Source organism: Mycobacteroides franklinii, from assembly GCF_002013895.1.
GTDB classification, from domain to species: domain Bacteria; phylum Actinomycetota; class Actinomycetes; order Mycobacteriales; family Mycobacteriaceae; genus Mycobacterium; species Mycobacterium franklinii.
In genome coordinates this window covers 223730-325961 of the sequence record NZ_MAFQ01000007.1, presented here as the reverse complement: position 1 = coordinate 325961, position 102232 = coordinate 223730, and the positions used below count along the sequence as shown (strand labels likewise).

Genomic DNA, 102232 nt, shown 5'->3' with positions numbered 1-102232 from the left:
CCACCGAACCCGCACATCGGACCAATGGTCCCGACGCCGACCTGTTCCGGACGGTGCGAATCCTGAACCCTGAAGGTGTCCAAGTCACCTTCATCGGCGTGATCGCCCGGCACTCCCCTCGCCCCCAAAAAACAGCATCTAAAGCTTCAGCCGGGTCACCCTGGTTCGAACACAGCAGAAGAACTAACTGCACGAGCAATCAAGGTGTATGTCGTGCCCATCGAAACCGACCAAGGGCGTCGTGGGTGGAACCAGAATCCCTGTCCAGTGGCCTTCGTAAGTTGCCCCTGGCGGAACGTCCGGTCCCAGAGCCGCCGAAGCCCCTTAAAGCTCCAAAACCGCTACGGAGGAAGCGGGTTCCAACAGATCAGCAATGCTCGGTTGAGGGCTGCACGTCCGTAGCCGCGTTCAGAACCCGATCGAAGCCGACATGGTGCGAGGAGCACATTGGCGAGCTACAACGACGTGGCGGGATCGCGCCCCTCGAGCCATTTACCCATCCGAAGGATTGGCAACTAACGGAGTGCCTGACGTGCACCGTCCGAGCGCATTACCGCTTTGAGTACACCCTCGACAAGAACCGCCTCGATGAACCAACATGCAGGGCCTGCTATTGGCGCCGTTGGGCCGCCCACCAACGGGCACTCCTCGGGGAGTGGGCCAGTGCAGAATCGATGTTCTACGACGAGGTCAAGGCATTCGTCGGGGAGCACGGGTTTGATTACCTGGGCCCGTTGACAGCTCCCTCACTGCGCGACGACCCGCACCACACACAGTGCCGAAGATGCGGCAAGATCAGCGCTGAAACGCCTGGGCGACATAGCTTTCGGCTGCACCTGCACACGCGCTTGGCGACCGGCCGGCGCATTGCTCGGGAACGTAGAACCCTGCGCCTCGAGCGGCTTCATAGCCATCCTTGGCTGAGACAACCCCTTGAGGCCGCTTCGAAGATCAGCAACGGCGCGGGAACCGCACCTGAGACCGGTCCAACACATGACAGGCCCGCATCCCCACAACCCACAGTTGATTTCGCTACAGCATGCTCCACGGAATCCACCGGCCCGCCGAAGGCGGCTTCACTTTCGCACCCGAGGAAGTCAAGAATCATTCTTGCATCGCCGACCACCACACGGGCGCTTGACGGAGTCTCGGTGGAACCGCGCTGTACTGAACTCCGCCGAGTCATGCCGACCGGCCACTCCGCGCGCACGGAGCTACGCAACCAGCTGCAGCGTTCTGCCCTTGGAAGACAATGCCTCACCGCAGGGAACCTCCACCATCCCAGGGCTGGTGCCTGCATAGTCCGGACGGAGCAAAGCCTCGTCTAGCGCCCGCGTTGCAGGGTTTGTACGTGCCGAGTTCTCGCGAGTTTAGGACGTGCCTTCTCCCCCGCCTCGCGTCAGTTGATCGCTAACGCACCGTCACCAGGTCGAATGGATAGCCCAGACTGGGTCATAAGTGGGTCAGCTCTTTATCCGCTCTTAATTAACGTGGAATTCGGCTGAGCAGAAAAACCCTTCTGCCTGTACTTATACGGTGGTCCCGGCTGGGTTCGAACCAGCGACCCCTCGCGTGTGAGGCGAGTGCTCTTCCGCTGAGCTACGAGACCGCGCACCGGTCGTGGAGGCTGACCGATCGAGGTGAAAGGCTAGCACGAGCCGCCGGAAACACCGTAGTCCGGCGGCTTAGAGGCCGCTCACGCAAGGGATTTGTGAATAAACCTCCCGTTCGACTACTGTTTCAATTCGCACCGGATGACGATCTCATCCGTTGCGCGCGGATGTAGCGCAGTTGGTAGCGCATCACCTTGCCAAGGTGAGGGTCGCGGGTTCGAATCCCGTCATCCGCTCGAAGGGTGGACAGTCATCCCTAGCGGTGGAGTGGCCGAGTGGTGAGGCAACGGCCTGCAAAGCCGTGCACACGGGTTCGATTCCCGTCTCCACCTCCATAAAGACCCGCGCGATTAGCTCAGCGGGAGAGCGCTTCCCTGACACGGAAGAGGTCACTGGTTCAATCCCAGTATCGCGCACCACAGTTTTCGCAGGTGAGAGCATTGCAGAGATGCATTTCACGATCCCCTTCCTCCCTCGCCAGAGGGATTCTCACCAAACCACCGACCCATCCGTGTCTTCCACGCAGAGGGCTCGTCTACGTGAGAACAACCACATCCGGTACAACGAAGCCCGCGTAAACCACGCTTGCCCGGTCACTGATCGTGCAACAAACCGTCTGTCGTCGGGGCAACCAGAGGCGAATTCAGATCAGGACGCAGATCGGCCAGGTAAGGGTTGGCCTCTTGCGCTCGCCGCACCACCTCCGTGTCGATCTCGGCGATGATCGTGCCGTTCCCCGATTCGATGCGGTCAAGCACGCCCCCGTCGGGACCGACGATGCTGCTGCGTCCGACATAGGTCGTCGCGTTCTCGACGCCGTCGTGGTTGATATACGCCACATAAATCTGGTTCTCCCAGGCGCGGGCCCGGATCACCACGTCGGCGACGAATGCGAAGGGCGTCATCTGAGCCGTCGGCACCGCGAGCAGATGCGCCCCCGCAAGGGCGCTCATCCGGACGTTCTCGGGGAACTCGATGTCGTAACAGATCATCACGCCGATGTTGACGCCGCGGTACTGCACCACGGTTGCCGGCTGGCTTCCTGGCGTGAAGTACGCACGATCGATCTCGCCGAACAGGTGAGTCTTTTGGTGCCGCCCACGCACCGCGCCCCGGTCGTCGATGAAGACAGCGTTGTTGTACAGCGCCCCGGCCGCGTCATATTCGGCCAGCCCCACGACGATCGCGATCCTGTTCCGTTCGGCGATGGAGCAGACCGCGTCCAGATGATCGGCGCGCACAAGTTCCCGTAAGCGATCTCCGATGTCGTATCCGGTCACGAACAGCTCGGGCGTGATGAGTAGATCTGCCTGTCCTGTTAGTCTTTTCGCGACCTGATCGAGCTCGGCAAGGTTGGCGTCCGGATTGGCGGGGTTCCCGGCGGACTGCAGGCCCGCGACTCTTAGTTTCGTGGAAATGACAAACCTCCGGCTGACACGGCGTTCTCACCACTGTGAGGCACACGCGCCTCTCACGCATCCGGGACAACGAAATTACGGACGCTGACCGCGCACCCACGGCAGCGAGGCGGCTCTAGTCGACTAGGACGCCTCGGTGGGACAGCTCGGCGAGCGTGGAGTCCGGTAGTTGGAGTTGACGGGCTTGTACGCGAGATATCGAGGCCGGGATTGCGTGCGTGAAGCTGAAGATGCTGTTCGGGTCGTAGCGGTGTTTGATCTGAACCAATCTCGCATAGCTGTCGCGGTATAGCCGGTGCGGCCGCGATTCGATGTCGGTGTTGGTCCAGTTGAGATAGGCACCGCAGGCGTACGGCTGCATCAGTTCGTAGAGGCCGCTGACCCATGCGATGCAGGCGTCATCCTCGCGTACGTCGGTCCAGTCGGATCGGATGAGCATCAGCTGCTGCATCTGGCCGTGAGCGAACGATTGCATTCCCCGAGCGGCGGCGGTTGCGAGTTCTGCCCCACCGGGAAGACACCACACAAACGAATTACCTGGCGCTCCGGTATGCCAATCACGAAGTATGCGCATGAGATTCCGGTCCAATGGTCGGTCAAAGAACGGCGATGCGGTCACCGCCCGCGTGCCGACGCCAAATGACTCACCGCCAATCTTCTCCAGTAGCGCCGCCATGGCGGCAACAAATGTTGTTGGCGTTATTTGCCTTTCACTCGGCGGCGGTACCGACTCGAGTAGCGGCTCCAACAAATCTTCGAGTTGTTCAGGAGTGCCCGGAAAGATGCCGGCCACATCGACGCGGTTGGCCGACGTTGTCGGCCACATCACCAGTAGCGGTGTCAGCCGACTATCGGCGGTCGGCGCCCACTGCTGCCACGCTCCATATACGTCCTTGAACTGACTCCAGGGCCACGACAATCGGTACCAAACAGCGGCAGATAGCGGCGTCATCCGCAGCGTGAAAGCGGTGATGATGCCGAAGTTGCCTCCACCGGCGCCAAGACAGGCCCAGTACAAGTCCGGGTGACTGTCGGGCGTCACGCGGTGGATCTCACCTTGTGCGTCAACCAGGTCGAATGAGACGACGTTGTGAGCCAGTGCGCCCAGCCAGCGCGTCAGTCCGCCCAGTCCCCCGCCGGTGATCAAACCGCCCATACCCACCGAACGACCTACCCCGCCCGGTATTACCCGGTCGATCTGACCTAGCACTTCATAGACGTCGTGCAGATGTGCGCCAGCACCCACCCTGACATGCGTGCGGTCAGCGCTGATGTCAACGGTGTTCAGATCTCTGAGGTCGATAACGATGCCGTCCGCAATCCCCGAGAAGCCGTCTACTGAATGTCCACCCGAGCGGATTCGAAACGGTATTCCCCGCTCTTGCGTCTCCAACAGAGCCGCAGCCACCTCGTCGGTGCTGGCCGGAAACACAATCTCCAGGGGGTCCGCGTGAAATCGCCGGTTCCATCCACGACACAGAGCTTCGAACTCACGATCGGACCGAGTGATACGCCTGAGAATACGAGCAGCTGGCATGGGACTCCCTCACCGGGGCTGAAACCGTATAGAACACAACGAGTATGACAGTTCATCAACTCGCACACGCCAAAACCAACACCACGCCCCTCTTTCGTCTTGCCTCCGGGTACGCCCGTGCCCCTTATCGGTGGATCGGCCCGTCGAGGTCATTCAAGGCGCGCCCGGAACCTCCGGCGGTTTCGGCGATGATCTGTGCCGCAATGGATATCGCGGTCTCCTCGGGTGTTCGGGCGTTGAGATCCAGTCCCACCGGGCTGCGCAGCCGCCGCAGCTGATCGTCGGTCATGCCCTCCTCACGCAGGCGCGCCACCCGATCTGTGTGGGTGCGTCGCGAGCCCAGTGCGCCGACAAATGCCACCGGCGCCCTCAGCGCCGCCGCCAACATCGGGACATCGAACTTCGGATCGTGGGTCAGCACGCACACCACGGTGCGCCCATCGACACGCCCGGCCGCCGCCTCGGCGCACAGATACCGGTGTGGCCAGTCGACCACCACCTCCTGTGCGTGGGGGAATTGTGCCGGGGTCGCGAATACCTCGCGGGCATCGACGACCGTCACCCGGTAGCCGAGCTGGCTGCCGGTGCGGCTCAAGGCCCGTACAAAGGCGTTGGCCCCTGCCAGGATCATCCGTGGCGGGGCCGCGAACGCCTGCACGAACACCCGCGGCAGGGCGGATTGATCGGGCTCGCAGCGGTCGGCGCCTGCCATCGCGCTGCGGCCCGCCCGCACCCGCGATGCGATATCGCCGTCGATAGGCGGCCACGGTGACGGTTCGCCCGGGCGTACCAGCGCCCAGTCGGGTACCCCCGACAGTGTGCTCACCAGAGCCAGCGACTCCCCCACCTCAAGCCCGTGCCGCAACTCGTGCAACAGCGGCAGTCGTTCGGCATCAACGCTTTCGGTGACGATTTCGATCTCGCCTCCACAGGTGAGGCCCGGCGCGAACCCGTCGTCGACGCCGAACCGCTCGCTGACACACATTCCGGTTTCCATGACCTCACGCGCGGTCTCGATGATCGCCGCCTCCACACATCCACCGGACAGTGATCCGATGACCGCTCCACCGGCTGTCACGATCATCGCCGCGCCGGGCTCCCGCGGAACCGCGCCACTGACCTCCACGACGCGGGCCAGCGCGACGCGGCACCTACTGTCCAGCAGGGCGATGAGATCGTCGAGTATGTCTTTCACGATGACGCTCCTTCCGCCGGCTCGTTGATGGCCTGCCACACCCGCGCGGCATTCATCGGCAAGCGATGCATCCGTACACCGACGGCATCGCGGATGGCATTGGCCAGCGCGGGCGCCACCGGGTTGTACGGGGACTCGCTCATCGACTTGGCCCCGAGCGGCCCGAGGGTGTCATAGGTGTCGGCGAAGTAGACCTCGGTCTCGGGCAGGTCCACCGACCGCGGAATGTGGTAGTTGCGCAGCGTCGTGGTGCTGACGAGGCCATCGTGCACCAGCATCTCCTCGTACAGCGCCGAGCCGATTGCCTGGGCGACACCACCTTCCACCTGGCCACGGCATTGCTGCGGGTTGATGACCACTCCGGCATCGGCGGTCTGCACCGACTGCAGGATAAGCACCGTGCCGGTTTGTGGATGGACACCGACGCGAAATGCCTGGACGTTGAAGGCAACCGACCGAGGCGTGCCCTCGTGGCGGCCCACCGCGGCCAGCGGGAGCGCCGCCGAGCGTGCGATATCGGCCAAGCTCAACAGATCCTCGCCAATCCGCACGCCGTCCCGTTCCAGCACACACCGCGATTCTGGCACCGCCAGTTTCGCCGCGGCGAACCGGATGATTTTGTCCCGCAATAGCTCTGCCGCGCGATGTACGGCCAGGCCGGCGACGGTGGTCCCGGCCGAGCCGAAGGCACCCGTGTCGTGGCCCACCTCGTCGGTATCGGCCTGCCGAATGTCGATCTGGTCCGGGGCACACCCCAGTACGGCCGCGGCGAGTTGTGCGTGCACGGTGGTGGTGCCGTTGCCGAATTCGGCCGACCCCACCGAGATCCGGTAGCGGCCCCGCTCGTCCAGCGTGGCGCGGGCATCGGCGACGTGCCCACGCGGGGGCACCGTCGCGATCATGGCCATCGCCGTGCCCTCGCCCACCTGCCAGCCGGCGGGCAGGGCCGATCCGTTGCGTGCCGGGTCCTCGGCACCGTGAGCCAACGCATCCTGCGCCAGGTCCAGGCACTGGTCGAGCCCGTAGCTGCCGAACTCCAGGTCGTCCTCCTCCACTTCCCAGCTGACGAAGCGGTCCCCCGGCACGATGACGTTGCGGCGCCGGAACTCGAACGGGTCGATGCCAAGTTCGCGTGCCAATTCATCGAGGGCTGACTCGATCCCGAACAGCACCTGCCCCAGCCCATAGCCGCGGAACGCGCCGGACGGGATGTTGTTGGTGTACACGGCCTGCGCATCGACTCGTTTATTGGCGCAGCGGTATTGGGCCATGGATTCGTTGCAGCCATGGAACATGACCCCCACGCTGTGATTTCCGTAGGCACCCGCGTCGGAGAGCACGTCGACCGATAGCGCCGTCAACACACCATCCCTACCCGCTGCCGCGGTGACATTCACCCGCATCGGATGGCGGCACGGGGCAATGGTGAACTGGTCGCTGCGCGTGAATTCGTAGACCGCCGGCGCACCTGTGGCGCGCACCGCCAGCAGCACCAGATCCTCGGTGAGCATCTCCTGTTTGGCCCCGAACCCGCCACCGACCCGCGGTGCGAACACCCGGACCTGTTCGCGCGCAAGGCCGAACACATGGCAGAGCTCATCGCGCACCAGGAACGGCACCTGACTGCTGGTGCGCAGGACATAGCGTCCACGCTCGTCCTGCCAACCCACTGATCCGTGGGTCTCCAGGTGAACGTGCTGTACCCGCGCGGTCTGCCAGCTGCCGCTGACCACCGCGCCCGATTCCCTGGCCCGGTCCACCGCCGCCGCGATATCGCCGACCTCGCCGTGTACCTCGGCCACCAGGTTGCGTGCGGAGTCGGCGATTCGGGCGCCGGGGCCCTTGTCACCGTGCACCAGATGCGCTCCGGGCCGCTGCGCCAGCACCGGATCGAATACCGCTGGCAGCACCTCATATTCGACGTCGATGTGCTCCAGTGCGCGGTGCGCGATGGTCGGTGAGTCCGCCACCACGGCCGCGACGCGCTGTCCCGCGAACCTCAGCACACGATCGAAAACCAGTGTGTCGTCGGGGTCGTCGGCGCGCTCATGGTGGCGAGCGGTGGAGAACTGCACCCCGGGATCGTCGCGGTAGCAGAGCACCGCGCGAACCCCCGGTAGGCCGAGGGCCCTCTCCGTGTCGATCCGGCTGATGCGGGCCGACGGATGCGGGCTGCCCAGTACCGCGATATGTCCCACACCGGCAGGCAACTGGTCCATGGTGTACGACTCGGTGCCGGTGACCACCCGCGCGGCGGCAGGGGCACTGACGGTGCCTTCTGGCGGCGCGACGCCACAGATGGCGGCACGAATGGGCCGGTAACCCGTGCACCTGCACAGATTGCCTTTCAGCGCGTTGTCCAGATCTTCAGTCTGCTCCGATGTAAGAGTGGCCGCCGTCAATACCATTCCAGCGGTACAGAATCCACATTGGAAACCGGCATGGTCGATGAAGCCGCGCTGCACGGCATGCAGATTGCACTCATCTCCCAGGCCCCGGATGGTGAGGATCTCTGCCTCGGTAACACGGTGCGCGGGAACGATGCACGAATGCTGTGACGCCCCGTTCACCAGCACCGTACAGGCACCACAGTCACCGGCGTCGCAGCCCTTCTTGACCTCGATGTGCCCGTGCTCGCGCAGGAATGTACGCAGACACTGCCCGGGCCGCGGGCTGGCATCGATGATCTGGCCGTTGACTTTCATGGGCGCCCGCCCATCAGCTCCTCGGTGACCTCGCGGGCGAGCTGTGCCGTGACCTTGCGGCGCCACTGAGCGGTGCCGTGGGCGTCGGTATGGAACTGCGCATCGGGAATCCCCGCAGCAGCCTGCACAGCGCGCTCGGCGTCGGCAGGTACCCGCAACACGATCGGTCTGCGGGTGGCCGCGGTGATACCCAGCACAATGTCTGCGCCGTCGAGCCTTCCGGTGACGAGCGCACCGGAGCGGCCCAGAGCCGAGTAGGCGATCTTGCGCAGCGCCGTCGGCTGCGACAATGCCACTGAGGAAAAGGTGATGGCGCGTAAGACATCACCCGGGTGCAGGACCGTCTCGTTGATGTCGGTTACGAATTCGGTGATGGCGCAACGCTCGTCGGTGCCGTCACGGCGCCAGATGAGCAGCTCGGCATCGAGGGCGGCACACAACGAGATCATTGCTCCCGCGGGCAGACCCAGGCAGATATTGCCGCCGACCGTCGCGGTGCGCCAGATCTTGAACGAGGCCAGCAGGGCACGCGCGCACTGCCCGAAGAGGGCGGTGGCCCTCCAGTGCGGAGGGTATGGGGCGTTGATGAGCCGTTCGATGCTGCAGGTGGCGGCCACCTCCAGACTCCCGGTATCGACCACTACGTCGGGCCACCGCATACCGGTCAGGTCCACCAGACGCCTCAGCCCGGGCTGAGGCTCACTCATCAGCCAGGTGCCGCCCGCCAGCACTGCGTCCTGCGGCCCGAGGCCGCTGAGGTCAGCGCGGTCCCGGAGGATCAGCACCGAGTCGATGGCGTGCAGATCCATCAGCGCACCCTGCTCATCAATCCATGATGCGCCGCCTCGACGGCAGCGGCGACCCGGCCGGTATCCACGGTCAGCATCTCCCCGTTCCTGACCACAGGTCTGCCGTCGACCCACGAATACTTGATCGGCGGCACCGCGCCCAGCACCAAGGCGGCCACCGGGTCGTCGATTCCGCTATGGCTCAGCGTGCTCAGATCCCACAGCACCAGATCCGCGCACTTGCCCACCTCAATCGAACCGATCTCGTCGGCACGGCCCAGCAGGCGGGCGCCCCCCAGCGTCGCCAGCTCGAGTGCGGTACGCGTGCTCAGCGCGGTAGGCCCGCCGACGGCGCGTGCCAGCAGCAGCGCCTGGTGCGCCTCGTCCAACAGCCGCCCCGACTCGTTGGAGGCCGCACCATCCACCCCGAGACCCACCGGCACTCCCGCCGCCAGCAGCTCCCGGGTGCGGGCGATACCCGCACCCAACCGGCCGTTGGAGGTCGGGCAGTGCGCGATGCCGGTTCCGGTGCCAGCCAGCCGGGCAATGGCCGCGTCATCGAGGTGGATGCCGTGCGCGAACCACACGTCGGGGCCCAGCCAGCCCAACTGCTCCATGTAGTCAAGCGGGCTGCAGCCGAAACGATCGGCGCAATATCTACCCTCGTCCTCGGTTTCCGCCAGGTGGGTGTGTAACCGCACCCCGTGCTCACGGGCCAACAGCGCGGACTGACGCAACAGCTCCCCGCTCACCGAGAAGGGCGAGCAGGGTGCCAGACCGATGCGGACCATGGAACCCGGCGCCGGGTCATGCCACCGCGCGATGGCCGCGGCACTGGCGTCCAGGGCAGTATCGATCGACTCCACCAGGCTGTCGGGCGGCAGGCCTCCCGCAGACCGTCCCAAATCCATTGAGCCGCGGGTGGGGTCGAACCTCAGCCCGACCTCCCGCGCCGCCGCGATCTCAGCCTCCAACAGATCGCCTGCCCCGGAGGGAAATACGTAATGGTGATCGGTGGTGGTGGTACATCCCGACAACGCCAGCCAGCTCAGCGCGCCCTGGGCCGCCACATGTAGACCGTCCGCGTCGATGCCCTCCCATACCGGATACAGCGCGGTAAGCCATTGGAACAGTGTGTGATCGGCCGCGAGCCCGCGGGTGATCCACTGGTACAGGTGGTGATGTGTGTTGACCAATCCCGGTGTGAGCAGGCAGCCTCGGCCGTCTACGCGTTCAACGTCCGACAACCCGCGCCACGCGTTGTGCTCGCCCGCGCTCAGCACGGCTGCGATGCGACTTCCCTCGACGACCACCGTCGCACCGTCGAGCTCTCGCCGCGCGGGGTCGATGGTGGCCGCGAATACGTTCTCGATCAAGGTGATTGGGCTCAAGACACCACCTCGCTACCACATCTCGTCCTGCGGCCACGACGCGCGGTGTGCACTATGGAGCCATGGACCCGATCGCCGCTGCCGTATACCGCGGGCACATCTTCCACATCGCCGGATCCCCCACGGTGGCCGACGCTGCCACACATCTGCAGTCGATTCCCGACGGCGCACTGGCGGTCGGCGCCGATGGTGTGATCGCTTATTGCGGCCCGTACACGCATCTGCCCCAGGCGTATTCCGCGTGGCCCAGTCACGATCATCGCGGCGGGTTCCTGCTGCCCGGATTCATCGATACCCATATGCACTTCCCGCAGGTGTACTGCACCGATTCCTATGGCGGCGGCCAGCTGTTGGAATGGCTGGAGCGCTGCATCTTTCCTGCAGAGGCCCGCTTGGCAGACCCGGTACTGGCGCAGCGCGCGGCCGCAGCATTCTGCCGCCGCCGAATCGCCGCAGGCACCACCGCCGCGATGGTGATGGGCTCGGCCTTCCCGCAGGCACAGGAGGCGTTGTTCACTGCGACCCGTGCGGCGGGATTGCGGCTGGTCACCGGGCGCGGAGTGCAGACCGTGGGCCCCGAGAGTGCCCAACCTCTGCTGACCACAACAGAGTACGCAATTGAGCTGTGCTCCAGGGAAATCGAAAGCTGGCACGGGGACACTCTCACCGACGTCGCGCTGGTGCCCCGGTTCTCGCTGTCCGTCACCGCCGACACCCTGGCGGCCCTCGGCGAACTCTACGACGGCGTGCGGGCCGACGGTGTCTACTTCCATTCCCACCTCAATGAGAATGCCCGGCCGGGCACCGGCGAGGTGGACACCACCCTGTCTGCGTACGGGGTCAAGAGCTACCTGGATACCTATGACGGTCATTTTCTGCCCGGCTCTCGCAAGGGCGGCGCAACCCTGTTGGGCCACAGGAGCATTCTGGCGCACGCCGTGCACTGCCAAGATGCGGAACTGGCCCGTCTGGCAGAGACGGGCAGTTCCATCGCGCATTGCCCCACCTCGCAGCTGTTCCTGGGCTCGGGCACCATGCCGTGGCGCCGGACTGTCGCCAGCGGAGTCAACATCGCGCTGGGCACCGATGTGGGCGGCGGCGATGAATGGCTGTTGACCCGCGTACTGAACGACTGTTTTAAAGTCCACATGTCCGAACCGGCTTCGGCGGCGGTGTCGCTGCATCCCGCCGAGCTGTTGTTCACCGCGACGCTTGCCGGGGCGCGCGCACTCGACCGGGAGGACACCTTCGGAAATCTGGACATGGGCAAGGATGCGGATTTTCTGATCATCGATCCGGACCGATGGGAACCCTTGGGCGACAGTCTGTCCCACGGCGTCCAGTCCGATGACGAGCAACTGGCGGCCGAACAGACATTGTTTCGCCTGTTGATGGGGCTACGAGAGCCCGCCATCAGCTCCGTGCTGGTGCGGGGGCGCGATCTCACCGGCTACCTCGACGGCGACCGCTAGACCAACCACGACAGATGCGGGGACCATGCCGGTCCGGCATCCGGGGCATCCTCTCGGGTGACGGTGGCCTGTATCAGCCCGTACGGACGATCATCGGCATGAAAGACCTCGTTCGGATTCTCCAATCCGAACGGCGATAAGTCATAGACGAAGTGGTGCTTATTCGGCGCCGAGAGCCGGACCTCCACGATTGGCGGATACGTCTCCAGGATCGCCTTGCCGACCTCATACAACGTCTGCTGCAGAGCAAGCGAATGTACGGTGGCGAACCGTTCCAGAATAATCGCCTTCACCCCGAGATATGTTTCATCCCAGTCGATGTCGGTATCGGCAAAACGCCACTTGGCCACCAGCGAGGTAGCCATCACCCGATCCGAGGTGGGCTGCAAGATGGTGTACTTGTCCTCGAAGAAGTCGTGGAACTCCGAACCGGTCGACTTCAGCACGACGAGGTCCTTGAGCCCGCCGATCACCCATGTCCGCTGCTGGGCGCCGACACCGTCCACGGTGATCTCGGCGGTGCGCACCTCCTGGCCCTTGCGAACCCAGGTGTGGTCGTGTTCGCGTCCCCCGACAACGACTCGCTCCCAGGCATACTCGTCAATCTCGATACGCGCCCCGGTGACCGGTCCGTATTCGTCCACGAAGTGGTGTGCCAGATCCAGACCGTACTGCTCGATGGTCTCGATGCCCTTCTCCTTGGCATAGGCGTAGATCGTCTGCTTCTGGCTGTCGGTGGGCAGTACCTTGCGCTGGTCCCCGTCGGTGTAGGCCGCGGCGAAATCTCCCCGCAGTGCGCTCCCGACGTTCAGGTCTTTGATTTCGTGGCGTGGGTTATCGCGATAGATCCGCACCACCCGGTTCTCGGCCTTGCCGTACTGGTTGCCTCCGAGGACGATTCCCATTGATGCTTCCTTTCTCAGCTGCCGCGATAGGTCGAATAGGCGTACGGACTCAGCAGCAGCGGAATATGGAGACGTCCCGCGGTGCCGTCGGCGACGAAGCTGATGATCACCTCCGGGTAGAAGCCCTCGATCGCGTTGTCGCTGAACCAGGTTCCGGTATCAAACACCAGTTGGTATCGCCCGGCAGCCAATACCGACCCGGCGAGTTCCGCAATCCGCCCGTCGGAATCGGTTGTCCCGCTGGCTAGCTCAGATCCGGTGGCATCCAGCAGCGTCACCCGCACGCCCCGCGCCGGTCGACCCGTCACCGCGTCCAGAACATGGGTGCTCAGACCCGTCACAATTCATCCTCCGTCTCGACATCGTCGGCGTGCCTGCCCGCCGGACTGAGCATCCGTGCCAGGCGGCTGCGGTTGATCTTGCCCAACTCCATTCTCATGACCCGACGTTCGTTCTGCGGATCGTTCCTGAGCCGTTCCTCCAGGATCGCCAGCAGTTCCTCGGCGGGCCGACCGTTTGCGAACACCAGGTACACGTAACCGAAGCGCTTCTCGTACTCGGCGTTGCGTTCCCGCAGCCGATCCAGGATCGCGGTATCGGCCCCCGTCACACCCGACTGCTCGCGGCGCGAGGCCGCATTGTCGGCCCGCTCCCCGATCCGCGGGTGACCGTCGAGCGCCTCGTCCAGGTCGGCGTCGGTAAGTTCGGCCAGGATCAGGTCTGCCCGGTTGAACAGAGCCTCCTGGTCGCGGAAGGGCCGCCCGGCGGCCACCCGTAGTGCCCAAATTCTCGATGAGCAGCACTCGTACAGCCAGTGGATCGCCTGGGTATCGCTGAGCTCGTTGAAACTCTCGATTCCCCGCCAGTCAACGCGCCGCATGGAAATCCTCGTAACGCCCAAAACGTGCCGCGGTGATGGGGTTGGCGTCGGCCACCAAGTCATCGAACCGGTAGTTGGCGATCTTCGCGATCTCGATGAGCGCGAAGGATCGCTCACTCGTGGTGGAATTCTCCATGCGGCTCCACCCGTTGCGCAGCAGCCGCTCGTAGCGCTCGGTCTCGCGCGCACAGATCACCAGCGGGAAACCGAAATGCTCGCGGTAGGCATTGGCCAGGCTCACCACGTTGTTCAGCTCACTCTCGTCGAGAGTCTGCAAAATGGTGTGATCGACCGCCGCCATCTCTCCAGCTTCGTCCTCGGCGCCCAGATCCGGGAAAGATCTGATGAGTTCGAGCTGTTCCTCGTCGCTGCCGGTAAGCATCGCCTCCTGGAAAGCGCTGCGCAGATCGTGCGCGTCGGCGAAGGGCCGTTGCCGGTAGGCGCGGTCTACCACCCAGTTCACGTTCTGGACCAGGCCTCCGAAAGTGTGGCGAAACTGTTCGAGAGTCATCTCGTTGACCTGCGCGAGCCGAATGGTGCCTCCCCCGGCCACCGCCACGCCACGGCTGCCGGTGTGGAAGAACAACAAGTTCAAGACGATTGCGGTGATGGCACCCATGGTGATGCCGGTGCTGAACGGGATCTGCAGCAGGCCGGGTACGGCCTGGTCGATTCCCGGTAGTGCGGGAACCGCGATGCTGCGCCCCTTCTCCAGGACCGTCGACGGGCCCGAGGACTGAGAGAACTGCACATACATCCCCATGGCCAACGAGGTGCTGGCGATGATCAAGTTACGGTGGTCGTTGAAGTCCACCTTGCCCAGTGTCTGAATACCGACCACCGCCACCGTCGCGAACAGAGTCATGGCGGCCCCGCCCAACACCGGTGCCGGGATGGACTCCACGATCTTGGCGGTCTTGGGCAGCACACCCAAGACCATCATGATCACGCCGGCGGCCGCTACCACCCAACGGCTCTTGACACCGGTGAGCCGCACCAGCCCGACATTCTCCGAGAACGCGGTATAGGGAAAGGAGTTGAAGGTGCCGCCGATCATGGTGGCGATGCCGTCGGCACGGACCGTTGCGGCGATGTCCGCTCCGCGCACCCTCCTACCGACGATCTCCGCGGTGGCGAAGACCGCGCCGGTGGATTCGACCGCGGTCACCATCAACACCACGATCAGCGATACCACCGCGATGACGTCGAAGCGCGGCGCGCCGAACGCGAACGGTGAGGTGAAACCGATCCATGCCGCCTCACCTACCCGGGTGAAATCGGTGTCGCCGGCAAGCCAGGCAGTGGCGGTACCGGCCACCAGGCCCAGGAGCACGGCGATGGTGCTCCAAAAGCCCCGGAAGAATCGCTGCATCAGCACGATCGCCGCGATGGTGCCCACGGCATACAGGAGCCAACGCCCATTGCCCGGATCGTGCGCGGCTACCGGGCTGTGCGGGTTACGGACGGCGTCGCCGATACCCACCGGCAACAGCGATACCCCGATGATCGTGATAACCGAGCCGGTCACGATGGGCGGAAAGAACCGGATGAGGCGGGCGAAGAACGGTGCGATGAGGAAGGTGAACGCTCCCGCGGCGATCACGGCGCCGTAGACGGTGAGCAGTCCCACCCGGCCCCCACCGTGATCGTTGGCGATCTTGATCACCGGCGCCAGGGTGGCGAAGGTGACCCCCTGCAGCAGGGGCAGCCGCACACCGATCTTCCAGAATCCGACGGCCTGCAGGATCGAGGCGATGCCGCAGGTGAACAGGTCGGCGGTGATCAACATGGTCAACGCCTCGGCGTCCAGACCGATCGCACGCGCGATGAGCAGGGGCACCAGCACCGCACCGGCGTAGAACGCGATCACGTGCTGGATGCCCAGCGTGACGAGCTTGCCCGCGGAGGGCACCTCGTCGACGGGATGGACCTTCCTCGTCACGGAACCTCCCTGCCTCGGTGCGGCCGCCCGGACCCGCCGGACGCGCAAAGCGACGCTAGATCGATCGTGTTGCCGCCAGGTTGCCGGGTGCCTATATTTTCCCGTGGTCTTACGTTGTCACGCTTCGGCGACCACATCCAATTGTCCTGCGGCAGCGACTATCACCGATTCCAAGCGGTCGTGGTGGGTGGCCGCGACGGCCAGTAGGGCCTCGGTATCGCGACTTGCCACTGCTGTGATCATCGCCTCATGATGGACATGTAACTGCAGCTGATCTGACGCGGACACTGTCCGCATCACCTGGAACGGCTCGGTCAGATTCCACGTGGCCTCGAACATGTGCAGCAGGCGGTGCATGCCGCAGGGCAGCACAAGGGCACGGTGAAAACGCCGTGAATGCAGGTGAAATGCCCGCGCGTCGCCCTCGACGGTCGCCTGCTGCAGCAGCTCGTGTTCGGCGAGCGCGCGGTCCAGGTCCTCGGACGTTGCGAGCGTCACGGCCTGTGCGAGCGCGGCACGCTCGAGAACGCCTCGGGTGAAATAGATCTCGCGAAGCTCCGGCAGCGTGAGCTGGGCTACCCGATATCCCCCGTTGGCACGGTGGTCGACAAGCCCTTCGGCGACAAGGGTCTTGAGCGCTTCCCGTACCGGGATGGGGCTGATTTGGTAGGTGTCGGCCACCTCACCGATGGGGATCATCGAACCCGGCGGCGCGGCGCCATCGAGGATGGCGCGGCGCAATCCATCGAGCACGCTCGTCTGATCATGCCCGGAGCGGGTGGCGCGCAGCTCGTTGATCAGCCTCCGGTAGCGGAACGTGCGTGACATTCGCCCTCCATCGCCGTCGGCCAGACCCTGATCTTGTCAGTGGTAGCGCCTGGCCGCCATCGCTGGCGACACAGAGTTAACGCGAACGTTTCATTGAGGGATGCCCTGTGAAGGCACGATCACCCGCACCGCCGGTCGCCGACGTACCCTGTCGGCCATGCGCATACGCGTGATCAACCCCAACACCACCGAGGCCATGACGAAGGCCATCGGGGCGGTGGCGCAATCGGCGGCCTGGCCGGAAACGATCATCACGACGGTCAATCCCGCGATGGGACCAGTCTCGATCGAGAGCCACTACGACGAGGCGTTGAGTGTGCCCGGTGTGCTGGCCGAGATCCGCCGCGCCGAATCCGAAGGCGCCGACGGGTATGTGCTCGCGTGCTTCGGCGATCCCGGCCTCGACGCCGCCCGGGAACTGGCCACCGGGCCCGTGCTCGGTATCGCAGAGGCGGCCATGCACATGGCCAGTCACCTCGGCAGGGGCTTCAGTGTGGTCACCACATTGGAACGTGCCGCGGGACGCGCGTGGGACCTGGCCGAACGCTATGGGATGTCACGCTTTTGCCGAGGGGTCCACGGTTGCGACATTGCGGTGCTGGACTTGGAACGCAATCCGCGAACCCGGGAAATTCTCGTTGAGCACTGCCGACGCGCAGCCGACGATGACGGCAGCGACGTGATCGTGCTGGGTTGCGCGGGGATGGCCGGTCTATGCCGGGATGTCTCGTCGGAAATCGGATTACCGGTGGTCGACGGGGTGGCCGCCGCGGTGAACCTGGTGCAGTCGCTGGTGTCGATGGGCCTGCGCAAATCGGGGCAGGGTGAGTTCGCCGCCCCACCCGTCAAACGCTATGCCGGACTGCTCGATTCGTTTGGATCTGTGCCCACGGGGTGAACTGCGCGCCAATGCTCGGCGATGTCGATGCGTTTGGCGATCCACACCCCGTCATGGGCCTGCACATGGTCGAGAAATCGTTCGAGCGCAACGGTCCGCGCCGGGCGGCCCACCAGCCGGCAGTGCAGGCCGACCGACAGCATCTTCGGGCTGCCCGCCTCCCCCTCCGAATACAGGCAGTCGAAAGCATCCCGCAGATGCGTGAAAAACTGTTCACCACTGGGGAATCCGGCGGCCGAGGCAAACCGCATGTCATTGGTATCCAGGGTGTAGGGCACCACCAAGTGGTCGGCCACACCCCCACCGGCAGGCACCCGCACCCAGTACGGCAGGTCATCGGCGTAGGAGTCCGAATCGTAGGTGAATCCGCCGTGCTCGACCACCAGCTGCCGGGTCTGCGGGGAATCCCGCCCGGTGTACCAACCCAACGGGGCCGCGCCGGTCAGGTCACGCAGGATCTGCACCGCCTGCGCCATGTGCTCACGCTCGATATCCGGCGACACCAGCTGATAGGACTGCCAGCGCAGCCCATGACAGGCAATTTCGTGCCCAAGTTCACCGAATGCGGCCACCGCCTCCGGATTGCGCCGTAGCGCCTGCGCGACCGCGAAGATCGTCAGCGGCAGGCCGCGGCGCTCGAAGACACGCAACACCCGCCAGAGCCCTGCACGCGAACCGTACTCGTACAACGATTCCATGCTCATGTGCCGATTGGGGAACGCTTCGGCCGGGACCATCTCCGACAGGAACGTCTCCGAGGCCGCCGACCCATCCAGAACGTTATTCTCAGCGCCCTCTTCGTAATTGAGCACAAACTGCACCGCAATCCGCGCGTCGCCAGGCCACCGTGGGTGCGGTGGCCTGCGCCCGTAGCCCACCATGTCGCGGGGTTCCGCCGGTCCAGTCTCGTGAGGAGCCATCGTGGGCACGATAATAGGCCGCCCCGCATCACCGCATCGAATCGCCTTCCAGCGGAGGAATTCCGAGAAAGGAAAATATTCTTTCCGTGCAACACGGCGGCAATACCGGCCGCTTAGCTTCGGATGTCACCAGCATTTCCCTGCTGGCCGACAATTCGCAGGAGGTTGCGTGACCGGCGTACTCACGGCTGATGCCATCGCCCCGCCCAGCGGGCATGGTGCCGCAGGCGCCAGCGTGATCAAACCCGGGTACGACCCGGCACTGACCAACGACGACCTGGCGCCGCTGCGCACACAGACGTGGACCGGCTACAACTTCTTCGCGTTCTGGATGTCCGATGTCCATAGTGTCGGCGGCTACGTCTTCGCGGGAAGCCTTTTCGCGCTAGGCATCTCGGCCTGGCAGGTGCTGCTGGCGCTGGCGATCGGCATTGTGGTCGTTTACGGGCTGTGCAACCTGGTGGCGCGGCCGTCCCAGCAGGCGGGTGTGCCGTACCCGGTGGCAGCACGGATCGCGTTCGGTGTACGTGGCGCCAATCTGCCCGCCGTGATTCGGGGCCTTATCGCCGTTGCCTGGTATGGAATTCAAACCTATTTGGCCTCATCGGCCTTCGTGTTACTCGCGGTGAAATTCGAGCCCTCCCTGAGCCGCTACGGCAATGGCGATGACTACGGATTTCTGGGTTTGTCACTGCTCGGCTGGGGCGGCTTCCTGCTGATGTGGGTGCTGCAGGCCGCCGTCTTCTGGAACGGTATGGAGGCCATTCGCCGGTTCATCGACTTCTGCGGACCCGCGGTGTACGTCGTGATGCTGGCGCTGGCCGCCTACCTGATCGCCGAGGCCGGCTGGCAGAACGTGCATTTCAACCTCACCTCGGGTGAGCCCAAGAGCGGCCTCGCCGCGGCGGCAGCAGTGCTGAGCGCGATAGCGCTGGTGGTTTCCTATTTCTCGGGGCCGATGCTCAACTTCGGCGACTTCTCACGGTACGGACGCAGTTTCGACGAGGTCAAGCGCGGCAATTTCCTGGGATTGCCGTTGAATTTCCTGTTCTTCGCGGTGCTGGTGGTGTGCACGGTGTCCGCAGGCGCAACAGTGATCGGCCGCGGCCCGGATGGCACCGTCATCACCGACCCGGTGCTGATCGTGGACAAAATCGACAACGCCACCGCGGCAGTGCTGGGAGTCCTCACCTTTGCGATCGCCACCATCGGGATCAACATCGTGGCCAATTTCGTCTCGCCCGCATTCGATTTCTCCAACCTCGCGCCGACACGGATCAGCTGGCGGGCCGGAGGAATGATCGCGGCGGTTGGTTCGATTCTGATCACCCCGTGGAATCTCTACAACAACCCGGGCACCATCCACTACACGCTGGACATGCTGGGCGCCGTAATCGGCCCATTGTTCGGAATCCTCATCGCCGACTTCTACTTCGTGCGGGGTCGCATCATTGAGGTCGACGAGCTGTTCACCCTCTCCGCCGAGGGCGCCTACTACTACCGGGGTGGCGTCAACCCGGTGGCGATCGCCGCGACACTCGTCGGTGCGCTGATCGCTATCGCAATGGTCGTCTGGGGCAGCACATACCTGGCGAGCTTCACCTGGTTCGTTGGCGCGGGAATCGGCTTCGGGATCTATCTGCTGGGTATGCGACACATACCGCCGCACCTGATCTACGGCCAGTCCCGGTCCACGCCGTCACTCAGGTGATCGCACGGCACCTCGATCACATCGGTACGTGCGGCCAGGTATGGTCCGGCTCCCTGGTCGCCTGCCAGCGCGCCCAGCACCAGGCCGAAATGTTCCGAACCGATGTACACGGGATGGCCCGGCCTGCCCCCGAATGTCGCGCGGACAAGTGCCGAGCGACGGCGCCCGCCGGCTCGCAACACGGCACACACCGCCTCCGGCCCCACCGACGGCAGGTCCACCAGATGGATGACGATCCCCGCCACGTCCGTTCGCGAGCGCACACGTTCGAGCACCGCCCGCACCGATTCCGATACGCCTTCCTGCCATCGAACAACGTCGATACTCCGTGCCGGCAAGGGCATCTCGGCTCGCGCAGCGCCCTGCGTCACGTAGATCTCATCGCAGCCGCCACGGTCCAGCGCCGCGACCGCCAGTTCGAGCCAGCGTCCGTTCTCGGCGAGGATCTTGGGCCTGCCGTAGCGGGTGCCGGCTCCTGCCGCGAGTACCGCGCCGGCAACGACGTCCGCCGTGGCACCAGACGCGGCGGATGGCATAGCCCTATCGAACCCCATGACCGCAGCCCGCGTAATACGTGCTGCATCCCACGTTCACATTCGTTAAACAGGCCGTCGTTACGGTCGCGCGCATGACGGCCGCGATCGAGGTACCCGCCAGCACGACGGCACGCTTAGCGAGCAAGCCGCCCTGGTACCGGTCGCTGTTCCTCCAGCTGCTGGTGGCGATCGTGGCGGGCGTGATCATCGGCTGGCAGTGGCCAGGCTTCGGCGCCGATCTGCGTCCCCTCGCCGACGGTTTCATCAAGCTGATCAAGATGCTGATCGCACCGATCATCTTCTGCACCGTGGTGCTCGGCATCGCTCACGTCGGGGATCTCAAGTCCGTCGGCCGGATCGGCATCAAAGCCCTCGTCTACTTCGAGGCGGTCACCACCTTCGCGCTACTGTTCGGCCTGCTCGTCGGCAACGTCGCCAAGCCTGGGGCGGGATTTCATATCGACGCCGGGACGCTGGCCACCGGCGCGGATGCCATCGCCAAGAAAACCAACAACGGTGAGCTGCCGCACACCGTCGAGTTCCTGCTCGGCATCATCCCTTCCTCCATCGCCTCGGCCTTCGCCGAGAACGCCCTGTTGCAGGTGTTGTTCTTCGCGGTGCTGTTCGGTCTGGCACTGGCCAAGTTCGGTGAATCGGGGCCACCAGTGGTGTTCGAATTGATCGACCACCTCAGTCACATCTTCTTCACCATCATCGGGTGGATCATGCGGCTGGCACCGCTCGGCGCGCTCGGGGCGATGGCCTACATCGTGGGCCAGTACGGCATCGGCTCATTGAGCAGCTACGGCAAGCTCATCGCAGCCTGTTATGCGGCCGCGTTGCTGTTCATCGGTGTCCTTGCGGTCATCGCGCGACTCTTCGCGGGAGTAAATCTCTGGAAATTCGTCGTCTACATCAAGGACGAACTATTTCTGGCCCTCGGCACTGCCTCCACCGAAGTGGTGTTGCCGCGCATCATGACCAAACTGAACCATGCGGGCTGTTCGAAGACGACGACAGGACTTGTCATCCCCACCGGGTACTCCTTCAATCTCGATGGAGCCACCCTGTACCTGTCGATATGCGTGCTCTTCCTCGCCCAGGCACTGGGGGTCAATCTGACCATCGGCGAACAGATCACTGCCGTGCTGGTGCTGATGCTGACATCCAAAGGCATGGCAGGCGTGCCGGGTTCGTCCTTCCTGGCTCTCTCCGCGACCGTTGCCGCCATAGGCCACGGCGCCATCCCGGTGGCCGCCGTGGCTCTGCTACTGGGCGCCGACAGGATCATGGACTCGATGCGGGTCTCGGTGAACCTGCTGGGCAATTGCGTGGCGACGCTGGTCGTGGCCCATTGGGAGGGTCAACTGGACAAGGACCGCATGCACAAGGTTCTCGCTGGTGAAGCGCCCGAGTCCGAGTCCGACGAGGAGTCCGCCGCTGCACACGATTGAGCGCTGCGGTAACGCGTCTGCGAGCATGGGAGCCGTGTCAGCGGCATCCCCATCGAACCCATCAGATGCCGGTAGCCCCGGCTGGCTCGCTCCTATCGTGGAACTGGTGGCGGCCGCCGACGCCGATCTGGCATCTGCCTACCCCGAGGGCCCCGGTGAACCACAGCCCATCCACACCGTCTACCTCAGCGCGGCGCTGGCCGATGCCCAGATACCCGGCCAATGGGGGGTATCCGCGCTTGCCCTGGCCGAGCACCATGATCAGGTGCTGGCCGCCCTCGACGCGCACGGTGCGCTCCCCCGCGTCAAGGAACGGCTGGCCATCGCCCCCATCCAGGATCTGCGACTGGACTTCGAGGACGGCTACGGCTGGCGCGAAGACAGCACCGAGGACATCGACGCACGCAGGGCAGGACGCGTGCTGCGTGCACTGTCCATCGACGCGAATCCTCCTGCGGCACTGGGAATCCGAATCAAGGGCCTTACCTCCCTGCATCTGCGGCGCAGCGTGCGGACTCTGGAGCTGGTACTGGACGGCGCGTCCGGGGTGCCGCGAGGATTTGTGACCACCATCCCGAAATTCCGGTCGCTGACTCAGGTCGAGGCCGCGCTCCGACTGTTCGACACACTTGAGCAGGTACACGGATTACCCAGCGGCTCACTGCGTTTCGAACTCCAGATCGAGAGTCCGCAAGCCGTGCTGGGCGCCGACGGCACGGTCCCGCTGGCCAAGGCCATCCACCTGGCGCGGGGACGCCTGACCGCATTGCATTACGGAACCTATGACTACAGCGCGGCCTGCGGGATAGCCGCCGAATACCAGTCACTCGAGCACCCCGTGGCCGACCACGCCAAGGCGGTGATGCTGGCGGCCGCGGCACAGACGGGTGTGTGGGTATGCGACGGCTCCACCCAGGTGAATCCCGACGGCTCCCCCGAACAGCAGGCCGCGGCGCTCACCCGTCACCACCGGCTGGTCACCCGCGCGCTCGAGCGCGGCTATTGGCAGGGGTGGGATATGCATCCGGGACACCTGGTCACCCGATGGCTGGCGACCTACGGGTTCCACCGACGCGCGTTGGCGGTGGCCGGCCCCCGCATTGTCGCCTACCTGCAGCGCCAGGGCGGTGGTGTCGTCGATGAGCCGGCGACGGCTCAGGCACTTGCGGCCGGAGTCCTGCGCGGCCTGGACTGCGGCGCCTACACCGACGATGAGGTTGCCGCGCTGATGCCTGGTTGCAACCGCGCGGTCCTGGACCAACTCGTGCAACGCACGACCATCGGTGGCATGACAGGAGGAACCGACCAGAGATGACCGGCAACACACCCGCGGGGCTGCCCGACTTCACCATGCTGCCCGACTTGGCACTGCGCCCCTTGGGTGGCGCGGTGATCTGGGCCAACGACGACCTGTTCGCCGAGAAGGAAAATCTGATCAAACCCGGGCCGGCCGATTACCGGCCCGCGACCTTCGGGCACAAGGGGCAGGTCTACGACGGATGGGAGACCCGGCGCAGGCGCGATCCCGTCGGCGAGCCCGGCCACGACTCCGCCATCGTCCGCTTGGGTGTGCCCGGAGTGATCGCCGGCATCGTCGTCGACACCGCGTGGTTCAAGGGCAACTATCCGCCGGAGATATCGATCGACGCGGCAGAGATCGACGGGTACCCGTCCGCGGACGACATCGCCCGTGATACCGCCTGGCAGAGCATCGTCGGCCGCACGAAGGTCTACGGCGACAGCCGGAATGTCTTCGATGTCGATTCGCCGCGACGGTGGACACACGTGCGGCTGACCATGCATCCGGACGGCGGTGTCGCGCGGCTGCGTGTGCACGGCTATGGGCGGCCCGACCCGCGATTCCTCAATGCCGGACAGTTCGATCTTGCCGCCATCGAAAACGGCGGTCTGGTGACCGACTGCTCCAACCGGTTCTACAGCTCACCGCAGAATCTGCTGTTCCCCGGGGTTGCGCGGGTCATGGGCGACGGGTGGGAGACGGCGCGCCGCCGCGACGGCGCCAACGATTGGGTGCAGGTACGGCTCGCCGGCGAGGGCGTGCTCCGGCTGGCCGAAATCGACACCTCGTATTTCGTCGGCAATAGCCCCGGCGCGGCAGGCCTGCAGGGCCTGACCCCGCAGGGTGACTGGGTGCCACTCTTACCGCGCACCTCGCTGCAGCCCGACACCCGCCACCGCTTCCTGCTGGCGGGCCAGCAGCCCGTCACCGACGTACGCCTGGATATCTATCCCGACGGTGGGCTCTCGCGTCTACGCCTCTTCGGCGACCTCACGGCAGCGGCGCGGGCCCAGCTCCAGAGCCGTTGACATCTGGCATAAGCGCCACGCGATGGGGCTTCGGACCGCGGATACGTTCTCGCGCCGAGGCCTTTTCCGTACTCACCGTGTAAGGATCGTGTAAAACCGAAAGCCTCTACAGCTCCGAAATCCCTTGCTGTTCAGCGGTTTCAGGAACTTCACAGCGATCATGTGAGCCGCGTCATAGATGCCGATTTCAACTGACAGTTCTACAGTTTCAACTGTCACAAGGACGTGTCGTTCCCGGGTATCAATTCCACTGCTCCTTCAGCCGCAGAGTGATTGGAGTCCCTCGTGCAACCATGCACTGTCCCCAATGTTCGCTTCCACAACGGTGTCGACATCCCCCAGTTGGGCCTGGGTGTCGCTGCCATACCCGATGTCGAGGCGGAAGTCATTGTGCGGCAAGCACTTGATACCGGATACCGACATATCGACACCGCCACCAGATATGGCAATGAACGCGGGGTTGGTCTCGGCATTTCCCGCTCGGGCGTGCCCCGGGAAGAAGTTTTCGTCACCACGAAGCTCTGGGTGGACGATTTCTGTGACGCCGCCGGCGCTTTCGCACGCAGCCTTGACATGCTAGGCACCGACTACGTGGATCTGTTCCTGATCCATTGGCCTGCACCGGATAACGGCCAGTACGTGACCGCCTGGCAACAGATCGTCCAGCTCTATCTCGCCGGCGACATCCGCGCCATCGGGGTATCCAACTTCGAACCCGAGCACGTACAGGCCATCGTCGACGCGACCAACGTGCTGCCGGTGATCAATCAGGTGGAGCTGCACCCGTACTTCCAGCAGCGACAGTTACGGCAGTTCAACTCCGAGCGGGAAATCGTCACGGAGGCATGGAGTCCCCTCGCCCAAGGAATCGGCGCCACCGACGATTCCCCGCTTGCTGCGTTGGCCGCCAAGCACAACAAGACCCCGGCGCAGCTGATCCTGCGTTGGCATATAGAACTGGGGCACGTGGTGATACCCAAGACCTGCTCGCCCCATCGATTGGCCGAGAATCTCCAGATCTTCGATTTCAGTTTGTCCGCAGAAGATCTCGACACGTTCGTTCAGTTCGACCAGCCCAACGGCAGGCTGGGGACACACCCCAACGAGGGGTTCTCGGCACACCATTCCGCGCGAAGCAGATGGCACCGGGAGCGCCTGTCCAAGCGAGCCGCCTAGCGGGGCGGCCGTAGGAGCGCACCCGTCATCGCGACGGCCGGGGGGGACCGCCCGACGCCGCTTCCGTGTGGACGGTGAGCACCACTGATCGGCCCACACCGCGCACGCATGTATCGGACGTCAATAGACTCTTTCGACGTGACCGAACGAGACAAGACGGAATCCGCACCGGCTAGAGACGCGGTGCCCACGCTCGACGTGGAGGGCTCCGGAGTTCAGCCCCCGGTCTCGCCCCGCATACGGCGCGCGTTCTGGTGGCTAGAGCGCCTCGCGCCGGCGATCGGATCGCGCTGGGCGGTCGAACTGTGGTGCACCCCGCCCGTCATCGAGTCGAGTCTGCGCATGCCACCCGGGGTGCCTCCCGGCAAGCCTCTGGAGGCTCACTGGAATGGGCACCGGATTGCCGGAGAGTCCTGGGGTGAAGGGCCGACGGTCTACCTCGTACACGGCTGGGGCGGGCAGCGCCCGCACCTGGGGATCTTCATCAAGCCGCTTCTGCAGTCCGGTTACCGCGTCATCGCCTTCGACCTCCCCAGCCACAACGAATCCGACCGCGGTGCGCTAGCACCCGGACGCACCACGCTGATCGAATGCGCGCACGCCGTGGCCGCCGTCATCGAGGAGCACGGGCCCGCCCACGCGGTAGTGGCGCACTCCCTGGGGGCCAACGCGACCACGTTCGCCGCTTCCTATGGAGCATCGGTGGGCCGGGTGGTCTACCTGGCACCGATGGGTGATTTCCCGCTGTATCTCGACCTGTTCGCCGCGCGGCACGGGTTCGGCCCACGGATACGCGCGGGCCTGCAAAAACAGCTCGAACGACGGATCGGTATGACGCTGCCGCAAACCGAGCTGGTTCGGGTCGCCGCCGATGCCGGCCACCCCCCGCTGCTTCTCATCCACGACCCGGACGACCCCGACACCCCCTACGCATCAAGCCAACGGCTGGCGGATTCCTGGCCCGGCGCGCGTTTGATGGCAACCAAGGGACTGGGACGGCTCGCGCACTACCGAATCTTGAGGCACCGGCCGGCGATCAATGCCGGCCTCGAATTCATAGGCCCCGCTTCGGATTAACCGATACTGGAAGCGGCAGTAGGCGCCGGTTCCCTCTTCCCGCCCCGCGACGAATTCCAACGGTAATAGTCGTTTTGCACCCGGCTGACGATCCCGGGCGCGACGCGATACGAGTCGCGGTACAGGATGCCCAACGGGTTGTTCACCTCACGACGCTGTCGCCGGATCGCATCGACCCCCACTCCGGCCTTCGTTTGCTATCGTGACTGGTAGGTGCAATTTTTGGGGAACGTATGCGGTTCAGCGCAATAGTCTTTCTCACCGCAGCGCTGCTCTGCGCCTGCGTCTCCCCCAGTAGCTCTGCCCGGCATGACGAATGGTCATCACTGGTATCGATGCTCGGCGACCAGCAGAAGGCCCTGCACGACAAGGACCCCCACTACGATCTGCCCGGCACAGCCCGGCCGACGACACACGACGACATTCGTGCCACAGAGCGACAATGGGGCCTCTACCTCGATGCCGACCACCGCGACCTACTCCAGATCTCCGATGGCATGCGCGCCTTCTGCGGTTTCGATGATTTGTTCGCACTCGCGGACTCGGGGCCAGGCTCGAAGAATTGGGAGGGCATGAAGGCGTACATCGAAGGCGCATCCCTGACTCCCGAGTACTTCGGCGCCCACTCCTTCAATCAACTCATTCCCGTCCTCGGCACCGAGAATGACTACGTCATGGTCATTGCCGTTGCGCATTCATATTTCAGCGATGAGCCGGGGGTTGTCTTCGAGCTCGGCGGAGCCGGACCCCACGGGATCGGCCAGTACCCCACCTTGATGGAAGCGGTGCGAAGCAAGGCGGAGTCGTACCAGAAAGAGCTCAAGAACCTCAACGCGTAGGCATTGTGCGGAACCAAAACAAGCGCACAATCGTCTGACTTTGCAAGAGGCACCTCCGGGGGGACACATGACATCGGCGCCGGCACGACGGCCATGCATTGGGCTAACAAATGCCAGAGTCCACGATCCCGTTGTCCTCGCACATCCGACCCGGTGACCAGATAGGTTGAATATCATGTCCGATCTGCCCACTCGCACATATACAGAGTTTCCCGGAATCAGCACACGAGCCTGGGAACACCCCGCCGATCGGGCTGCGCTGCAAACGCTGCGGAGCCTCAAGGGATTCGACACGATCCTCAAGGCGCTGGCGGCGTTACTGCGGGAGCGCCAACACCGACTGATGTATCTGGCGACCGCAATCCGGGCCGACGATCGACAGTTCAGCACACTGAACGACACCCTCAATGACTGCGCACGCATCCTGGACGCACCCGAGGTCCCGGAGCTGTACGTCATCCAGGGGCCGTACGCCAACGCCTACACGATCGGGATGGATCGCCCGTTCATTGTGCTCACGTCCGGTCTGTTGGATCTGATGAACGAACAGGAACTGCGCTTCATCGTCGGCCACGAACTCGGGCACGCCCTTTCCGGGCACGCGGTGTACCGCACCATGCTGATGCACCTGATGCGCCTGGCCGGGAACCTGGGCTGGATGCCGATCGGTGGATGGGCGCTGCGGGCCGTCGTCGCCGCGCTCATGGAATGGCAACGCAAGTCCGAACTGTCCGGCGATCGCGCTGGAATGCTCTGTGGGCAAGACGTGGACACCGCGATCCGCGTGGAGATGAAACTGGCCGGTGGTTCCCGGCTGGACGAGATGGATACGCAGCGCTTCCTGGCCCAGGCAGCCGAGTATGAGCGCACCGGCGACATGCGCGACGGAGTGCTCAAGTTGCTCAACCTCGAACTGCAGTCACATCCGTTCTCGGTGATTCGAGCTGCCGAGTTGAGCAAGTGGATTGACCGTGGCGAGTATGGCGCGATCCTCGGCGGCAACTATCCGCGTCGCGAAGATGACGCAGAGACCGACCTCGGCTCAGAATTCCGATCCGCGGCAAGGTCATACAAGGACAGCTTCGACTCATCGACCGACCCGCTGATCACCGCGCTGCGCAACTTCGGGTCCACCCTCGACGGCGTCGTAAACGTCGTCGGACAGGGCGTCACCGACGTTGCCACCGATGTTCGGCGCCGATTCTCGGAGTGGCGCAACAATTCTGATGAAGAACCACGCGACGGCACCTAGGCGCGAGCACCGGCCATACCGACCAGAACTACATGAACTTCTTCGTGGAGCGGCCCGCATCCCACAGCGCCGTGATCAGGGCCTGCGGGATCGCACTGAAGACCCACGGCCATCCCGTCGACGACGTGGACGGCTATGTCCAGATCACTTAATACACAGACGGATTCGAGATGGGGCGGTGTATCACCTGGCCACCCAACTCGCCGATGACACCCCCAGGAGGTCGTGACGCAGACCTCGCCCACGAACTGCGACAGCGAGCGCTCTTTGACATCGAGGACCCGAGCTCGGATTCTGGCGAGCGATGGATTCTCGCGATGCCCGGCGGCGCGGTCTCGAAAGTCGATGTCACGGAGTACGACGACGGCGTCGGTCTACCCGAATCTCACTGACACCACTGGTTATTCGGTGGCCGGCATCGATCCCCGCCGTTACGCTCGTGATCCCATGACGTCGAACCACGACCCACACGCACTGCGCGCCACCATGCGCACCGACCTCAGCGTCGCACTGAAGGCCCGCAACAGCGAGGCCGTCAGCGCGCTGCGCACCGCGATCGCCGCGATCGACAATGCCGAATCGGTGGACAGCACCGTGGACACCACCCTGAACAGCACCCATATAGCCGGTGCGGCCACGGGCCTCGGTGCGACGGAAGCTCCGCGTCGCACGCTCTCCCCCGCTGACGTCCGCACCATCGTGCGAACGCAGGTGGACGACCGGACCGCCGAGGCCGATCGTTACGACGCACTCGGGCAGCCCGGGGCCGCCGCAAAGCTGCGCGTCGAGGCGACGATTCTCTCCGAATACCTATAGCTTCTGGTATCGCCGTGCGATGCCGTCGCAGAGGATTTCCACGCCCTTGACGATCACTTCACGCGGGTTGGTTACCTGTGGCAGGTCTCCCAACCCCACCAGAGCGGCCAACCGTGGAGACTCCGGCACATCGGCGGTGCCGGCGATCAATTCCGACAACCCCGAGAAATCGGTACGCGTCCCCGGCGAGACGAGCTGCCCGCCGACGGCACCGAGGCCCACGCCCTGTGAGTAACTCCATACCTGGAACGCCAATTCCGCGGCCTCGGGTACGGGAATCCGTAGGTGACCGAATGCCTCGAGCAACCAGTCGAAACACACCAGGGTTTCCGGCTGCATCCCATTGCGTGGCACCGCGTATGCCAGCAGCACCCAGGGGTGGGTGCTGTACAGGTTGAAGTCGTACTCGACGGCGACACGCACCCGGGCGCGCCAATCCGGATTGCCCATCATGTCGTCGGGATAGGCGAATCGCCGGGTCACCTCGGCCGTCATTTCGACCAGGAGCGCATCCTTGTCGGCCACGTGGCGGTACAGCGACATGGCGCCCACCCCGAGCGCGTCGGCGATCTTGCGCATGGACACTCCGGATAGACCATCCGAATCCGCGATCTCGATGGCCTTGGCAACAATCGACTCCAGCGTCAGGCGCGGTTCCGTCACGACGCTCCCTCCACACTCGATTGACCATTTTAGCCGATTTGCGTACAGTGTACCCAGTCTGCTGCGTACGCCGTACGCGCCTCAATATAACCGGAGCGATACCCCATGACCAGCTGCAAGTCCACCGCGCCAGAAAACGCGACCGCCCCCGAGGGCGACCGCGTTGGACGCCGCACGTGGTTCGGTCTGGCATCCCTGCTGCTACCCGTGTTCCTGGTGTCCATGGACGTCTCGGTGCTGTTCTTGGCCATACCGCGACTGTCCGAGTCACTCAATCCCTCAGCAGCCGAACAGCTCTGGATCCTGGACGTCTATGGGTTCCTACTCGCGGGCCTGCTCATCACCATGGGCAACCTGGGCGACCGCTGGGGTCGACGTCGCCTCATGCTCTGGGGCGCAACCCTTTTCGCTGCCGCCTCAGTGCTCGCCGCATTCGCACCCACACCGCTGGCACTTATCGCCGCCCGGGCGCTGATGGGCGTCGGCGGCGCGACGCTGCTGCCCGCCAGCCTCTCACTCATCGGGGTCATGTTCCCCAACGCCCGCCAGAAGGCGCTCGCCATCGGCATCTGGTCGGCGGCGTTCTCCTTTGGTGCGGCCGTCGGGCCCGTCATAGGCGGCATACTGCTGCATCACTTCTGGTGGGGCTCGGTGTTCCTCATCAATGTGCCGGTACTGATCGGGCTGCTGCTGACCGCGAACACGCTGATCCCCGAGTACCGCAATCCGGTGCGCGCGCCGTTCGACCTCGCCGGCGTCGCGTTGTCCATGGTCGGCATCATGACACTCGTCTATTCGGTGAAAGCCATGGCCACACACGGATTCTCGACGGCCGTCGCCATCACCGGCGCGATCGGCGTGCTCACCCTCGCGGTGTTCGTCCGCCAGCAGATGCGCAACCCACATCCGTTGCTCGCGCTCGATCTGTTCCGGAACCGCACCTTTACCGTGGCGATCGTCGGCACCGTGGGCGCCATGGCGACTTTCGGCGCCACTACCTACCTCACCGGACTCTATGTGCAGTCCGTTCTGGGGTTCGATGTGCTCGCCGCGGCATTCCTGGGACTGCCGATGGCCGTGACCGTCGCTTACTTCTCCATGGACGCACCGCGTATCGAACGCATCCTGGGTGAACGCTGGACGTTCGTGGCATCGCTGCTGTCGATGGCCATCGGCAATGCGGTGCTGCTCGCGCTGGGGCCGCACGGACCGGTCGGCGTCTACATCGCTGCGACGGTGATCGTCGGCGCCGGTGCCGGGGTGATGTTCACCTTCGTCTCCGCCATAGCGCTCGGCGCGGCCCCGACAGAAAGGGCGGGACAAGCCACGGGCATCTCCGAGATGAGCTTCGAGCTCGGGACCGCCTTCGGGCTGGCCTTGTTCGGCGCACTCGCCTCGGCCGTCTTCACGGCGCACACCCATGTCCACGAGACGCTGGGCCAGGCCATGGCACGCGCCCAGGACATCGGCGGCGAGGCGGGCGCTGCCGCGGCCGAGCTCGCCCGCACCGGATGGACGGACGGCATCCACGCCGTGGCCAGCGTTTCGACGCTGCTGCTGGTGGCCATCGCCGTCGCCGCCGGCGTAGTGATGCGCCGCACCCAGGACTGACGGACAGTCCAGCCGGGAACCTTCCGCGGCCCGGACTCGTAGAGAACATATGACCCGCGAGATCCGAGAGCTCGACTCCACCAATGAAGCCGTTGCCCACCGCGTGATCGCCACGGCGTTCGCCGAGGATCCCGTCGTCCGCTGGGTGAACTCCGATCCTCGACGCGACGAGACGATCTTCCGCGGCGTCTCGCTGGCCTTGCACGGCTCGGGCCAGGGCGAGTACCTGCTGTATGAGGATGGGGTCGCGGTCGGGGCCGCACATTGGGATCCCCCTCGCTGGGAGCCGCCCGCCGCACAGCGGATGCGGGCAGTCCCGCTGCTACTGGGCGGGCTGCGGCTGGGCATCGCTCGCGGTGTCGCGCTGGCGCGCGCCGCCGCGGCGGTTCGCCCTACTCACCCGCATTGGTATCTGGCGACCATCGGCGCCGCCGTGCCCGGTCGGGGCATCGGCAGCGAGCTCCTCAAACACCAGATCGATCAGATCGAGGGGCCTGCGTATCTGGAGAGCTCAAACATCCGCAACAACCCGCTCTATGAACGCTTCGGCTTCAAGGTGGTCGAAGAGATCAGACCCACGGCCAACGGCCCATCCCTGTGGGCGATGTACCGGGACTGATTGCGCCCCAACGTCGCTGATCGTGGTACTGCCGGATTACTGAGAATCGGTAACGACCGCGACTAGGCTGGCGATGGAATACCTAGAGTTCGGTGTGCACTTAGTGCTGGTAGTTGTTCCCGCGCGACTCGGCGGGGGCACCGGTAGTACAGAAGGTTGAGATGACGATTGTTCCGCCTCCTACCGAGGACACGGCAATGCGGTCCTGGGAGTTCCCCGAGGAGAATCCCGAACCGCCCGCACGATGGAGCAAGTACGTGCCCGGCGAGCCGCAGCTGCGCGCAGCCGCCTTCGGCACACTGGTTGGCCTCCTGTTCGCGGTTCTCATGGGCGCGGCCTACAGCGCGCAGCCCGGCGCTTCCCTGTGGTCATTGAATAAGACCGTCTTCCCCACCCATTCGCAGGACATCGCCGTGCGCGCGGTGGTCTCCGACCTCAAGAACGCCCAGGACATCCTCGGCAACGGCAAGCAGCCCTCAGCCGATCAGCTCACCGACGCCCGCAGCTCACTCAATGACGCCAAACAGGGATTGGAGTACGTCTCCACCTCCGATGAGCGCACCTCATTGCAAAATCTGTATCTGCAGCTCAACCAGCAGCTGCGCCAATACACCCCCGAGCAGGCCCAACAGCTTCCCGCGCTGCCGGCACCTCCCGGGGTGAACACCGACACGAACCTGGCGGCCAACGTGGGGCCCGCGGCACCGGCCTCATCCCCTGCGCCCAGCTGGGGATACACCGCCGCGGCGAACGCTCCTGCCGCCACACCCGAGTCCTACGCGGTTCCCCCACCGCCCGGTATTCCGGTTGATCCGGTCGCCGACTGGCCGGCGCCCATTGCGCCGCCATTGACACCCAACCTTCAGGATCTGGGCGGCTATGACCCGTCGTGGTCGCTGCTGTACGGATACAACGTCTTGGACTGGTTCAATTGGGGTCTCTCCGGTTTCAACCGGTACGGATACGACTTCACCGGCTTCGATCGGTGGGGCTATGACCGCTGGGGTTACGACCGATGGGGTTACGACCGCTGGGGCTACAACTGGGACGGATACAACTGGTCCGGATACAACCGCGACGGACGAGATCGCGGCGGCCGCAATGAATGGGGCCAGGTCAACGACAATGATCCCCGCGACCAGGGCTGGTACGACAAATACCACCCGTATCGGCAGTACTACGACTGGAAATTCCAGAACACCAATCCGGTGTACAGCCGGAGTCTCTGGGATCAGTCGCACGGAATCGATCCCTCTCAGTACCGGGATTGGAACCTGAATCGCAACTGGGACAACCCGTTACAGCGGGACTGGTCGCCGGTGGCCCGTATCGCCGACCGGCCAGTGCTGGCCGAGCCCGTAGTGAACCTGGACGCGTCGCTCGCGCAGTTCATTGCCGATGACAAGTCGGCCCGCCCGTCGAAGGATCTGATCAAGGATCTGTCGACCAAGTCGGCCCGCAACTTCAGCAAAGAGCTCGCGGCCCAACCCCAGGCGCCGGAGAAGTCTTCCGGACCGGAGTCACCTGCCGCCATAAAGCCTTCCGCTCCACCGGTATTGACCGCTCCGGCGCCGACAGTTCCGCCGAAGGAGGTACCCGCGGACTTCACACCTCCGTCGCTGCCCACTGTTCCGCCGGTGACGCCGGTGCCGACGACCGAGCCGCGCGCGACATCCAGCACCGCGGCCCCGGCCCCGTCGACCGAACCGTCGCACACACCGGCGCCATCGTCCGAACCTCCGGCCAACGCCACCACAAGCACCCCGGGGCCCGCACCCACCTCGGTCGCGCCGACGCCCACACCCAAAGAGGAGACCTCCGCTCCGGTGACGACGCAGCCGGCTCCGACGCACGAGACACCGGCGACGCCGACTCCCCACGAAACGGCCACGGTGGCACCGTCACAGACGGTGGAACCCACCACGGCTCCAGAACCAACCAAGCAGCGCAACACTCCGACGCGCGAGGTTCCGACCTCCGAGGCGCCCGCGCCGCGCGCAACGGCAGAGCCGGTACCCGTCGAGACAGCCCCGTCACGCGCACCGGCAGCTGAACCGGCCGCGCCCACCCGGGAAGCACCCAGCCGGGAGGCACCGACGCGCGAAGCACCCACGCGGGAGGCACCGACATACAGCACCGCCACCCAAGCACCCAGCGCCGGCGGAGGTAGCAGCGGTGGCAACAGTAGTGGCAGCAGTAGTGGCAGCAGTAGTGGCAGCAGCGGCAGTGGTGGTGGCGGCCACCACTAGCGAAGGCCCCATTGCGGCTGAAGTAAGGTTACCCTTACTTCATGCCTACAACTTGGATGGACACCGTGGTACGTCAGGTGCGCCGGGCCGGCGACTTTCCGTTCCCGCACCAGGCGGCCTTCATGCTCGACAATCCAATTCACCGAAAATTCGTGAACCCCACCGGGGTCGCCCAGCAGTTAGCGCTACGCGGCGACGAATGGGTGCTGGAGATCGGCCCGGGCCCTGGCATCTTCAGCGTTCCCATCGCAGCGCGACTTCCCCGCGGACATCTGGACCTGTTCGATGTGCAGCCAGAAATGCTCGACAAGGTAAGACGCAAGCTTCAGCGGGCCGGACACCGCAACGCCGGGTTCTACTCGGGCGATGCGAGTGGCGGGCTTCCCTTTCCGGACAACACCTTTGATGTCGCCTTCCTCGCCAGCGTGATCGGCGAGGTCCCCGATAAGGAGGCATGCATCCGATCGCTGGGGCAGGTGCTCAAACCCGGCGGGCGATTGATCTTCCACGAGATCTTCCTCGATCCCGATCGACTAGGGATCAAGGAACTCCGCGCCCTCACCGAGCCCCAGGGATTCGCGTTCGCGTCCGCGACCGGCAGCCGATGGCGCGACATCGTGGAGTTCACCCGAACCGAAGACGCCTAGCACACAGCAACATTGGGACGGTCTGAATCCACAGACCGCCCCAATGCTCTTGCTAGGTGCCCTTGACGTTCAGGATCTGGCGCAGCTGATGCAGCACAGTCACCAAATCCCGCGCGTCCTCCATCACCTGATCGATGTCCTTGTACGCGTCCGGGATCTCGTCGACGAACTCGGCGCTATCCCGATACTCGATACCTGCCATCCGCTTGCGCAGATCGTCCTGCGTGAACCGCTTACGCGCCTCGGTTCGGGAGAACCTACGCCCGGCGCCATGCGGTGCCGAGCACAGCGACTCCGGATTCCCCTTGCCCTGCACCACATATGACCGCGTTCCCATGGATCCGGGGATGATCGCCTTCACGCCCTCATGCGCGTCGACGGCGCCCTTACGGGTCAGCCACACCTGCTTACCGAAGTGCTCCTCACGCTGAGTGTAGTTGTGGTGACAGTTAATGGTCTCCACTACCTGCGCGTCGGCAACGCCCATCCACTCGGCGAAAACCGAAGCGAACCGGTCCATCATCTCGGCCCGGTTGAGATAGGCGAATCGTTGCGCCCACTTCAGGTCCAGCAGGTAACGCCGGAACTCGTCGGTACCCTGCGGCAGGAATGCCAGATCCTGGTGCGGCAGCGGCACATACCAACGCTTGCACAGCCGCTGGGCGATCTTGATGTGCCTCTGCGCAATCTTGTTGCCGACACCCCGACTACCGGAGTGCAGGAACAGCCACACCGCATCGGCCTCATCCAGGCACAGCTCGATGAAATGGTTACCACCACCGAGCGAGCCCAGCTGCTCACGCCACTTGGGCGAGTGCGACAGATCGACCTCAGTGCTTGCGGCCAGTTCGGCCAGCTCCTCGTATCGACCGCGAGTGAATGCGAATCGATCGCGCCCGGTGTTGTAGTTCCCCGGCGAGAGCGGAATCGCATCCTCGATGGACTCCCGCAGGGCCGCCAACGTGGTACCCACAGTCGCGATCCGGCGATCTATATCTGATCTGGAGAAGCCGGTACGCATGCCGATCATGCCGCAGCCGATGTCGACTCCGACCGCCGCCGGGATGACCGCGTCGACGGTGGGAATCACGGCGCCGACCGAGCTACCCATGCCGACGTGAGCGTCGGGCATCAACGCGACAAACGGCGCGACGAACGGCATGGCGGCCACTTCCTCGGCCTGCCGCAGGGTTCCGGGCTCGATCATCGATGCCCAGTTCTTCACCCGCCTACCGGAGCACGTGGCGCCCCGAAGATTCTGACTAGCAACCTCTGGATGTGTCATGGCGCCTCCTTTCATGGCTCGTGGCGCTGGACAATCCTGTGCGTCGAGGGACTCTTGCGCAACTGTTTTATGGGCGACTCAATGCTGGATTTACATCCCGAATAGCGGGAGACTGAGTTGTGAGGAATACCATATCCGGATATATCGTTAGTTTAGGTAATCTACTTTTCAGACTTCCAAAGAACACCCTGTTGATGTGAGGCTGCCCATGACCGTGACCAATGAAACCGACCCGCAGCAGGAGCAGCTGGCCCGTCGTATTGAGAAGCTGCGCGAGAGCGATCCCCAGTTCCGCGCCACCCAGCCCGACACCGCGGTGGCCGAACGAGTACTGCGCCCCGGCCTGCACCTCTCCGAAGCGATCGCGACCTTGATGACCGGATACGCCGAGCGGCCCGCCCTGGGCGAGCGTGCGCGCGAGCTGGTCACCGACCATAACGGCCGCACCGTGCTGCGCCTACTTCCCCGCTTCGACACCATTACCTATGGCGAATTGTGGTCCCGCACAACGTCAGTAGCCGCCTCCTGGCATCATGACACCGGGCATCCCGTCCGGGGCGGCGACCTGGTGGCGACCCTGGGGTTCACCAGCATCGACTACACCGTGCTGGATCTGGCGATCATGATCCTCGGCGGCGTCGCCGTTCCCCTACAGACCAGCGCACCGGCTTCGCAGTGGACCACCATCCTGGCCGAGGCAGAGCCCAACACACTTGCGGTAAGCGTCGAATTGATCGGCGCTGCACTGGAATCCGTGCGCGCCACACCGTCCATCAAGCAGGTCGTGGTGTTTGACTACACCCCCGAGGTCGATGACCAGCGTGAAGCCTTCGAAGCGGCCAGCGCAGAGCTCGCAGGATCGGGTATCGCCATCGAAACCCTCGACGCCGTGATCGCCCGGGGCGCCCAGCTTCCCGCGGCTCCGCTCTACGCGCCCTCCCCCGGAGACGATCCACTGGCGCTACTCATCTACACCTCTGGCAGCACCGGGGCCCCAAAGGGCGCCATGCACAGCGAGAACATCGTGCGCCGCTGGTGGATTCGCGAAGACGTCATGGCCGGGACCGAAAACTTGCCCATGATCGGGCTGAACTTCATGCCGATGAGCCACATCATGGGTCGTGGCACGCTCACCTCCACCCTGTCCACGGGCGGCCTCGGATACTTCGCCGCATCCAGTGACATGTCAACGCTTTTCGAAGACATGGAGCTGATCCGACCCACAGCGCTGGCCCTCGTTCCCCGCGTCTGCGACATGGTGTTCCAGCGATTCCAGACCGAGGTGGATCGCCGCCTCGTCACCGGCAACTCCTCCGATGCCGACGCGGTTGCCGCAGAGGTCAAGGCCGATATCCGCGACAACCTCTTCGGTGGCCGCGTGCTGGCGGTCATGGTGGGCTCCGCCCCACTCTCTGAAGAGTTGGGCGAGTTCATCGAATCCTGCTTCGAGCTGAACCTGACCGATGGCTACGGATCCACCGAGGCCGGCATGGTGTTCCGCGACGGCATCGTGCAACGCCCGCCTGTCATCGAATACAAGCTGGTCGACGTGCCCGAACTGGGCTACTTCTCCACCGACAAGCCGCATCCGCGCGGTGAGCTTCTGCTGAAGACCGACGGCATGTTCCTTGGCTATTACAAGCGCCCCGAGGTGACCGCCGGCGTCTTCGATGAGGACGGTTTCTACATGACCGGCGACATCGTCACGGAGCTAGCCCACGACAACATCCAGATCATCGATCGCCGCAACAACGTGCTCAAGCTCTCCCAGGGCGAGTTCGTCGCGGTCGCCACCCTGGAAGCCGAGTACGCCAACAGCCCTGTGGTGCATCAGATCTACGTGTACGGCAGCAGCGAGCGGTCCTACCTGCTGGCCGTCGTGGTGCCGACACCGGAGGCGGTTGCCACGGCCAAGGGCGACGCCGCGGCGCTCAAGGCGACCATCGCCGACTCGCTGCAGGACATCGCCAAGGAAATCCAGTTGCAGTCCTATGAGGTTCCCCGCGACTTCATCGTCGAGCCGCAGCCGTTCACCCAGGGCAACGGCCTACTCACCGGCATCGCCAAGCTGGCGCGCCCGAACCTCAAGGCGCACTATGGCGAACGGCTGGAGCAGATGTACGCCGATATCGCCGAGCTGCAAGCCGCCGAACTGCGTGCGCTGCACGGTGTCGATCCGGACAAGCCCGCGCTGGAGACGGTGCTCAAGGCCGCGCAAGCGTTGCTTGGGGTCTCCTCCGCCGAGCTCGCCGCGGACGCGCATTTCACCGATTTGGGTGGCGATTCACTATCCGCACTGTCCTTCTCTGATCTGCTGCGCGACATCTTCGCCGTCGAAGTACCCGTCGGCGTGATCGTCAGCGCCGCCAACGATCTCAGTGGTGTCGCGAAATTCATTGATGAACAACGCCATTCAGGTGGAACTCGGCCGACCGCCGAGACAGTACACGGCGCCGGGCACACCGAGATCCGGGCGTCCGACCTGACCCTGGACAAGTTCATCGACGAAGCCACCCTCCAGGCGGCCCCGTCACTCCCCCGATCCGCCGGCACCCCGAACACCGTGTTACTCACCGGATCGAACGGCTATCTGGGCCACTACCTGGCGCTGGAATGGCTTGAGCGCCTGCACAAGACAGACGGCAAGCTGATCGTCATCGTTCGCGGCAAGAACGCCGACGCCGCTTACCGGCGCCTCGAGGAGGCCTTCGACAGCGGTGATGCCGAGCTGTTGGCACTTTTCCGATCACTGGCAGAAAAGCACCTCGAGGTGCTGGCAGGCGATATCGGCGACCCAGACCTGGGGCTGGATGTCGATACCTGGCAGCGTCTGGCCGACACCGTGGACGTCATCGTGCACCCAGCCGCCCTGGTGAACCACGTGTTGCCCTACAGCCAGCTCTTCGGACCGAATGTCGTTGGCACCGCGGAAATCATCAAACTGGCGCTGACCACCACGATCAAGCCCGTCACCTACCTCTCGACGGTCGCGGTCGCGGCGTATGTCGATCCGACGACATTCGACGAGGAGTCCGATATCCGGCTCATCAGCGCGGTGCGTCCCATCGACGAGCTGTACGCGAACGGCTACGGCAACAGCAAGTGGGCCGGAGAGGTGCTGCTGCGTGAGGCACACGACCTGTGCGGCCTCCCGGTCGCGGTGTTCCGCTCGGACATGATCCTGGCCCACAGCCGCTACACCGGACAGCTCAACGTCCCCGACCAATTCACCCGCCTGATCCTCAGCGTGATCGCCACCGGCATCGCCCCCGGCTCGTTCTATCAAGCACAGGCCGCCGGCGAACGCCCGCGGGCACATTACGACGGGCTGCCGGGTGACTTCACCGCCGAGGCGATCACCACGCTGGGCACCCAGGTGACGGAGAGTTACGAGACCTACGACTGTGTGAATCCGCATGCCGATGGGATCTCGCTGGACAACTTCGTCGACTGGCTCATCGAAGCCGGATACCCCATCGCGCGCATCGACAACTACAACGAATGGTTCAGCCGCTTCGACACCGCCATCCGCGGCCTACCCGAAAAGCAGAAGCAACACTCACTGCTACCGCTGCTCCACGCGTTCGAGCAACCCTCCGGCGCCGAAGACCACGGGGTCGTCCCGGCCAAGCGGTTCCAGCATGCCGTGCAGGCGGCTGGAATCGGCCCGGCCGGGCTGGACGGCACGACCGATATCCCGCACCTATCGCAGCAGCTGATCGTGAAGTACGCCAAGGACCTCGAACAGCTCGGGCTGCTGTGACCCGCGCGCTTACAGAATCCAGGGTTTCGTAAGCTGCCGATATGACCATTGACGCCGCCGCTAACAACACCAAGGAAGCACGTCGTCAGCGGTTGGGAGACCGGGTCAGACGCCTCTTCACCGAGGATCCGCAGTTCCGTGCCGCCAAACCCGATACCGCGGTAGACGCTGCCGTGGCCGTTCCCGGACTACGGCTCGCGCAGGTGGTCGCCACGATCATGGACGGCTACGCCGACCGTCCGGCGCTCGGGCACCGGGCGCAGGAACTCGTCACCGATGACGCAGGCCGCTCGACGCTACATCCACTGCCCGAGTTCGAGACCTTGACCTACGGCGAGCTGTGGGGCATGGGCCGCGCGCTGGCCTCCGCCTGGCATCACGACCCTGTCACCCCGGTCCGGGCCGGGGACTTCGTCGCCATGCTCGGCTTCACCAGCGTCGACTACACCGCGATCGACCTCGCGTGCATCCACCTTGGCGCGGTGGCGGTTCCGCTGCAGACCAGCGCGCCGGCCTCCAACTGGACCGCGATCCTGGCCGAATCCGAACCCTCCGTGCTGGCGGTAAGCGCCGAGTTGCTCGATGCGGCGATGGAATCGGCACTCGCCACACCGTCATTGCGGCATATCGTCGTCTTCGACTATCACCCCGGTGTCGACGCACAGCGCGAAAGCCTCGAGTCCGCACAGCACCGGATCGTTGAGGCGGGCGTGCCCATTTCCGTCGACCCGATATCCGTGGTCATCGGGCACGGGCGTGCTCTCCCGGACGCCCCCCTGTTCACCGCGGCGGAGGGCACCGACCCGCTTGCGCTGGTCATCTACACCTCGGGCAGCACCGGAACTCCCAAGGGCGCCACGTACACCGAGAAGATGGTGGCCAAGCCCTGGTTGCGTGCCGACACGCTGAGCTCCAAGGCTGAAATACCTTTGATCAACCTCAATTTCATGCCGATGAGCCATGTCATGGGACGCGGCAGCCTGGTCACGGCGTTGGCCTGCGGCGGCCTGGCGTACTTCGCCGCATCCAGCGATATGTCCACTCTGTTCGAGGACATCACCCTGACTCGCCCCACCGTGGTGACTCTTGTTCCCCGTGTGTGCGACATGCTTTTTCAGCGCTACCGCAACGAGGTCGAACGCCGCGTCGCGGTGGATTCGGCAGCCGATCTCGCCACCCTTGATGCCGACGTCAAGGCCGACATCCGTGAAAACCTCTTCGGCGGGCGTGTTTTGACGATCGTGTGCGGCTCGGCCCCACTCTCCGAGGAGTTGGCCTTCTTCATCGAATCCTGCCTGGATGCTCGTATCACCGACGGTTACGGTTCCACCGAGGCCGGTGTGATCGTGCGCAACGGCCGGATCCAGCGCCCGCCCGTCATCGACTACAAGTTGGTCGATGTTCCCGAGCTGGGCTACTTCTCCACCGATAAGCCGCATCCGCGTGGCGAGCTACTGGTGAAGGCGGAATCGGTGTTCGGTGGCTACTTCAAGCGCCCCGATGTCACCGCCGACGTCTTCGATCCCGACGGGTATTACAAGACCGGGGATATCGTCGCCGAGCTGGAGCCCGACAGGATCCAGATCGTGGATCGGCGCAACAACGTCATCAAACTGTCGCAGGGTGAATTCGTAGCAATCGCCAACCTGGAAGCCGAGTACGCCAACAGCCCGCTGGTGCATCAGATTTGCGTCTACGGCAGCAGTGAACGGTCGTACCTGCTGGCCGTGGTGGTGCCCACTTCCGAGGCTTTCGAACAGAGCCGGGGAGACGACGATCTCCTCAGACGCCTGATCGCGGAGTCACTCCAGCAGGTTGCCCGCGAGGCCGAACTGCAGCCCTACGAAGTGCCTCGCGACTTCCTGGTGGAGACCGAGCCGTTCACGGCGGCCAACGGACTGCTGACCGGTATCGCAAAGCTGGCCCGCCCCAAACTGCATGAGAAATACGGCGCCCGCCTGGAACAGCTCTACTCCGATATCGCGACCGCTCAAGCTCTTGAGTTGCAGGCCCTGCATTCTGCCGGGTACGAGGGCAAGCCCGTCCTGGACACCGTGCAGCGGGCGGTCACGGCGCTGCTGGGATTGTCCGCGTCCGAGGTGAGCCCGGATGCGCACTTCCTCGACCTCGGCGGCGATTCACTGTCGGCCCTTGCCTTCTCGGATCTACTACGCGATATCTTCGCCGTCGAGATTCCGGTCGGCGATATTGTCAGCGCCGCCAACGACCTGAACGCCGTCGCACGCATCGTCGAGACGCGCCGGGACTCAGGGTCTGCGCTGTCCCTACGTCCCAGCGCCGAATCGGTGCACGGCGCGGGCCACACCGAGATCCGCGCGGCCGACCTGACCCTGGACAAGTTCATCGACGAAGCCACCCTGCGGGCTGCGCCCTCGGTACCCCGGGCCGTCGGTATCCCGCAGACCGTGTTGCTCACTGGATCCAACGGCTACCTGGGACGGTTCCTGGCGCTGGAATGGCTTGAGCGCCTGCACAAGACAGACGGCAAGCTGATCGTCATCGTTCGCGGCAAGAACGCCGACGCCGCCTACCGGCGCCTCGAGGAGGCCTTCGACAGCGGTGATGCCGAGCTGCTGGCGCACTTCCGCGCGCTGGCGGAAAAGCACCTCGAGGTGATCCCCGGAGACATCGGCGACCCGAACCTCGGGCTGGATATCGATACCTGGCAGCGTCTGGCCGACACCGTGGACGTCATCGTGCACCCAGCCGCCCTGGTGAACCACGTGTTGCCCTACAGCCAGCTCTTCGGACCGAATGTCGTTGGCACCGCGGAAATCATCAAACTGGCGCTGACCACCACGATCAAGCCCGTCACCTACCTCTCGACAGTTGCCGTGGCAATCTCGGTAGATCCCAAGGTGTTCGACGAGGAGTCCGATATCCGCATCATCAGCGCGGTCCGTCCCATCGACGATGGCTACGCCAACGGGTACGGCAACGCGAAGTGGGCCGGAGAGGTGCTGCTGCGTGAGGCACACGACCTGTGCGGCCTCCCGGTCGCGGTGTTCCGCTCGGACATGATCCTGGCCCACAGCCGCTACACCGGACAGCTCAACGTCCCCGACCAATTCACCCGCCTGATCCTCAGCCTCATCGCCACCGGCATCGCCCCCGGCTCGTTCTATCAAGCACAGACCACCGACGAACGACCACTCGCCCATTATGACGGGCTACCAGCTGATTTCACGGCGTCGGCCATCACCGCCCTCGGTGCCATCGAAGGATTCCACACCTACGATTCGGTGAATCCGCATGCCGACGGAATCTCGCTGGACAACTTCGTCGACTGGCTCATCGAAGCCGGATACCCCATCGCGCGGATCGACAACTACAACGAATGGTTCAGCCGCTTCGACACCGCCATCCGCGGCCTACCCGAAAAGCAGAAGCAACACTCACTGCTACCGCTGCTCCACGCGTACCGGTATCCGCAACACGCACACAACGGCGCTTTCCTGCCTGCGATTAGGTTCCGTGAGGGTGTCCAGTCCGCGCAGAACGCCGATATCCCACACCTCACACGGGATCTCATCGTCAAGTACGCAACCGACCTGAAACAGCTCGGCCTGCTGTAGCCGCGCGAATTTCTGTGCGCTGCTTTCAATTTCACGCCAATACCAAAGAAACCCCGGAAGCCGAACGGTCGGCGGTGTTAATGTCCCCGCCATGGGACAGTGGTCACGCGACGAGCTGCAAGGCATGTTCGATCATCACCTTCGAGTGGTCGACGACATAGGCCCCAAGGGCGACTGGGCCAAATACGCCGATCTATTCGCCGCGGACGCCACCTACATCGAACCGACCTATGGCACCTTCGAGGGCCGTGAGTCCATTCGCGAATCCATGGTCAAGACGATGTCGGAGTTCCCCGGGGTGGAGATGCCGCACTACTTCTCCAACTGGCACGTCGTCGACGAGGAACACGGTTGGATCATCTGCGAGCTGGTCAACAGAATGAGGGACCCCGGCGACGGAAGCATCTGGGAAGCGACCAATATCAGCATCTTCCGGTACGCCGGCAACAACGAATGGGCCAACGAGGAAGATGTGTACAACCCCATGCAATTCATGATCGCCATTCAGGGTTATGTACAGCGCAGCAACGAGCTGGGCTCGCTCTCCCCTGCGGCCGAGACCTTCGGGAAGAACATGGGCTGGCTCGGCTAGCCCGCGGCCAGGAACCTGCCTGCCTTGACCGTGCTGCCGAAGCCCTCGACGAAGGTGCCGTAGGAGTACACCCGCTGCCCGCCGACAACCGTGGCCGCAATCGCCTTGTCATTGCGACATACCTGACGAGACACCCCGAACTCCTCCATGTACTGCTCGTGGTATTCCTCAAGCGAATCATCAAGGCCCGCAGGGTCAATCACCGCGATATCGGCAGTATCGCCGATACGTAGCCGCCCCGCGTCCAGGCCGTACCATTCACCGAGCTCGCCGGTGAGTCGATGCACCGCGGCTTCCAGCGGCATGAACGGAGCCCCTGCCTCGCGGGCCTCCTTCACGCGCTTGAGCAACCGCAGCCCGGCGTTGTAAAAGGACATATTCCGCAGGTGGGCACCGGAGTCGTTGTTACCCAGCTGGAAATGCCGGTACTTGATGGACTCGTTGAGCACGTCGGTGCGGTCATTGGCGATGGTGGTGTGCCAGCGGACTTTCCCGGGGTACTCCGAGACAAGGTCCAGGAAGGCATCCACCGGTTGCACACCGCGAGCGTCGGCCACCTGCCCGAATGACTTGCCCACCACCGATTCGTCGGGGCAGCCGACGATCTCGGTGTCGTACATATCGCGGTTCCAGGCCACCACCCCGTACTTCTGGGCCATCTCCTTGCGGAACCGTCGCCGATATCCCTCATCCTTGATCAGGTCGACTCGCTGCAGCTGATCGCGGATATCCAATGCCGCTGTGCCGGAGGCGAACTCCTCGAAGATAACCAGGTCCATGCCGTCGGAGTACAGATGGAAGGGCACCGCCAGCAGCTGGAAGTTGACCTGGGACCTCAGCAGCGGGTTGAGGGCACCAGTGGCGGCCTTGAGAAGTCTGATGACCGAACGGTTGCTCTTCAGATCGAAGGCGGCCAAGAGCGTCGTCTTGAGTGAACGCCGCCAGGGCCGGGCACCGCTGAGCAAGAAGTGCATGACCGTCTCGGGCCTCTTCTCGACGTCGAGATTGGACTGCACCACGGCCCCGCGCCGGCGCACCACGTCGTAGAGGGCGCCGTATTCGCGCCAGGTCGCATAGGTGGACGGCAACTGGCGGCCCGCAAAACGCGTGCCTTCGAGCTTGGAAAAGCGCAGCCGGTCGGTGGACAGGCCCACGAAGCCGGCGTCCAGAGCGTCGGTCACCATCGCACGCATCCGGGCCAACTCCCCGGATGTGGGGCGCTCGGCGTAGTCGGTCGCGCGTGCGAGACCCATGACCGCGGCACGGATATCCGAATGCCCGATCAGCGTTGCGACGTTGGCACCCAACGGAAGTGACTCGACGACCTTGCGATACCCGCGTGGCCCGTCCCAGTCCTTGTGCTCCTTGAGCGCCGAGTGGACCGCATCCCACGGCAGGGCCTCGACTCGGGCGAAGAGATCGGCGACATCCTCAGGATCGGCATACACCGCCGACATCGAGCAGTTGCCATAGATGACCGAGGTGACGCCGTGACGCACCGATTCCCCGAGCCCCGGGCTGACGAGCACCTCGGCGTCGTAATGGGTGTGCACATCGACCATGCCCGGGATGACCCATTTACCGTCGGCGTCGATGACCTCGTCGGCGTCGGCACTCGAGAGGTCGGGCGCCATTGCCACCACTTTGCCGCCGCGGACCCCGACGTCCACGGATCGGCCGGGTGCTCCGGTCCCGTCGAATACCAGGCCGCCGCGCACCAGCAGGTCGTATGTCGCCATAGTCGATACACCTCATTCGATCAGCAGATAGTCAGCTTATCGCTGCCCATTCGTGCCTATCGGGAAGGCCCGGCTGCCTGTTCACAGGTATTCCGCAGCTGATGCTTCGCTGCAGCACGAACTGGGTTGACCATATCGACCGACTCCGCGCCGACCGTCACCCGTCGAAAAAGATCTGCACCCGATCTGATTCCGGCAGGGTCTGGCAAGCGAGCGTGAATCCGTCGGCCACCTCACTGTCGATGAGCGACTCGTTCATCAGCATGCGCGTCTGTCCCGACTTCACCGAACAGATGCAGGTGGCGCAGGCCGATTCCCGGCACACGTAGGGCGCGTCTATCCCCGCATCGAGTAGCACGTCGAGCAGCTTCTTGCCCGGCGGCCAGTCGAGAACATGTGTGCTGCCGTAAATTTCGACCTCCAGCACCGTATTGCCGGTGGCGTCGGTACGCGCGACTCGGATGGCCTCAGCTGTCACTGGCCCACCGCGCGACGTCCCGGGAGGCGGTCGTTGAGCTCGCCGTCGGCACCGAACAGAATTGCCTGCCAGTCCTCGAGCAGCTCTTCGGTGTCGATGTCGTCGGGGTGGAAACCGGGCCGCATGTATTCGGCGATATCGCGCATCAGCCCCTTGACCAGCGGGCCGCGGTACACGTCGATGGTCTGCCGCAGCACCGCCAGCGGTTTCCAGCCGCTCGGGTCGGTGAGGATCGAGGCCAGTACGGCAAGGGTCATGAACGGCAGCGTTCCCGCCCAGATGAGTGACATCACGCCGATGCGTACCGACTCGGGGCCGCCCACCGCGCGGTACACGTCGAAGGCGACCGACTTGTGTTCCATCTCCTCCATGGCATGCCAGTTGAGGAGATGGTGGATCTCTTTGGACATCGGAATCTCTTGCAGCTCAGCACTGGAAAGCACCCGCTGGGCCAGAACTGCCGTGTAGTGCTCGGCGGCGGCCGTCATCGCCAGATGCGCGATCCGGGGAGCACGCTTCTCCAGCGCGATGACCAACCGCTCGCGCCGACTCCCCTCCTCGAAGTTCATGATGCGGACCAGCGGGTAGCCCATATCGATGATCTTCTCGTTGAGCTTGCGGTGCTCGCGGCCGTGCATGGCCTCCTGACCGATGAAGCCCGCGACCCGCTTCTTCAGCACCGGATCGGTGATCTGGTCGGAGTAATTGCGCACGGACCGGATGAATGACTCCTCACCGGGAGGGAACGCCCCGGAAAGGAGCGAGACCAGGTGGCTGAAGACGATGTCGCCCTCGACGTAGTGCTTTTTCATGGGGGCCGGTTCACCGAACCGAAAGTTCATCCGGCGCACCTTGGGCAATGCGCGTGCCGCGACTCCACGCCGCCCCTGCTCCACAACAGCCATGACGGGACTCCTTCCTGCGACGTCTTCATTGACGTCTGACCTGGCGATTTATTACTAGTACTCCGAGTACTACTGTTAGTATCCATACCGCACGGCACGAGCACAATAGGGAGCATGAACGTGTCGCCCGAAGCGGACAGCAAACGGCCGGGCACACGTACCATCACTGGTGATGAGAGGCGTGGAGAACGTGAGCACAGCCGTCGCGTCCAAGGCAGCCCCGGTCGCAGCGAAGCGTGGCGACCGGCGCAAGATTGCCCGAGAAGAGTTGTTGGATGCGGCATTTCGTGCCATCGACAGCCTGGGCGCCACCGTCAGCATGGACGACATCGCCCGCGAGGCGGGCGTTGCAAAGCCCAAGCTATACCGGTACTTCGAAGACAAGGCCGACCTACATACCGCCGTCCTGGAACGCGTGCAGGCCATGGTCTGGAACGCGGCCATGGCGCGTATCAACCTGATGACCGATTCCGCCCGCGAGTTGGTTCAGCACGGTGCCACCGAATACGCGCAGATGATCTCGGATCACCCGAACGTGTTGCGCTTCATCGTGCATGGTCACTTCGTCAATTCCAGCGATGGCACTGAGCGGCTGGTGGCGACCGCGCAGCAGATGACGCACGATATGGCCGAAATCCTGTCCAGTGCGATCGACGACGAGACGGTGGACATCGACGACGCCGACCTCGCGGTGAGCTCGGCCGCCGGAGCGATCGGCACCGCCACCGAATGGTTCCTGGGCCCTAATCAGCTGCGCGCCGAACCGATGTCCATCGAGACCTTCGTGGAGTACCTGACCACGGTGCTGTCCGGCCTCGCCGCATCGATCGCGGAGTTCAACGGACTAACCCTTGATCCCGACCAGCCGTTGCACCTGGCCTTCACCAGCGCGCGCGGCAGCACCTCATGACCGACGGAATCCCCCTGGCACGCATCACCCGTGGCCGGGCACTCGGCAAGTTGGCGGCCGGACAGGCCGTGCGCACCGCCGGCAGCCGGCTCTCGATGATCGGCCGGTCGGAGCAAGCACGGGCACTACTCGCGGAGCGCTCCACGCTGCAGGCAGCCGACCAGCTCGTGACCGTCCTGGGCAGCCTCAAGGGTTCGGCGATGAAGCTCGGTCAACTGCTCTCGATGCTCGAAGTGGATATGGTGCCCGAAGCTCACCGCGAGCGCTTCCGGCAGAAGCTGGCCCGGTTGCGGGATCAGGCCCCACGCGAACCGTTCTCGGTGATGCGACCGATCATCGAGTCCAATCTGGGAAAGCTGCCGAAAAACTTCCGCGATTTCGACGAGGCTCCCGTCGCTGCCGCATCCATCGGGCAGGTGTACCGCGCCGTGCTGCACGACGGACGTGAGGTGGCGGTCAAGGTGAAGTATCCGGGAGTGGACGAAGCGGTGCGCGCAGATATGCAGAACCTGGCGCTGTTCACCAAGTTTTGGCGTAAAGCGCTTCCCACACTGTCCAATTCCGCATTCATGGACGAGATCTCCATGAACTTGGAAAGCGAGCTGGACTACCCCCGGGAAGCTCGCACCCAACACGAGATCGCCGAACGTTACCGCGGGCACCCGTTCATCGTCATTCCCGATTGCATACCAGAACTGTGCACATCGCAGATCCTGGTGACCGAATTCCTTGACGGCCAACCGTTCCCGTATATGCAGACGCTCGCCGACGAGGAACGTAACCGCATCGGCGAGCTCATTTTCCGCTTCTATATCGGGTCGCTGTTCCAGGACAACGACTTCTGCGGTGACCCCCATCCGGGGAACATCCTGCGCACATCCGATGGAACCCTCGGATTCGTGGACTTCGGGCTGTACAACCGGATGGACCCCGAACATGTGGAATTCGAGCGACACATCATGCGCGCCGCCGCCGAAGGCCGTGCCCAGGACACGTACGACGCGATGGTCGCGCGCGGCATCATCGATCGCCACGGGCACGTCAGCCCCCAGGACTGTCTGGAGTATTGCCATGCGGCGTCCGGCTGGAATCTCGTCGACGAGGAAATGACCATTACTCCGGAAATCGCCTCCAGCGCAATGATTCTCGCGGTGGACCCGCGATCCAGCGAGTTTGCCGGTATGCGCCGTCAAAACCTGCCGCCGGAACACATCTTCTCGCGTCGCGCCGACTTCTATACGTTCGGCGTGCTGGGCCAGCTCAATGTCACCGGCAATTGGCATCGCATTGCCCGCGAGTGGATTTACGGTGAGCCGCCCGCCACCGAGATCGGAATCGCCATCGCGCAGTGGCGCGCCGCCCGCTAGCGCAGCATGCGGTCGATCGCGCGGCCGAACATCCACTGGCCGCCGGCCTTGGCCAGCGGGTCCAAGACGCGTGGCACACCGCGCACACTCACGTGCTCGGTCCAGATGACGCGCGAACCGGCGCCCTCGGTGCGCACCTCGATCTCCGCCCACCCCAAGATCAGCTTTCCCGTCTTCTCCAGCCGACAACGACCGGGATCACCGCCGCGCGGCGGCTCCCACCGGGTGACCGTCATCGGGTCCTCGAAGCCGATACGCCCCAGCCCCGTTCGCCCCACGAATGTGGTACCGACGCCAGCCGGCGGGTCGCTGGTCACGACGACAGTCGTCAACGGGATGTGCGCACTGTGCCGCGGCCAGTCGGTGATCCGCGCAAATGCCTCGTCGCCGGGCAGCGCGCTGAGCCGCTCTATTCTGAGAAGGGCCATAGTCCGAACAGTTTCGAGTTTGCTTTCCCCGCGCGCAAGGCAACGATGGTCTCCGCCAGCGTTTCCCGCGGGTCACGATAGGTGACGCCGAGTTCGTGCTCACTGGGTGAGTCATCGGAGGCGGGCATCTGCGTGTAGTACTGCATACCTGCCTCGGTGACCGGGGTTCCCAGTGGCACATAGCGGCCAATCTGATCCATCACCGTCCCCGCCGCGCGCAACACCGAGTCCGGTACCGGAACAGCCAACACGGTGCTGTCCGACGCGTCGGCCAGCAGATCCACCAGCTCGTCGACCTCCAGCCGATGACCACCCGCGGTATAGCGCCGCGGTCCGCGCCCGGGTTCCAGAAGAGCGGTGTGCAGAGCCGCGAGGTCCCGGACGTCGACCACCAACCATGCCGCGCTGCGCCCCGGGACCGATCGCATCAACAGCACCCAGCGCACACCCTCGGCGGCCTCACCGAATTGATCGCCGACGGGCGGGCCCAGCACCATGCCGGGATAGGTGATGGTGACCGGCGCGCCGGAGTCCTGCAATGCGCGCACGTACAGCTCGACCCGCGCCTTCGACTGGCCGTATCCATCGCTGCCACCGGCCGCGGGCAGGTCCGCCTCGAAGGTCTGCAAACCCGGCCGAAAAAGCGCGGTGATGCTCGAAACATGCACTATCGGATCGAGGCCACGCTCGACCGCCGTCCCCAGCACGTTGCGCGTGCCCGCGAGGTTGATGGCCATCATCCGTTCGGCCTCTTTGGGGTCCGTGCTGACCATGGCCGCGCTGTGCAGCACCGCGTCGCATCCGTCGAGCGCAGCCAGGACCGATTCCCTGTCGGTGATATCCCCGACGGCGTAATCGGATACGTCGACACCCAGCGTGGCCACCGTGGTGTGCAGACGAGCTTCCTTACGCACCAGAAAGCGGACCTGGTGCCCGGCGTCAGCCATCGCCTTCGCGGTCCACCCACCCACGAATCCGGTACCGCCAGTGACCAATACGCGCATTCCTCACGTCCCCTCCGGCCGGGCCGCACGCTCCGATCAGGTCATCGTAGGTCGTCGGGGCCACTGTGCAGGCCGAATATCGAAGAGCCATGCGGCACCGACCCCCATGCGGGGTGTGCCAAGATCGCTGGGTGCGTCTACGCCCCGCCTTACCGCTCATCGCCGCTCTCACCGCCATTGCCATGACCCTGGCGCCGGCGGCCTCCGCGCTGCCCGATCGCGTCACCCCCATCGGGCACATCGGCGAGACACTGCATTTCGACTACGGCACCATCGGTGCCGATGTCACCGTGCACAACATCGAGCCCACCGGTGTCCCGGCCGGCATGGCCACCCCGCGCGGCGTGATCTGGAAGGCATACGTCACCATCCGGCCGACCACGGTGCCCAACGCGTACGCACTGTTGATGGCACTCAAGCTTGGCGGCATCTCACCGGAAACCGGGGATGCCTACGAGCCGCAGCGCACCGACGAACCCGACGACCTGAACTACGCGCTGCGTAACGCGCCGCAGGGGTCGACCGTGAACGGCGCGGTGTACTGGGATGTCTACCGCGGACCGGTGCGCCACATCGTGCTGCGTTCGGCGCAGACCCAGGTCCACCTGGCCCAGTGGGACCTCTGAGTCCCGCGAGCAGACGTCAGCGAGGCTGGAATAGGTAGTTGCGGAAGGTTTCGGTGACCTTGTCCACAGGCCGCCACGCGTCCGCACTCCACACCGACATCCGGTAATCCCGCGCCGCGAACCACGCGACGATGTCCTCGGCGGTACGCCCGAAGCGCTCCATGTGACGGTCCTCGACCTCAAGCATCATTGCCGGACGGGTCCGCTCGATCGTCTTCTCGCCGCTGACCAGCACATCGAGTTCGGCACCCTCGACGTCGATCTTCACGAAGTCGATCCGCGTGATGTTCAGCCGCTCACAGAAACCGTCGAAGGTCTCGGTGTCGACCACCACCCGGATGTGCTCATGGAACTCGGCGTTGGAACCCAACCCGTCGGCACCCGCATCGACGAAAGACCGTCCGGTGATCGGCTTGCCGTTCCGCAGCGGCACGCTCATCACCTGCTCACCGACATTGGTGCCCAGTGCGACGGCATGGCGGCGCACGTTTTGCGCGCTGCGCAGGCCCAAGGCCGCCGACGAGGTGGCGTGCGCGAACCGCAGCGGCTCCAGGCTGTACACCAGGCCGTCGGCGCCCACCAGACGTGCCAGCTCCGCGGTGTAGAAGCCGGCCGCCGCGCCCACGTCGATGCACACATCGCCCGGCTTGACCACCTGGGCGATGCCGACGAGTTCGGTTTCCACCCACGGGGTGGCGCGGGCCAGCGTGCGCAGGCCGTGTCCCACCACCGCATCACGAATCTCGCCAAATGCGGTAACGCGCCGCGATGAGCCTCTTGGGCGAAGAGCCTCAGGCTCGGTCATGTGATGCTCCTCGGGATTGATCGTCGATAGGGCCGCAGAGTCTGGAACCGGGGCCAAGTATAGGTAGCCTGCCGGTCATGCCGATTCAGGTCAGCATCGCGACCGCCGACGACAGCACCGAACTGGCGACTGTCGCCGCCCGCACCTTCCCGCTCGCCTGTCCCCCGTCGTCCACCCCGGAGAACGTCGCGGCATTCATCGCGGCCAATCTCAGCAGCGGCAAGTTCGAGGAATACATCCTCGATAACCGGGTGCTGGTGGCACGCGAAGACGACACCGCGATCGTCGGGTACGCGATGCTTGTGGACGGCGTCGCCGAGGACCCCGACGTGCAGCGTGCGGTGACGCTGCGGCCCGCGGTACAGCTCTCCAAGATGTACGTGCTGCCCGAGTTCCACCAAGCCGGCGTCGCGGCGGTGCTGATGAGTGCGGCGCTTACCGAGGCAGCCGCGTCCGGCGCGTCCGGGGTTTGGCTCGGTGTCAACCAAGAAAATGAACGCGCGCAACGCTTTTACACCAAGCACGGCTTTACCCGCAGCGGCACCAAGACCTTCCGGGTGGGTGAGCGACTGGAAAGCGACTACGTCATGCAGCGTTCGGTAGCGCCGCCGCGCTGAGCGCCAGCAGCCGCGAGGTGGCACGCAGATACTTCTTGCGGAAACCGCCTGCCACCATCTCGTCGTCGAAGATCTTGTCCAGCTTCATCCCCGAGGCCTGCACCGGGATGCCGGCGTCGTAGAGCCGGTCCGTCAGGGCCACGATCCGCAGCGCTACCGACTGATCGTGCACCTGCTCCACCCCCGCGACGAAGACCGCGGTCACGCCTTCGATGAGGCTCAGATACCGGGACGGATGCATGCTCGCCAGGTGGCGGCACAGATCGTCGAACTGGTCGAAGGTCGCGCCGTCGATGGACGCCGCCAGTTCGCGAAGCTGCTCGTCGGAATGCGGTTCGGGAGCGGGCGGCAGGTCACGGTGCCGGTAGTCCGGGCCCTCCACCCGCACCGTGTTGAAGATCGCCGACAGCGCGGCGATCTCGCGCAGGAAGTCCTGGGCCGCGAACCGGCCCTCGCCGAGCTGCTCGGGCAGCGTGTTGGAGGTCGCGGCGATCGAAACCCCGCGCGCCACCAGCTCCGAAAGCAGCCGCGATACCAACGTCGTATTGCCGGGGTCATCCAGCTCGAACTCGTCGATGCACACCACCGTGTAGTCGGCCAACAGCTCGATGCACTCCAGGAAGCCGAAAACACTTGCCACCTGAGTCAATTCACCGAAACTCGCAAACGCCTTGGGGCCGGGCACCGTGTGATAGATCGACGCCAGCAGGTGGGTCTTGCCCACACCGAACCCGCCATCGAGATAGATGCCCACTCCGGGCAGCACTTCGCGCTTTCCGAACAGCTTCTTCTTGCCCGCCCGGCGGATCGTCGCCTCCTGGGCGAAGGCCCGGCACGATTCCACGGCCGCCGTCTGCGTCGGCTCGTTGGGGTCGGGCCGGTACGAGTCAAAGCTCACCGAGGTGAACGTCGGCGGCGGCACGAGCTGGGCGATCAGCCGCTCGTTGGAGACGGTGGGGTGCCGGTCGGCAAGGTGCTGGGGGAACCCGGGCGAACGAAGCGACGGGGATTGGCCCGTAACGGCAACAGATTGCGGATCAGTCACACGGGCAGCGTAACGGCGTGCTGAGATCTCCTTGTGGCCGACAGTGACGATGAACAGGCGATTCCGGGCCCTACTGGGATACAGCTCACACAGCTGACAACCGGGGCGCCGGTGGGTTCCAGCGAGCTGGTCGATCTCTACGACTACCCCGCGAACAATGAAATCTGTCTGCGCGCCAACATGATTGGCAGTCTGGACGGGGCGGCGACGGTCACCGGTTTGTCCGGTGGGCTCGGCGGCGACGGCGACCGGGCGGTATTCGCCGCGATGCGCGCCAATGCCGATGTGATTCTGGTCGGGTCCGGCACCGCGCGCGCCGAGCGCTATCACGGCGCACATCTACCGGTCAGCGTGCGCCAGCGCCGTCAGGCCCGCGGGCAGGGCGAGGTTCCGGTGATTGCGGTGGTCACGGCCTCAGGAGCCGTGGATCCGAGCATTCCCCTGTTCAACGAATCTGAGGTCACCCCGATCGTGGTCACCACGGCGTCCGGAGCGGCGAACGTCGCTTCCCGGGTTCCGGGTGCGCAGATTCTCGTCGCCGAGAACCACCTGCACACCGGGAAGGTCGATCTGCGTGCGGCGCTGACCGGGCTACACAGCCGGGGCCTGTCTCGAGTGCTGTGCGAGGGGGGCCCGTCACTGCTCGGCACGCTGCTTGCGGCACGTCTCGTCGACGAGCTCTGCCTGACCGTGGCGCCCACCACGGTCGGCGGCGACGGGGGCCGGATCGTGTCGAGCCCCACCGAAGCACCCACGGCGTGGCAACGGGTGTTGCTGCTCGCAGACGGGGACGGCTACCTGTTCACGCGGCACGTCCGGGCTTAGCCAATGTTCACCCGATACTGTGGTCGGCATGCGTGCACGGCTGATGGGGGCGATGGCGGTTGCCCAGCTGCTAACCGGGGTACTGGCTGGGTGTGCACCCGGCCCCTCGGCCGGACCGCATTTCGCGATGGACGAGGGCCACGGAAATGTGGGTCCCGCCATGGCACCGCCACCGAGCGGTCCCCCGTCGATCGACAAGCCCAAGGTCGATCTGTCCTGGCAGGACTGCACCCGTGAGGTGCTCGCCAGCGCCAACATCACCACCTCGCCCACATTCACACTCGAGTGCGCCGAGTACAAGGCGCCGCTGGACCCGATCAACGGTGCGCCGGGCAGCGTGACGCTGGGCGCGGTGCGCGCCAAGACTTCGCAGACACCCGCCGATGCCGGCCCGCTCGTCTTCACCACGGGCTCCGATCTCCCGTCCTCGGTCCAGCTGGCCACCTGGCTCAACGGGCCGGGCGCGCAGGTGCTCAAGCAGCGCCCTGTGGTGGCCGTCGACCGCCGCGGTATCGGGCGATCCGATGCCATCACCTGCCGCGATACCTGGGATACGCGCGACATGCGGGACCAGGCGCAGAACCGCGGCGGCGACGACCCCGTCGCGAGCCTGGGCAAGATCGTCGAGACCGCGACCACCAACTGCACCGACACCATCTCCCCCGGTGACTCCGCCTACAACGACGCGCATGCCGCCGAGGACCTGGAGGCGCTGCGCGCCCAGTGGGACGTGCCGGCCCTGGCGCTGCTCGGCATCGGCAGCGGCGCGCGGGTCGCGCTGGCCTACGCCGGATCCCACCCCAACAAGGTGGCCCGGCTGATGCTCGACTCCCCGGTGGCCGCCGACATCGCCGCCGAGGCTGCCGCCGAACAGCGGCTCAAGGGCCAGCAGTCCGCGTTCGACGCCTTTGCCGCACAGTGCGTCGCCAACAACTGCCCGCTGGGACCCGATCCGGCCGGGGCCGTCGGTGACCTGCTGAACCGCGCACAGAACGGCGGCCTGCCTTGGTCACGGGCGACGGTCGTCAGGGCGATCACCACGGCGCTGGCATATCCGGTCGGCGACAGCACCGCCGTCGTACAGAATCTTGCGAACACACTCAACGCCGCGCGCGGTCCTGACAGTGGCGCGTTGACCCCGCTGGTCGACCGGGCCAACGCGCTGCGCGATACCGATGGGCAGTTCGTCAACTCGTGCAGCGACGCGCTGGCCCGCCCCACCCCCGACCGGGTCCGCGAGCTGGTGGTGGCCTGGGGCAAGCAGTACCCCCTGTTCGGGCGCACCTCCGCCCTGGAATTGGTGAACTGCCTACAGTGGCCCAGTGGATCCAAGCCGAACCCGCCACAGGATCTGAAGATCAACGTGCTGATCCTCGGCGGGCAACACGATCCGATCTCCGGCAGCGAGGGTGTGTCGGCGACGGCCGCGGTGATCATCAACGCCAAGGCGGCCAGCAAGCGCGTCATGTGGCAGGGCATCGGCCACGGTGCCATCGTCTACACCGCGTGCGCGCAGCCTCCGTCCCTGGCATACCTGAACGACGGGAAGCTCCCGGACACCGACACGTTCTGCCCGGCCTAGTCGTACTTGCGGTAACCGCACTGGGCACGCAAGGTACGGTGCCTGCGTGGTGTCAGTCGATACGTCATTTTCACGCCTGATCGAGGGCTTCAAGAACTCCGTCGCACAGGCTCTGAAACCGCCGACCGCACCGCCGTCAGTCGCGACCATTCTGCGTTCGGTGCTGTGGCCGGTGGCCATCATGGCGGTGATCCATCGCAGCTACGTGCTGGGTACCAACGGCTACATCACCGACGACTTCGGGCCCGTCTACCGCGCCGTCATCGCCTTCAAACGGCACCAGCCGGTCTACAACGAGAACTTCTCCTACGTAGACCCGCACTACATCTATCCGCCAGGCGGCACCCTGCTGCTGGCGCCCTTCGGATATCTGCCCGTGGATGCTTCGCGGTACTGGTTCATCACCATCAACGCCATCGCGATCGTGCTCGCGGCCTACTTCCTGCTGCGGCTTTTCAACTTCACGCTGGCCTCGGTGGCCGCACCGGCACTGCTGCTGGCCATGTTCTGCACCGAAAGTGTCACCAACACAATTGTTTTCACCAACATCAATGGCGTGATGCTACTGCTGGAGGTGCTGTTCTTCCGCTGGCTGCTGGATGGGAACAAGAACTCCGAATGGCTATCCGGCGTCGCGATAGGCCTGACGCTGGTCATCAAACCACTGCTGTTACCGCTGCTGTTGCTGCCGCTATTGAACCGGCAGTGGCGGGTTTTCGCGGCCGCCTTCGGTATCCCCGCCTTCTTCAACGCGGTGGCGATGTTCGGCCCGCACAAGGTCCGGATCGTGGACGGCTGGGACTATCTGCGGCGCACCGTCAGGTACCTCGGTGAGACCCGCGACTACTTCAACAGCTCCATCGCCGGCAATGGCGTGTACTACGGGCTCCCCGTACCACTGATCGGCTTCCTGCGCATCGCGTTCCTGCTGATCGCCCTGGTGAGCGTGTGGCTGCTGTACAAGTACTACCGCCGGCGCGACCCCAGGTTCTGGGCATTGACCACCGGCGGTGTGGTGCTGACCGCGTCATTCCTGCTGCTGGGATTGGGCCAGGGCTACTACTCGATGGCGCTGTTCCCGTTCGTCATGACGATCGTGCTGCCCAACTCGGTGCTGCGGAACTGGCCGGCCTGGCTGGCGATCTACGGTTTCTTCACCATGGACCGCTGGCTGCTCGTGCACTGGCTGACGACCGGCCGCGCCCTGGAGTACCTGAAAATCACCTACGGGTGGTGCCTGCTGCTCATCGTCGTGATGATGGTGCTGGTGCTTCGATACCGGGCTGCCAAGGCCGCTGGCACACTGGAGCATGGGCTGGATCCAGACTGGATGAGGGCTGCGATAGGCACTAAGGAGTCAGCAGACGATGACGACATCGAACGACCCGAAGGTGAATCTGACCGACGAGCAGTGGCGGGAGAGACTGACTCCTGACGAGTTCGCGGTGCTGCGCCGCGCCGGCACCGAACGACCGTTCGTCGGCGAGTACACCGACACCAAGACCGAGGGCGTATACGCCTGCCGGGCCTGTGGCGCCGAGCTGTTCCGCAGCACCGAGAAGTTCGAATCCCATTGCGGCTGGCCGTCGTTCTTCGACCCGGCCGATTCAGACGCGGTGATCCTCAAGCCCGACGACTCGATGGGCATGCGGCGCGTGGAGGTGCTGTGCGCCAACTGCCACAGCCACCTGGGGCACGTGTTCGAGGGAGAGGGATATCCCACGCCCACCGACCAGCGCTACTGCATCAACTCGATCTCACTGACGCTGCAGCCGTCCTGACCCCGCGTGCCGTCGACACGCCGCGTTGCGCGGGCGTGTCTCGGCATGTCACGGCGTGTCGGCGCGGGGTTTTCGCGCGGGTTTTCGCCTAAGGCAGGCGGGCGACGAGCTCTTCGGCCGAGATCCGCGGGCCGGTGAAGAAGGGCGTCTCCTCGCGCACATGCAGCCGCGCCTCGGTGGCGCGCAGGTCGCGCATCAGGTCGACGATGCGGTACAGCTCGGGGGCCTCGAACGCCAGCAACCACTCGTAGTCGCCGAGCGCGAACGCAGGCACGGTGTTGGCACGCACATCCTTGTACGCACGCGCGGCGATACCGTGATCGGCGAGCATCTTGCGCCGCTCCTCATCGGGCAGCAGGTACCAATCGTAAGACCGCACAAAGGGATACACGCAGATGTAGGCGCCCGGCTCCTCCCCCGCGAGGAACGCCGGGATGTGGCTCTTGTTGAACTCGGCGGGACGGTGCAGGGCCGCGTTGCTCCACACCGGAGTGCTGGCCCGGCCCAGGGCGGTGGTGCGCCGGAAGTCGCTGTACAACGCCTGGAGCTTCTCGATGGATTCGGCGTGCGACCAGATCATGAAGTCGGCATCGGCACGCAGGCCGGCCACGTCATAAATGCCACGCACCACGACGCCGTCATCCTCGTGCCGCTTGATCAGGGTGGCCACCTCGTCGGCGGCGCCGTCGCGATCCTCGCCCAACCCTCCGTCGCGTACCTGGAATACCGAGAACATCAGGTAGCGGATGGTGGAGTTGAGGGTGTCGAAATCGAGGCTAGCCATGCCTCCATCGTGCCACGCTGTCCCGCGCGGCTTGAGAGGCGGAGGCCACACAGGCCGGCACCCCTATCCCGTCCAGGTAGGAGCCCGCCACCGCGATTCCTGACGGCAATCCGGCGCGGACGGCATCCACGACATCGGCATGGCCGGGCCCGTACTGCGGCATGGCGTCAATCCAGCGGGCCAGCGCCGAATTGATCGGAGCGACGGGAGCACCGAGGACGGTTTCCAGATCCACGACGGCCCAATGCCGCAGCTGGTCGTCACTGGTGGCGCGTGCCACCGTGTCACCGAAGCGTCCGTAGGACAGCCGCACCACCTGGGTGCTCCGTCCACGCATCCCCCACTTGCTGGTCGAGAACGTTATGGCCTTGGTATGTAACGATTCTGCCGACGCGACAAGCACACCGGAATTGGCCGGAAGCTCGACATCGCCGGGCAAGGTCAGCGCCACCACCACCGACGAAGCCACCGGGATCGTGCGCGCCGCGGCCGCCGACTCGGGTGCCACCGCATCCAGAATGGCCGCCGCGCGGGGTGCGGGTACGGCGACAATGACCGCATCCACACGATCGGACACGCCCGCTCCGGTAACGGTCCAGCCGTCCCCGTCGCGTTCGACACCCGTCACCGCGAGTTGCCGATGTTCGGCGCGCGCGCGGCTCCAGAGTTCATCCACCAACACCGCGTACCCGCCGTCGACGGCACCGAAGATGCCGGTGGCAGATATCGGCGGCAAGGCCTGCCGGGCCGCCGCGAGCAGACTGCCCGCACCCTCGTCGAGCGCCCGGGCGATACCGGGCGCCGCCGTGCGCAGACCCGTCGTCGCGGCAGAGCCCGCGTACACACCACCGAGCAGCGGATCAACCAGCCTGGCGACGACCTGCGGCCCGAACCGCAATGCCACCAGGTCGGCGACGGTGGGGTCGGCTCCGACGGTCCACGGCATATCGCGCTGAGGTTCACTGTCGATGCGGGCGACGGTCTCGTCGTCTACCAGGCCGATCACCGATGATGCCGAGGCGGGGATGCCGTTGACGGTCCGCGTGGGCAGCGGATGCAGGCTGCCGCCGGCGTAGACGAGTGGCCGCGCACCGGTGGTCTCGAGCCTGCGGTCCGCCAAACCCAGCTCGTCCAGGAGGTCCAGCACCTCCGGGCGCCGGGTGATGAACGCTTCCGCACCGATATCGATGCGGTGCTCACCCAGGGTGATGGTGCGCAGGATGCCGCCCAGCTGCTCGGCGGGGTCGTACACGGTGATGCTGGCTCCGCCTACGCCGAGGCCGTCGAGTTCACTGCGCAGTCGATATGCCGCCGTCAGACCCGAAATACCGCCCCCCACAATGGCGATGGAGGGAGAATCCGACGGCGGCGGCGTCATCCGGATATCACAGACATCACAGGGAATGCACCAGCGCCACCGCATCGGTGAGCACCGCGGGATCGGTGTCCGGCAGCACTCCGTGGCCCAGATTGACGACATGTCCGGCTGCCCCGGCGGCCACCGCCTGGCGCCCCTCGGCGACGATGCGGCGCACCTCGCGCTCCACCACCGGCCAACCGGCGAACAGCACGGCCGGATCGAGGTTGCCCTGCAAGGCTTTTCCGGAACCGACCCGGGCGGCGGCGACGTCCAGCGGGGTCCGCCAGTCCACACCTACCACCGTGGCTCCTGCCTCCCCCATCGCACCGAGCAGCTCGGCGGTACCCACCCCGAAATGCGTCATCGGCACACCAACGCCCGCAAATTCCTCGAAAATCCTTGTGCTGTGCGGCAATACGGCGGAGCGATACTCGGCAAGGGACAGTGCGCCCGCCCACGAGTCGAACAGCTGCAGTGCGTCCACGCCGGCATCGAGCTGTGCGCGCAGGAACTCGATGGTGATATCGGTCAGCGCGGTCATCAAGGCATGCCAAGTCTGCGGATCACCCAACAGCAGGGCCTTGGTGCGCTGATGATGACGACTCGGGCCGCCCTCGACCAGATAAGAGGCCAACGTGAAGGGCGCACCCGCGAAACCGATCAATGGGGTGGCGCCGAGTTCGGTAACCAGCAGTCGTACCGCGGCGCTGACGGCCTCGACCTGACCGGGCTCCAAGCGCGGCAGCCCCGCCACATCGGCGGTGGTGCGCACGGGGTTGGCGATCACGGGCCCGACATCGGGAACGATGTCCAGATCGATTCCCGCGGCCTTCAGCGGGACCACGATGTCCGAGAACAAAATGGCAGCGTCCACGTGGTGCCTGCGGATCGGCTGCAAGGTGATCTCGCAAACCAGTTCGGGATTGAAACAGGCGTCCAGCATGGCGTGATCCGCGCGCACCGCGCGGTACTCGGGTAGCGAACGTCCAGCCTGTCGCATGAACCACACCGGAGGGTGGCTGGGCACCCCACCCGCAGCGGCCACCAAATATGGCGAAGTTGGCAGGTCACGCCGCGTTTTCGAAGGGGTTTGCGCCGTCGTCGCGCTATCTTCGTTCAATCCGGTCATCACCGCCCATGCTGCCATGGCTGCGATGAGCCGTACACGCCAAGAGCCTCAGACACCGTCGCACGGCGCGCCTGCGGGAGCATGTCGGCCCCGCGCGCTACCGTCCATTGCTGTGACGTCTGCCGAACCAGCCCCGTTCCGCGCGGCGGTCGACGCGATGAACTCCGTGACCGCGCGTCCGGAAATCGAGCTGGGCACTATTCGTCCCCCGCAACGGCTGGCCCCGTTCAGCTACGCACTCGGCGCTGAGATCAAACACCGCGACACCGATAACGTGCCCGAACAATCCGAGGGCGATGCGTTCGGCAGGCTAATCCTGCTGCACGATCCCGACGGTGACGAGGCGTGGAACGGCACCATGCGGCTGGTCGCCTATATCCAGGCCGACCTGGATTCCTCCGAAGCCGTGGATCCGTTGCTGCCGGAGGTTGCGTGGAGCTGGCTTGTCGACGCCCTCAACACACGCACCGCGGACGTGACGGCGTTGGGCGGAACCGTCACCGCCACCACTTCCGTCCGCTACGGCGACATCGCCGGTCCTGGACGCGCCCACCAGCTGGAGCTACGTGCATCCTGGACCGCCACCGGCGCGGATATCGGCACCCATGTCGAGGCGTTCTGCGAGGTGCTGGAGCATGCGGCGGGCCTGCCGCCGGTCGGTGTGACGGATCTGGGTTCGCGCCACCGCGCTTAGCGCATACGCTGCTGACTCAGATATGAAAACCGAAGATATGGACGCCGACTTCGAGCTTCCCGAGCCAATACCGCTGCTGCGTCCCGCCGAAGGGGTGCCGCCGATCACCGCATCGACGGATGAAATACGCGCGGCCGCACAACGTTTGACTTCCGGCACCGGCGCGTTTGCCGTCGACGCCGAACGAGCCTCGGGGTTTCGCTACTCCAACCGGGCCTATCTGATCCAGATTCGCCGCCGCGGCGCGGGGACAGTGCTGCTGGATCCGACCAATGTTCCGGATGCCCTCGGGCCGATCGTCGAGGCGCTGGGCGCCGACGAATGGATCTTGCACGCCGCCGACCAGGACCTGCCCTGCCTGGCCGAATTGGACATGAAACCGCCGTCGCTCTACGACACCGAATTGGCCGGGCGCCTTGCCGGATTCGAGAAGGTGAACCTGGCCTCGATGGTGCACCGGCTGCTCGGGTTGGGGCTGGCCAAGGGCCATGGCGCCGCCGACTGGTCCAAGCGTCCGCTGCCGGACGATTGGCTCAACTATGCGGCGCTGGATGTCGAGGTGCTCGTCGAGCTGCGCGAGAAGATCGCCGACGTGCTCGCCGAGCAGGACAAGACGGAATGGGCGCGCCAGGAGTTCGAACATCTCGCGCACACACCGGTGCCCACGACGCGCCGGGACAACTGGCGTCGCACCTCCGGTGTCCACAAGGTACGCAAGCCGGGACAATTGGCGGCTGTTCGCGAATTATGGCTCAGCCGTGACGAATTGGCCCGCGCACGCGACGTTGCCCCCGGCCGTACCCTGCCCGATTCGGCAATCATCGAGGCCGCGCTGGCCGATCCCAAGACGCGCGCCGAATTGGTCGCCCTCCCGGTCTTCGGCGGGCCCCGGCAGAAGCAGCAGGCCGACCGTTGGCTGGCGGCGCTCGCGAAAGCACGCAGCGGTGCCGCTCCTCCACCGGTGAACGAACCCACCACCGGCCCCCCGCCGGTGTCGCGCTGGTCGCGGCGCAAGCCCGAGGCCTATGCCCGCCTGGAAGCCGTCAGGGCGGCCCTGTCGACACTCTCCGAGCAGATATCGGTGCCCGTGGAGAACATCGTCACCCCGGAGATCATCCGGCGGATCTGCTGGGACTGGGACGGACACGGGGATGTCGAAGAACAACTGGCCGCACACGGTGCGCGCCCATGGCAACGGGAACTGGCCGTCCCGATCCTCGCCGAGGCGTTGGCCGAGTAACCCGCCGCATCGCGTCGCCCGCTGAATCTCAGTTGCGCGTTCGCCCCGAACACGTTTCGCTGATGATCATGGCGAACCTTGAACCCATCGACGTACAGCAGTGGGCGCGACGAGAATGGTTCGAGCACTACCTGAATCGCTGCCCCACCTACTACTCGATGACGGTGGACGTGGACGTCACGGACCTGCGGAAGGCGATCCGCGCGACCGGCCGCAAGACATATCCGACTCAGATCTGGGCCTTGGCGACCGTCGTCAACCGTCACCCGGAATTCCGCATGGCGCTCGACGATCAGGGAAATCCCGCGATCTGGGATGTCGTGAACCCAGGATTCACGGTGTTCAATCCCGATCGTGAGACCTTCGCCGGAATCAGCGCACGCTACACGCCCGACTTTGGCGCGTTTCACGCCGAAGTCGCCGAGCTCCTGGTCGAATATCGGAATGCCGCAACACTTTTCCCGCAGGGCGAGTCACGTCCGCGCAACGTCTTCGATATCTCGAGCATCCCCTGGACCAGCTTTACCGGCTTCACACTCACCATCGCCCCCGGCTGGGAACATCTGGCCCCCATCTTCACCATCGGCAAGTTCCACGAGCAGGGTGGCCGGACCATGATGCCGCTGGCACTGCAGGTTCATCACGCCGCCGCTGACGGATACCACTGCGCGCAGCTGGTCGAGGATCTACGCGAAATCATCGCCACCCCGGACTGGGTAGACGGTTAGTCGACCTGTTGTGTCGCCGGGTTCACGGTGCTGTCGCCAATCTCGCGGCTCATCGCGGCCACCCAACCGGTGATCTTGCGGGCGATGTGCTGATCGGTCAAACCGAGCTGCTCAAGGATCTGCCCGCGCGACGCGTGATCCAGGAACTGCTGCGGCACACCGATATCCCGGCTCGGCACGTCCACGTCGGCATCTTGCAACGCGGCCGTCACCGCGCTGCCGGCACCGCCGTGCACACCGCTGTCCTCCACAGTGACCACCAGGCGATGCTGCCCGGCCAGTTCCACCACGTGTTCGGGAACGGGGAACACCCAGCGCGGATCGACGACGGTAACCCCGATCCCCTGCTTGCCCAGTCTTTCCGCCGCCGCCAATGCCGTCGACGCGAATGGGCCGATCGCCACCAGCAGCACATCGGCATGCAAACCGCTGGCCGGCCGGGCCAATATGTCAATGCCATCTCGTCGCTCGACCGCCGGGATATCCTCGCCGACATCGCCTTTCGGGAACCGCAGCGCGGTCGGACCGTCGTCGATCGCGAGGGCTTCGGTGAGCTCTTCGCGTAGCCGCGACGCATCGCGGGGCGCGGCGACCCGCATTCCGGGCACCACATTCAGGATCGACAGATCCCACATGCCGTTGTGGCTGGCCCCGTCGCTTCCGGTGATCCCGGCGCGGTCCAGTACAAAAGTCACCGGAAGCTGGTGCAGCGCAACGTCCATCATCACCTGATCGAACGCGCGGTTCAGGAAGGTGGAGTAGATCGCCACCACGGGGTGCAGGCCGCCCATCGCAAGCCCCGCCGCCGAGGTGACGGCGTGCTGCTCGGCGATGCCGACATCGAACAACCGATCAGGGAAGCACTCACCGAACTTGCTGAGCCCGGTCGGGCCCGGCATGGCCGCGGTGATCGCCACGATATTGCGGTGCTCCCTGGCCACATCGATGAGTGCGTCGGAGAACACTGACGTCCAACCAGGAGCCGAAGCCTTAATGGCCCGACCGGTTTTCGGGTCGATGACGCCGGTGGAATGCATCTGCTCGGCCTCGTCGTCCTCGGCCGGGCCGTATCCCATGCCCTTGCGGGTGATCACGTGCACGATCACCGGGCCGCCATAGCCGCGGGCACGGCGCAGCGCGTCCTCCACCGCTTGCTCATCGTGACCGTCAACCGGCCCAACGTATTTCATCCCGAGATCGGTGAACATCACCTGCGGCGATACCGCGTCCTTGACCCCCACCTTGAGGCTGTGCATCAACGCGTATGCCAATGGCCCCACCACCGGCATACCGCGCAGCAGCTTCTTGCTCTCGTCGAGAACCTTCTCGTACGAGGGAGTGAGCCGCAGCCCGGCCAGATGCGAAGCCAGCCCGCCAATGGTGGGCGCGTAGCTGCGCCCGTTGTCGTTGACGACGATGATGATGCGCCGATGCGCCGCGGCGGCGATATTGTTCAGCGCCTCCCAGCACATCCCGCCGGTGAGGGCACCGTCTCCGACCACCGCGACGACATGCCGGCGCCGTTGCCCGGTGAGCTCAAAGGCCTTGGCGAGTCCGTCGGCGTAGGACAAGGCCGACGACGCATGGCTCGATTCCACCCAGTCGTGCTCACTCTCGGCCCGTGACGGGTACCCCGACAGTCCGTCCTTCTGGCGCAGCGTGTCGAAATCTCCGGTACGGCCGGTGAGGATCTTGTGGACGTACGCCTGGTGCCCGGTGTCGAAGATGATCGGGTCATACGGTGACTCGAAAACGCGATGCAGGGCGAGCGTGAGCTCGACGACACCCAGGTTGGGTCCGAGATGGCCGCCGGTCGCGGCGACCTTGTGAATCAGGAACTCGCGGATCTCGTCAGCGAGCAAGTCCAGTTCTCGCTTCGAGAGACCCTGCAGGTCACCCGGCCCCCTGATGTCGTCAAGCATCCCGTCAGTCTACGCAGCGATTCAGATCCGGTCGCTTGAAGCGGACCCAAAGACATCGGGCACCCCGTCGTGATCGGCATCCAAAGTCTCCTTCGCCTCGATGCGCTCATATGCCCGATTCCGGAGCCTGAGCACCACCGACGCCACCGCCGCCGATGTCAACGACCCGGCGAGCACCCCCACCTTGACGTGAGACGCGGTTTCCGCGCCCAAACCGGATGTCGCCGACTCCGCGTCTCCAAACGCCAGCTCACCGATCAGCAGCGACACCGTGAAGCCGATCCCGGCGAGCAGGGCCACACCCGCGATATCCAGCCAACTGAGGTCGTCATCGAGGCTGGCACGGGTGAACCGTGCCAGCAGATAGGTGGTCAGGAAGATCCCCACCGGTTTGCCCACCAGCAGGCCCAGGACCACGCCGAGCGCCACCGGATCGAGTAAAGCCTGCCCGAGCCCGGCGAAGCCACCGAGGGTGACACCGGCGGCGAAGAAAGCGAATACCGGCACCGCAACACCCGCCGACAGCGGCCGCAGTCGATGCTCGAATTGCTCGGCCATACCGTGCACGTCGGTGCGGCCATCACGCCGCAACACCGGGACGGCGAACCCGAGGAGTACCCCTGCCACCGTCGCGTGCACACCCGAGGCATGCACCAACGCCCAGGTGGCCACCGCCAGCGGCACCAGTAACCACCACTCCCGGCGGCGGCGCTGCACGGCCAGGGTGAACAGTCCGAGCGGGATGAGCGCCATTCCCAGCGGTCCCCAGTGCAGCTCATCGGTGTAGAAAACGGCGATCACGATGACGGCCAGCAGATCGTCGACCACCGCCAGGGTGAGCAGAAAGGTGCGCAGCGCCGTGGGCAGATGGGTAGAAATCACCGCGAGCACAGCAAGCGCGAAGGCGATATCGGTGGCCGTCGGGATGGCCCAGCCACGCATCGCTTCGCCACCACCGGCGGCATTGACCGCCAGATAGATGGCGGCGGGCACGATCATGCCGCCCACCGCCGCGACGATCGGCAGCGCGGCCCGACCCGGATCGCGTAGGTCCCCCGCGACGAATTCGCGTTTGAGTTCCACCCCCACCACGAAGAAGAAAATCGCCAGCAACCCGTCCGTGGCCCAGCCCGCCAACGTCAGGTTCAGATGCAAGCGCTCGGGCCCGACGGCGATACCACCCAGCCGGTAGTACCAGGAGCTCCACGGCGAGTTGGCCCACAGCAGCGCGGTCAACGCCGCCACCACCAACAGGACGCCGCCGACGGTCTCCTTACGCAGAATTTCGGCGACGCGCGACGACTCCGCCCATGATCCGCGGGTGAAGACGCGCTGGCTAAGTCGCATGAGTCGGTGTCCGTTCGTTTTTCAGGTAGGGCTCGATAACCGCCGACCAGACTTCCCGGCACACCTGGGAGCCAGTTTATAAGATCTTTACGCTCGTTGCTGTCTATCGGGTGAGCAGGGCGAAGCTCTCGATGTGGTGAGTCAGCGGAAACGCGTCGAACACCCGCAACTCCCGGACCCGATATCCACGTTCCAGGTAAAGGCCCACATCGCGCGCGAATGCCGCTGCCTCACAGCCGATATGGATAACCCTTGGCACGTTGGCCTCCGCGATTTTTCCGATCACCTCACGCCCGGCACCCGCCCGGGGCGGATCCAGCACCGCAACATCCGCCGCGCCCAGATCGCGCATGGCGTGGCGGACCGAACCACAGATCATCGTGACCTGACGCAGGTCACCCAACGCGCCCTTGGCACTACGGAACGCCGGCCGCGAGGTATCCACGCTGACAACACGTCCCGTGCGTCCCACCGCTTCCCCCAGCACCGCGGCGAAAACCCCGACGCCGCCGTACAAGTCCCAGGCACTCATCCCCGGTTCCAGCTCGGCCCATTCCGAGACCAGTTGGCTGTACGTGCTTGCCGCGTCGCGGTGCGCCTGCCAGAAGGCCGTTACCGGAACCAGCCAGTGCCGGTCCCCCACTTTCTGGACCGCGACATCCTCACCCTCGACAATCGTGCGCCCGCGCAACACATGTCGCCGTCCCTGATCGTCTATCACGGCGTGCAGCGGCCCGTCGGAACCCAGATTCGGCTCATCCAGCCCGTCGAGTAATCCTGGTACCACCTGGGCACAGCGCAGGTCGGTCACCAACTCGTCACTGTGATACCGGTGAAAACCCGGTTGGCCCAACGCATTGACATCCAGACGCACCCGGGTACGCCATCCGGTGGGGGCGCCGGTTCCCACTGGTTGCGCCACGCCCTGCCAGTCGTACTTGCCGAGCCGCGCCAGCTGCTGGCTCACCACATCGCCCTTGAGTTCGCGCAGATACGCGGGGTCGGCGAAAGAGAGATCGCAGCAACCAGATTCGCCGCTACCATGGGCGATCGGGCACAACGGTTCGATGCGGTGCGGCGATGGGTCGAGGACCTCGATCGCGGCACCATGCCAGAAACTGGCTTGCCGGTCGTCGGTGATCTGCACCCGCACCCGCTCACCGGGAAGCGCGTATCTGACGAAGATGACGCGCCCATCCTGCCGGGCCACCACACTGCCCCCGTTGGCCGGCCCGCCGGTCTGGACTTCGAGGATTTCGCCGATAGCCATCTACGAGTCGAAACCGCGTCGCGAGTCCCCGGGTGCGGACTGCTCGTCGAGCTCCCGCCGACGTTCGGACGAATCAAGTTGCCAGGGAACGGATGTGACCATGACGTTGGGAACGAACAGCAGACGCCCCTTGAGCCGCAGCGCACTCTGGTTGTGCAGCACCTGCTCCCACCAATGCCCCACCACGTACTCGGGGATGAAGATGCAGACGACCGTGCGCGGCGCTTCCTTACTGATGCGCCTGACGTAATCGAGGATCGGCCGGGTGATTTCGCGGTACGGGGAGGCGATCACCTTCAGCGGGGTGCTGAGATCGCTTGTCTCCCATTCACGTACAAGCTCGCGGGTGTCCCGATCGTCCACACTGACGGTGATCGCTTCCAAGACGTCCGGACGAGTGGCACGGGCGTAAGCCAGAGCGCGCAGCGTGGGCTGGTGCACCTTGGAGACGAGGACGACGGCATGGGTACGGCTGGGCAGCACCACCTCTCCCTCGTGGTTGTCCAGTTCGCGGGCCACCGTGTTGTAGTGCTTGTGGATCATCTTCATGAGCACGAACAGCAGACCCATTGCCAGGATCGCGATCCACGCTCCGGCAAGGAATTTGGTGACCAGGACGACCAGCAGCACCGCCCCGGTCATGATGAAACCGATGGTGTTGATGATCCGTGAGCGGATCATCTTGCCGCGCATCGCCGGGTCGGTCTCGGTCGTGAGCAACCGGGTCCAGTGCCGCACCATGCCGATCTGGCTGAGCGTGAAGGACACGAAGACACCGACGATGTACAGCTGGATGAGCGCGGTCACCTCGGCCTTGAACGCCACCACGAACAGGATGGCGACGGCCGATAGGAAAATGATGCCGTTGGAGAACGCCAGCCGGTCACCGCGGGTGTGCAGCTGGCGCGGCAGGTAACGGTCCTGCGCCAGAATCGATCCGAGCACCGGGAAACCGTTGAACGCGGTGTTGGCGGCCAGCACCAAGATGAGCGCCGTCACCACGGTGATGAACACGAAGCCGATCCGGAAGTCACCGAACACCGCCTCGGCCAGCTGGGCGACCAGGGTCTTCTGGTGGTAGTTGGCGGGCGCACCCACCAGTTGCGTGGCGGGGTCCTCGGCAATCTTCGCACCGGTGCGTTCGGCCAGCAGGATGATGCCCATGAACAGGGTGATGGCGATGCCGCCGAGGAGCAGCAGCGTCGTGGCCGCGTTACGCGACTTGGGTTTCCGGAAGGCGGGCACGCCATTGCTGATCGCTTCCACACCCGTAAGCGCCGCACATCCCGACGAGAAAGCCCTCGCGACAAGGAACACCAGCGCGAAGCCCAGGATGCCGCTGCCTTCGCCATGCATCTCAAAGGAGGCCGACTCCGCCTTGAGCGGGGTACCGAGTACGTAGATCTGGAACAGCCCCCAGCCCAACATGAGGTACATGCTGACCATGAAGGCGTACGTGGGAATCGCGAACGCGGCGCCCGATTCGCGGACCCCGCGCAGATTCATCGACATCAGGATCACAATGGCGACCACCGCGAACGTGACCTTGTGCTGCGCGACGAGCGGAATCGCCGAGCCGATGTTCGACATCGCCGAGGACATGGAAACGGCAACGGTCAACACGTAATCCACCAGCAGGGCGCTGCCGACCGTCAGACCCGCGGTGGGCCCGAGATTGGTGGTGACGACCTCATAGTCGCCACCGCCCGACGGGTAGGCGTGCACGTTCTGCCGGTAGCTCGCGACCACCACCATCATCACCGCGGCGACGGCAAGGCCGATCCATGGCGTCATCGCGTAGGCGGACATGCCCGCCACGGAGAGCACCAAAAAGATCTCTTCGGGCGCATACGCCACCGAGGACAGCGCGTCCGAGGCGAAAACAGGTAGCGCGATGCGCTTCGGCAGCAGGGTATGGCCAAGGCTGTCACTGCGAAACGGTCGCCCGATTACCAGGCGTCGAGCCGCCGTCGACAGCTTGGAAAGCGTAGACACGAACGCCAACATTAGGCCACGCGAGCAATCGCGGTACGGTCTCACTTGACATCGCTGTGTCGGGCGACGCGACGCGGCGTCCAACTATTGCGACGAAGCCGTATCCAGAAAGGTCAACCGGTGCGAGTAGTGGTGATGGGCTGCGGGCGCGTGGGCGCTGCGTTAGCCTGCGGCCTGGCAAGGATCGGCCATGAGGTGGCGATCATCGATAAGGAAGCCTCCGCGTTCAACCGGCTCGGCCCCGAATTCACTGGCGAACGCATCGTCGGCATGGGTTTTGATCGCGATGTGCTGTTGCGGGCCGGGATCGAACGGGCCCAGGCGTTCGCCGCGGTTTCCTCCGGCGACAACTCGAACATCATCTCGGCCCGGGCGGCCCGCGAAACCTTCGGCGTCGAGCGCGTCGTCGCCCGCATCTACGACGCCAAGCGCGCCGCGGTCTACGAACGGCTGGGCATCCCCACGGTCGCGACCGTGCCGTGGGCTACCGATCGGCTGCTGCACGCCCTCACACGCGAAAGCGACACCACCAAATGGCGCGATCCGTCCGGCTCGGTAGTCGTGACCGAGCTCGCACTGCACGAAGAATGGATCGGCAAGCGCGTCACGGCGCTAGAGACCGCCACCGGCGCGCGGGCGGCCTTCATCATCCGGTTCGGCACCGGCGTGCTGCCTGACGCCAAGACGGTGATCCAGGACGGCGACGAGGTCTACGTCTCCGCAGTATCGGGCCGGGCCGCCGAGGCGATGGCCATCGCGGCCCAGCCACCGGGCGAGGACGCCGACGACGACCACGGAGGTGCCCGATGAAGGTCGCCATCGGAGGCGCCGGCGCCGTCGGGCGCTCGATCGCGCGCGAGCTCATCGAGAGCCGTCATGACGTCACACTGCTGGAACGCAACCCCGACCACATCGATCCGGAGGCGGTGCCCGAGGCGCATTGGCGGCTCGGCGATGCCTGTGAGATCAGCCTGCTGGAAGCCGAGGAGCTGCACACCTTCGACGTGGTGATCGCGGCAACCGGTGACGACAAGGCCAATCTGGTACTGAGCCTGCTGGCCAAAACCGAGTTCGCGGTGGCCCGTGTGGTGGCCCGGGTGAACGACCCCCGCAACGAGTGGCTGTTCGACGAGGCCTGGGGCGTTGACGTCGCGGTGTCCACGCCACGAATGCTGGCCTCCCTCGTCGAAGAGGCCGTCGCCGTCGGTGACGTGGTGCGGCTCATGGAGTTCCGCAAGGGACAGGCCAACCTGGTGGAGATCACGCTGCCCGACGACACCCCGTGGGGCGGTAAGCCGGTACGCAAGTTGGAACTCCCCCGCGACGCGGTGCTGGTGGCGATTCTGCGCGGATCGCGCGTCATTCCGGCACAGCCCGACGAACCCCTTGAGGGTGGCGACGAGCTGATCCTGGTGGCCACCGCCGAGATCGAGGACGAGCTGCATCGGGCAGTGCTGCCCGAGTAGCTAGGACTAGGCGGTCGGCGCTGGCCCGACCGTCTGGTCCTGCGCCGCCTGATCGGTGTGGCGTCGCACGTAACGGATCACCAGCAGAGTGACCAACGCGCCGACTGCCGTCAGGGGCCAGCCCATGGCGATCTTCGCCCCACCCAGCCAGGCCGTGTTCCCCGCGAGGTACAGCCACTCCTGCACAACGAATCTGACGGCGAACAACGCGATCCAGGCCACCGTCGCGATATCAAAGGCCGCCACGACGCGCCTATTACCGCGCCAGGACATGTCTCCCCCGGTCGCCCAGCTGTAGGCATAGCCGACGATAGGGCGGCGGATGATGACCGACACCAGGAACACGATGCCCCAGAAGAAGTTGGCCCAGATGCCAATGAGGAAGTAGCCCTTGGCCTCGCCGAGGAGATAGGCGATGAGCGCACTGATACCGACACTGATGAAACCCGATACCGCCGGCTGCAGCGATTCCCGCCGTACCAGCCGCCAGATCAGGACCAGAGTCGCGGCAACCAGTGCGGAGATGATCGCGGGGACGAGAGAGGACACGCTGACCGCGACGACGAAGACGATTACCGGGATCGACGAGTAGACGATGCCCTGCCATCCGCCGGCCTGATGCCACATCTCGTGCAGCGGTGAGCTGCCCGGTTCCTCGGGTTTGGTCCCGGGCACGCTGATCTTCAGATGCGGGCCCTCGTGCGCGTCTAATGCACCCGAGCCGTCGGGCTCGTGTGCTGAGGTTTCCGGCACTTAGCGCTGAATCTCGTAGTACGGATTGTGAATCACCTTGCCGCCGTTCTCAAGCTTGCCGAGGCGACCGCGCACCAGCAGGGTGCGACCCGATTCGATGCCGGGGATGCGGCGCTGACCCAGCCAGACCAGCATCACGGTGTCGGTGCCGTCGAACAGCTCGGCTTTCACGCCTGCCACACAGCCCTTGGAATTGGTTTCGACCGTACGCAGCGTTCCGCACATGGTGACTTCTTGGCCGCGTTGACAATCGATGACGCGCTGAGCACCGGTGGCGGCGGCGTCGTCACCGATTTTCTCGGCGTCTACTTGATCCAGGTCCTCTGTCAGTCGACGGGTAAGTCGACGCAGATAACCGCCGGTGGTAGCCACTTCCAGTCCTGGCCTCTCAACATGCGCAATCGGTTGATGCATCCGCCACGGTAGACCCTTGCGCCCCGCGATGCCAGGCGACCCCCGGGGTGTCCCGCGCACCGGGCAAAATCAGGGGCGTGACGTCCATCAACGCTCTTCACGCACACGGCTCATCCCCAAAACTTGATGGCCACACCGCTGTTCTGATGCCCGGCACGGGCTCCGATGACGACTTCATCAACCGGGCCTTCGGCCCAGCCCTCGCCACGGCGGGAGCGACCCTGATCGCGGTGCGCCCAGAACCGAATGACCTGGTCAACGGGTATCGGCGGGCGCTCGACCGAGCCGCTCGGGGAGGACCGATCGTGGTAGGCGGGGTGTCCATCGGCACCGCCGTGGCCCTGACATGGGCATTGCAGAATCCCGGGGCGACAGTGGCGGTGCTGGCCGCGATGCCCGCATGGACCGGAGCGCCGGAAAACTCACCGGCCTCGGTGTCGGCGCGCGTCACCGCCGAATCGCTGCGCTCCGACGGGCTGGCCGCGGTGACCGCCGCGATGCAGGCCAGCAGCCCCGGCTGGCTCGCTGCCGAGCTCACCCGATCATGGGCCGTCCAGTGGCCGGGCCTGCCCGATGCCATGGAGGAGGTCTCGGCCTACGTGAATCCGTCCGCCGACGATATCCGCGGGCTGACCGTGCCCTTGGCGGTGGCAGCGGCCACCGATGACCCGATCCACCCGCTCGCGGTAGGCCAGGACTGGGCGTCCTGGGCGCCGCGCGCGGCGCTGCGTACCTTCACTCTGGATCAGTTGGGGGCCGACCCGACGTGCCTGGGACGGGCGTGTGTCGACGCGCTCAGTGATATCTGAGTCACAGTCCACGCGCCGCAGGGTCGGCGGTGGCCTCGATCTTGAGCACCAGACCATCGCGCACCGTCAGGGTGACCACCGCGAAGAGCCGGCGCCGCGCGAAGGCAAGAAGAACCGGCTGTCCGAACGGCCCACCTACCAGCGTGGCGCCATGCCCGAGATACATGAGCAAGTTGGTGGCGACATCGGTGCGCCCGTGGTTGACCTGCGGCGGGGGCGCGGGATCCCCAATGATGGTGCCGATCCCCCACACGCTGGGATCTAGGACCGCCATCAACCCACTCAGGTCGCCGTGGGCGCATGCGCTGACGAACTTCTCGATCAGCTGCCGATGCTCGGCACCTGTGACATCACTGGCCCGCGATGCGGACTGCTGGAATCGGGTACGCGCGCGCCGGGCCAGTTGGCGACAGGTACCCACCGGGCGGCCCACCGTCGACGCGATCTCCTCGAACGGGACCCCGAAGACGTCGTGCAGGACGAAGGCGACGCGTTCACCTGGGCTCAGCGAGCGCAACACCTCCAGCAGGGCGCCGCGCACCTCATCGTCCAGGGTGACCCGATCAGCGGGATCCTCACTCACCGAAACATGCAGTGGTGCAGACGATTCGACCATGGATGCGGTACTAGCCCGCTCGCGGCGCATCCGCGCCGAACGCAGCTGATCCAGACACAACCGACCCGTCACCACCGACAACCAGGCACGCGGCTCGTCGATCTCCGCCTCGTCGGCACGCGCCAGCCGAACGAACGCTTCCTGGGCCGCGTCCTCGGCATCGCCGATGTCTCCGAGCATTTGATAGGCCAGGTTCACCAGGTACGGGTAATGGTCGCGCCAGGCCGCGGCCACCAGCGCGTCGTGAGTATTCGAAGAACTCATGTCGCTACGACGATTCCGCGGCCCGGAAAGTTACCGCCGCCGCCGGTAACTTTCGGCGCTCGCGCCCCGTCGTACTCATGTGGGCCACCAACCCAGCTGAATACCATCCCGAACCTCCCGAATTGGAGCACCCGACATGACAATTCTCGTCACCGGCGCAACAGGCAATGTGGGACGCCCACTTGTCGACCTACTCGCCGCGGCAGGCGCCGACGTACGTGCGGTCACCCGGCGTCCAGCGCACGCGAACTTCTCACCGCGGGTCGTAACCGTCGAATCGGCCCGAGCCGGGCTCAGCGGCGCCACCTCGGTCTTCCTGAATTCACGAGCATTGGGAGAGGATCTCCTCCACTTCGTGAATCAGGCTGTGCACGAGGGGGTTACGCGACTCGTCGCGCTGTCCGCCATCAACTGCGAGGATGATTTCTCCCGCCAGCCATCCCGGTTCCGCGGCGACCGGAACAAAGAGGTGGAACGGTACGCCGTCGAGTCCGGGCTGGAGTGGGTGAGTCTGCGCCCGACCGTGTTCGCATCCAACTTTCTCGGCATGTGGGGCGGCCAGCTGACGGCGGGTGATGTGATCCGTGGACCGTACGCAGCAGCTTCGGCCGCGCCCATCTCCGACCGGGATATCTCCGGCGTCGCCGCCCGTGCGCTGCTCACAGACGACCTGATCGGGCAGCGCATCTCGTTGACCGGCCCACAGGCGTTCACCAATGCCGGCCTGGTCGCGGTGCTGGGGAAAGTACTGGGACGCCCCCTGGAGTACGAGCAAGTTGCCGATGGTCTGGTACGTCAGCGCTTCGTTGGTCTGGGATTCCCGGTGGATTTCGCCGACGCGTACCTGGCCATGCAGGCAGCCACCATCACCGAACCGGCCGTGGTGACCCACGAGGTGGACCGGATACTCGGGCGTCCCGCAGAGACATTCGCGGCCTGGGCCAACAGATTTCGAGCCGAGTTCGCACCCGCAGAATTCGCGGCGCAGCAGGGACGGTGACCATGACGAGCGCACAGCCACCCCGGTGGCTCAAACCGATGAACAAGCTCGTGCGGGCCTTTCACCGCCTCGGCATCCCCACGGGTCCGGCGATGGTGCTCACAGTCCCCGGCAGGAAAACCGGCCAGCCTCGCCCCACGCCGATCACACCGTTTGATATGGACGGCCGGCTGTTCGCCGTCGGCGGCTATCCGGGCTCTGACTGGGCGCGTAATGCCGCCGCGGCCGGTTCCGGAACACTCACCAGACGAAACCGTGTCCAGCACGTCAGGATCGTCACCGTGCCACCTGAGGCGGCACGACGCGTGCTGCGGGAATTCGCCCTGAAGGTTCCGGTGGGTGTGCGGTTCGCCAAGAGCGCCGGATTGGTGCGGCACGGAACTCCCGAAGAGTTCGAGGCGCTGGCCGGAACGCTATCGGTGTTCCGGTTCGATCCGGATTAGGTTCCGATCTAGCCGCCGGTGATGGTGGAGCGCAGCTGCTGCATCGCCGACCCGGAGACGCTGCGGCGGGCCACCGGCGTCGGATCGTCTTGCGGCGCGGGTTCCTGGGCGACGGCCTCGGTTTCAGCCTGGGCCATCGCCTGGGCCTGCGCCTGCTGTAGCTGCTCCAGCATCGGTGCGGGCAGCGCCACCGGCAGCGGGGTCCGCACCGGGTAGGGACTCTCATCGCGACGCACGACGGTATCGGCGACCGCCTCGCGCGCCTCCTGCGCCAACGCGTCGAAGGTCTCGGCGGGTCCTTGCAGCACACAGCGGATCATCCACCGGTAGCCGTCGACGCCGATGAACCGCACGGAGCCGCCCTCGGCGACTCCGACGACCTCGCGGCCCCAGGGGCCGTCGGTGATGGAGACCTCGGCGGCTTCCTTGCGCAACGACTCAGCCAGTTCGCCGGCGATCTCGCGCCACAGACCGGCGGATTTCGGGGCGGCATAGGCGGCCACCGAGTAGCGCCCGTTGGGTGTCAGCACGAAGACCGCACCGGGCGCACCCGCCGCGGTCAACTCGACCTGGATCTGCCCTGCCTCGGGTACCGGGATGAGCACCGAGCCCAGGTCCAGGCGCCCGACTCCGGCGTCCTCGGGGCTGTCGAAGTCCTCGATTTCGTATGGGCCGTCAAATGTTTCGTCCGACCCCGAGCCCGACGCGGAGGCGTCGGCTGCGTCATCCAGGTCGTTGAGACCACCGCTGCGGTGTAAAGCCATCACAAACTCGCATGTCCGCCGCTAGAGCCGTGCCCACCCGTGCCTCGGGTCGTCACGGCCAGACCGGCCTCGTCAAAGGAATCCACCTCAACCAACTCGGGCAACTCGACCTGCTGGATCAGCAGCTGCGCGATCCGGTCGCCACGGGCGATGACGATCGGAGTCTCCGGATCCAGGTTGATCAGGCTGAGCTTCACCTCGCCACGGTACCCGGCGTCGATCGTGCCGGGGCTGTTGACGATCGAAAGGCCCACGCGCGCAGCCAGGCCCGAACGCGGATGCACCAACCCGACCATCCCACTCGGGACAGCCACGGCGATACCGGTGCCCACCAGCGCCCGGCGGCCGGGTTCGATCACGATGTCCTCGGCGCTGTAGAGATCGACCCCCGCATCATCGGCATGTGCACGGGAAGGCAGGGGAAGCTCTCGATCGAGGCGAACGATCGCCAATCTCGTAGGTGTGGGCACGATCGCCCAGACTACCCTTGGCCGCGTGACGGACTCCCCCAGCAACACGACCAACATCCGCTATCTCGAGCGGCTGTGGGTTCCATGGTGGTGGGCGCTGCCCGGCTTCGGTGCGGCGACGCTGATCGGGCTGGAAATCAATCAGAGCATGCGCCAGCTGCCCGGCTGGGTTCCGTACCCGATCCTGTTCGCGATCGTCGCCGGAGTCTTGTTGTGGTTCAGCAGGATCCGCGTGGAGGTCACTACCGGGCCGGATGGCGCCACCGAGCTGCGCGCCGGGTCGGCGCATCTACCGGTCAGCGTGATCGCCAAGTCCGCGGAGATTCCCGCCACCGCGAAAAGCGCGGCGCTCGGCCGCCAGCTCGACCCGGCGGCCTTCGTCGTGCATCGGGCATGGATCGGCCCGATGGTTCTGGTGGTCCTCGACGATGCCGACGACCCCACTCCCTACTGGTTGGTGAGCAGCCGCCACCCCGACCGGGTGTTGGCGGCCCTACGGAGCTAGTCCTCGACTAGCTCCGCACTCAGGCCGCGCAGTCGGTGCAGATCAACTGGCCATTCTTCTCACTGGCCAGGCGGCTGCGGTGATGCACCAGGAAGCAGCTCGAACAGGTGAACTCGTCGGCCTGCTTCGGGATAACCCGCACCGAAAGTTCCTCGCCGGACAGGTCGGCGCCTGGTAGCTCGAACGATTCGGCGGTTTCTGCTTCATCGACATCGACCACCGCCGACTGTGCTTCGTTACGACGAGCCTTGAGCTCCTCTAACGAGTCCTCTGACACATCGTCGGCGTCGGATCGCCTCGGAGCGTCGTAGTCGGTAGCCATGCGTCCATCCCCTTATCAACATCTCGTCATCAAGCTTCTGCATAGGCGCAGCAAGGCTTTGTACCAGGCTGAAACGGACATCACAAACTATTAGTGCCCGTATCGCGCCGGTTCTTTGTGTGATTTACATCACACGGTAGTGGACGCCCCGTCTATTTCGCTGTCTGTCGCCGGGAAGTCCGCTGGCCTAGAGTGCCATCCGTGGTCGCAGACATCACCGAGGGCACCTCCGTAGACAGCTACGGACGCCCGTTCCGCCGCCGGAACTATTTGCCAGCACTGATCCTTGGCATCGCGTTGCTGGCCGTCACCGTTTTCGCCTGGGCGTCGGCGCTCACCCGCGAAGCGCCGGTCAAAGAGGCCACGGCCTGCAACCCGCCCGCTCAGCAGGCCGATCCCGGGTCAGGGACCATCGGTAAGCCGGTCTCGCGCTCGGCGCTTGCGGGAACCAGCCCCGCCACACTGAACGAGGTCAAGCTGCGTGTGCTGAACGCCAATGGCCAGGCCGGCCAGGCCGGTGATGTGTCCGCCTCGCTGCGCGATCTGGGATTCCCCGCACCCACCGCCGACAACGACCCCTTCTACCCCAGCGGATCCCGCCTGAACTGCGTTGGACAGATCCGATTCGGAGAATCCGGATATGCCAACGCGCTGACGTTGTCGCTGGTGGCTCCGTGCGTCGAGTTCGTGGAGGACAAGCGGTCGGATGACTCCGTGGACCTGGCACTCGGCAGCGGGTTTACCGAGCTCGCCTCCGGTAACGCGGTCACTTCGGCCCTGAACAGCCTCAAGCCCGGCAGCCAGGCCAATTCGGATCTGATCAGCCGGGCGCGGCAGAGCACCTGCTAGCCGGGAATCGGCGCCATCGCGCCGATGTCGGTCAGCAGCTGACCGAGCTGGGCGGCAATTCCGGGCGCCATCGCGGCGATGAGAGCGCCGTCGGCGCTCCGAGCGTTCGCGTCGGGCAGCACCAGTACCGCACCCGCCTCGCGGGCGATGAGCGCACCCGCAGCCCAGTCCCACGGCCCCAAGCCGTGTTCGTACTGGGCATCGACACGCCCCTCGGCCACCCCACACAGGTCAAGGGCGGCCGATCCGATACGCCGAACATCCCGCACCCGGGGCAATAGTTGCGCCACCAGCTGCGCCTGACGCTCGCGGCGCACCGTCGAATACGCAAAGCCGGTGGCCACCAAGGCAAGATTCGTTTCGCGAACGGGATTGCACGTCAATGGCCGCTGCAGCCCATTCGCCTCGCGTACGGTCGCACCGCCGCCTGAGGCCGCCGAGAAGACACGATCCGCCACGACATCGGCTACCGCACCCGCCACGGACACTCCGTCCACCTGAGCGGCCACAGACACCGCGTATGCCGGAATTCCATAGACAAAATTGACGGTTCCGTCGATCGGATCGATGACCCACCGCACCTGTGGCGCGCCGCCTGCCCGCAGAGCATCCGAAGTCGAGCCGCCGCTTTCCCCGTCCTCCTCACCCAGGATCGTGTCCTCGGGTCGCAGGGAGGCCAACCGCCGGCGCAGCAGCCGTTCACAGTCGGTATCGACGAGTGTCACCGGATCGGTCGCGGAGCTCTTGGTACGCACGGACGCCGTCCAGTCGACGGTGCCGCGACGATGCCGCACGAATTCAGCGGCCTCGGACGCCAGCCGCACCGCCACCGAACGTAATGCTCCCGGATCGATTCCCACACACCTATCGCAGCACAGCCGGGAGCGACACGCGCGGTGCCCCGGTGGGCACTAGGGTGTCACTCGCATTCAGTGTGTTCCGGCTGTGTTCGCTGTCCGCGTTCGCCAGCCACGTAGACCCAGGACCAAGGAGCGCCGATGACCGCCACCGAATCCGGACCGGCCGCACCCGCAACGCCAGCCGGCGATACCGAGCAGCGTGGGTTCGGCATCGACGTCGGCGGCAGCGGCATCAAGGGCGCGGTCATTGACCTGACGACCGGCGAGATGATCGGCGAGCGGGTCAAATACCCCACTCCGCAGCCCGCCACACCGAAGGCGGTCGCAGAGACCATCGCCACAGTCGTCCGTGATTTCTCCTGGACAGGGCCCGTCGGCGTGACGTATCCCGGTGTGATCGTGCACGGCGAGGCGCGCACCGCCGCCAACGTCGACAAATCGTGGCTGGGCGTCAACGTCCACGACATCATCAGCGCTGAGCTGGGCGGCCAAACCGTCACCGTGCTCAACGACGCCGATGCCGCCGGGCTGGCCGAGGACCGCTACGGCGCGGGCAAGGACCAATCGGGTGTGATCGTCCTGCTGACCTTCGGAACCGGTATCGGGTCCGCCGTCCTGCACAACGGAATCCTGTTGCCCAATACCGAATTCGGGCATATCGAGGTCGGTGGCATGGAGGCCGAGCACCGCGCGGCGTCATCGGTCAAGGAAAAGAACGATTGGAGCTATAAGCAGTGGGCGCCCGAGGTCACCAAGGTCCTGGAGGCGGTGGAGAACGCGCTGTGGCCCGACCTGTTCATCGTGGGCGGCGGCATCAGCCGCAAGGCCGACAAATGGGTGCCGCTGCTGACCAATCGCACCCCGGTGGTGGCGGCTGCTCTGCAGAACAGCGCGGGGATCGTCGGCGCGGCGATGGCCGCACACGCTGGCGTTTCGCCTTAGCTTTTTCACAGGTTATGCATTCTTGTCGTTACAATGGCATTCAGATAGCCGCACGCAGGGCCACGCAGGTGCTCCCCCCGCAGCGACGAACATTAAGCAGACAGCCAAATTCTCGATTTTGCATGCCCATGCGCGTCGAAGAAGTAGCCAGGAAAGGGCGTACGTGGCAGCCACGAAAGCAGCTCCGGTAACGCAGGCCACCGCCGAGACACCCGAGACACCTTTGAAGACGACCGCCGCCAAGGCAGCGCCGGCCAAGAAGGCACCCGCCAAGAAGGCACCGGCCAAGAAGGCACCCGCGAAGGCAACCGCCAAGGCGCCCGCGAAGAAAGCGCCCGCGAAGAAGGCACCGGCCAAGAAGGCTGCCGCGAAGGCAACCGATCCCGCCCTCGAGCCGCAGGGCAGTGCCGAAGACGCCGATATCGAGCCCGGTGAGGATCTCGAGGTTGACCTCGCCGACGACGCGGACATCGAGGCCGACCTGGCCGAGGTTGCCGCCGAGCCCGAGCCGGAGGCGGAAGCCGACAGCGACGAGCCCTCCGAGAAGGACAAGGCATCAGGCGATTTCGTCTGGGACGAAGAAGAGTCCGAGGCGCTGCGGCAGGCCCGCAAGGACGCCGAGCTCACCGCTTCCGCGGACTCGGTGCGTGCCTACCTCAAGCAGATCGGCAAGGTGGCGCTGCTCAACGCCGAAGAGGAAGTCGAGCTGGCCAAGCGGATCGAGGCCGGCCTGTATGCGACCCAGATCGTCACCGAGCTGACCGAGAAGGGCGAAAAGCTTCCCGCCGCTCAGCGTCGTGACATGTCCTGGATCTGCCGTGACGGAGACCGCGCGAAGAACCATCTGCTGGAGGCGAACCTGCGTCTGGTGGTGTCGCTGGCCAAGCGGTACACCGGCCGTGGCATGGCGTTCCTGGACCTCATCCAGGAAGGCAACCTGGGTCTGATCCGTGCGGTCGAGAAGTTTGACTACACAAAGGGTTACAAGTTCTCGACCTACGCCACCTGGTGGATTCGCCAGGCCATCACCCGCGCGATGGCCGACCAGGCCCGCACCATCCGTATCCCGGTGCACATGGTCGAGGTCATCAACAAGCTCGGCCGCATCCAGCGCGAGCTGCTCCAGGATCTGGGTCGCGAACCCACGCCCGAAGAGCTCGCCAAGGAAATGGACATCACGCCGGAGAAGGTGCTGGAGATCCAGCAGTACGCGCGTGAACCCATCTCGCTGGACCAGACCATCGGTGACGAGGGCGATTCGCAGCTCGGCGATTTCATCGAAGACAGTGAAGCCGTGGTCGCCGTGGATGCGGTGTCCTTCACCCTGTTGCAGGATCAGCTGCAGTCGGTGCTGGAGACGCTCTCCGAGCGCGAGGCCGGCGTGGTGCGTCTGCGGTTCGGTCTCACCGACGGCCAGCCGCGCACCCTCGACGAAATCGGTCAGGTGTACGGGGTCACCCGTGAGCGCATCCGGCAAATCGAATCCAAGACCATGTCGAAGCTGCGCCACCCGAGCCGGTCGCAGGTGCTGCGGGACTACCTCGACTAGTCCCCTTCCGCGCTGGCGAGGACGGCTCCCTTCCCGAACGATCAGCGCGGGCAGGTGTCGAATCGCTCCCGGATGCGTTTCTGCAGGTCGATCGCATCCAGGGTGAAGTACTTCGGGTCCGGTTGGCCCTGGTCGTTGGGTCCGTAGCTGCAGGCACCCACCGAGACCTCACCGTGGAACGTCGGCTCGTTCTGACCGTGCGGTCCGTCCTGTGCTCCCCAGAGAAGACTCATGGGTCGGTCCCTGTCGGCACCCGACGCCGCGATGGTGGCGACGATGTCCTCGTACGCCCTCTCGCGATGGCGGACGTCCGCGGTCAACCGCGTCAGGTACCCCTGTTTCCCGATCCAGACACCGTCGAGTGCGACCGGCATCCGGTCGAGCTGCTGACGGATCGCCGTCTCGCGGTCCGCGGGAAAAGGAAATTCGACATCCCAGAGTGGCTCGCCGCTGGCTTGTTTCGGCTTGAGCACCACCTCGACCTGCCCGCCGCCGACCGCGTTGCGCGCCCGGGCCAGCGCCTCAGGTACCGGCATCGTCAGATCGGTGATGTCGATTCCCGAGTACTGCTCGATCGTTTCGCCGGGGAAGGCGGTCTCCACGCCCCGGAGCTGGTCGACCTGGGTGGTCAGCGCGGCCAGATTCGGATCACCGCCAATCCTGACGACCAGCCGCTTATGTGGTGTGACCGTGATATCGGTCCATTGGGAGAACCCGTCGAAATCCCGGCCCTTCCACCGTCCGAGGGCGCTGACCACGTCGCTGATCTGTGATGCGGTGGCCGTCGGCATCGCCACATCGATGCCCAGCGTCGCTCCCCGCGTGAAGGCGTTTTCGTAGGCCACCGATGCCGAATCCACGCCGGGCATCTGTGTGATCGCCGATTCCAGGCGAGCGGCTTGCTCGTGGCGGTCCGGCGCGCCCGTACAGCCGACAACCACCGCCAGCAGCCCCACGGCCACGGCCATACCCCTGGCACGATGCCGCGCCCCGACCATGGCGACCAGCCTAGCCATCCTGTCGGTGCCGGACGGCATACTCGGCACGGTGAGCACCCTCGGCCATTGCCTGTTCCACACCGCGATCGGCACCTGCGCCATCGCGTGGAGCGCCGAGGGTGTCGTGGCACTTCAGCTTCCGGAGGGCGATGACGCATCCACCGTGGCCAGGATCCGGCGCCCCGGCGGCGACAAGCTTGCACCGCCTCCGTTCGTATCTGACGCGATTGACGGTATTCGGCGTGTGCTCGCCGGTGCAGACGACGATCTGCAATGGATCCCGCTGGATCTGGCCGGCACCACCGATTTCGATCGTGAGGTGTACACGGCAACGCGGGCCATCGGGCCGGGTAAGACCCGCAGCTACGGTGAGGTGGCGGCGATCGTCGGTGCGCCGGGTGCCGCGCAGGCCGTCGGACAGTCGTTGGGGCGCAATCCGATTCCACTGATCGTCCCGTGCCACCGGGTGCTCGCCGCCGATCACAGCCTGCATGGCTTCTCCGCTTACGGCGGTGTCATGACCAAACGCGAACTGCTCAGACTCGAGCACGCCCCCGGTTTCGACGACCCCACCCTGTTCTGAAGCGAAAGCCACATCGCGGGTCTACGCTCTAGCCCAGCTCTAGCAAGATCGCCGGCTTACGCATCGGGAGAACCCATGACAGGTCTGTATGTAGCTGCGCTCCTCATCGGAATCGTCGCCGGTTTACGCGCGATGACTCCACTGGCCGTATTGAGCTGGGCCGCATTCGCCAAATGCCTTCTCGTGGAAGGCACCTGGGCATCGTTTCTGGCGAGCCTGATCGTGGCCGTCGTCGCTACGGTGCTGGCGGTCGGCGAGATCGTCAACGACAAACTGCCCAAGACACCGAGCCGCAAGGCACCGCCCGCGTTCGCGGCACGGGTGGTGCTGGGCGCGTTCTACGGCGCGGTCTTCGGCACGCTGGCCGACGGCACCAGCCCCGGGCTCATCATCGGCCTGGTACTCGGCGCGGCCGGAGCGGTCATCGGCACGCTCGGCGGGGCGTGGGCACGCGGCCAGCTGGCCGGGGCCTTCGGTAAGGATCTGCCCGCCGCACTCACCGAGGACGCGGTCACCGTCGCTGCGGCCCTGGCGATCACCCTGGCGCTGGCCGCGTGAGCACTCACTTCGATGCCGTCGTCGTGGGCGCCGGTCAGGCCGGCCCGTCGCTGGCCGCCCGTTTGCGCGGCGCGGGGATGACGGTGGCGATCGTGGAGCGACACCTGTTCGGCGGTACCTGTGTCAATACCGGCTGCCGACCCACCAAGGCGCTCGTCGCCAGCGCGCATGCCGCCCACATGGCACGCGACGCGGCGCGCTGGGGAGTCGTCGTCGGCGGTTCGGTAGGTATGGACATGGCCCGGGTGAGAGAACGGAAGGATTCGGTGATTCTGCCGTCGCGCAACGGCGGCGAGAAGTGGCTCAAGGATCTCGGCTGCACGATCTACCACGAGCACGCTCGCTTCACATCCCCCACCGAATTGGCTGTGGGCGATGAAACCATCTCCGCCGAAAGGATTTTCCTGAACGTCGGCGGCCGCGCGGTGGTGCCGGACTGGCCCGGCATCGACGATGTTCCCGTCTTCACCAACAGCTCACTGATCGAGTACGACGACATCCCGGAACATCTGGTCGTGATCGGCGGCAGTTATGTCGGACTGGAATTCGCGCAGATCTACCGCCGGTTCGGCAGCCAGGTCACGGTGGTGCACCGCGGCCCACGGCTCGTGGAGCGCGAAGATCCGGCAGCGTCGGCGATCATTCAGGAGGTCCTGGAGCGTGAGGGAATCTCCTTCCGCCTCAACGCCTCCTGTATCAACTTGGCGCGCCACCACAGCGGGGTCGCCGTCGGCGTCGACTGCACGCACGGTGCACCCGAGGTGGTCGGGTCTCATGTGTTGGTGGCGGTGGGACGGCGGCCGAATACCGACGACTTGGGCCTGGAGAACGCCGGGGTGTCCACCGATGACCGTGGGTACGTCACGGTGGACGACCAGTTGCGCACGACCGCGCCGGGAATCTGGGCGCTGGGAGACTGCAACGGCCGTGGCGCATTCACCCACACCTCGTACAACGACTTCGAGATCGTCGCCGCGAACCTGCTCGACGACGATCCGCGCCGGGTCACCGACAGGCTCCCCTGCTATGCCTTGTACACCGATCCGCCGCTGGGCCGGGTGGGTATGACCGCGACGCAGGCCCGCGCGTCGGGGCGCTCCGTGCTTGTCGGGCACAAACCGATGAGCCAGGTGGGCCGCGCCATCGAGAAGGGCGAGACCGACGGCTACATGCAGGTTTTGGTCGATGCCGACACCGATCTCATTCTCGGCGCGACGATCCTCGGAGTGGGCGGCGATGAGGTGGTGCACTGCCTGCTCGATACGATGCAGTACGGCGTGCCCGCACGGCAGCTTCAGCGCACCGTGCATATCCATCCCACCGTGGCGGAGTTTCTGCCGACGGTCTTGGGTGAGCTTCAGCCGCTCGTTTGACCTCAAGCGCACGTGAGATTCTAGCCTCGGAGGCATGAGGATTCACGATGTGCAGATCACCGCGACCGACGTACCGAGCGCCGCACGCTTCTACTCCGAAACACTAGAATTACCAGTGGAACTGGACGCAGAAAGCGCCACGGTTCACATCGGCGAAAGCACACTGACGATGGTTCCCGGACCGGCGTATCACGGCGCACATCACATCGCCTTCACCATTCCTGCGGGAAGCCTGACGCCGGCCAAGCAATGGCTCTCGCAACGAGTGACCCTGCAGACCGACGGTCAATGGCACGACGAATTCGACTGTGCGCCCAACTGGCAGGCGCGCAGCCTCTACTTCGCCGGACCCGATGACGCGGTGCTCGAACTCATCGAACGCAACATCCTCGACAATCGGATCGAGCACCCCTTCGACGTCGGCGATATCCGATCTCTGAGTGAAGTCGGCTTCGGGGTTTCTGACGTGCTGCGCGCACAGGCCCTGATGCACGACACACTCGGACTGCTGCCGTTCGGACAACCGGGCCCCGGGTTCGGCCCGGTGGGCGATCACGACGGCCTGTTCATCCTGGTACCCACGGACATCACCTGGCGCCCGGAGAATCGGGTGCCACCGGCCGCCGCACCCACCGTCGTCACGGCCGATGTGCGTACCTCTCTGCGGATCGGCGAGCACTACCTCGTTCAACCGCAGTGATTCAGCCCGATCAGGAGCGTGAGTCGCGCCAGGCCAGCGGCGCGTCGAGCACCGACAGGTCGTAGTCGTTATCGGCGTCGATCCCGACGGTGAACAGTCTGGCGCCCACCTCGACGTACGCATCCGCCTCCGCCGAGGTGAGCCCGCGCGCGGGATCCAGTCCCCAGCTGGTGGAGCGTTCGATCTCGTTGTGGTCGCGGCCGATTCGGTCGGCCTCGGCAATCAGAATGTCGTTCTTGCGCCGGTAGGTGTCGATATCGCCGAACGCATGCCAGATGTGCGCGTGCCGGGCCACCAACGGAATGGTGCGCTTCTCACCGCCACCACCGATCAAGATCGGGATGGGACGGACCGGCTGCGGCAACAGCTGGCCCAATCGTTTCTCGATCCGGACTAGGCTGTCCTCAAACAGGTCGAAACGTGAACCGGCCGTTCCGAACTCGTATCCGTAGGTGGTGTAGTCCCTTTCGTACCAACCGGCACCGACCCCGAGAATCACCCGCCCGTCACTGATGTGATCGACGGTGCGCGCCATATCGGCCAACAGATCAGGATTGCGATATCCCACGCCCGTGACGAGCAGCCCGATCTCCACGCGCGAGGTGATCTCGGCCCATGATCCCAGCGCGGTCCAGCCCTCGAAGTTATTGACATCGGGTTGCACCTCATCGAGCACCACCCCGTTGCTGCTCAGGGTGCCGGCGGGCCAGTGGAAATGGTCGTAGCCGAAGATGACATCCGCACCTTTGTCTTCGGCACGAAGCACGGCATCTCGCCACTGCTTGTAGTTCTGTGCCTTGGCGGGCCGGAGCTGGATTCCAATGCGAATGCGATCAGTCACATCGCAGTCCAATTAATCGCTCGCCGCCGGTATTCCCGGACACTTACGCTGCCGCCATGGAACGCGTGCGGATCTCGTCGGGCACTGAGTGGGATGCGACGGTCGGATACTCGCGCGCGGTGCGGGTCGGCGGCCACATCGCCGTCGCCGGCACTACCGCGGCGCGGCCGGGTCAACCGCCGGTCGGAGGCGATGACATCGCCGAACAGACCCGCGAGGTGCTGCGCCGCATCGAGTCGGCGCTTAGCCAGGCGGGCGCGTCGTTGCGCGATGTCGTTCGCACCCGCATCTTTGTCACCGATATCGGACGGTGGCGTGAGGTGGGTTCGGCCCACGGCGCGTTTTTCGGCGATATCCGCCCGGCGGCCACGATGGTCGAAGTGTCGGCGCTCATCGACCCGGCGCTGCTCGTGGAGATCGAAGCCGACGCCATTGTCGACTAGTCGGGCAGATTGGTCAGACCACTAGACCTCTTACCAATTCCGGTGCTACGGTGGCGGCATGGCACTGCAGCCGATCGCCCGTCAGTCGATACCCGACGAGATATTCAGCCAGCTGGCGGCACAGGTCCTGACCGGTGACCGCACTCCCGGCGAAACCCTGCCCAGCGAGCGCGCCCTCGCCGAAGCCCTCGGGGTCTCGCGCACCGCCGTTCGCGAAGCTCTGGGCCGGCTGGAACGTTCGGGCCTGATTCACATCCGTCAGGGCGGGTCGACGGTGATCCGGGATTACCGCAGCGACGCCGGTTTCGATGTGCTGCCGCTACTACTCGCATACGGCGGAGATGTAGACCGCCGCACACTGGCCAGCGTCATCGAGGCTCGCGCCATCATCGGCCCCCAGGTCGCACGGTTGGCCGCACAACGGTCGGACCAAACCCCGGGTGTGGCCGAACGGCTGCGCGCGATGACCTCCGAGTTGGAATCGGAAAGCGATCCCCTACAACGGATGTGGCAGGCGCTCGGATTCTGGGAGCTGGTCATCGATACCGCCGATTCGATTGCCTTCCGATTGGTGTTCAACACCATGCGCGATTCATATGTGCGGGCGCTGGATGTACTGGTGAACGTCATGGCCGCCGAGGTCCGCGATATCGGCCACTATCGCGCACTCGCGCACGCCATCGCGACCAACGATCCCGATGCCGCGCAAACCGCCGCGGCCGCCATGCTCGCGTTGGGCACCAAGGCCTTTGACAAACTCCTGCACGATCTCCCGGAAGGCCCCACAGTGGAATCGGAGAACCGACAATGACCCGCACCGTACGCAAGCCGATGACCCTGCGTGATGCCCTTGCCGAATTCGTCAAACACCCCAGTCCATGGATGCTCCTGATATGGTCCGCCGCGCTGCTGGGCACGCGAATCATGTTGGGCAGCTGGACAATCGCCGATGTCATCATCCCCATCGCGCTCGTGGCCATCTCCCCCATAGCCGAATGGCTGATCCACGTCGGGATCCTGCATTGGCGGCCGCGCGCGCTGGGGCCGGTGAAAATCGACTCGCGGCTCGCCCGCGACCACCGTCTACATCATCAGGATCCACGGGACATTCCACTGGTGTTCATTCCATGGCCCAGCCTGATCGTGGTGATCGCCGGATTGACCGGGATCGCGCTGTTCGCGTTCCCGCGCACCGGGCTTGGGCTAACCTTCGCCCTCACCGTGGCGTTGTTCCTGGTGTTCTATGAGTGGACGCACTATCTCATCCACACCGATTACAAACCGCGACATGCGATCTACCGCGCAGTCTGGCGGAACCATCGGTACCACCACTTCAAGAACGAGAACTACTGGTTCACCGTCACCAGCTCAGGAACCGCCGACCGGATACTCGGAACCTATCCGGATCCACAGCAGGTCAAATCATCACCGACAGTGCGAAATCTGCACGCGCCCAGCATTACCGGCTAGTTTCCCGCACCGGGACCGCAGCTGGCGCCGGAATAGCCGGTCTGTTGATGATCCGGCCCATCATCATGATTGCGCGGTCTACTACCCGAATTTGTGACTACGAAGAAGCCCAACCCAACGATCAACAGCACGATCACCGTCGCAATGACGATGACGGCGGTCATCACGCCTCGGCTCGCTCCGGCCGTAATGCGAAGTAACGTAGCTTCTTTCCGAATGCGATCTGAAGTTCCCGACGGCCGCCGCGGCGCACCAGGGCGATATGGCGAAGTCCCTCGGAGACTTCGCGATCCATCACCCAGTCGCGCAGACGCGGCAGTTCATAGGAATAGTGGCGGAATTCCTTGGCATCGCACAACACACAGCACTGCATCGAATGCAGCAGCGCGTACTGCTCGAATTCGTACTCCCAGTTGGGTGTTTGCGCCAGCCACGGCACCGCCCTGGCGATGTCGTAACGTCGCTTGACCCGCAGCTGCCCACCCGCTGCCAGCGCCGTGTACTCATCAAAACCGGATGGGGCCTTGCCCGCCAACAGATCCGAGAGCACCGACAACTGGCGACGCCGCAGCATCTCGCGGTTGTCAAGCATGAACAACACCCGCCTTGATCGCCTGGCGGACAACCGAAAGGTCGGCACTCACGCTGGCTTCGTCGATCGACCCGTCACGCTCGATCAGCACGCCCAGGCCGTGCCCGGAGGTGAGCACCACCAGTTCGGTCAGCAGATCTGCCACCGGGTCGATGATGGTGTCGGCATGGGTATCCCAGTACAGGTCACCCTCCAAGCGGCCACCGGCGATGTGCACGTACGCGACGCGCTCGACGGGGAAACGACGCAGCAGCGCAATCGGATCGGTGCCCGAGGCCACGGCCGTCGCGTACAGGTTGGCAATATCGAGCACCAGCCAGCAGTCGGTGCGTCGCGACAGTTCACGCAGGTAGTCGGGCTCGCTGAGCTCATTCTCGGGCCACTGCAGGGTCGTGGCCACATTCTCCAGCGCCAACGGCACACCGAGGTCGTCTTGCACCCGGGACACGTTGTCCACCAGCACATCGAGAGCCAATGTGGTGCGCGGCGGAGCGATCAGGTGCCCGGCCTCGAGCACACCACTGTGCCGCCCGTTCTCAAAACCGGCCCGCACGAAAGCCACATGCTCGCTGACCATGGGGGCGTTCAGCTCGGCGGCCAGGGCAGCCAGGTGCTTGACGCGCTTGGCGTCCGGCAGGTCGGCTCCCGCAAGACCCAATGACACACCGTGTGGCACCACAACGGTGCCCGCCTCGCGCAGGCGCGTCAGTTCGAGAGGCAGCTGCCCGGGGCGGAAGTTCTCGGCGACGATCTCGGTGAACGAGAGGTTGAGCGAATCGTCGGTGATGGCGCCCTGGCTGAACATCGCAGCAAGCTCAGGCCGCCAGGAGGCGCCGACCGCGGGCTCGTCGGCCAGCACGGTCGTAAGCGGGTGATTTGAAGAGGCCACCGCGGTTACCCCCTTATCTCAAGACCGACGAACTAGGCCAGTCTAGCTACCACGTTGATAGCTTAGGAAGTGCTAGGTGCCAGCGGCTTAAAAAAGCCATCCGGTCCCGGCCGGAAATTCGCCACAGAAGTAACTGCGGCGGTCGGCAGCGGTCCGTACAGATGAGGAAAAAGCATCGATTCAGGGTCGCTGGGCACGCCTGGTTCCCAACGTACCGGAGAGTCAAGCAGATTCAGGGCAACAGACAATACGACCAGATCACACCTTCCGCGATACAAGCGGTTGGCGGGCAGGTGAACCTGATACGGCGCGGAGAGGTGAACAAATCCGGTTTCAGCCAGTGAACTGGGCCGATGCTCCCCTCGCGCACGCGCGGAGGCCCACTCCTGCGCCGTGCAGATGTGAACAAGTTCGGCTTCGTCGGGCGGCATCGACTGCATCACACCAGTATCTGATCCTCGTCCCACAGGTGGCCCATCGGCCCGCTCCAGCCCGGTCACGCACCGGACGTGAGCCGCGACACACCGAACACACATGGGGAACAACCGAAACCCCCCAAACGTCTGACAATGTACATATCAGGTACAAACGGAAGCGCCGAGCGGTTCACCGGACCGCAAAGCTCCGGAAGAGATACGGAGGAGCCATGAACGCAACTCTGACCAGTCCAGAGCTGACCAAGGCTGACCGCTGCGATCGTTGCGGAGCGGCTGCCCGAGTCCGCGCCACGCTTCCGTCGGGAGCCGAGCTGCTCTTTTGTCAGCACCACGCCAACGAGCACTCCGAGAAGCTGTCCGCGATGTCCGCCGTGCTGTACATCAGCGGCCCGCTCGAGGATTAGTCACCGCGGTTTCACCCCCAGTAGCCACCACTGACCATCCCATCAGGAATGCTGGTGTGGCCATGAGTGAGAAGCCGCGCCATGTCTCGATCGGTCGGGACGTCTTGCATGTGATGCGGCGGACTGCCGTAAAGAGTTGGGACGACTCTATTTTCGCGCAGTCGGCCCAAGCCGCCTTTTGGCAGGTGCTGTCACTACCGCCACTGCTGTTGGGCATCTTGGGTAGCTTGACGTTTGTCGGGCCGCTGTTCGGTCCGGACACGCTGCCCGAGATTCAGGAGCGCATCCTGCGGGTGGCCAACAGCGTGTTCAGCAAGAGTGTGGTCACCGAGATCATCGAGCCCACAATCGTCGACATCATGCGCGACGGGCGTGGCGAGGTGGTGTCGATCGGGTTCGTCATCTCGCTGTGGGCGGGGTCGTCGGCGATATCGAGTTTTGTGGACTCCGTGGTGGAGGCACATGACCAGACACCGCTGCGCCACCCCGTTCGTCAGCGGTTCTTTGCACTGGGGCTGTATGTCGCCGCGTTGGCCATGGCCGTCGTGACCTTGCCGGTGATCGCGCTGGGACCCAAGCGGATCGCCGGGGTGGTACCCGACTCGTGGAACGCAGTACTGCGATACGGCTACTTCCCGCTGCTGGGCATCGCACTGGTGGCCCTGGTGACGCTGCTGTACCGGGTATCCCTACCCCGACCGCTGCCTTCACACCGACTGTGGATCGGCGCGCTGCTCGCCGTGACATTCTTCGTGATCGCCAGTCTGGGGCTGCGGTTCTACCTGAACTGGATCACCGGGACCGGATACACCTACGGTGCGTTGGCCACCCCGATCGCGTTCCTGCTGTTCGCGTTCATGCTCGGATTCGCGATCGTGTTGGGCGCCGAACTCAATGCGGCGATCGAGGAGAATTGGCCGGCCGGGGCAACACACGCCCGGCAGCTGCGGGAATGGCTGAGCCCCAACAATGGCCAGAATGACCTGAATGGCCTGAATGGCCTGAATGGCAAGGAAGCCGATGATGGCGAGGCATCATCGGCCGACTCCCCCGAGGGCTGCTAGTCCCTCTTCATCATTTCGTAGATGCGCTTGCAGTCGGGGCAGACCGGCGAACCGGGCTTGGCCGAGCGAGTTACCGGGAAGACCTCACCGCACAGGGCGATCACATGGTTTCCCATGACCGCGCTCTCCACGATCTTGTCCTTCTTGACGTAGTGGAAGACCTTCGGCGTATCGCTATCGGTGCTCTCGTCGACGGTGGTGTCGGGACGCTCGATCGTCTGCGTGTCCATACCTCCATTGTGACATCCTGGACATATGAGAAAAGAGCTGTCGTTCGATGACGACGGCCGACCCGTACTCATCACCGCGGCCTCCGTCTCCGTGGAGGACCAGCATCGCGCTCGGGTACGCCGTTATCTGACGTTGATGGCGTTCCGGTTCCCGGCGCTCATCGGCGCCGGCTGGGCCTACAGCGTGTGGCACAACGGGTGGATATCGCTGGCCATTCTGGCCGCCTCCATCCCACTGCCGTGGATGGCGGTGCTGATCGCCAACGACCGGCCTCCCCGGAAGGCCGAGGAGCCACGCCGCTACGGACCTCAGACCCAGCATCATGCGCTTTTCCCCACCGCAGAGCGCAGAGCGATTGATCCCGCTTCTCCACCGCTACCGCACACCCCGCCAGAGGACTCCGCCGGCCCGTCTTAGGGACAGCTATGTCAATTCTCAGGACATTCTCAGCTGCCGACGACAAATCCGCAGGTCAATGACAGCGACGTTTGGGAACCTCAGGAACTTTCTGGGCCGACCGGGCGTTGCAACACATGAGACTTACGGATCAACTAGGAGGCAGCGATGGCAAACGCCACGACCCGTCCGGCCCGCACCACCGAGTCCGAAGACCTGGACGCTCAGAGTCCAGCCGCCGACCTCGTCAGGGTGTATTTGAACGGTATCGGCAAGACTGCTCTGCTCACCGCGGAGGACGAAGTCGAGCTGGCCAAACGGATTGAGGCGGGGCTGTACGCCCAGCACCTTCTCGACACCAAGAAACGCCTCGGCGAGGCCCGCAAGAAGGATCTGGCGGTGATTGTGCGCGAGGGCAACGCGGCGCGCAGCCACCTGCTGGAGGCCAACCTGCGTCTGGTCGTCTCGCTCGCCAAGCGCTACACCGGCCGCGGGATGCCGCTGCTGGACCTCATCCAGGAAGGCAACCTGGGTTTGATCCGCGCCATGGAGAAGTTCGATTACGCCAAGGGCTTCAAGTTCTCGACCTACGCCACCTGGTGGATTCGTCAGGCCATCACCCGTGGCATGGCCGATCAGAGCCGCACCATCCGCCTGCCTGTGCACCTGGTGGAGCAGGTGAACAAGCTGGCGCGCATCAAGCGTGAACTGCACCAGCGGCTCGGCCGTGAAGCCAGCGACGAGGAACTGGCCGAGGAGTCCGGCATTCCGGTGGAAAAGATCGGCGACCTGTTGGACCACAGCCGGGATCCGGTGAGCCTGGACATGCCGGTCGGGACCGATGAGGAAGCACCGCTGGGTGACTTCATCGAGGACACCGAGGCCATGTCGGCGGAAAACGCCGTCATCGCCGAGCTGCTGCACTCGGATGTGCGCAGCGTGCTGGCCACGTTGGACGAGCGCGAACAGCAGGTCATTCGGCTGCGCTACGGGCTCGATGACGGGCAGGCACGCACGCTGGATCAGATCGGCAAGCTGTTCGGGCTGTCCCGCGAGCGGGTGCGCCAGATCGAACGCGAAGTCATGACGAAGCTGCGCCACGGTGACCGCGCGGAGCGCCTGCGTTCGTACGCGAGCTAGGTGACCTACTACCCTGCCCTCGGGGCGCTGCGTTATGGAAGCGCAGCGCCCCGAATTGCGTTGTAGATCGGTAGACTGAGCACGACCGTAAGGGGCGAGTAGTGAACGATCTTGTCGATACGACTGAGATGTATCTGCGAACGATCTACGACCTCGAAGAAGAGGGCGTGGTGCCGCTGCGGGCCCGCATCGCCGAAAGGCTCGAGCAGAGCGGCCCGACGGTCAGTCAGACGGTGGCCCGTATGGAGCGCGACGGCCTGCTGAACGTCGCCGGTGACCGCCACCTCGAGCTCACCGACAAGGGGCGTGCGCTTGCGGTCTCCGTGATGCGTAAGCACCGTTTGGCCGAGTGCCTGCTGGTGGACATCATCGGGCTGCCGTGGGAGGACGTGCACGCCGAGGCATGCCGTTGGGAACACGTGATGAGCGAAGACGTCGAGCGTCGATTGCTCACGGTGCTCAACAACCCGACCACCTCACCGTTCGGCAATCCTATTCCCGGGCTCTCCGAACTCGGTGTGCCTGCCGACCGGTCCGAGAGTGCCAGCGCGGTACGACTCACCGACATCCCGTCGGGCCCTCAGGTCGCCGTGGTTGTGCGCAGGCTCGCCGAGCACGTGCAAGCCGATACCGGCCTGCTGTCCCGTCTGAAGGACGCCGGTGTCGTGCCGAACGCACGCGTCACCGTGGAGCCCTCCCCCGACGGCGTGATCATCATCATCCCCGGTCACGAGAGCGTCGAGCTGCCGCACGAGATGGCTCATGCCGTCATGGTCGAAAAGGTCTAACCACCCGCCGAATCTCTCTGGGCGGCAGGCTGATTCCCAACTCGTGGCCGAGCCGGAATCCCGTGTCGGCCAGGGTGCTGATCTCCGCGGGCCGCATCCCGGAATGCAGCGCCGATAGCAGCAGCTGCCCCAGTCGATGCTCTGGCTGAGCCGCGAGCGCCGCATCCAGAGAAACACCCGCCAGCGGTCCGTCGCCGCGCGTGTATGCGCTAAAACCCAGTAGCACCAGCGGCTCGGCGCGCCAGGGTGCGGGCAATAGCCGACTCAGCGCCAACCAAAGCCGCTCCACATCTGCGGCCAACACGCCGGCAGCCAACGCGCACACCGTGTCTCGAACACGCAGGACGGTCAGGGAACGCGCGATGGCGAGCATCTCTCGATTCGAGAGTGGCCGGAATTCGGCCACCTGGCACGCCGCCCGCACGATCCGATTCACGGCACGCCGGTCCGCCGCCGCATCGTCACGCTGCACCGGCAATGGGCGCCGCAGTGCCTCAGCCAGGGCGGCGGTGCGGCGAGTGTCGGTGGGCGCAATCAATGCCACGAGGTCTTCTCGGCGCCGATGCACTGTCCTGCCCGCCAACACCGCGGCCGCTGTCAGCGGCGAACACTGCGGATCATCGACGGGCCCACCGGCACCGCATCCGTCATAGCACCGCCACCATCCATCGGGGCCAACCCGGTCCACCACATGGCCGGCGGTCAGCGAAATACCCCGGCAATTAAGATGTTTAGCGAGCCGACGGATGATGCCGCCGGCCTCCAGATCGTCCAGGACCGCACTGATGACCACGGCGATCACTGCGTCGGCCGGCCCTGGGCCGAGCACCTCCCCCAACGCCTCGAAAGCCGCGTGCTCAGGATCGTCCAGGTCATGCAGATCCCTGCGCAGTATCGCCTCAACCAACCCATCGGCGAGCGTGACCACCACGAGGGAATCTTCGGGAATGAAGCCCAGCATCGCCGGAAGGGCGGCGATGAGGGCGGCGGGTCGGTTCAGTCGGAAGCCGGGGGTCCCGGGAATCAGTGATGTCATGGCCGGACAGTGACAGCGAGGGCCGTCATCGCGCCGACGGCGACCTCACGTCGTGACAGCGCCTCCGGGGATCTGTGGATATGGACGAAACTGTGGACAACGCACCCATGGCAGTGCGTCAGCGGTGCTGGGCAGGCCCGGAAGCGGGACGGTCACCGCAGGTCGGGTACCATCAAGGTGTCGGTAATCTTGCCGACCCTCAGGGCAGACCACTCGTTGGACGTTGGGCTTACCGCCCCGCCTCGATCCCGTCGCCTTCTCTGAGACTTCTCAGAGGATCCCATGTCTTCACTCGCAAGCGGTACTCCCTTTCTTCATGCGTCCGAACGGAGCGAAGGGAACCTTCCGGCAGCTCCCCTGCCGATGCCTGCCGGTTCCACCGCAATCGTCTACTGCGAAGGCCAATTCGGCGAGCAGGACGGCAAGACCGCCAACGGCCTGGTCCGGCACTCGGAGAAGTACGAGATCCTCAGCGTCATCGACAGCCTGCGGGCCGGAGTCGACGCCGGGCAATTCCTCGACGACACGGCGAACGGCATCCCGGTGCTGGCTTCGCTCGCCGAGTCCATCGCCCACGCCGGTCAGGTACCGGACTACCTGATCTGTGGGCTGGCCCCCGCCGACGGACTGCTGTCGAATGCGCAGCGGCTCGTACTGCTCGACGGCATCGCCCGCGGGATGCACATCATCAACGGCCTGCACGAGTTCCTCAACGACGATGCCGAGTTCGTGGCGGCAGCCGTGATCGCCGGCGTCACCATCACCGATGTACGCCAGCCGAAGGCCAAGCGCGACCTGCATCTGTTCTCCGGCAGGATCTTCGACGTCACCTGCCCCAGGATCGCGATCCTGGGTACGGACGGGGCGATCGGGAAGCGCACCACCGCCACCTTGCTAGTTCAGGCCCTCAATGCGCGCGGCATCAAGGCGGTCATGGTCGGCACCGGTCAGACCACCCTGATCCAGGGCGGGAAGTACGGCGTCGCGCTGGACGCGCTGGTCCCCCAGTTCTGCTCGGGTGAGGTCGAGCACCAAGTCGTCGCCGCGTTCGAAGGCGAGGATCCTGACGTAATCGTGGTCGAGGGCCAGGGCGCGCTCAGCCACCCCGCGTACATCACATCGGCTCACATCCTGCGTGGCAGCCGTCCGGCCGGCGTGATCGTCCAGCACGCGCCCAAGCGCAAGGTGCTCGGCGACTTCCCGATGGTGACGATGCCCACCGCGGCCAGCGAGATCGCACTGATCGAGGCGTTCGCCGACACCCGCGTCATCGGGGTCACGATCAATCATGAGGAAATGACCGACGAAGAGCTGAAAGATGCTATCTCCGAACATCATTCGGAGCTCGGACTCCCGGTCACAGACCCGCTGACACGCCCCTCATCGGATCTGGTCGACATGGTGTTGGCGGCCTTCCCGGTGCTTGCGGGAAAGCTCGAGAGGAAGCGCGCGGGGAAGGCCGACACGACGACCCGGGTGTGACGCTCCGGCTCGAGACCGATCTGGACAAGGTCGAGCAGAACACGCGGATACTGGTTGACCGGCTTGCCGGGGCCGGCATCAGGGTCACCGGCATCACCAAGGCCGTGTTGGGTTCGCCGGGAGTGGGCGCGGCAATGCTGCGCGGCGGCGCCCGTGGCCTCGGCGATTCCCGGATACCGAACCTCGCACGACTGGCCGACCTCGACCGATTGCCGCTACGCACGTTGATCCGCTCGCCCATGCTCAGCCAGGTGACGCGCATCGTTGACGTCGCCGACATCAGTCTGAATACCGAGGCCGTCGTGCTGGCGGCGCTCGATCAGGCCGCATCCCGGCAGAAACGGATACATGCCGTTGTACTCATGATCGAGCTAGGTGACCTGCGCGAGGGCATCGCACTGGGCGACGCCCCCGAGGCGGTGCGGGCCGTTCTCGGCCACTCTTCGCTGCGGCTTGCCGGGCTCGGCGCCAACCTCGCGTGCCAGAGCGGTGTCGTGCCCGACGACCGGAACATGGGCATCCTCACGGGGCTCGCGAACGACATCGAGTCGCTGCACGGGATCTCGCTCGACCTCGTCTCAGGCGGCAACTCGGCGAACCTGAACTGGGCGCTGCACACCGACGACGTCGGCCGGATCGACGAACTCCGCCTCGGCGAAGCCATCCTTCTCGGTGTCGACCCGCTGTACCGGACACCGATCCCCGGCCTTCACACGGACGCCTTCATCTTGAGCGCCGAGGTCATCGAGGTCGCGATGAAACCGGCCCAACCCTGGGGAGATCGTGCTCAGGCGGCCTTCGGCGAGGCACCGGTCCGCACCGGCAGCGCGACTGTGCACCAAGCAATCCTGGCCCTCGGCCGCCAGGATGTGGACCCCGATGGCCTGCAGCCACCCGAGGGCATCACGATCCTCGGGACGAGCAGCGACCACCTGGTCGTCGACCTCGGTGATCACTCCATCGCGGTCGGCGACGAGATCGACTTCGGTGTCGGCTACGGCACGCTCGTGCGGGCGATGACGTCGCCGTTCGTCACCAAGATCGAGCACCGGCAGTCAGCGATCAGCGGACGCTGTCGTGCACCTTGAGCACTGCGGCCGTGAAGGCCTGATCCAGTAGCACCGCGTCGGGCTCGATACCCTGAAATGTCATGTAGGTGGCCTGGATTCGTATATCGGCGATCTGCGCGATGAGCGACATGGTCGTCTGCGTGCCGCTACCCTTCGCCGCGGGTGCCACCGTTTGATTGATCGCGACCGAATCATCGGCGTTGATGGGCGGAGCCACTGCCTCCGACACCGTCACGGTGCTTTGGATCTGATCCGGACCACTGAAGGTGAACGAGGTGCACCGCTCCAGCTGAGACTTGTACGCGGCAAGCGGCTGCGGAACGCGCAGCACCGCGACCGTGATGGTCGAGTTGTCGGACTCGTTGGCGCCCACCGCCACCGCCGCGTCCTGGGGCACCGCCGGAAGAGGCGCCGGCGCGCAGGTCGTTGGGGCGACCGCGGCCGCATCGGGGACACCGCGAATATCGCGCAGCGCCACACCGGCCGCATCCGGATCCAGCGTGGTGGCGGGATATTGGTGCGGGAAATCCGCCGGCGCCAGCAGCAGCGGGCCCACCGGGCCCGCCGGTGCCCGCGCTGCGGTCGCGGTGGTCGGCAGCGGGGACGAGGCGGCGCCCGATGGCTCCACGGCCAACCCGTCGACCGCACGCGTGCACGCCGCAGCGGTGAGCGCGCAGCATCCAGCCACAACCATCGTCGCTACCAGCCGCGATGCCGTCACGGTCACATGCTGCCATCGGCACACCGTGGGTCCCAGGAGGCGCGCGCGAGATTCGGCTGGGACAACTGTTCACGTCGCCGTGACGCGGACGGCATGCACGATTCGACGAACCGGCGTATGAGTACACCCATGGCAGCAGACACCCCCACCTACGATCTCGTCGTCATCGGTTCCGGCCCCGGTGGACAGAAGGCCGCCATTGCCGCGGCCAAGCTGGGTAAGACGGTGGCAGTGGTCGAACGCGACAACATGCTCGGCGGTGTCTGCACCAATACCGGAACGATCCCGTCGAAGACGCTGCGCGAGGCGGTGCTCTACCTGACCGGTATGAACCAGCGCGAGCTGTACGGCGCGAGCTACCGAGTGAAGGCCAACATCACCCCGGAAGACCTGCTGGCCCGCACCGAGCACGTCATCCGCAAGGAAATCGAGGTGGTGCGCGCGCAGCTGCTGCGCAACCGCATCGACTTGATCAGCGGCGTCGCCCGTTTCGCCGACGAGCACACCGTGGTGGTGGAGGAACCCTCCCGCGGCGAGCGCACCACATTGCACGCCGAGTACGTCGTCATCGCGACCGGAACCAATCCGGCCCGGCCACACGGGGTGGCCTTCGACGAGAAACGCGTCTTGGATTCGGACGGCATCTTGAATCTGCGTTTCATTCCCGGGTCGATGGTCGTCGTGGGCGCCGGTGTCATCGGCATCGAGTACGCCTCCATGTTCGCCGCCCTGGGCACCAAGGTGACCGTGGTGGAGAAGCGTGACACCATGCTCGACTTCTGCGACCCGGAAGTCGTTGAGGCCCTTCGTTTTCACCTGCGCGATCTGGCGGTGACGTTCCGTTTCGGTGAGGAGGTCACTGCGGTGGCCGTCAACGACTCCGGCACCATGACCACGCTGGCGAGCGGAAAGCAGATTCCCGCCGACACCGTCATGTACTCCGCTGGACGGCAGGGCCAGACCGATCAGCTCGACCTCGTCAAGGCGGGGCTGGAGGCCGACAACCGCGGCCGGATCTGGGTCGACGCGAATTTCCAGACCAAGGTTGACCACATTTACGCGGTGGGCGATGTCATCGGGTTCCCGGCGCTGGCGGCCACCTCGATGGATCAGGGACGCCTGGCGGCCTATCACGCGTTTGGCGAACCGTCGAAGGGCATGACCGATCTGCAGCCGATCGGCATCTACTCCATCCCGGAGGTGTCCTATGTGGGTGCCACCGAGGTTGAGCTCACCAAGAATGCGATTCCCTACGAGGTGGGCATCTCGCGTTACCGCGAGCTGGCGCGCGGTCAGATCGCCGGGGATTCCTACGGCATGCTCAAGCTGCTGGTGTCCACCGAGGATCTCAAGCTGCTCGGAGTGCACATCTTCGGCTCCGATGCCACCGACCTGGTGCACATCGGGCAGGCGGTGATGGGCTGCGGCGGCACCGTCGAATACCTGGTAGACGCGGTTTTCAACTATCCGACGTTCTCGGAGGCATACAAGGTGGCCGCGCTCGATGTGATGAACAAGATTCGCGCACTCAACCAGTTCAAGGCCTGAGAGATTTCGCGCTCGGCGAATACGCTGCGCGCCTGGAATTCGCATCCCGCCTGGGCCGTTGAGCCCATAGGTACATTCGCCGTTTGCCTGCCGGTAAGGGACACTGGTGGGACGAGGACGCGAAGGGAGGCGTAACCATGAACAGCAATGAGGGC

The 102232-nt window shown here is 65.0% G+C and carries 100 protein-coding genes, 4 tRNA genes and 1 pseudogene (1 of these 105 only partly in view); 58 read left to right on the top strand and 47 right to left on the bottom strand.

The annotated features are described in order from the left end of the window. Nucleotides 1–1537: 1537 nt before the first annotated feature. Nucleotides 1538–1609: transfer RNA gene (locus B4393_RS14420), tRNA-Val, on the bottom strand. 167 nt (nt 1610–1776) lie between these two features. Here B4393_RS14420 and B4393_RS14415 point away from each other — a divergent pair. The 3 genes from B4393_RS14415 (at nt 1777) to B4393_RS14405 (ending at nt 2032) form a co-directional block, all read left to right on the top strand. After that, nucleotides 1777–1849 (top strand) — tRNA-Gly (locus B4393_RS14415). A gap of 25 nt (nt 1850–1874) precedes the next feature. Continuing rightward, nucleotides 1875–1948 (top strand) — tRNA-Cys (locus B4393_RS14410). A gap of 9 nt (nt 1949–1957) precedes the next feature. After that, nucleotides 1958–2032: transfer RNA gene (locus B4393_RS14405), tRNA-Val, on the top strand. A 174-nt stretch (nt 2033–2206) separates the two neighbouring features. On the opposite strand, the gene B4393_RS14400 is transcribed toward B4393_RS14405, so the two are convergent. The 6 genes from B4393_RS14400 to B4393_RS14375 all read right to left on the bottom strand — a co-directional run bounded on the left by B4393_RS14400 (nt 2207) and on the right by B4393_RS14375 (nt 10632). Beyond that, a complete protein-coding gene (locus tag B4393_RS14400) occupies nt 2207–3031 on the bottom strand; it encodes a carbon-nitrogen hydrolase family protein (RefSeq protein ID WP_078334680.1) in 825 nt (274 codons plus the stop codon). Nucleotides 3032–3146: 115 nt separating this feature from the next. Continuing rightward, nucleotides 3147–4568: an FAD-binding oxidoreductase gene (locus B4393_RS14395; RefSeq protein ID WP_078334679.1), complete on the bottom strand. Its 1422-nt coding sequence runs from the start codon at nt 4566–4568 to the stop codon at nt 3147–3149. A 124-nt stretch (nt 4569–4692) separates the two neighbouring features. Then, on the bottom strand, nt 4693–5763 hold the full coding sequence (locus tag B4393_RS14390; protein ID WP_078334678.1) for an XdhC family protein: 1071 nt from the start codon (nt 5761–5763) through the stop codon (nt 4693–4695). Beyond that, the gene (locus B4393_RS14385; protein WP_078334677.1) at nt 5760–8468 is read right to left on the bottom strand and encodes a molybdopterin-dependent oxidoreductase; all 2709 of its coding nucleotides are present in this window, start codon (nt 8466–8468) and stop codon (nt 5760–5762) included. Before B4393_RS14385 ends, B4393_RS14390 begins: the two co-directional genes overlap by 4 nt. Then, the gene (locus B4393_RS14380) at nt 8465–9277 is read right to left on the bottom strand and encodes an FAD binding domain-containing protein (protein ID WP_078334676.1); all 813 of its coding nucleotides are present in this window, start codon (nt 9275–9277) and stop codon (nt 8465–8467) included. The genes B4393_RS14385 and B4393_RS14380 overlap by 4 nt, the downstream gene beginning before the upstream one ends. Continuing rightward, nucleotides 9277–10632, bottom strand: coding sequence for an 8-oxoguanine deaminase (locus tag B4393_RS14375; RefSeq protein ID WP_078334718.1), 1356 nt, complete (start codon nt 10630–10632; stop codon nt 9277–9279). The genes B4393_RS14380 and B4393_RS14375 overlap by 1 nt, the downstream gene beginning before the upstream one ends. Nucleotides 10633–10709: 77 nt before the next feature. Between B4393_RS14375 and B4393_RS14370 the strand changes: the two genes are divergently transcribed. After that, the gene (locus tag B4393_RS14370) at nt 10710–12119 is read left to right on the top strand and encodes an amidohydrolase family protein (RefSeq protein WP_078334675.1); all 1410 of its coding nucleotides are present in this window, start codon (nt 10710–10712) and stop codon (nt 12117–12119) included. Here the strand turns inward: B4393_RS14370 and pucL are convergent. The 5 genes from pucL to B4393_RS14345 all read right to left on the bottom strand — a co-directional run bounded on the left by pucL (nt 12116) and on the right by B4393_RS14345 (nt 16674). After that, a complete protein-coding gene (pucL, locus tag B4393_RS14365) occupies nt 12116–13024 on the bottom strand; it encodes a factor-independent urate hydroxylase (RefSeq protein ID WP_078334674.1) in 909 nt (302 codons plus the stop codon). The two genes, B4393_RS14370 and pucL, sit on opposite strands and share 4 nt — an antisense overlap. A 14-nt stretch (nt 13025–13038) precedes the next feature. Beyond that, nucleotides 13039–13365, bottom strand: a complete 327-nt coding sequence (gene uraH / locus B4393_RS14360) for a hydroxyisourate hydrolase (RefSeq protein WP_078334673.1) — start codon at nt 13363–13365, stop codon at nt 13039–13041. Further along, nucleotides 13362–13904 (bottom strand): 2-oxo-4-hydroxy-4-carboxy-5-ureidoimidazoline decarboxylase, encoded by a 543-nt coding sequence (uraD, locus tag B4393_RS14355; protein ID WP_078334672.1) that lies wholly within the window; start codon nt 13902–13904, stop codon nt 13362–13364. The genes uraH and uraD overlap by 4 nt, the downstream gene beginning before the upstream one ends. Beyond that, nucleotides 13891–15894, bottom strand: a complete 2004-nt coding sequence (locus B4393_RS14350) for a solute carrier family 23 protein (RefSeq protein ID WP_078334671.1) — start codon at nt 15892–15894, stop codon at nt 13891–13893. The genes uraD and B4393_RS14350 overlap by 14 nt, the downstream gene beginning before the upstream one ends. Nucleotides 15895–15963: 69 nt before the next feature. Further along, nucleotides 15964–16674: a GntR family transcriptional regulator gene (locus B4393_RS14345; RefSeq protein ID WP_078334670.1), complete on the bottom strand. Its 711-nt coding sequence runs from the start codon at nt 16672–16674 to the stop codon at nt 15964–15966. A 157-nt stretch (nt 16675–16831) separates the two neighbouring features. Here B4393_RS14345 and B4393_RS14340 point away from each other — a divergent pair, with 157 nt between their 5' ends. Next, nucleotides 16832–17572 carry an aspartate/glutamate racemase family protein gene (locus tag B4393_RS14340; protein WP_078334717.1) on the top strand — a complete coding sequence of 247 codons (741 nt, stop codon included), beginning with the start codon at nt 16832–16834 and terminating at the stop codon, nt 17570–17572. On the opposite strand, the gene puuE is transcribed toward B4393_RS14340, so the two are convergent. Beyond that, nucleotides 17527–18492 carry an allantoinase PuuE gene (gene puuE / locus B4393_RS14335; RefSeq protein WP_109558676.1) on the bottom strand — a complete coding sequence of 322 codons (966 nt, stop codon included), beginning with the start codon at nt 18490–18492 and terminating at the stop codon, nt 17527–17529. The genes B4393_RS14340 and puuE overlap by 46 nt on opposite strands. A gap of 169 nt (nt 18493–18661) precedes the next feature. On the opposite strand from puuE, the gene B4393_RS14330 reads away from it, so the two are divergent. Then, nucleotides 18662–20203 carry an NCS1 family nucleobase:cation symporter-1 gene (locus B4393_RS14330; protein WP_078334669.1) on the top strand — a complete coding sequence of 514 codons (1542 nt, stop codon included), beginning with the start codon at nt 18662–18664 and terminating at the stop codon, nt 20201–20203. Here the strand turns inward: B4393_RS14330 and B4393_RS14325 are convergent. After that, nucleotides 20167–20757, bottom strand: coding sequence for a nucleotidyltransferase family protein (locus B4393_RS14325; RefSeq protein ID WP_078334668.1), 591 nt, complete (start codon nt 20755–20757; stop codon nt 20167–20169). The two genes, B4393_RS14330 and B4393_RS14325, sit on opposite strands and share 37 nt — an antisense overlap. A gap of 74 nt (nt 20758–20831) precedes the next feature. On the opposite strand from B4393_RS14325, the gene dctA reads away from it, so the two are divergent. The 5 genes from dctA (at nt 20832) to B4393_RS14300 (ending at nt 26774) form a co-directional block, all read left to right on the top strand. Continuing rightward, entirely contained in the window at nt 20832–22193 is a 1362-nt protein-coding gene (gene dctA / locus B4393_RS14320; protein ID WP_078334715.1) for a C4-dicarboxylate transporter DctA, read from the top strand. A gap of 25 nt (nt 22194–22218) precedes the next feature. Then, nucleotides 22219–23508, top strand: coding sequence for a DUF6986 family protein (locus B4393_RS14315; protein ID WP_165758529.1), 1290 nt, complete (start codon nt 22219–22221; stop codon nt 23506–23508). After that, a complete protein-coding gene (gene alc / locus B4393_RS14310) occupies nt 23505–24521 on the top strand; it encodes an allantoicase (protein ID WP_078334667.1) in 1017 nt (338 codons plus the stop codon). Before B4393_RS14315 ends, alc begins: the two co-directional genes overlap by 4 nt. A 285-nt stretch (nt 24522–24806) precedes the next feature. Next, on the top strand, nt 24807–25697 hold the full coding sequence (locus B4393_RS14305) for an aldo/keto reductase (protein ID WP_078334666.1): 891 nt from the start codon (nt 24807–24809) through the stop codon (nt 25695–25697). A 108-nt stretch (nt 25698–25805) separates the two neighbouring features. Then, the gene (locus tag B4393_RS14300; protein ID WP_078334665.1) at nt 25806–26774 is read left to right on the top strand and encodes an alpha/beta fold hydrolase; all 969 of its coding nucleotides are present in this window, start codon (nt 25806–25808) and stop codon (nt 26772–26774) included. Here the strand turns inward: B4393_RS14300 and B4393_RS27220 are convergent. Beyond that, nucleotides 26771–26950, bottom strand: a pseudogene (locus B4393_RS27220) (SDR family NAD(P)-dependent oxidoreductase); the annotation flags it as partial. The gene B4393_RS14300 and the pseudogene B4393_RS27220 overlap by 4 nt on opposite strands. Before the next feature lie 159 nt (nt 26951–27109). Here B4393_RS27220 and B4393_RS14295 point away from each other — a divergent pair. The 4 genes from B4393_RS14295 (at nt 27110) to B4393_RS14280 (ending at nt 29681) form a co-directional block, all read left to right on the top strand. Then, nucleotides 27110–27613 (top strand): SMI1/KNR4 family protein, encoded by a 504-nt coding sequence (locus B4393_RS14295; RefSeq protein WP_078334664.1) that lies wholly within the window; start codon nt 27110–27112, stop codon nt 27611–27613. Nucleotides 27614–27788: 175 nt separating this feature from the next. Continuing rightward, nucleotides 27789–28865, top strand: coding sequence for a M48 family metallopeptidase (locus tag B4393_RS14290; RefSeq protein ID WP_078334663.1), 1077 nt, complete (start codon nt 27789–27791; stop codon nt 28863–28865). Nucleotides 28866–29071: 206 nt separating this feature from the next. Further along, complete coding sequence (locus tag B4393_RS14285) at nt 29072–29257, top strand: hypothetical protein (protein WP_133052619.1); 186 nt, start codon at nt 29072–29074, stop codon at nt 29255–29257. 55 nt (nt 29258–29312) lie between these two features. Beyond that, nucleotides 29313–29681 (top strand): GatB/YqeY domain-containing protein, encoded by a 369-nt coding sequence (locus tag B4393_RS14280; protein ID WP_078334713.1) that lies wholly within the window; start codon nt 29313–29315, stop codon nt 29679–29681. On the opposite strand, the gene B4393_RS14275 is transcribed toward B4393_RS14280, so the two are convergent. Then, a complete protein-coding gene (locus tag B4393_RS14275; RefSeq protein ID WP_078334661.1) occupies nt 29676–30344 on the bottom strand; it encodes a TetR/AcrR family transcriptional regulator in 669 nt (222 codons plus the stop codon). The genes B4393_RS14280 and B4393_RS14275 overlap by 6 nt on opposite strands. Nucleotides 30345–30449: 105 nt before the next feature. Between B4393_RS14275 and B4393_RS14270 the strand changes: the two genes are divergently transcribed. The 4 genes from B4393_RS14270 (at nt 30450) to B4393_RS14255 (ending at nt 35470) form a co-directional block, all read left to right on the top strand. Further along, nucleotides 30450–31955: an MFS transporter gene (locus tag B4393_RS14270; RefSeq protein ID WP_078334660.1), complete on the top strand. Its 1506-nt coding sequence runs from the start codon at nt 30450–30452 to the stop codon at nt 31953–31955. 49 nt (nt 31956–32004) lie between these two features. Further along, nucleotides 32005–32574 (top strand): GNAT family protein, encoded by a 570-nt coding sequence (locus tag B4393_RS14265; RefSeq protein ID WP_078334659.1) that lies wholly within the window; start codon nt 32005–32007, stop codon nt 32572–32574. Between the two features lie 161 nt (nt 32575–32735). After that, a complete protein-coding gene (locus B4393_RS14260) occupies nt 32736–34823 on the top strand; it encodes a hypothetical protein (RefSeq protein WP_236743164.1) in 2088 nt (695 codons plus the stop codon). Between the two features lie 56 nt (nt 34824–34879). Next, the gene (locus B4393_RS14255; RefSeq protein WP_078334658.1) at nt 34880–35470 is read left to right on the top strand and encodes a class I SAM-dependent methyltransferase; all 591 of its coding nucleotides are present in this window, start codon (nt 34880–34882) and stop codon (nt 35468–35470) included. A gap of 52 nt (nt 35471–35522) precedes the next feature. Here the strand turns inward: B4393_RS14255 and B4393_RS14250 are convergent, their stop codons facing one another. Next, nucleotides 35523–36755 carry an RtcB family protein gene (locus B4393_RS14250; protein WP_078334657.1) on the bottom strand — a complete coding sequence of 411 codons (1233 nt, stop codon included), beginning with the start codon at nt 36753–36755 and terminating at the stop codon, nt 35523–35525. 208 nt (nt 36756–36963) lie between these two features. Here B4393_RS14250 and car (B4393_RS14245) point away from each other — a divergent pair, with 208 nt between their 5' ends. The 3 genes from car (B4393_RS14245) (at nt 36964) to B4393_RS14235 (ending at nt 44706) form a co-directional block, all read left to right on the top strand. Beyond that, a complete protein-coding gene (gene car, locus B4393_RS14245) occupies nt 36964–40518 on the top strand; it encodes a carboxylic acid reductase (RefSeq protein WP_078334656.1) in 3555 nt (1184 codons plus the stop codon). Nucleotides 40519–40559: 41 nt separating this feature from the next. Further along, the gene (gene car / locus B4393_RS14240; RefSeq protein WP_078334655.1) at nt 40560–44114 is read left to right on the top strand and encodes a carboxylic acid reductase; all 3555 of its coding nucleotides are present in this window, start codon (nt 40560–40562) and stop codon (nt 44112–44114) included. A gap of 91 nt (nt 44115–44205) precedes the next feature. After that, nucleotides 44206–44706 (top strand): nuclear transport factor 2 family protein, encoded by a 501-nt coding sequence (locus tag B4393_RS14235; RefSeq protein ID WP_078334654.1) that lies wholly within the window; start codon nt 44206–44208, stop codon nt 44704–44706. On the opposite strand, the gene B4393_RS14230 is transcribed toward B4393_RS14235, so the two are convergent. The 3 genes from B4393_RS14230 to B4393_RS14220 all read right to left on the bottom strand — a co-directional run bounded on the left by B4393_RS14230 (nt 44703) and on the right by B4393_RS14220 (nt 47828). Continuing rightward, nucleotides 44703–46445 (bottom strand): N-acyl-D-amino-acid deacylase family protein, encoded by a 1743-nt coding sequence (locus tag B4393_RS14230; RefSeq protein WP_078334653.1) that lies wholly within the window; start codon nt 46443–46445, stop codon nt 44703–44705. The genes B4393_RS14235 and B4393_RS14230 overlap by 4 nt on opposite strands. Before the next feature lie 157 nt (nt 46446–46602). Further along, on the bottom strand, nt 46603–46923 hold the full coding sequence (locus B4393_RS14225) for a 2Fe-2S iron-sulfur cluster-binding protein (RefSeq protein ID WP_070939429.1): 321 nt from the start codon (nt 46921–46923) through the stop codon (nt 46603–46605). Next, nucleotides 46920–47828: a metal-dependent hydrolase gene (locus B4393_RS14220; RefSeq protein ID WP_078334652.1), complete on the bottom strand. Its 909-nt coding sequence runs from the start codon at nt 47826–47828 to the stop codon at nt 46920–46922. The genes B4393_RS14225 and B4393_RS14220 overlap by 4 nt, the downstream gene beginning before the upstream one ends. 181 nt (nt 47829–48009) lie before the next feature. Between B4393_RS14220 and B4393_RS14215 the strand changes: the two genes are divergently transcribed. Beyond that, complete coding sequence (locus tag B4393_RS14215) at nt 48010–48738, top strand: TetR/AcrR family transcriptional regulator (RefSeq protein ID WP_078334651.1); 729 nt, start codon at nt 48010–48012, stop codon at nt 48736–48738. Continuing rightward, on the top strand, nt 48735–50105 hold the full coding sequence (locus tag B4393_RS14210; RefSeq protein WP_078334650.1) for an ABC1 kinase family protein: 1371 nt from the start codon (nt 48735–48737) through the stop codon (nt 50103–50105). Before B4393_RS14215 ends, B4393_RS14210 begins: the two co-directional genes overlap by 4 nt. On the opposite strand, the gene B4393_RS14205 is transcribed toward B4393_RS14210, so the two are convergent. Together B4393_RS14205 and B4393_RS14200 are read right to left on the bottom strand one after the other, a co-directional pair. Beyond that, entirely contained in the window at nt 50102–50533 is a 432-nt protein-coding gene (locus tag B4393_RS14205; RefSeq protein ID WP_078334649.1) for an SRPBCC family protein, read from the bottom strand. The genes B4393_RS14210 and B4393_RS14205 overlap by 4 nt on opposite strands. Then, nucleotides 50515–51537 (bottom strand): SDR family NAD(P)-dependent oxidoreductase, encoded by a 1023-nt coding sequence (locus B4393_RS14200; RefSeq protein ID WP_078334648.1) that lies wholly within the window; start codon nt 51535–51537, stop codon nt 50515–50517. The genes B4393_RS14205 and B4393_RS14200 overlap by 19 nt, the downstream gene beginning before the upstream one ends. Nucleotides 51538–51668: 131 nt before the next feature. On the opposite strand from B4393_RS14200, the gene B4393_RS14195 reads away from it, so the two are divergent. Next, nucleotides 51669–52163 (top strand): DUF1942 domain-containing protein, encoded by a 495-nt coding sequence (locus tag B4393_RS14195; RefSeq protein ID WP_109420961.1) that lies wholly within the window; start codon nt 51669–51671, stop codon nt 52161–52163. Nucleotides 52164–52179: 16 nt separating this feature from the next. Here the strand turns inward: B4393_RS14195 and B4393_RS14190 are convergent, their stop codons facing one another. Beyond that, nucleotides 52180–52968, bottom strand: a complete 789-nt coding sequence (locus B4393_RS14190; RefSeq protein ID WP_078334647.1) for an FkbM family methyltransferase — start codon at nt 52966–52968, stop codon at nt 52180–52182. A gap of 77 nt (nt 52969–53045) precedes the next feature. On the opposite strand from B4393_RS14190, the gene B4393_RS14185 reads away from it, so the two are divergent. Beyond that, the gene (locus B4393_RS14185; RefSeq protein WP_078334646.1) at nt 53046–53585 is read left to right on the top strand and encodes a GNAT family N-acetyltransferase; all 540 of its coding nucleotides are present in this window, start codon (nt 53046–53048) and stop codon (nt 53583–53585) included. On the opposite strand, the gene zapE is transcribed toward B4393_RS14185, so the two are convergent. Continuing rightward, on the bottom strand, nt 53554–54630 hold the full coding sequence (gene zapE / locus B4393_RS14180) for a cell division protein ZapE (protein WP_078334645.1): 1077 nt from the start codon (nt 54628–54630) through the stop codon (nt 53554–53556). The genes B4393_RS14185 and zapE overlap by 32 nt on opposite strands. Nucleotides 54631–54663: 33 nt before the next feature. On the opposite strand from zapE, the gene B4393_RS14175 reads away from it, so the two are divergent. Genes B4393_RS14175 through msrB form a run of 4 tightly spaced genes read left to right on the top strand, consistent with a single transcriptional unit; the run spans nt 54664 to nt 58818 of the window. Beyond that, complete coding sequence (locus B4393_RS14175; protein WP_078334644.1) at nt 54664–55455, top strand: pyrimidine reductase family protein; 792 nt, start codon at nt 54664–54666, stop codon at nt 55453–55455. Between the two features lie 28 nt (nt 55456–55483). Next, nucleotides 55484–57037, top strand: a complete 1554-nt coding sequence (locus B4393_RS14170) for an alpha/beta hydrolase (RefSeq protein ID WP_078334712.1) — start codon at nt 55484–55486, stop codon at nt 57035–57037. Nucleotides 57038–57086: 49 nt separating this feature from the next. After that, nucleotides 57087–58472 carry a glycosyltransferase family 87 protein gene (locus B4393_RS14165; protein ID WP_413816148.1) on the top strand — a complete coding sequence of 462 codons (1386 nt, stop codon included), beginning with the start codon at nt 57087–57089 and terminating at the stop codon, nt 58470–58472. Next, nucleotides 58429–58818 carry a peptide-methionine (R)-S-oxide reductase MsrB gene (gene msrB, locus B4393_RS14160; RefSeq protein ID WP_078278046.1) on the top strand — a complete coding sequence of 130 codons (390 nt, stop codon included), beginning with the start codon at nt 58429–58431 and terminating at the stop codon, nt 58816–58818. The genes B4393_RS14165 and msrB overlap by 44 nt, the downstream gene beginning before the upstream one ends. An 88-nt stretch (nt 58819–58906) precedes the next feature. Here msrB and hemQ read toward each other — a convergent pair whose 3' ends face one another. From hemQ to hemE, 3 genes are read right to left on the bottom strand one after another with little or no spacing between them, the layout of a single operon-like run. Then, nucleotides 58907–59602, bottom strand: coding sequence for a hydrogen peroxide-dependent heme synthase (gene hemQ / locus B4393_RS14155; RefSeq protein WP_070939415.1), 696 nt, complete (start codon nt 59600–59602; stop codon nt 58907–58909). Next, nucleotides 59595–60980 carry a protoporphyrinogen oxidase gene (locus B4393_RS14150; RefSeq protein WP_078334642.1) on the bottom strand — a complete coding sequence of 462 codons (1386 nt, stop codon included), beginning with the start codon at nt 60978–60980 and terminating at the stop codon, nt 59595–59597. The genes hemQ and B4393_RS14150 overlap by 8 nt, the downstream gene beginning before the upstream one ends. Nucleotides 60981–60996: 16 nt before the next feature. Beyond that, complete coding sequence (hemE, locus tag B4393_RS14145; RefSeq protein WP_078334711.1) at nt 60997–62091, bottom strand: uroporphyrinogen decarboxylase; 1095 nt, start codon at nt 62089–62091, stop codon at nt 60997–60999. A 112-nt stretch (nt 62092–62203) separates the two neighbouring features. Here hemE and B4393_RS14140 point away from each other — a divergent pair, with 112 nt between their 5' ends. The 3 genes from B4393_RS14140 (at nt 62204) to B4393_RS14130 (ending at nt 64753) form a co-directional block, all read left to right on the top strand. Beyond that, nucleotides 62204–62785 carry a DUF3000 domain-containing protein gene (locus B4393_RS14140; protein WP_078278047.1) on the top strand — a complete coding sequence of 194 codons (582 nt, stop codon included), beginning with the start codon at nt 62204–62206 and terminating at the stop codon, nt 62783–62785. Between the two features lie 37 nt (nt 62786–62822). Then, nucleotides 62823–64025, top strand: a complete 1203-nt coding sequence (locus B4393_RS14135; protein WP_078334710.1) for an HRDC domain-containing protein — start codon at nt 62823–62825, stop codon at nt 64023–64025. Between the two features lie 62 nt (nt 64026–64087). Further along, nucleotides 64088–64753, top strand: coding sequence for a CatA-like O-acetyltransferase (locus tag B4393_RS14130; protein WP_078334641.1), 666 nt, complete (start codon nt 64088–64090; stop codon nt 64751–64753). Here the strand turns inward: B4393_RS14130 and dxs are convergent. The 4 genes from dxs to B4393_RS14110 form a co-directional block, all read right to left on the bottom strand. After that, entirely contained in the window at nt 64750–66675 is a 1926-nt protein-coding gene (gene dxs, locus B4393_RS14125; RefSeq protein WP_078334640.1) for a 1-deoxy-D-xylulose-5-phosphate synthase, read from the bottom strand. The genes B4393_RS14130 and dxs overlap by 4 nt on opposite strands. 21 nt (nt 66676–66696) lie before the next feature. After that, complete coding sequence (nhaA, locus tag B4393_RS14120) at nt 66697–68022, bottom strand: Na+/H+ antiporter NhaA (RefSeq protein ID WP_078334639.1); 1326 nt, start codon at nt 68020–68022, stop codon at nt 66697–66699. 103 nt (nt 68023–68125) lie between these two features. Next, nucleotides 68126–69292: a class I SAM-dependent RNA methyltransferase gene (locus B4393_RS14115; protein ID WP_078334638.1), complete on the bottom strand. Its 1167-nt coding sequence runs from the start codon at nt 69290–69292 to the stop codon at nt 68126–68128. Next, a complete protein-coding gene (locus B4393_RS14110; RefSeq protein WP_191986962.1) occupies nt 69293–71287 on the bottom strand; it encodes an APC family permease in 1995 nt (664 codons plus the stop codon). 120 nt (nt 71288–71407) lie between these two features. On the opposite strand from B4393_RS14110, the gene B4393_RS14105 reads away from it, so the two are divergent. Together B4393_RS14105 and B4393_RS14100 are read left to right on the top strand one after the other, a co-directional pair. Then, a complete protein-coding gene (locus B4393_RS14105; RefSeq protein ID WP_109558287.1) occupies nt 71408–72097 on the top strand; it encodes a potassium channel family protein in 690 nt (229 codons plus the stop codon). Next, nucleotides 72094–72753: a potassium channel family protein gene (locus B4393_RS14100; RefSeq protein WP_078278055.1), complete on the top strand. Its 660-nt coding sequence runs from the start codon at nt 72094–72096 to the stop codon at nt 72751–72753. Before B4393_RS14105 ends, B4393_RS14100 begins: the two co-directional genes overlap by 4 nt. A 6-nt stretch (nt 72754–72759) precedes the next feature. On the opposite strand, the gene B4393_RS14095 is transcribed toward B4393_RS14100, so the two are convergent. Beyond that, on the bottom strand, nt 72760–73506 hold the full coding sequence (locus B4393_RS14095) for a DUF3159 domain-containing protein (protein ID WP_078334635.1): 747 nt from the start codon (nt 73504–73506) through the stop codon (nt 72760–72762). Then, complete coding sequence (locus B4393_RS14090; RefSeq protein WP_164911316.1) at nt 73507–73920, bottom strand: OB-fold nucleic acid binding domain-containing protein; 414 nt, start codon at nt 73918–73920, stop codon at nt 73507–73509. 146 nt (nt 73921–74066) lie between these two features. Between B4393_RS14090 and B4393_RS14085 the strand changes: the two genes are divergently transcribed. After that, entirely contained in the window at nt 74067–74729 is a 663-nt protein-coding gene (locus B4393_RS14085) for an alpha/beta fold hydrolase (RefSeq protein WP_078334634.1), read from the top strand. 1 nt (nt 74730) lies between these two features. On the opposite strand, the gene sigI is transcribed toward B4393_RS14085, so the two are convergent. Next, nucleotides 74731–75609 carry an RNA polymerase sigma factor SigI gene (sigI, locus tag B4393_RS14080; RefSeq protein WP_078334633.1) on the bottom strand — a complete coding sequence of 293 codons (879 nt, stop codon included), beginning with the start codon at nt 75607–75609 and terminating at the stop codon, nt 74731–74733. Between the two features lie 136 nt (nt 75610–75745). Between sigI and B4393_RS14075 the strand changes: the two genes are divergently transcribed. Next, complete coding sequence (locus tag B4393_RS14075) at nt 75746–76609, top strand: NmrA family NAD(P)-binding protein (RefSeq protein WP_078334632.1); 864 nt, start codon at nt 75746–75748, stop codon at nt 76607–76609. 38 nt (nt 76610–76647) lie between these two features. Continuing rightward, a complete protein-coding gene (locus B4393_RS14070) occupies nt 76648–77052 on the top strand; it encodes a nitroreductase family deazaflavin-dependent oxidoreductase (protein ID WP_078334709.1) in 405 nt (134 codons plus the stop codon). Nucleotides 77053–77060: 8 nt separating this feature from the next. Here B4393_RS14070 and B4393_RS14065 read toward each other — a convergent pair whose 3' ends face one another. Then, nucleotides 77061–77816 carry a DUF3710 domain-containing protein gene (locus B4393_RS14065; RefSeq protein ID WP_078278060.1) on the bottom strand — a complete coding sequence of 252 codons (756 nt, stop codon included), beginning with the start codon at nt 77814–77816 and terminating at the stop codon, nt 77061–77063. Then, nucleotides 77816–78268 (bottom strand): dUTP diphosphatase, encoded by a 453-nt coding sequence (gene dut / locus B4393_RS14060; RefSeq protein WP_078334631.1) that lies wholly within the window; start codon nt 78266–78268, stop codon nt 77816–77818. The genes B4393_RS14065 and dut overlap by 1 nt, the downstream gene beginning before the upstream one ends. A gap of 10 nt (nt 78269–78278) precedes the next feature. On the opposite strand from dut, the gene B4393_RS14055 reads away from it, so the two are divergent. Then, nucleotides 78279–78791: a DUF3093 domain-containing protein gene (locus B4393_RS14055; protein WP_191986963.1), complete on the top strand. Its 513-nt coding sequence runs from the start codon at nt 78279–78281 to the stop codon at nt 78789–78791. Between the two features lie 19 nt (nt 78792–78810). Here B4393_RS14055 and B4393_RS14050 read toward each other — a convergent pair whose 3' ends face one another. Next, a complete protein-coding gene (locus B4393_RS14050; RefSeq protein WP_005057245.1) occupies nt 78811–79113 on the bottom strand; it encodes a DUF4193 domain-containing protein in 303 nt (100 codons plus the stop codon). Between the two features lie 201 nt (nt 79114–79314). On the opposite strand from B4393_RS14050, the gene cei reads away from it, so the two are divergent. Then, a complete protein-coding gene (cei, locus tag B4393_RS14045) occupies nt 79315–79962 on the top strand; it encodes an envelope integrity protein Cei (protein ID WP_078334707.1) in 648 nt (215 codons plus the stop codon). Here the strand turns inward: cei and B4393_RS14040 are convergent. Further along, the gene (locus B4393_RS14040; RefSeq protein WP_078334630.1) at nt 79959–80822 is read right to left on the bottom strand and encodes an inositol monophosphatase family protein; all 864 of its coding nucleotides are present in this window, start codon (nt 80820–80822) and stop codon (nt 79959–79961) included. The genes cei and B4393_RS14040 overlap by 4 nt on opposite strands. Nucleotides 80823–80960: 138 nt before the next feature. On the opposite strand from B4393_RS14040, the gene ppgK reads away from it, so the two are divergent. Then, the gene (gene ppgK / locus B4393_RS14035) at nt 80961–81764 is read left to right on the top strand and encodes a polyphosphate--glucose phosphotransferase (RefSeq protein WP_078334629.1); all 804 of its coding nucleotides are present in this window, start codon (nt 80961–80963) and stop codon (nt 81762–81764) included. A gap of 91 nt (nt 81765–81855) precedes the next feature. Beyond that, entirely contained in the window at nt 81856–83313 is a 1458-nt protein-coding gene (locus B4393_RS14030; protein ID WP_078334706.1) for an RNA polymerase sigma factor, read from the top strand. Nucleotides 83314–83354: 41 nt separating this feature from the next. Here the strand turns inward: B4393_RS14030 and B4393_RS14025 are convergent, their stop codons facing one another. Further along, nucleotides 83355–84311 (bottom strand): hypothetical protein, encoded by a 957-nt coding sequence (locus B4393_RS14025; protein WP_078334628.1) that lies wholly within the window; start codon nt 84309–84311, stop codon nt 83355–83357. A 25-nt stretch (nt 84312–84336) separates the two neighbouring features. Between B4393_RS14025 and B4393_RS14020 the strand changes: the two genes are divergently transcribed. The 4 genes from B4393_RS14020 (at nt 84337) to B4393_RS14005 (ending at nt 87525) form a co-directional block, all read left to right on the top strand. Further along, a complete protein-coding gene (locus B4393_RS14020; protein ID WP_165758465.1) occupies nt 84337–84894 on the top strand; it encodes a methylated-DNA--[protein]-cysteine S-methyltransferase in 558 nt (185 codons plus the stop codon). Between the two features lie 75 nt (nt 84895–84969). Further along, nucleotides 84970–85452, top strand: coding sequence for a DUF4126 domain-containing protein (locus B4393_RS14015; RefSeq protein WP_078334626.1), 483 nt, complete (start codon nt 84970–84972; stop codon nt 85450–85452). After that, on the top strand, nt 85449–86825 hold the full coding sequence (locus B4393_RS14010; RefSeq protein ID WP_078334625.1) for an FAD-containing oxidoreductase: 1377 nt from the start codon (nt 85449–85451) through the stop codon (nt 86823–86825). Before B4393_RS14015 ends, B4393_RS14010 begins: the two co-directional genes overlap by 4 nt. 34 nt (nt 86826–86859) lie before the next feature. Further along, on the top strand, nt 86860–87525 hold the full coding sequence (locus B4393_RS14005) for a VOC family protein (protein ID WP_078334624.1): 666 nt from the start codon (nt 86860–86862) through the stop codon (nt 87523–87525). Between the two features lie 10 nt (nt 87526–87535). Here B4393_RS14005 and B4393_RS14000 read toward each other — a convergent pair whose 3' ends face one another. Beyond that, entirely contained in the window at nt 87536–88366 is an 831-nt protein-coding gene (locus tag B4393_RS14000) for an LLM class F420-dependent oxidoreductase (protein ID WP_078334623.1), read from the bottom strand. 56 nt (nt 88367–88422) lie between these two features. Here B4393_RS14000 and B4393_RS13995 point away from each other — a divergent pair, with 56 nt between their 5' ends. Genes B4393_RS13995 through B4393_RS13985 form a run of 3 tightly spaced genes read left to right on the top strand, consistent with a single transcriptional unit; the run spans nt 88423 to nt 90279 of the window. Beyond that, entirely contained in the window at nt 88423–88809 is a 387-nt protein-coding gene (locus B4393_RS13995) for a RidA family protein (RefSeq protein WP_078334622.1), read from the top strand. Nucleotides 88810–88867: 58 nt separating this feature from the next. Continuing rightward, the gene (locus B4393_RS13990) at nt 88868–89620 is read left to right on the top strand and encodes a FadR/GntR family transcriptional regulator (protein ID WP_078334621.1); all 753 of its coding nucleotides are present in this window, start codon (nt 88868–88870) and stop codon (nt 89618–89620) included. Continuing rightward, nucleotides 89617–90279 carry a sterol desaturase family protein gene (locus tag B4393_RS13985; protein WP_078334620.1) on the top strand — a complete coding sequence of 221 codons (663 nt, stop codon included), beginning with the start codon at nt 89617–89619 and terminating at the stop codon, nt 90277–90279. The genes B4393_RS13990 and B4393_RS13985 overlap by 4 nt, the downstream gene beginning before the upstream one ends. Here B4393_RS13985 and B4393_RS27210 read toward each other — a convergent pair. The 4 genes from B4393_RS27210 to B4393_RS13970 form a co-directional block, all read right to left on the bottom strand. Next, entirely contained in the window at nt 90276–90443 is a 168-nt protein-coding gene (locus tag B4393_RS27210) for a hypothetical protein (protein WP_109558288.1), read from the bottom strand. The genes B4393_RS13985 and B4393_RS27210 overlap by 4 nt on opposite strands. Continuing rightward, nucleotides 90443–90871: a hypothetical protein gene (locus B4393_RS13980; protein WP_078334619.1), complete on the bottom strand. Its 429-nt coding sequence runs from the start codon at nt 90869–90871 to the stop codon at nt 90443–90445. The genes B4393_RS27210 and B4393_RS13980 overlap by 1 nt, the downstream gene beginning before the upstream one ends. After that, nucleotides 90864–91760, bottom strand: coding sequence for a multinuclear nonheme iron-dependent oxidase (locus B4393_RS13975; protein WP_078334618.1), 897 nt, complete (start codon nt 91758–91760; stop codon nt 90864–90866). Before B4393_RS13975 ends, B4393_RS13980 begins: the two co-directional genes overlap by 8 nt. Before the next feature lie 62 nt (nt 91761–91822). Further along, the gene (locus B4393_RS13970) at nt 91823–92200 is read right to left on the bottom strand and encodes a DUF952 domain-containing protein (RefSeq protein ID WP_078334617.1); all 378 of its coding nucleotides are present in this window, start codon (nt 92198–92200) and stop codon (nt 91823–91825) included. Nucleotides 92201–92406: 206 nt separating this feature from the next. On the opposite strand from B4393_RS13970, the gene B4393_RS13965 reads away from it, so the two are divergent. Further along, the gene (locus B4393_RS13965) at nt 92407–92601 is read left to right on the top strand and encodes a DUF7455 domain-containing protein (RefSeq protein ID WP_070939383.1); all 195 of its coding nucleotides are present in this window, start codon (nt 92407–92409) and stop codon (nt 92599–92601) included. A gap of 62 nt (nt 92602–92663) precedes the next feature. Then, nucleotides 92664–93665: a YihY/virulence factor BrkB family protein gene (locus tag B4393_RS13960; RefSeq protein WP_078334616.1), complete on the top strand. Its 1002-nt coding sequence runs from the start codon at nt 92664–92666 to the stop codon at nt 93663–93665. Here the strand turns inward: B4393_RS13960 and B4393_RS13955 are convergent. Further along, entirely contained in the window at nt 93662–93895 is a 234-nt protein-coding gene (locus B4393_RS13955) for a DUF3039 domain-containing protein (protein ID WP_070939381.1), read from the bottom strand. The genes B4393_RS13960 and B4393_RS13955 overlap by 4 nt on opposite strands. A gap of 25 nt (nt 93896–93920) precedes the next feature. Between B4393_RS13955 and B4393_RS13950 the strand changes: the two genes are divergently transcribed. The 3 genes from B4393_RS13950 (at nt 93921) to B4393_RS13940 (ending at nt 96220) form a co-directional block, all read left to right on the top strand. Continuing rightward, a complete protein-coding gene (locus B4393_RS13950; RefSeq protein WP_070939380.1) occupies nt 93921–94313 on the top strand; it encodes a DUF3099 domain-containing protein in 393 nt (130 codons plus the stop codon). A gap of 147 nt (nt 94314–94460) precedes the next feature. Beyond that, entirely contained in the window at nt 94461–95432 is a 972-nt protein-coding gene (locus tag B4393_RS13945; protein WP_043077981.1) for a sigma-70 family RNA polymerase sigma factor, read from the top strand. Nucleotides 95433–95533: 101 nt separating this feature from the next. Continuing rightward, a complete protein-coding gene (locus B4393_RS13940; RefSeq protein ID WP_070939378.1) occupies nt 95534–96220 on the top strand; it encodes a metal-dependent transcriptional regulator in 687 nt (228 codons plus the stop codon). Here the strand turns inward: B4393_RS13940 and B4393_RS13935 are convergent. After that, nucleotides 96201–97256, bottom strand: coding sequence for a DUF4192 domain-containing protein (locus B4393_RS13935; protein ID WP_078334615.1), 1056 nt, complete (start codon nt 97254–97256; stop codon nt 96201–96203). The genes B4393_RS13940 and B4393_RS13935 overlap by 20 nt on opposite strands. Before the next feature lie 282 nt (nt 97257–97538). On the opposite strand from B4393_RS13935, the gene B4393_RS13930 reads away from it, so the two are divergent. Both B4393_RS13930 and B4393_RS13925 read left to right on the top strand, forming a co-directional pair. Continuing rightward, nucleotides 97539–98738 (top strand): DUF1611 domain-containing protein, encoded by a 1200-nt coding sequence (locus B4393_RS13930; protein ID WP_204985572.1) that lies wholly within the window; start codon nt 97539–97541, stop codon nt 98736–98738. Beyond that, a complete protein-coding gene (locus tag B4393_RS13925; protein WP_078334613.1) occupies nt 98735–99826 on the top strand; it encodes an alanine/ornithine racemase family PLP-dependent enzyme in 1092 nt (363 codons plus the stop codon). Before B4393_RS13930 ends, B4393_RS13925 begins: the two co-directional genes overlap by 4 nt. Here the strand turns inward: B4393_RS13925 and B4393_RS13920 are convergent. Then, nucleotides 99801–100535 (bottom strand): hypothetical protein, encoded by a 735-nt coding sequence (locus B4393_RS13920; RefSeq protein ID WP_078334612.1) that lies wholly within the window; start codon nt 100533–100535, stop codon nt 99801–99803. The two genes, B4393_RS13925 and B4393_RS13920, sit on opposite strands and share 26 nt — an antisense overlap. A 123-nt stretch (nt 100536–100658) precedes the next feature. Here B4393_RS13920 and sthA point away from each other — a divergent pair, with 123 nt between their 5' ends. Further along, complete coding sequence (gene sthA, locus B4393_RS13915; protein ID WP_232783684.1) at nt 100659–102077, top strand: Si-specific NAD(P)(+) transhydrogenase; 1419 nt, start codon at nt 100659–100661, stop codon at nt 102075–102077. 137 nt (nt 102078–102214) lie between these two features. Further along, on the top strand, nt 102215–102232 hold the start of the coding sequence (locus tag B4393_RS13910; RefSeq protein ID WP_070940088.1) for a proteasome assembly chaperone family protein. It continues 999 nt past the right edge of the window; only the first 18 of its 1017 coding nucleotides appear in the window; the start codon lies at nt 102215–102217; its stop codon lies off the right edge, out of view.

Coding starts and splice junctions, on each gene's coding strand:
- B4393_RS14395 (WP_078334679.1), bottom strand. CDS start 4,568: ATGCCAGCTGCTCGTATTCTCAGGCGTATCACTCGGTCCGATCGTGAG.
- B4393_RS14385 (WP_078334677.1), bottom strand. CDS start 8,468: ATGAAAGTCAACGGCCAGATCATCGATGCCAGCCCGCGGCCCGGGCAG.
- B4393_RS14380 (WP_078334676.1), bottom strand. CDS start 9,277: ATGGATCTGCACGCCATCGACTCGGTGCTGATCCTCCGGGACCGCGCT.
- B4393_RS14370 (WP_078334675.1), top strand. CDS start 10,710: ATGGACCCGATCGCCGCTGCCGTATACCGCGGGCACATCTTCCACATC.
- pucL (WP_078334674.1), bottom strand. CDS start 13,024: ATGGGAATCGTCCTCGGAGGCAACCAGTACGGCAAGGCCGAGAACCGG.
- uraD (WP_078334672.1), bottom strand. CDS start 13,904: ATGCGGCGCGTTGACTGGCGGGGAATCGAGAGTTTCAACGAGCTCAGC.
- B4393_RS14345 (WP_078334670.1), bottom strand. CDS start 16,674: ATGTCACGCACGTTCCGCTACCGGAGGCTGATCAACGAGCTGCGCGCC.
- B4393_RS14340 (WP_078334717.1), top strand. CDS start 16,832: ATGCGCATACGCGTGATCAACCCCAACACCACCGAGGCCATGACGAAG.
- puuE (WP_109558676.1), bottom strand. CDS start 18,492: ATGGCTCCTCACGAGACTGGACCGGCGGAACCCCGCGACATGGTGGGC.
- B4393_RS14325 (WP_078334668.1), bottom strand. CDS start 20,757: ATGGGGTTCGATAGGGCTATGCCATCCGCCGCGTCTGGTGCCACGGCG.
- dctA (WP_078334715.1), top strand. CDS start 20,832: ATGACGGCCGCGATCGAGGTACCCGCCAGCACGACGGCACGCTTAGCG.
- B4393_RS14315 (WP_165758529.1), top strand. CDS start 22,219: ATGGGAGCCGTGTCAGCGGCATCCCCATCGAACCCATCAGATGCCGGT.
- alc (WP_078334667.1), top strand. CDS start 23,505: ATGACCGGCAACACACCCGCGGGGCTGCCCGACTTCACCATGCTGCCC.
- B4393_RS14300 (WP_078334665.1), top strand. CDS start 25,806: ATGTATCGGACGTCAATAGACTCTTTCGACGTGACCGAACGAGACAAG.
- B4393_RS14295 (WP_078334664.1), top strand. CDS start 27,110: ATGCTCGGCGACCAGCAGAAGGCCCTGCACGACAAGGACCCCCACTAC.
- B4393_RS14290 (WP_078334663.1), top strand. CDS start 27,789: ATGTCCGATCTGCCCACTCGCACATATACAGAGTTTCCCGGAATCAGC.
- B4393_RS14285 (WP_133052619.1), top strand. CDS start 29,072: ATGACACCCCCAGGAGGTCGTGACGCAGACCTCGCCCACGAACTGCGA.
- B4393_RS14280 (WP_078334713.1), top strand. CDS start 29,313: ATGACGTCGAACCACGACCCACACGCACTGCGCGCCACCATGCGCACC.
- B4393_RS14270 (WP_078334660.1), top strand. CDS start 30,450: ATGACCAGCTGCAAGTCCACCGCGCCAGAAAACGCGACCGCCCCCGAG.
- B4393_RS14265 (WP_078334659.1), top strand. CDS start 32,005: ATGACCCGCGAGATCCGAGAGCTCGACTCCACCAATGAAGCCGTTGCC.
- B4393_RS14260 (WP_236743164.1), top strand. CDS start 32,736: ATGACGATTGTTCCGCCTCCTACCGAGGACACGGCAATGCGGTCCTGG.
- B4393_RS14255 (WP_078334658.1), top strand. CDS start 34,880: ATGGACACCGTGGTACGTCAGGTGCGCCGGGCCGGCGACTTTCCGTTC.
- B4393_RS14250 (WP_078334657.1), bottom strand. CDS start 36,755: ATGACACATCCAGAGGTTGCTAGTCAGAATCTTCGGGGCGCCACGTGC.
- car (WP_078334656.1), top strand. CDS start 36,964: ATGACCGTGACCAATGAAACCGACCCGCAGCAGGAGCAGCTGGCCCGT.
- car (WP_078334655.1), top strand. CDS start 40,560: ATGACCATTGACGCCGCCGCTAACAACACCAAGGAAGCACGTCGTCAG.
- B4393_RS14235 (WP_078334654.1), top strand. CDS start 44,206: ATGGGACAGTGGTCACGCGACGAGCTGCAAGGCATGTTCGATCATCAC.
- B4393_RS14230 (WP_078334653.1), bottom strand. CDS start 46,445: ATGGCGACATACGACCTGCTGGTGCGCGGCGGCCTGGTATTCGACGGG.
- B4393_RS14220 (WP_078334652.1), bottom strand. CDS start 47,828: ATGGCTGTTGTGGAGCAGGGGCGGCGTGGAGTCGCGGCACGCGCATTG.
- B4393_RS14210 (WP_078334650.1), top strand. CDS start 48,735: ATGACCGACGGAATCCCCCTGGCACGCATCACCCGTGGCCGGGCACTC.
- B4393_RS14205 (WP_078334649.1), bottom strand. CDS start 50,533: ATGGCCCTTCTCAGAATAGAGCGGCTCAGCGCGCTGCCCGGCGACGAG.
- B4393_RS14200 (WP_078334648.1), bottom strand. CDS start 51,537: ATGCGCGTATTGGTCACTGGCGGTACCGGATTCGTGGGTGGGTGGACC.
- B4393_RS14190 (WP_078334647.1), bottom strand. CDS start 52,968: ATGACCGAGCCTGAGGCTCTTCGCCCAAGAGGCTCATCGCGGCGCGTT.
- B4393_RS14185 (WP_078334646.1), top strand. CDS start 53,046: ATGCCGATTCAGGTCAGCATCGCGACCGCCGACGACAGCACCGAACTG.
- B4393_RS14170 (WP_078334712.1), top strand. CDS start 55,484: ATGCGTGCACGGCTGATGGGGGCGATGGCGGTTGCCCAGCTGCTAACC.
- hemQ (WP_070939415.1), bottom strand. CDS start 59,602: ATGGCTAGCCTCGATTTCGACACCCTCAACTCCACCATCCGCTACCTG.
- B4393_RS14150 (WP_078334642.1), bottom strand. CDS start 60,980: ATGACGCCGCCGCCGTCGGATTCTCCCTCCATCGCCATTGTGGGGGGC.
- hemE (WP_078334711.1), bottom strand. CDS start 62,091: ATGACCGGATTGAACGAAGATAGCGCGACGACGGCGCAAACCCCTTCG.
- B4393_RS14135 (WP_078334710.1), top strand. CDS start 62,823: ATGGACGCCGACTTCGAGCTTCCCGAGCCAATACCGCTGCTGCGTCCC.
- B4393_RS14130 (WP_078334641.1), top strand. CDS start 64,088: ATGATCATGGCGAACCTTGAACCCATCGACGTACAGCAGTGGGCGCGA.
- dxs (WP_078334640.1), bottom strand. CDS start 66,675: ATGCTTGACGACATCAGGGGGCCGGGTGACCTGCAGGGTCTCTCGAAG.
- nhaA (WP_078334639.1), bottom strand. CDS start 68,022: ATGCGACTTAGCCAGCGCGTCTTCACCCGCGGATCATGGGCGGAGTCG.
- B4393_RS14115 (WP_078334638.1), bottom strand. CDS start 69,292: ATGGCTATCGGCGAAATCCTCGAAGTCCAGACCGGCGGGCCGGCCAAC.
- B4393_RS14100 (WP_078278055.1), top strand. CDS start 72,094: ATGAAGGTCGCCATCGGAGGCGCCGGCGCCGTCGGGCGCTCGATCGCG.
- B4393_RS14090 (WP_164911316.1), bottom strand. CDS start 73,920: ATGCATCAACCGATTGCGCATGTTGAGAGGCCAGGACTGGAAGTGGCT.
- B4393_RS14085 (WP_078334634.1), top strand. CDS start 74,067: ATGCCCGGCACGGGCTCCGATGACGACTTCATCAACCGGGCCTTCGGC.
- sigI (WP_078334633.1), bottom strand. CDS start 75,609: ATGAGTTCTTCGAATACTCACGACGCGCTGGTGGCCGCGGCCTGGCGC.
- B4393_RS14075 (WP_078334632.1), top strand. CDS start 75,746: ATGACAATTCTCGTCACCGGCGCAACAGGCAATGTGGGACGCCCACTT.
- B4393_RS14070 (WP_078334709.1), top strand. CDS start 76,648: ATGAACAAGCTCGTGCGGGCCTTTCACCGCCTCGGCATCCCCACGGGT.
- B4393_RS14065 (WP_078278060.1), bottom strand. CDS start 77,816: ATGGCTTTACACCGCAGCGGTGGTCTCAACGACCTGGATGACGCAGCC.
- B4393_RS14050 (WP_005057245.1), bottom strand. CDS start 79,113: ATGGCTACCGACTACGACGCTCCGAGGCGATCCGACGCCGACGATGTG.
- ppgK (WP_078334629.1), top strand. CDS start 80,961: ATGACCGCCACCGAATCCGGACCGGCCGCACCCGCAACGCCAGCCGGC.
- B4393_RS14025 (WP_078334628.1), bottom strand. CDS start 84,311: ATGGTCGGGGCGCGGCATCGTGCCAGGGGTATGGCCGTGGCCGTGGGG.
- B4393_RS14015 (WP_078334626.1), top strand. CDS start 84,970: ATGACAGGTCTGTATGTAGCTGCGCTCCTCATCGGAATCGTCGCCGGT.
- B4393_RS14005 (WP_078334624.1), top strand. CDS start 86,860: ATGAGGATTCACGATGTGCAGATCACCGCGACCGACGTACCGAGCGCC.
- B4393_RS13995 (WP_078334622.1), top strand. CDS start 88,423: ATGGAACGCGTGCGGATCTCGTCGGGCACTGAGTGGGATGCGACGGTC.
- B4393_RS13990 (WP_078334621.1), top strand. CDS start 88,868: ATGGCACTGCAGCCGATCGCCCGTCAGTCGATACCCGACGAGATATTC.
- B4393_RS13985 (WP_078334620.1), top strand. CDS start 89,617: ATGACCCGCACCGTACGCAAGCCGATGACCCTGCGTGATGCCCTTGCC.
- B4393_RS27210 (WP_109558288.1), bottom strand. CDS start 90,443: ATGACCGCCGTCATCGTCATTGCGACGGTGATCGTGCTGTTGATCGTT.
- B4393_RS13980 (WP_078334619.1), bottom strand. CDS start 90,871: ATGCTTGACAACCGCGAGATGCTGCGGCGTCGCCAGTTGTCGGTGCTC.
- B4393_RS13970 (WP_078334617.1), bottom strand. CDS start 92,200: ATGCAGTCGATGCCGCCCGACGAAGCCGAACTTGTTCACATCTGCACG.
- B4393_RS13965 (WP_070939383.1), top strand. CDS start 92,407: ATGAACGCAACTCTGACCAGTCCAGAGCTGACCAAGGCTGACCGCTGC.
- B4393_RS13960 (WP_078334616.1), top strand. CDS start 92,664: ATGAGTGAGAAGCCGCGCCATGTCTCGATCGGTCGGGACGTCTTGCAT.
- B4393_RS13955 (WP_070939381.1), bottom strand. CDS start 93,895: ATGGACACGCAGACGATCGAGCGTCCCGACACCACCGTCGACGAGAGC.
- B4393_RS13950 (WP_070939380.1), top strand. CDS start 93,921: ATGAGAAAAGAGCTGTCGTTCGATGACGACGGCCGACCCGTACTCATC.
- B4393_RS13945 (WP_043077981.1), top strand. CDS start 94,461: ATGGCAAACGCCACGACCCGTCCGGCCCGCACCACCGAGTCCGAAGAC.
- B4393_RS13935 (WP_078334615.1), bottom strand. CDS start 97,256: ATGACATCACTGATTCCCGGGACCCCCGGCTTCCGACTGAACCGACCC.
- B4393_RS13930 (WP_204985572.1), top strand. CDS start 97,539: ATGTCTTCACTCGCAAGCGGTACTCCCTTTCTTCATGCGTCCGAACGG.
- sthA (WP_232783684.1), top strand. CDS start 100,659: ATGGCAGCAGACACCCCCACCTACGATCTCGTCGTCATCGGTTCCGGC.